The organism is Pseudomonas sp. UBT (assembly GCF_050915955.1).
Lineage (GTDB): Bacteria > Pseudomonadota > Gammaproteobacteria > Pseudomonadales > Pseudomonadaceae > Aquipseudomonas > Aquipseudomonas antarctica_A.
Genome location: NZ_CP168081.1, coordinates 304317 through 419659 on the forward strand (window position 1 = coordinate 304317; position 115343 = coordinate 419659).

The 115343-nt window shown below is 60.4% G+C and carries 95 protein-coding genes (1 of these 95 only partly in view); 58 read left to right on the forward strand and 37 right to left on the reverse strand.

The features are described 5' to 3' along the window. Both ACDZ94_RS25860 and ACDZ94_RS25865 read left to right on the forward strand, forming a co-directional pair. A partial coding sequence (locus ACDZ94_RS25860; RefSeq protein ID WP_432751625.1) for a transposase occupies nucleotides 1-358 on the forward strand: 358 nt, incomplete at its 5' end. Further along, complete coding sequence (locus ACDZ94_RS25865) at nucleotides 355-1212, forward strand: IS3 family transposase (protein WP_221296079.1); 858 nt, start codon at nucleotides 355-357, stop codon at nucleotides 1210-1212. The genes ACDZ94_RS25860 and ACDZ94_RS25865, both read left to right, overlap by 4 nt. A gap of 228 nt (nucleotides 1213-1440) precedes the next feature. Here ACDZ94_RS25865 and ACDZ94_RS25870 read toward each other — a convergent pair whose 3' ends face one another. Further along, on the reverse strand, nucleotides 1441-2088 hold the full coding sequence (locus ACDZ94_RS25870; protein WP_221294640.1) for a TetR family transcriptional regulator: 648 nt from the start codon (nucleotides 2086-2088) through the stop codon (nucleotides 1441-1443). A gap of 159 nt (nucleotides 2089-2247) precedes the next feature. Here ACDZ94_RS25870 and ggt point away from each other — a divergent pair, with 159 nt between their 5' ends. Continuing rightward, nucleotides 2248-3972 carry a gamma-glutamyltransferase gene (ggt, locus tag ACDZ94_RS25875; RefSeq protein ID WP_432751626.1) on the forward strand — a complete coding sequence of 575 codons (1725 nt, stop codon included), beginning with the start codon at nucleotides 2248-2250 and terminating at the stop codon, nucleotides 3970-3972. A gap of 10 nt (nucleotides 3973-3982) precedes the next feature. Here the strand turns inward: ggt and ACDZ94_RS25880 are convergent, their stop codons facing one another. The 3 genes from ACDZ94_RS25880 to ACDZ94_RS25890 all read right to left on the reverse strand — a co-directional run bounded on the left by ACDZ94_RS25880 (nucleotide 3983) and on the right by ACDZ94_RS25890 (nucleotide 6824). Then, nucleotides 3983-4528 (reverse strand): AAA family ATPase, encoded by a 546-nt coding sequence (locus tag ACDZ94_RS25880; protein ID WP_432751855.1) that lies wholly within the window; start codon nucleotides 4526-4528, stop codon nucleotides 3983-3985. After that, on the reverse strand, nucleotides 4525-5088 hold the full coding sequence (pnuC, locus tag ACDZ94_RS25885) for a nicotinamide riboside transporter PnuC (RefSeq protein ID WP_064452266.1): 564 nt from the start codon (nucleotides 5086-5088) through the stop codon (nucleotides 4525-4527). The genes ACDZ94_RS25880 and pnuC overlap by 4 nt, the downstream gene beginning before the upstream one ends. A gap of 101 nt (nucleotides 5089-5189) precedes the next feature. Next, nucleotides 5190-6824, reverse strand: a complete 1635-nt coding sequence (locus tag ACDZ94_RS25890; RefSeq protein ID WP_262667860.1) for a methyl-accepting chemotaxis protein — start codon at nucleotides 6822-6824, stop codon at nucleotides 5190-5192. A 229-nt stretch (nucleotides 6825-7053) separates the two neighbouring features. On the opposite strand from ACDZ94_RS25890, the gene ACDZ94_RS25895 reads away from it, so the two are divergent. The 3 genes from ACDZ94_RS25895 to ACDZ94_RS25905 all read left to right on the forward strand — a co-directional run bounded on the left by ACDZ94_RS25895 (nucleotide 7054) and on the right by ACDZ94_RS25905 (nucleotide 9671). Next, nucleotides 7054-7884 (forward strand): undecaprenyl-diphosphate phosphatase, encoded by an 831-nt coding sequence (locus tag ACDZ94_RS25895; protein WP_064454929.1) that lies wholly within the window; start codon nucleotides 7054-7056, stop codon nucleotides 7882-7884. Further along, nucleotides 7881-8264, forward strand: coding sequence for a DUF1294 domain-containing protein (locus ACDZ94_RS25900; protein WP_221294641.1), 384 nt, complete (start codon nucleotides 7881-7883; stop codon nucleotides 8262-8264). Before ACDZ94_RS25895 ends, ACDZ94_RS25900 begins: the two co-directional genes overlap by 4 nt. Nucleotides 8265-8384: 120 nt before the next feature. Beyond that, nucleotides 8385-9671, forward strand: coding sequence for an amidase (locus ACDZ94_RS25905; protein ID WP_432751627.1), 1287 nt, complete (start codon nucleotides 8385-8387; stop codon nucleotides 9669-9671). Nucleotides 9672-9675: 4 nt separating this feature from the next. On the opposite strand, the gene ACDZ94_RS25910 is transcribed toward ACDZ94_RS25905, so the two are convergent. The 3 genes from ACDZ94_RS25910 to ACDZ94_RS25920 form a co-directional block, all read right to left on the reverse strand. Further along, complete coding sequence (locus ACDZ94_RS25910; protein WP_064452270.1) at nucleotides 9676-10029, reverse strand: MmcQ/YjbR family DNA-binding protein; 354 nt, start codon at nucleotides 10027-10029, stop codon at nucleotides 9676-9678. Further along, complete coding sequence (locus tag ACDZ94_RS25915; RefSeq protein WP_221296082.1) at nucleotides 10026-10934, reverse strand: LysR substrate-binding domain-containing protein; 909 nt, start codon at nucleotides 10932-10934, stop codon at nucleotides 10026-10028. Before ACDZ94_RS25915 ends, ACDZ94_RS25910 begins: the two co-directional genes overlap by 4 nt. Nucleotides 10935-11070: 136 nt before the next feature. Further along, nucleotides 11071-12204 carry an MFS transporter gene (locus tag ACDZ94_RS25920; protein WP_432751628.1) on the reverse strand — a complete coding sequence of 378 codons (1134 nt, stop codon included), beginning with the start codon at nucleotides 12202-12204 and terminating at the stop codon, nucleotides 11071-11073. A 232-nt stretch (nucleotides 12205-12436) separates the two neighbouring features. On the opposite strand from ACDZ94_RS25920, the gene ACDZ94_RS25925 reads away from it, so the two are divergent. Then, nucleotides 12437-13048 (forward strand): FMN-dependent NADH-azoreductase, encoded by a 612-nt coding sequence (locus ACDZ94_RS25925; RefSeq protein ID WP_064452273.1) that lies wholly within the window; start codon nucleotides 12437-12439, stop codon nucleotides 13046-13048. A 240-nt stretch (nucleotides 13049-13288) separates the two neighbouring features. Continuing rightward, complete coding sequence (locus tag ACDZ94_RS25930; protein WP_064452274.1) at nucleotides 13289-14326, forward strand: alpha/beta hydrolase family protein; 1038 nt, start codon at nucleotides 13289-13291, stop codon at nucleotides 14324-14326. Here the strand turns inward: ACDZ94_RS25930 and ACDZ94_RS25935 are convergent. From ACDZ94_RS25935 to ACDZ94_RS25945, 3 genes are all read right to left on the reverse strand, one after another. Then, entirely contained in the window at nucleotides 14320-15495 is a 1176-nt protein-coding gene (locus tag ACDZ94_RS25935) for an MFS transporter (RefSeq protein ID WP_432751629.1), read from the reverse strand. The two genes, ACDZ94_RS25930 and ACDZ94_RS25935, sit on opposite strands and share 7 nt — an antisense overlap. Before the next feature lie 265 nt (nucleotides 15496-15760). Further along, nucleotides 15761-17347, reverse strand: coding sequence for an ABC-F family ATPase (locus tag ACDZ94_RS25940; protein WP_074851754.1), 1587 nt, complete (start codon nucleotides 17345-17347; stop codon nucleotides 15761-15763). Nucleotides 17348-17489: 142 nt separating this feature from the next. Continuing rightward, entirely contained in the window at nucleotides 17490-18728 is a 1239-nt protein-coding gene (locus ACDZ94_RS25945) for an MFS transporter (RefSeq protein ID WP_064454930.1), read from the reverse strand. A gap of 154 nt (nucleotides 18729-18882) precedes the next feature. Here ACDZ94_RS25945 and ACDZ94_RS25950 point away from each other — a divergent pair, with 154 nt between their 5' ends. Next, nucleotides 18883-19695, forward strand: a complete 813-nt coding sequence (locus ACDZ94_RS25950) for a class I SAM-dependent methyltransferase (protein WP_432751630.1) — start codon at nucleotides 18883-18885, stop codon at nucleotides 19693-19695. 137 nt (nucleotides 19696-19832) lie between these two features. Here the strand turns inward: ACDZ94_RS25950 and ACDZ94_RS25955 are convergent, their stop codons facing one another. Next, nucleotides 19833-20219, reverse strand: coding sequence for a TIGR03067 domain-containing protein (locus tag ACDZ94_RS25955; protein WP_262667869.1), 387 nt, complete (start codon nucleotides 20217-20219; stop codon nucleotides 19833-19835). A gap of 375 nt (nucleotides 20220-20594) precedes the next feature. Between ACDZ94_RS25955 and ACDZ94_RS25960 the strand changes: the two genes are divergently transcribed. Together ACDZ94_RS25960 and lpxO are read left to right on the forward strand one after the other, a co-directional pair. Continuing rightward, nucleotides 20595-21938: an LPS O-antigen chain length determinant protein WzzB gene (locus ACDZ94_RS25960; RefSeq protein ID WP_432751631.1), complete on the forward strand. Its 1344-nt coding sequence runs from the start codon at nucleotides 20595-20597 to the stop codon at nucleotides 21936-21938. A gap of 252 nt (nucleotides 21939-22190) precedes the next feature. Next, the gene (gene lpxO, locus ACDZ94_RS25965; RefSeq protein ID WP_064452280.1) at nucleotides 22191-23090 is read left to right on the forward strand and encodes a lipid A hydroxylase LpxO; all 900 of its coding nucleotides are present in this window, start codon (nucleotides 22191-22193) and stop codon (nucleotides 23088-23090) included. Nucleotides 23091-23109: 19 nt separating this feature from the next. Here lpxO and ligD read toward each other — a convergent pair whose 3' ends face one another. Together ligD and ACDZ94_RS25975 are read right to left on the reverse strand one after the other, a co-directional pair. Further along, complete coding sequence (gene ligD, locus ACDZ94_RS25970) at nucleotides 23110-25584, reverse strand: DNA ligase D (protein WP_432751632.1); 2475 nt, start codon at nucleotides 25582-25584, stop codon at nucleotides 23110-23112. A gap of 18 nt (nucleotides 25585-25602) precedes the next feature. Then, nucleotides 25603-26478, reverse strand: a complete 876-nt coding sequence (locus ACDZ94_RS25975; protein WP_432751633.1) for a Ku protein — start codon at nucleotides 26476-26478, stop codon at nucleotides 25603-25605. Between the two features lie 183 nt (nucleotides 26479-26661). On the opposite strand from ACDZ94_RS25975, the gene ACDZ94_RS25980 reads away from it, so the two are divergent. Further along, a complete protein-coding gene (locus ACDZ94_RS25980; protein ID WP_432751634.1) occupies nucleotides 26662-26976 on the forward strand; it encodes a hypothetical protein in 315 nt (104 codons plus the stop codon). 12 nt (nucleotides 26977-26988) lie between these two features. Further along, a complete protein-coding gene (locus ACDZ94_RS25985; protein WP_432751635.1) occupies nucleotides 26989-28146 on the forward strand; it encodes a PQQ-dependent sugar dehydrogenase in 1158 nt (385 codons plus the stop codon). A gap of 56 nt (nucleotides 28147-28202) precedes the next feature. Here ACDZ94_RS25985 and ACDZ94_RS25990 read toward each other — a convergent pair whose 3' ends face one another. Beyond that, the gene (locus ACDZ94_RS25990) at nucleotides 28203-28682 is read right to left on the reverse strand and encodes a DUF1348 family protein (RefSeq protein ID WP_432751636.1); all 480 of its coding nucleotides are present in this window, start codon (nucleotides 28680-28682) and stop codon (nucleotides 28203-28205) included. Nucleotides 28683-28735: 53 nt separating this feature from the next. Beyond that, nucleotides 28736-29299, reverse strand: coding sequence for a TetR/AcrR family transcriptional regulator (locus ACDZ94_RS25995; protein WP_064452286.1), 564 nt, complete (start codon nucleotides 29297-29299; stop codon nucleotides 28736-28738). A gap of 124 nt (nucleotides 29300-29423) precedes the next feature. Between ACDZ94_RS25995 and pssA the strand changes: the two genes are divergently transcribed. Together pssA and ACDZ94_RS26005 are read left to right on the forward strand one after the other, a co-directional pair. After that, nucleotides 29424-30767, forward strand: a complete 1344-nt coding sequence (gene pssA / locus ACDZ94_RS26000; protein WP_432751637.1) for a CDP-diacylglycerol--serine O-phosphatidyltransferase — start codon at nucleotides 29424-29426, stop codon at nucleotides 30765-30767. Between the two features lie 157 nt (nucleotides 30768-30924). After that, the gene (locus ACDZ94_RS26005) at nucleotides 30925-34779 is read left to right on the forward strand and encodes a hypothetical protein (protein WP_432751638.1); all 3855 of its coding nucleotides are present in this window, start codon (nucleotides 30925-30927) and stop codon (nucleotides 34777-34779) included. A gap of 65 nt (nucleotides 34780-34844) precedes the next feature. On the opposite strand, the gene efeO (ACDZ94_RS26010) is transcribed toward ACDZ94_RS26005, so the two are convergent. The 4 genes from efeO (ACDZ94_RS26010) to efeU are packed head-to-tail and all read right to left on the reverse strand — an operon-like array spanning nucleotide 34845 to nucleotide 39069. Continuing rightward, nucleotides 34845-35663 carry an iron uptake system protein EfeO gene (gene efeO / locus ACDZ94_RS26010; protein ID WP_064452289.1) on the reverse strand — a complete coding sequence of 273 codons (819 nt, stop codon included), beginning with the start codon at nucleotides 35661-35663 and terminating at the stop codon, nucleotides 34845-34847. 25 nt (nucleotides 35664-35688) lie between these two features. Continuing rightward, on the reverse strand, nucleotides 35689-36996 hold the full coding sequence (gene efeB / locus ACDZ94_RS26015) for an iron uptake transporter deferrochelatase/peroxidase subunit (protein ID WP_221294652.1): 1308 nt from the start codon (nucleotides 36994-36996) through the stop codon (nucleotides 35689-35691). Nucleotides 36997-37010: 14 nt separating this feature from the next. After that, complete coding sequence (efeO, locus tag ACDZ94_RS26020) at nucleotides 37011-38213, reverse strand: iron uptake system protein EfeO (RefSeq protein WP_262667878.1); 1203 nt, start codon at nucleotides 38211-38213, stop codon at nucleotides 37011-37013. A 10-nt stretch (nucleotides 38214-38223) separates the two neighbouring features. Beyond that, nucleotides 38224-39069, reverse strand: a complete 846-nt coding sequence (gene efeU, locus ACDZ94_RS26025) for an iron uptake transporter permease EfeU (RefSeq protein ID WP_064452292.1) — start codon at nucleotides 39067-39069, stop codon at nucleotides 38224-38226. A 167-nt stretch (nucleotides 39070-39236) separates the two neighbouring features. On the opposite strand from efeU, the gene ACDZ94_RS26030 reads away from it, so the two are divergent. From ACDZ94_RS26030 to ACDZ94_RS26040, 3 genes are all read left to right on the forward strand, one after another. After that, nucleotides 39237-40259 carry an AraC family transcriptional regulator gene (locus ACDZ94_RS26030; protein ID WP_064452293.1) on the forward strand — a complete coding sequence of 341 codons (1023 nt, stop codon included), beginning with the start codon at nucleotides 39237-39239 and terminating at the stop codon, nucleotides 40257-40259. Between the two features lie 187 nt (nucleotides 40260-40446). Continuing rightward, entirely contained in the window at nucleotides 40447-41877 is a 1431-nt protein-coding gene (locus ACDZ94_RS26035) for a glutamate decarboxylase (protein WP_221294653.1), read from the forward strand. Nucleotides 41878-41945: 68 nt separating this feature from the next. Beyond that, nucleotides 41946-43646, forward strand: coding sequence for an aspartate:alanine exchanger family transporter (locus ACDZ94_RS26040; RefSeq protein ID WP_262667880.1), 1701 nt, complete (start codon nucleotides 41946-41948; stop codon nucleotides 43644-43646). A 120-nt stretch (nucleotides 43647-43766) separates the two neighbouring features. Here ACDZ94_RS26040 and ACDZ94_RS26045 read toward each other — a convergent pair whose 3' ends face one another. The 5 genes from ACDZ94_RS26045 to ACDZ94_RS26065 all read right to left on the reverse strand — a co-directional run bounded on the left by ACDZ94_RS26045 (nucleotide 43767) and on the right by ACDZ94_RS26065 (nucleotide 52099). Next, nucleotides 43767-44564, reverse strand: a complete 798-nt coding sequence (locus tag ACDZ94_RS26045; protein ID WP_432751639.1) for a lipase family protein — start codon at nucleotides 44562-44564, stop codon at nucleotides 43767-43769. A 152-nt stretch (nucleotides 44565-44716) separates the two neighbouring features. Continuing rightward, a complete protein-coding gene (locus ACDZ94_RS26050; RefSeq protein ID WP_262667881.1) occupies nucleotides 44717-46132 on the reverse strand; it encodes an efflux transporter outer membrane subunit in 1416 nt (471 codons plus the stop codon). Next, nucleotides 46129-49308, reverse strand: coding sequence for an efflux RND transporter permease subunit (locus tag ACDZ94_RS26055; protein ID WP_064452297.1), 3180 nt, complete (start codon nucleotides 49306-49308; stop codon nucleotides 46129-46131). Before ACDZ94_RS26055 ends, ACDZ94_RS26050 begins: the two co-directional genes overlap by 4 nt. Nucleotides 49309-49323: 15 nt before the next feature. Continuing rightward, the gene (mexE, locus tag ACDZ94_RS26060; protein WP_262667882.1) at nucleotides 49324-50565 is read right to left on the reverse strand and encodes a multidrug efflux RND transporter periplasmic adaptor subunit MexE; all 1242 of its coding nucleotides are present in this window, start codon (nucleotides 50563-50565) and stop codon (nucleotides 49324-49326) included. 328 nt (nucleotides 50566-50893) lie between these two features. After that, nucleotides 50894-52099 carry an MFS transporter gene (locus ACDZ94_RS26065; RefSeq protein ID WP_432751640.1) on the reverse strand — a complete coding sequence of 402 codons (1206 nt, stop codon included), beginning with the start codon at nucleotides 52097-52099 and terminating at the stop codon, nucleotides 50894-50896. 141 nt (nucleotides 52100-52240) lie between these two features. Between ACDZ94_RS26065 and ACDZ94_RS26070 the strand changes: the two genes are divergently transcribed. The 4 genes from ACDZ94_RS26070 to ACDZ94_RS26085 all read left to right on the forward strand — a co-directional run bounded on the left by ACDZ94_RS26070 (nucleotide 52241) and on the right by ACDZ94_RS26085 (nucleotide 57082). Continuing rightward, complete coding sequence (locus ACDZ94_RS26070) at nucleotides 52241-53146, forward strand: LysR family transcriptional regulator (protein ID WP_221294656.1); 906 nt, start codon at nucleotides 52241-52243, stop codon at nucleotides 53144-53146. A 197-nt stretch (nucleotides 53147-53343) separates the two neighbouring features. Beyond that, nucleotides 53344-54033 (forward strand): cysteine hydrolase family protein, encoded by a 690-nt coding sequence (locus ACDZ94_RS26075; protein ID WP_432751856.1) that lies wholly within the window; start codon nucleotides 53344-53346, stop codon nucleotides 54031-54033. A 36-nt stretch (nucleotides 54034-54069) separates the two neighbouring features. Next, nucleotides 54070-54981 carry a LysR family transcriptional regulator gene (locus ACDZ94_RS26080; RefSeq protein WP_221294658.1) on the forward strand — a complete coding sequence of 304 codons (912 nt, stop codon included), beginning with the start codon at nucleotides 54070-54072 and terminating at the stop codon, nucleotides 54979-54981. Nucleotides 54982-55012: 31 nt separating this feature from the next. Next, nucleotides 55013-57082 (forward strand): prolyl oligopeptidase family serine peptidase, encoded by a 2070-nt coding sequence (locus tag ACDZ94_RS26085; protein WP_432751641.1) that lies wholly within the window; start codon nucleotides 55013-55015, stop codon nucleotides 57080-57082. A 14-nt stretch (nucleotides 57083-57096) separates the two neighbouring features. Here the strand turns inward: ACDZ94_RS26085 and ACDZ94_RS26090 are convergent, their stop codons facing one another. Continuing rightward, on the reverse strand, nucleotides 57097-58011 hold the full coding sequence (locus ACDZ94_RS26090; RefSeq protein WP_064452305.1) for a LysR substrate-binding domain-containing protein: 915 nt from the start codon (nucleotides 58009-58011) through the stop codon (nucleotides 57097-57099). Nucleotides 58012-58279: 268 nt separating this feature from the next. Here ACDZ94_RS26090 and ACDZ94_RS26095 point away from each other — a divergent pair, with 268 nt between their 5' ends. The 4 genes from ACDZ94_RS26095 (at nucleotide 58280) to pgm (ending at nucleotide 64602) form a co-directional block, all read left to right on the forward strand. Further along, on the forward strand, nucleotides 58280-59302 hold the full coding sequence (locus tag ACDZ94_RS26095; RefSeq protein ID WP_064452306.1) for a zinc-dependent alcohol dehydrogenase family protein: 1023 nt from the start codon (nucleotides 58280-58282) through the stop codon (nucleotides 59300-59302). A 716-nt stretch (nucleotides 59303-60018) separates the two neighbouring features. After that, nucleotides 60019-61449 carry a hypothetical protein gene (locus ACDZ94_RS26100; RefSeq protein WP_432751642.1) on the forward strand — a complete coding sequence of 477 codons (1431 nt, stop codon included), beginning with the start codon at nucleotides 60019-60021 and terminating at the stop codon, nucleotides 61447-61449. Further along, nucleotides 61446-62852, forward strand: coding sequence for a PLP-dependent aminotransferase family protein (locus ACDZ94_RS26105; RefSeq protein WP_432751643.1), 1407 nt, complete (start codon nucleotides 61446-61448; stop codon nucleotides 62850-62852). Before ACDZ94_RS26100 ends, ACDZ94_RS26105 begins: the two co-directional genes overlap by 4 nt. A 106-nt stretch (nucleotides 62853-62958) precedes the next feature. Beyond that, nucleotides 62959-64602 (forward strand): phosphoglucomutase (alpha-D-glucose-1,6-bisphosphate-dependent), encoded by a 1644-nt coding sequence (pgm, locus tag ACDZ94_RS26110; RefSeq protein WP_432751644.1) that lies wholly within the window; start codon nucleotides 62959-62961, stop codon nucleotides 64600-64602. A gap of 67 nt (nucleotides 64603-64669) precedes the next feature. Here pgm and ACDZ94_RS26115 read toward each other — a convergent pair whose 3' ends face one another. Beyond that, nucleotides 64670-65365 carry a pirin family protein gene (locus ACDZ94_RS26115; RefSeq protein WP_064452310.1) on the reverse strand — a complete coding sequence of 232 codons (696 nt, stop codon included), beginning with the start codon at nucleotides 65363-65365 and terminating at the stop codon, nucleotides 64670-64672. Nucleotides 65366-65583: 218 nt separating this feature from the next. On the opposite strand from ACDZ94_RS26115, the gene ACDZ94_RS26120 reads away from it, so the two are divergent. After that, nucleotides 65584-68034, forward strand: a complete 2451-nt coding sequence (locus ACDZ94_RS26120; RefSeq protein WP_432751645.1) for a UvrD-helicase domain-containing protein — start codon at nucleotides 65584-65586, stop codon at nucleotides 68032-68034. Between the two features lie 73 nt (nucleotides 68035-68107). On the opposite strand, the gene ACDZ94_RS26125 is transcribed toward ACDZ94_RS26120, so the two are convergent. After that, entirely contained in the window at nucleotides 68108-68380 is a 273-nt protein-coding gene (locus tag ACDZ94_RS26125) for a DUF1652 domain-containing protein (RefSeq protein ID WP_064452312.1), read from the reverse strand. 257 nt (nucleotides 68381-68637) lie between these two features. Between ACDZ94_RS26125 and ACDZ94_RS26130 the strand changes: the two genes are divergently transcribed. The 4 genes from ACDZ94_RS26130 (at nucleotide 68638) to ACDZ94_RS26145 (ending at nucleotide 72465) form a co-directional block, all read left to right on the forward strand. Next, a complete protein-coding gene (locus ACDZ94_RS26130; protein WP_064452313.1) occupies nucleotides 68638-69447 on the forward strand; it encodes a helix-turn-helix transcriptional regulator in 810 nt (269 codons plus the stop codon). A 49-nt stretch (nucleotides 69448-69496) separates the two neighbouring features. After that, nucleotides 69497-70903 carry an NAD(P)/FAD-dependent oxidoreductase gene (locus ACDZ94_RS26135; RefSeq protein ID WP_221294673.1) on the forward strand — a complete coding sequence of 469 codons (1407 nt, stop codon included), beginning with the start codon at nucleotides 69497-69499 and terminating at the stop codon, nucleotides 70901-70903. A 26-nt stretch (nucleotides 70904-70929) separates the two neighbouring features. Further along, nucleotides 70930-71298 (forward strand): cupin domain-containing protein, encoded by a 369-nt coding sequence (locus tag ACDZ94_RS26140; protein ID WP_432751646.1) that lies wholly within the window; start codon nucleotides 70930-70932, stop codon nucleotides 71296-71298. An 87-nt stretch (nucleotides 71299-71385) separates the two neighbouring features. Further along, nucleotides 71386-72465, forward strand: coding sequence for a polyamine ABC transporter substrate-binding protein (locus tag ACDZ94_RS26145; protein WP_064452316.1), 1080 nt, complete (start codon nucleotides 71386-71388; stop codon nucleotides 72463-72465). A gap of 81 nt (nucleotides 72466-72546) precedes the next feature. Here the strand turns inward: ACDZ94_RS26145 and ACDZ94_RS26150 are convergent, their stop codons facing one another. Further along, nucleotides 72547-73332, reverse strand: coding sequence for a helix-turn-helix transcriptional regulator (locus ACDZ94_RS26150; protein WP_221294674.1), 786 nt, complete (start codon nucleotides 73330-73332; stop codon nucleotides 72547-72549). 199 nt (nucleotides 73333-73531) lie between these two features. Here ACDZ94_RS26150 and ACDZ94_RS26155 point away from each other — a divergent pair, with 199 nt between their 5' ends. The 10 genes from ACDZ94_RS26155 (at nucleotide 73532) to ACDZ94_RS26200 (ending at nucleotide 90622) form a co-directional block, all read left to right on the forward strand. Beyond that, nucleotides 73532-74896: an APC family permease gene (locus ACDZ94_RS26155; protein WP_064452318.1), complete on the forward strand. Its 1365-nt coding sequence runs from the start codon at nucleotides 73532-73534 to the stop codon at nucleotides 74894-74896. Nucleotides 74897-74905: 9 nt separating this feature from the next. Further along, a complete protein-coding gene (locus ACDZ94_RS26160) occupies nucleotides 74906-76009 on the forward strand; it encodes a P1 family peptidase (RefSeq protein WP_064452319.1) in 1104 nt (367 codons plus the stop codon). Nucleotides 76010-76377: 368 nt separating this feature from the next. After that, a complete protein-coding gene (locus tag ACDZ94_RS26165) occupies nucleotides 76378-77811 on the forward strand; it encodes a serralysin family metalloprotease (RefSeq protein ID WP_432751647.1) in 1434 nt (477 codons plus the stop codon). Nucleotides 77812-77859: 48 nt separating this feature from the next. Beyond that, nucleotides 77860-78228: a protease inhibitor Inh/omp19 family protein gene (locus ACDZ94_RS26170; protein ID WP_064452321.1), complete on the forward strand. Its 369-nt coding sequence runs from the start codon at nucleotides 77860-77862 to the stop codon at nucleotides 78226-78228. 101 nt (nucleotides 78229-78329) lie between these two features. Further along, nucleotides 78330-80081, forward strand: coding sequence for a type I secretion system permease/ATPase (locus ACDZ94_RS26175; protein ID WP_064452322.1), 1752 nt, complete (start codon nucleotides 78330-78332; stop codon nucleotides 80079-80081). Further along, entirely contained in the window at nucleotides 80078-81391 is a 1314-nt protein-coding gene (locus ACDZ94_RS26180) for an HlyD family type I secretion periplasmic adaptor subunit (RefSeq protein ID WP_432751648.1), read from the forward strand. The genes ACDZ94_RS26175 and ACDZ94_RS26180 overlap by 4 nt, the downstream gene beginning before the upstream one ends. A 2-nt stretch (nucleotides 81392-81393) precedes the next feature. Further along, nucleotides 81394-82728: a TolC family outer membrane protein gene (locus ACDZ94_RS26185; protein ID WP_432751649.1), complete on the forward strand. Its 1335-nt coding sequence runs from the start codon at nucleotides 81394-81396 to the stop codon at nucleotides 82726-82728. A gap of 30 nt (nucleotides 82729-82758) precedes the next feature. After that, the gene (locus ACDZ94_RS26190; RefSeq protein WP_432751650.1) at nucleotides 82759-85716 is read left to right on the forward strand and encodes an autotransporter domain-containing protein; all 2958 of its coding nucleotides are present in this window, start codon (nucleotides 82759-82761) and stop codon (nucleotides 85714-85716) included. A 175-nt stretch (nucleotides 85717-85891) separates the two neighbouring features. After that, nucleotides 85892-88999 (forward strand): autotransporter domain-containing protein, encoded by a 3108-nt coding sequence (locus tag ACDZ94_RS26195; RefSeq protein WP_432751651.1) that lies wholly within the window; start codon nucleotides 85892-85894, stop codon nucleotides 88997-88999. Nucleotides 89000-89191: 192 nt separating this feature from the next. Further along, complete coding sequence (locus tag ACDZ94_RS26200; protein ID WP_064452327.1) at nucleotides 89192-90622, forward strand: polyurethane esterase; 1431 nt, start codon at nucleotides 89192-89194, stop codon at nucleotides 90620-90622. Here the strand turns inward: ACDZ94_RS26200 and ACDZ94_RS26205 are convergent, their stop codons facing one another. Continuing rightward, entirely contained in the window at nucleotides 90623-90895 is a 273-nt protein-coding gene (locus ACDZ94_RS26205; protein WP_064452328.1) for a hypothetical protein, read from the reverse strand. Between the two features lie 189 nt (nucleotides 90896-91084). Between ACDZ94_RS26205 and ACDZ94_RS26210 the strand changes: the two genes are divergently transcribed. Then, nucleotides 91085-91252, forward strand: coding sequence for a hypothetical protein (locus ACDZ94_RS26210; RefSeq protein ID WP_167353697.1), 168 nt, complete (start codon nucleotides 91085-91087; stop codon nucleotides 91250-91252). 59 nt (nucleotides 91253-91311) lie between these two features. On the opposite strand, the gene ACDZ94_RS26215 is transcribed toward ACDZ94_RS26210, so the two are convergent. Beyond that, nucleotides 91312-91536: a YgdI/YgdR family lipoprotein gene (locus tag ACDZ94_RS26215; protein WP_064452329.1), complete on the reverse strand. Its 225-nt coding sequence runs from the start codon at nucleotides 91534-91536 to the stop codon at nucleotides 91312-91314. Between the two features lie 187 nt (nucleotides 91537-91723). On the opposite strand from ACDZ94_RS26215, the gene ACDZ94_RS26220 reads away from it, so the two are divergent. The 3 genes from ACDZ94_RS26220 to ACDZ94_RS26230 all read left to right on the forward strand — a co-directional run bounded on the left by ACDZ94_RS26220 (nucleotide 91724) and on the right by ACDZ94_RS26230 (nucleotide 96642). After that, the gene (locus ACDZ94_RS26220; protein WP_432751652.1) at nucleotides 91724-93367 is read left to right on the forward strand and encodes a VRR-NUC domain-containing protein; all 1644 of its coding nucleotides are present in this window, start codon (nucleotides 91724-91726) and stop codon (nucleotides 93365-93367) included. Beyond that, nucleotides 93364-95619, forward strand: a complete 2256-nt coding sequence (locus ACDZ94_RS26225; RefSeq protein WP_432751653.1) for an ATP-dependent DNA helicase — start codon at nucleotides 93364-93366, stop codon at nucleotides 95617-95619. The genes ACDZ94_RS26220 and ACDZ94_RS26225 overlap by 4 nt, the downstream gene beginning before the upstream one ends. A gap of 90 nt (nucleotides 95620-95709) precedes the next feature. Then, complete coding sequence (locus ACDZ94_RS26230) at nucleotides 95710-96642, forward strand: alpha/beta fold hydrolase (RefSeq protein ID WP_432751654.1); 933 nt, start codon at nucleotides 95710-95712, stop codon at nucleotides 96640-96642. Here the strand turns inward: ACDZ94_RS26230 and ACDZ94_RS26235 are convergent. Together ACDZ94_RS26235 and ACDZ94_RS26240 are read right to left on the reverse strand one after the other, a co-directional pair. Continuing rightward, nucleotides 96605-98071, reverse strand: coding sequence for an ATP-binding protein (locus ACDZ94_RS26235; protein ID WP_432751655.1), 1467 nt, complete (start codon nucleotides 98069-98071; stop codon nucleotides 96605-96607). The genes ACDZ94_RS26230 and ACDZ94_RS26235 overlap by 38 nt on opposite strands. Continuing rightward, a complete protein-coding gene (locus tag ACDZ94_RS26240; RefSeq protein ID WP_432751656.1) occupies nucleotides 98068-98778 on the reverse strand; it encodes a response regulator transcription factor in 711 nt (236 codons plus the stop codon). The genes ACDZ94_RS26235 and ACDZ94_RS26240 overlap by 4 nt, the downstream gene beginning before the upstream one ends. 140 nt (nucleotides 98779-98918) lie before the next feature. Between ACDZ94_RS26240 and msrB the strand changes: the two genes are divergently transcribed. The 3 genes from msrB (at nucleotide 98919) to msrA (ending at nucleotide 101993) form a co-directional block, all read left to right on the forward strand. Next, the gene (gene msrB, locus ACDZ94_RS26245; RefSeq protein ID WP_064452335.1) at nucleotides 98919-99419 is read left to right on the forward strand and encodes a peptide-methionine (R)-S-oxide reductase MsrB; all 501 of its coding nucleotides are present in this window, start codon (nucleotides 98919-98921) and stop codon (nucleotides 99417-99419) included. 35 nt (nucleotides 99420-99454) lie between these two features. After that, complete coding sequence (locus tag ACDZ94_RS26250; protein WP_432751657.1) at nucleotides 99455-101215, forward strand: cytochrome c biogenesis protein DipZ; 1761 nt, start codon at nucleotides 99455-99457, stop codon at nucleotides 101213-101215. 82 nt (nucleotides 101216-101297) lie between these two features. After that, entirely contained in the window at nucleotides 101298-101993 is a 696-nt protein-coding gene (gene msrA / locus ACDZ94_RS26255; protein ID WP_221294681.1) for a peptide-methionine (S)-S-oxide reductase MsrA, read from the forward strand. A 118-nt stretch (nucleotides 101994-102111) separates the two neighbouring features. Here the strand turns inward: msrA and ACDZ94_RS26260 are convergent, their stop codons facing one another. The 3 genes from ACDZ94_RS26260 to ACDZ94_RS26270 all read right to left on the reverse strand — a co-directional run bounded on the left by ACDZ94_RS26260 (nucleotide 102112) and on the right by ACDZ94_RS26270 (nucleotide 105011). Continuing rightward, the gene (locus ACDZ94_RS26260) at nucleotides 102112-102540 is read right to left on the reverse strand and encodes a nuclear transport factor 2 family protein (protein ID WP_064452338.1); all 429 of its coding nucleotides are present in this window, start codon (nucleotides 102538-102540) and stop codon (nucleotides 102112-102114) included. Nucleotides 102541-102648: 108 nt separating this feature from the next. Further along, nucleotides 102649-103599 (reverse strand): alpha-E domain-containing protein, encoded by a 951-nt coding sequence (locus tag ACDZ94_RS26265; RefSeq protein WP_053256152.1) that lies wholly within the window; start codon nucleotides 103597-103599, stop codon nucleotides 102649-102651. A 2-nt stretch (nucleotides 103600-103601) separates the two neighbouring features. Beyond that, nucleotides 103602-105011: a circularly permuted type 2 ATP-grasp protein gene (locus tag ACDZ94_RS26270; protein WP_259762558.1), complete on the reverse strand. Its 1410-nt coding sequence runs from the start codon at nucleotides 105009-105011 to the stop codon at nucleotides 103602-103604. 417 nt (nucleotides 105012-105428) lie between these two features. Here ACDZ94_RS26270 and ACDZ94_RS26275 point away from each other — a divergent pair, with 417 nt between their 5' ends. The 3 genes from ACDZ94_RS26275 to ACDZ94_RS26285 all read left to right on the forward strand — a co-directional run bounded on the left by ACDZ94_RS26275 (nucleotide 105429) and on the right by ACDZ94_RS26285 (nucleotide 106432). Beyond that, on the forward strand, nucleotides 105429-105974 hold the full coding sequence (locus ACDZ94_RS26275) for a hypothetical protein (protein ID WP_064452340.1): 546 nt from the start codon (nucleotides 105429-105431) through the stop codon (nucleotides 105972-105974). A 93-nt stretch (nucleotides 105975-106067) separates the two neighbouring features. After that, nucleotides 106068-106280, forward strand: a complete 213-nt coding sequence (locus ACDZ94_RS26280; protein WP_128590033.1) for a hypothetical protein — start codon at nucleotides 106068-106070, stop codon at nucleotides 106278-106280. Between the two features lie 11 nt (nucleotides 106281-106291). Continuing rightward, the gene (locus ACDZ94_RS26285) at nucleotides 106292-106432 is read left to right on the forward strand and encodes a hypothetical protein (RefSeq protein ID WP_167353698.1); all 141 of its coding nucleotides are present in this window, start codon (nucleotides 106292-106294) and stop codon (nucleotides 106430-106432) included. On the opposite strand, the gene ACDZ94_RS26290 is transcribed toward ACDZ94_RS26285, so the two are convergent. Both ACDZ94_RS26290 and ACDZ94_RS26295 read right to left on the reverse strand, forming a co-directional pair. Continuing rightward, nucleotides 106423-107790: a cation:proton antiporter gene (locus ACDZ94_RS26290; RefSeq protein WP_432751658.1), complete on the reverse strand. Its 1368-nt coding sequence runs from the start codon at nucleotides 107788-107790 to the stop codon at nucleotides 106423-106425. The genes ACDZ94_RS26285 and ACDZ94_RS26290 overlap by 10 nt on opposite strands. A gap of 58 nt (nucleotides 107791-107848) precedes the next feature. Then, entirely contained in the window at nucleotides 107849-108775 is a 927-nt protein-coding gene (locus ACDZ94_RS26295) for a LysR family transcriptional regulator (protein ID WP_262667922.1), read from the reverse strand. Nucleotides 108776-108888: 113 nt separating this feature from the next. Here ACDZ94_RS26295 and ACDZ94_RS26300 point away from each other — a divergent pair, with 113 nt between their 5' ends. From ACDZ94_RS26300 to ACDZ94_RS26330, 7 genes are all read left to right on the forward strand, one after another. Continuing rightward, entirely contained in the window at nucleotides 108889-109872 is a 984-nt protein-coding gene (locus ACDZ94_RS26300) for an aldo/keto reductase (protein WP_432751659.1), read from the forward strand. Nucleotides 109873-109928: 56 nt separating this feature from the next. Next, complete coding sequence (locus ACDZ94_RS26305) at nucleotides 109929-110684, forward strand: CDP-diacylglycerol diphosphatase (RefSeq protein WP_432751660.1); 756 nt, start codon at nucleotides 109929-109931, stop codon at nucleotides 110682-110684. A 174-nt stretch (nucleotides 110685-110858) separates the two neighbouring features. Next, on the forward strand, nucleotides 110859-112853 hold the full coding sequence (locus ACDZ94_RS26310) for an aminotransferase class I/II-fold pyridoxal phosphate-dependent enzyme (protein ID WP_064452346.1): 1995 nt from the start codon (nucleotides 110859-110861) through the stop codon (nucleotides 112851-112853). A 24-nt stretch (nucleotides 112854-112877) separates the two neighbouring features. Continuing rightward, on the forward strand, nucleotides 112878-113732 hold the full coding sequence (locus ACDZ94_RS26315; RefSeq protein WP_064452347.1) for a transporter substrate-binding domain-containing protein: 855 nt from the start codon (nucleotides 112878-112880) through the stop codon (nucleotides 113730-113732). A 1-nt stretch (nucleotide 113733) separates the two neighbouring features. Continuing rightward, on the forward strand, nucleotides 113734-114438 hold the full coding sequence (locus ACDZ94_RS26320; protein ID WP_064452348.1) for an ABC transporter permease: 705 nt from the start codon (nucleotides 113734-113736) through the stop codon (nucleotides 114436-114438). 7 nt (nucleotides 114439-114445) lie between these two features. Continuing rightward, nucleotides 114446-115144 (forward strand): ABC transporter permease, encoded by a 699-nt coding sequence (locus tag ACDZ94_RS26325; RefSeq protein ID WP_259762555.1) that lies wholly within the window; start codon nucleotides 114446-114448, stop codon nucleotides 115142-115144. Continuing rightward, a protein-coding gene (locus ACDZ94_RS26330; protein ID WP_432751661.1) for a DMT family transporter crosses the window boundary here: on the forward strand, nucleotides 115141-115343 show its 5' end (the start). The gene runs 796 nt beyond the window's last position; only the first 203 of its 999 coding nucleotides appear in the window; the start codon lies at nucleotides 115141-115143; its stop codon lies off the right edge, out of view. Before ACDZ94_RS26325 ends, ACDZ94_RS26330 begins: the two co-directional genes overlap by 4 nt.

A 115343-nucleotide genomic window follows, 5' to 3' on the forward strand; every position in this document is an offset into this window, starting at 1 on the left:
GACGACTTCAAAGCCCAAGCGGACGCCAAGAAGCGATATTTTAATCGCAACCTTGGAGGCACCTATGTCACAGCAAACCCGCCGCAGTTACACCGACGACTTCAAAGCCCAAGCAGTGAGACTTGCTGAAAGCATTGGTCGAGGAGAAGCTGCGCGACAGTTGGATATCTCGGTCAAAACCCTAGGGAATTGGCTGGACGCCGCACGCAACGGGCGTCCTCTCAGTTCTCCCGCTCGGCACCCGGTCTCTGACTTGGAAAGCGAACTGGCCCGGCTTCGAGCTGAAAATGCCACGCTCAAAATGGAGCGAGAAATCCTAAAAAAAGCGACGGCGTTCTTTGCCAGAGAGTCCAACTGAGATACGCCTTTGTCGCCCGTGAACGGACTCACTTTCCGGTCAGGCTGTTATGTCGAGTGATGGAGGTCTCGGTGTCGGGCTTTCACGGCTATTTGAAGCGCCAGGAGCGCCCTGATCCAGATGCGGTGATTCGCCTGGAAATTCGTGCGATTCATCATGCCAGTCGCGGCACTTATGGGCGTCCACGCATGGTTAAGGCGCTTCATAGCCGGTCATATGCGATTGGTCACAAGCGAGTAGCCCGGCTGATGCGAGAAGAAATGTTGCGAGGGAAGATCAAGGCTCGGTTCAAACACTCGACGGATAACCGGTATATCCAACCAATTTCTGACAACGTATTGAAAAGACGCTTTTCTGTGACAAGCCCAACACCCGCATGGGTGGGAGATATCACCTATATTTCGACGCGTCAGGGGTGGTTGTACTTGGCTGTGGTGCTCAGCATCCAGACGCGTCAGGTACTCGGTTATAGCCTATCGGAGCGTATGCCTGAGGGTTTGGTACAGCAGGCATTCCTGAATGCCTGGACGAAAACGCCGGTTGATCAAGGTGTGATTTTTCACTCCGATCGAGGCCGGCAGTACACAGGCAGCGGTTTTCGCAGCATGATCATGGAAAGAGGCTTCGTACAAAGCATGAGTCGCAAGGGTAACTGCTGGGATAACGCCGTAGCAGAGAGCTTTTTTGCCACACTTAAAAAGGAGGAAGCCACCGGTGTGTATCCCAGCAAAGCACAGGCTCACGCATCTATCGCGAGCTACATCCATGGTTTTTACAACCCGACACGGCTGCACTCGGCGCTGGGATACAGCTCACCTAATGACTACGCAAAGCAACTGAAGCAGACTGCATAACGCTCGCTTTATGGCGTACGTTTTGAGGGAGCAAGTCCATGGTTACTTTTGGGCTCTTTTCAAAAGTGACCCGCCGTAAGGGCGGAACCCATGTCAGCCGTGACCCAAACAACGGATATGCACTCAGCGCCCCCCCCCCGACAACCACAGCACTCAACCCGTAAAAAAAGATGTGTAGATACCTATGGCTATCGCAGGCAACCCAGCTCCCACTGTTTGAGCCGGTTTCTACAGCGAGGTCGGCGTGACCCCACGCACTACCAAATCACTGATAAACCCCAGCCAATCCTGCTGCGGCCCTTTAGCCGACAGGTCTTCACCGAGGAAGGAACTGAGGGTGTGGCGATTGGAGTTATAGAAGTAGCACAGCGAGGCGATCATCAAGTACACGTGCTTAAGGTCGATGTCCAGGCGGAACACGCCCTGGGCCTGGCCGGCTTCTATGATCGGCCGCAATACGCCGACGGCTTCTCCCGACAGCCGGCGCATCTCGCCGGACTGCTGGGCATGCTTGCCCTGGTGCAGATTCTCGATGCTCAGGATCGCCACGAACTCGGGGTGTTTGACGTAGTAATTCCAGATAAACGCCACCAAGTCGCGCAGCGCCTGCACCGGCGCATCCAGGTTCAGCTTGAGTTTGCTTTCGGCTTTATTGAACTGCTCGTAGATGTGCTCCAGCACGCAGACAAACAGGTGTTCCTTGCTGCCGAAATAGTAATAAAGCATACGGTCGTTGGAGTCGGCCGCCTTGGAGATGGTATCGACGCGCCCACCGGAATAGCCGTCGCGGGTGAACACCTGGACCGCCGCCTGCAGAATGCGCGCACGTGTCTGGTCGGCCTGTTGGGCGCGAATACCGGTCTTCTTGATCACCATTAAAAAGCGCCTTACCGACAGTCAAGGCGCGAAATATAGCATGGGCATTTTTGCGGCCGTTCTGTGACCGACAAGTTCTGTAATAAAAACGCCATTGCGCTGGGGATTGGAATCCAGTCGGGCTATTTTGGTGCGTCTCAATAACTAGAGTAGCCATGGATGAAATACCAACCCTTCAGCCGTACCCTGATTGCCACCGCACTGGTGTTGACCGTCAGCGGTGTGCAAGCCGCTTCCCAGGCCCCGGTGGCCGGTGAAAATGGCATGGTGGTCACGGCCCAGCATTTGGCAACTCACGTGGGCGTCGATGTGCTCAAGGCCGGCGGCAACGCGGTCGATGCGGCTGTGGCCGTGGGCTACGCCCTGGCTGTGGTCTACCCGGCGGCGGGCAACCTGGGCGGCGGCGGCTTCATGACCGTGCAACTGGCGGATGGGCGCAAGACTTTCCTCGACTTCCGCGAAAAAGCCCCGTTGGCGGCGACGGCCGACATGTACCTGGACAAAGACGGCAAGGTCATCGACGGCCTGAGCGCCAAGGGCCATTTGGCGGTCGGCGTACCCGGCACGGTGTCCGGGATGGAAACGGCGCTGAGCCAATACGGCACCCTCAAGCGCGCCCAGGTGATTGCCCCGGCGATCAAGCTGGCGGAAAACGGTTTCGAACTGGAGCAGGGTGATATCGACCTGCTGCACACCGCCACCGGCGAGTTCGAAAAAGACCAGGACCTGCGCGCAATCTTCCTGCACAACGGCCAGCCGATGCAGGTCGGCCAGAAGCTGGTGCAGAAAGACCTGGCCAAGACCCTCAAGGAAATCTCCGCCAAGGGCGCCGACGGTTTCTATAAAGGCTGGGTCGCCAAGGCGCTGGTGGATTCCAGCCAGGCCGGCAAAAGCATCATCACCCAGGCTGACCTCGACAAGTACAAGACCCGTGAACTGGCGCCCATCGAGTGCGACTACCGAGGCTACCACGTGGTCTCGGCACCGCCGCCGAGCTCGGGTGGCGTGGTGATCTGCCAGATCATGAACATCCTTGAAGGCTACCCGATGGCCGACCTCGGCTATCACTCGGCCCAAGGCCTGCACTACCAGATCGAAGCGATGCGCCACGCCTACGTGGACCGTAACAGCTACCTGGGCGACCCGGACTTCGTGAAGAACCCGGTCGCTCATTTGCTGGACAAGGACTACGCCGCCAAGCTGCGCGCAGCCATCGAGCCGCAGAAAGCCGGGGATTCCCAGGCGATCAAGCCGGGTGTGTCGCCCCATGAAGGCAACAACACCACGCATTACTCCATCGTCGACAAGTGGGGCAACGCCGTTTCGGTGACCTACACCCTGAACGACTGGTTTGGTGCCGGCGTCATGGCGAGCAAGACCGGGGTGATCCTCAACGATGAAATGGACGACTTCACCGTCAAGGTCGGCGTACCGAACATGTACGGGCTGGTCCAGGGTGAGGCCAATGCCATCGCTCCGGGCAAGGCGCCTTTGTCGTCGATGAGCCCGACCATCGTGACCAAAGACGGCAAGGCCGTGATGGTGGTGGGTACGCCAGGAGGCAGCCGGATTATCACGGCGACCTTGCTGACCATCCTGAATGTCATCGACTACAAGATGAACATCCAGGAGGCCGTCGACGCCCCGCGTTTCCACCAGCAGTGGATGCCTGAGACCACCAACCTCGAGGCCTTCGCCGTCAGCCCGGACACCCAGAAGATCCTGGAAAGCTGGGGCCACAAGTTTGCCGGTCCACAGGACGCCAATCACTTGGCCGCGATCCTGGTGGGCGCACCGTCACTGGGTGGCAAGCCGGTAGGCAACAACCGTTTCTACGGGGCTAACGACCCGCGTCGCAACACCGGCCTGTCTTTGGGCTACTAAACGCCGTCAATTACTGCAGGAGCGAGCCAGCTTGCTCCTGCAGTAGTTGTTCGACTGCGGCGAAGGCCTGGTCGCGGCGTGCCTGCCAACCCCCACGAATCACTACCACGGGCTGCCGGTGCTGTTGCAGCCAGTCCAGGCTGCCCTGGAAAAACGCCCGGCGGTCTGCCAGTTCCGGTTGGCAACGCTGGCCGTCGGCGGTCCATTCCACATCCTCGGGCGAAAGCAGAAGGTGCAGGTCGTAATGCCGCGCCAGCAACTCGCTGTCGAGCCACGCCGGGCAGTCGCCGAACAGCGTCTGGCTCCACAGCGTGTTGGTCAGCAGGTGCGTGTCGAGGATCAGCAGCCCGGGTTGCTCGGCGCGCGCGGCGTCCTCCCAGGCCAGTTGGCCCCGGGCGATGGCGGGGATATCCGCCAGGGTGGTGTCACGCTGATAGTGGTCGATGAAGTACCGCACGTATTCACCGACCATCAGCCCGCCGAAGTGTGTATGCAGTTCAGCCGCCAGCCAGCTTTTGCCGCTGGATTCAGGACCGGCCAGTACCACAACTTTCATGCGTGCAATGCCGGGTCGGCGCGCCATTCACGCCAGCCTTGCACGGCAATCACGGTGAACAGCGCGTAAAGCGCGGCCGTCAGGTACAGGCCTTTATAGAGGAACAGCCCGACGAAGATCACGTCCACCGCAATCCACAGCGGCCAGCATTGCACGCGTTTTTGCGCCATCCACATTTGTGCCACCAGGCTGAAGCCGGTGAGGGCGGCGTCAAGCCAGGGTTGGGCGGCATCGGTCCAATGGGCCATGGCGGCGCCGAGCAGCAGGCTGAAGACTGCGCCGACGGCCAGGCTGGTCATGATCGAAGGCCAACCGAGGCTGCTGACCTGGCGCCCTTGCTTGACGTCACCGGCGCGGGTCCATTGCCACCAGCCGTAGAGTTGCAGGGCGGCGTAGACCACCTGCAGCAGCATGTCGGAATAGAGTTTCACGTCGAAGAACACCCAGGTGTAAAGCAGCACCATCACCAGCCCGATGGGCCAGCACCAGGGGTTCTGTTTGACCGTCAACCAGACAGCGATCACCCCCAGGGCGGCGGCGAACAGTTCAAGCCCGGACATGGCGGTTCCTTGGGGAGGTGGGAGAGGGCGGGGATTGTAACTTCAAAATGTCGAAGGACCAATGTGGGAGGGGCGAGCCGCCTCCCACCTGTTGAACGGTGCTAGACCTTGAATTGGCGCAGCAGCCCATTGAGCTGTTCACTCAACTCGCGCAGATGTGCGCTCGCCACGCTGGATTGTTCCGCCGCCAGCGCTGTGCTGTGAGACAAACCGGCTGCCTGGGTGACGTTCTGGTTGATGTCTTCCACCACATGCGCCTGTTGCAACGTCGCGCTGGCAATCGAGGCGTTCAAGCCATTGAGGTTATGTAACGCCTGGCCGATGGCAGTCAGGCTGGCACCGGCCTGGCCGGCTTGCGCGATGGTGAGTTGCGAGGCGCTATGGCTGTCGCTGATCACCTTGACGGCCGCTTCCGAGTGACCTTGCAGGCGCTCGATCATCGCCTGGATCTCTGCGGTGGATTTTTGCGTGCGCTGGGCCAACAGCCGCACTTCATCGGCCACCACGGCAAACCCACGGCCTTGCTCACCGGCGCGTGCGGCTTCGATGGCGGCGTTGAGGGCCAACAGGTTGGTCTGGTCGGCGATGGAGCGAATCACTTCGAGCACGCCGCCGATCTGCGTGCTTTCACTGGACAGCGTGCGAATCACCTCCACGGCCTGGCTGATGGTGCCGGAGAGCTGGTCGATCTGCTGCAAGCTGCCGTCGATATTCACTTGGCCCTGCTGCGCCTGGGCCTGGGCATCACGCATTTCGCTGGCGGCGTGCTCGGCGTTTTTCGCCACGTCCTGCACGCCGTACGTCACTTCATTGATCGCCGTCGCCACCAGCTCCATCTGTTGCGATTGTTGCTGGCTGCGGTCATGGGCCTGCTGGGCGTTGGTGCCCAACTCCGTGGAGGACTGCCCCAGGGCGTTGGCGCACACCTGCAGCTGGCTGACCACCTGGCGCAACTTTGCCGTAAAGCTGTTGAAGTGCTGCGAAAGCTGGGTGACTTCATCGCGCCCGTGGGTGTCGAGACTGCGGGTCAGGTCGCTTTCGCCACTGGCAATATTGGCCATCGCGTTCACCGCCGCCTGCAACGGCTGCACGATACTGCGGGCAATCAACGTGACCAGCACCGCCATCATCAGCGCAATGACCAGGCCGATCAGCGAGGTTTTCCACACCTGGCCTTTGAATTCGGCCTGCACATCATCCACGTAGACGCCGGAGCCGATAATCCAGCCCCAGGGTTCGAACAGCTGGATATAGGAGGTCTTTTCCACCGGCGCTTCAGCACCCGGTTTCGGCCAGCGGTAGTTAACGATGCCGGCGCCCTTGGCCTTGGCCAGGCTCACGAACTCGTTGAACACCGCAAAACCGTCCGGGTCGCGGATCGCCGAGAGGTTCTGGCCATCCAGCTTGGGGTTGGCCGCGTGCATGATCATCACGGGCGTCAGGTCGTTGATCCAGAAATAATCGTCGTGGTCGTAGCGCAGGCCGCGCACCGCGCTCAGGGCCTGCTTTTGCGCCGCTTCGCGGGTCAATACGCCGGTTTTCTCGAGGTTCTGGTAATAAGCCAATACACCGCTGGCCGTCTGCACCACGTGTTGTGTCTGCTGGCTTTTGGCTTGGTAGAGGTCACCATGGATCTGTTTGAGCATCAGCAACCCGAGGGTCAGCAGCATCAACACGGCGACTATCAGGATCAGCCAAAGACGGCGGCTGATCGACATGCTGCGCAAACTGTTCATCGTCCTGTCACTCCGTGCTTTTTATAATAATGGGCGCTGCATCGACATTTCCGGCTTGTCTGATAGGCTTTCGGCCTGTAATCGAAAAACCTGAGTACTCCCTGATTTTTCACGAAATTTTTGCGGCCCGATGGTGAAAATCCACACCGGGCCTTGAGTGTGCTCGTCGTCAGTGAACTATTAAAAAAACAGACAAGGCATGCCGCCGCGCATGACCTTTGGGGGAAATATGGACTTTTGGACCGCCATACAGGCATTGATTCTTGGCGTTGTGGAGGGGCTGACTGAGTTCCTGCCGATTTCCAGCACCGGGCACCAGATCATCGTCGCCGACTTGATCGGCTTCGGCGGCGAACGTTTTGAAGCGTTCAACATCATCATCCAGTTGGGCGCGATCCTGGCTGTGGTGTGGGAGTTTCGGCGCAAGATCCTCGACGTGGTGATCGGCTTGCCGACCCAGCGCAACGCGCAGCGCTTCACCGTCAACCTGATCATCGCGGTACTGCCGGCCGTGGTGTTGGGGGTGATTTTTGCCGACCTGATCAAGCACTACCTGTTCAACCCGATCACCGTGGCCACCGCCCTGGTGGTGGGTGGCGTGATCATGTTGTGGGCCGAGCGCCGCCAACATGCGGTCCACGCTGAAACAGTGGACGAAATCACCTGGAAAGACGCGCTCAAAGTCGGCGTTGCTCAATGCCTGGCGATGATCCCGGGCACCTCGCGCTCCGGTGCCACCATCATTGGCGGCTTGCTGTTCGGTCTGTCGCGCAAAACCGCTACCGAATTCTCGTTCTTCCTGGCCATGCCAACCATGGTCGGTGCGGCGGTGTACTCGGGCTACAAGTACCGTCATCTGTTCCAGCCCGATGATTTGCCGGTGTTTGCCATCGGTTTTGTCACTTCATTCATCTTCGCGATGATTGCGGTCAAGGCCTTGCTCAAGTTTATTGCCAGCCACAGCTATGCGGCCTTTGCCTGGTATCGGATCGCGTTCGGCCTGGTGATCCTGGCGACCTGGCAGTTTGGCTGGATCGACTGGACGGCGGTCAAGCCATGAACATTCAGCACCCGCGCCTGAAGGCGCTGATCTTTGTGTTGTTGTGCGCCGCGCCGCTGATTGGGGCGGCGTTGGTGTGGTATCGCGGCGAGACGGTGATTCCGCTGGCGGCCTACGGCGTCGTCAGTGTGGTGGCGTTTTTTCTGTACTGGGGTGACAAGCGCAAGGCGCAATCGGAGGGCCCGCGCGTTCGGGAAAATATCCTGCACGCCGTGGAGCTCGCGGGCGGATGGCCGGGGGCGCTGATTGCCCAGCAGGTGTTTCGCCACAAAACGCGCAAGGTGTCTTACCAGGTGCTGTTCTGGGTGATTGTGTTGCTGCACGAGGTGTTCTGGCTCGATCAGCTATTCCTGGGCGGCACGTTGCTGGCGGTTTTATAGGGTAGAGGCGCTTGGGATATACCCTACAAGCCTGCGGGAAGCGCCTCACTCAATCGACCATATGAATGGGCGGTACACCGGCGTTATGCTCAAAGCACTGAACGCAGTGGGGTAATACGGATGTCTTTATCGGATTCATTGCTACGCCATTCTGCTACCGAACTTGGCGCATTGATTCAACAGCGCAAGCTCTCATCTACCGTCATTGTTTCCGCCTACCTCGCACGTATCGAGGCGCTCAACCCTTCGGTTAACGCCTTGGTTCAAGTGTGTGCCGAGGCGGCGCTGGCCAGTGCGTGGGCGGCGGATCATGCAGTCGCCAACGGTGAGTATTGGGGCGCGTTACACGGCGTTCCCTTTACGGTCAAAGATGTTATCGACACGCGCGGCGTGGTGTCGGCGGTGGGTTTGACTGAGCGGGCTCACTACCTGCCGGAACAGGACGCCGTGGTGGTGACGCGCATGAAAGCCGCCGGCGGCATTTTGCTTGGCAAAAGCAACTGCCCGCCGGGTGGCGGCGGCGGTGTCACCCATAATCCTGTCTACGGCGCCACGCGCAACCCGCATGCGCTTGCCTATAGCCCCGGAGGCAGCAGTGGTGGCGAAGCGGCGGCGATTGCTGCTGGGCTTTCACCGTTGGGGCTGGGCAGCGACTCCGGTGGCAGCTTGCGCGTCCCCGCACATTTTTGTGGTGTCTGTACGTTGAAACCCACCAGCGGCCGTGTGCCTAACACCGGTGTCTTTGATCACCCGGGCGGGTTGAGTGACTATCGCAGTCAGATTGGCCCGATGGCCCGGCATGTCGAAGACCTGGCCCTGGTGCTGCAGGTCATTGCCGGTGAAGATGGGCGCGATGCCGGGGTGATTCCGATGCCGTTGCGCGGTATGCAGACTCAAACGCTGAAGGGTTTGCGAGTCGCCTGGTACAGCGATGGCGGCATTGAGTCCGTCGACGCAATCACGCAAGAGACACTGCAGGTAGTGGCCGCTCTGTTGGAACGTGCAGGCGCCTTGATCCGTCCGGCCTTTCCATCGGCGTTGAGCAATGCCCGCGACATTACCGAACGCTACTGGGCAATGAGTAAAGGCACCGGCGCGCAGTCGATACAGTTGCTTTCAGATTGGGATCAGTTTCGCACGGCCATGCTGGGGTTCATGGCCGACTACGACCTTATCCTGTGCCCTGTCGACGCGGCGCCGGCAACCCGCCTGGGAGAGACTCGGCCAGGGCTGTTCAGTCACACGTTGCCTTACAGCCTGGCGGGTTGGCCTTGTGTGGTGGTGCGCGGCGGAACTGATCACGCCGGTTTGCCGGTTGGCGTGCAGATTGTCGCGCGACCCTGGCACGAGCATCTCGCGTTGGCGGCGGCAGCGGCCATTGAGCGCGCGCTGCCGTTCCCGCTTTGAGCGGTCACTCCAGCTTGAGTCCCACTTGCGTGCGCTTGGGCAGCTTGCTCACCACTAACTGGTGCGAGCGTTGCAACAGGCCACGCAGTTCCTCGGCGTTCAGCGGGTAGGGCGTGTTCATGATGATCCATTGCGCCCGTGCCAGGTACGGCGCCGGGTGGATGCCGGGGCGGTCCACATGGCCCAGGAACAGTTCTTTGTCGACCTTGAACGCCAATGAATCGCCCCGCAGGTGCTGCACGGCGAACATCTTGTTGCCGGCGATGGAAAACACCCGCACGCCGCCCCATTTGTAGTCTTCCCGCGCGCCGGGCAGGCTCAGGCAGAAGGTGGCGACTTGTTCTTCGGTCATTTTCATAGCAAACGGTCTCCGCAACCCTTGAAGGCTTCTTCCAGGTAGTCGATCCAGGCTCGGATGGCCGGCAGTACGCCACGCCGGTGCGGGTAGACCGCCTGCAGCCAGCCGCCGGGTGACGACCACTGCGGCAACAACTGCACCAATTGACCGCTGGCCAATTCCTCTTCGCAATACATCATTGGCAGCACGGTAAAGCCCAGGCTCTTCAAGGCGCAGGCTTTGCGCACGATGAAATCGTCGATGCCCAGGCGGGCTTCCAGCGCCAGGTCTTCGCTATTGCCTTGCGGGTCGATCAGGCGCAGGTGCACCAGGCGGTCAGCTTCAAGTGCGCCGAGCACCGGCAGTTGCTTGAGGTCTTCGAGGCTGTTGATTTGCCGCCCCTGGATGAATTCAGGGCTGGCGACGAGGATAGTCTGGGCCTGGCGCAGGCGCTTGGTCACCAGCAGCGGGTCTTCATCGCCTAACTCGCGCACGCGCAGGGCGACGTCGATGCCTTCGGCCACCAGGTCGACACGGCGGTTAACCAGGGTCATTTCCAGTTGTACAAGCGGGTGAGCGGCAAGGAAACCGGCGACCATGTCCGGCAGCATGTGCTGGGCCATGCCCACCGGGCAACTGACCCGTAAGCGCCCGCGCGGTTCGCTGGACATGCTCGCCACGGCTTCGTCGGCCATTTCCGCCTCCAGCAGCATGGCCTGGCAATGGCGCAGGTAGCGCTCGCCGACGGCGGTGAGGGTCAATTGGCGAGTGGTGCGCTGCAAGAGGCGTGCACCAAGGCGTTCTTCCAGCTCGGCAATCCGTCGCGACAACCGTGACTTGGGAATCCCGAGCAGCCGCCCGGCGGCCGCAAAGCCGCCGGCTTCGACGACTTTGGCAAAATAGTAGAGGTCGTTGAGGTCTTGCATGGTCAACCTGTTGTCCTGTCAGTGGGACGAACTATCCGCGTCTGACGAAGGCAAATCCACTACAAAAAAGCCAGCGCCTTGTGGACGCTGGCTATGACAGGCATGCAAGGCTCAGAACTGCAAGCCGGCCACAGGCTTATTCGCTTGCCCTGAACACCGTGAGCAACAGGGCGAGCCCGGCAAACGCCGCACCGGTGAGTGCCTGGCCCTGCCAGCCGTAGAGTTCCGAGGCGAAAGCACCGGCTGCGGAACCCAAGGCGCCACCGATAAAATAAACCACCATGAACACCGTGTTGAGTCGGCTGGTGGCTGACGGCTCCAGTGCCAATACGCGGGTCTGGTTAGCCAGTTGGTTGGTCCGGTTTCCCAGGTCGAGAAACGTCGCCGCGATCAGGATCGGCCACCACCAGCCTTGGGGGCCCAGGGTGTAAATCAGGATAAACGCCACGAGCACCGTGGTGATGCCGACGCGCTCCAGCAGACGGCCATGGCGGCGGGTTTGTTGGCCGATGGTCGAGGCGCAGAGAATGCCGACGATAGCTGATAGGCCCAGCAGCCCAGCCTGCGCGCTGGAAAACCCATACGGCGGCAAGGCCAGCAGCGCGGCCATAGAGCCCCAAAACACATTCAATGCGCCAAATACCAGGGCGCCCTTGATCGCCGATTGGCGCAGGGTCGGGTATTGCCTGGCCAGGCCCCACAGGGATTTGAGCAAGGCGCCATACGCAAGTTTGCTGGTGGAAATCGACACGGGCATGCGCGTCAGGATCGCCAGGAACAGCACCACATCCAATGCCGCCGCCATCGCGAACATGCCGCGCCAACCCAGCCAGCCGCTGACCACACCGCTGACCATCAGGCCCAGCACCGCGCCTTTCTGCTCGGGCGCGCTCAGGTCCGAGGCGGCGGGAATGATCACCTGCGCGCTGATGCCCGACAGCCCCAACAGCAAGCTCGCTATCAGCAGCCAGGCATAAGACGGCGCCGTGGCCGAGGCCAGCAGGCTGATGAAGTTGATGCACAGCACCGCCAGGATCAAGGTGCGCCGGCTGATGCGATCGCCCAGCGGTACAAACAGCAGCAGGCCGCAGGCGTAACCGATTTGCGTGAGCATGGCGATCTGCCCGACATGCGCGGTGGACACCTCGAAGGTGTTGGCAATCAGCGGCAGCATGGCCTGGTTGTAGTAGATCGTGGCGACCGAAAACCCGCAGCAAATGGCGAGAAGAAGGGTCAGCCCTTTGGTCAGGGTGGGGGAGTGTGCGTGCATGGCGTGCCCGGTGGCTGTCGAATCTGCGGCGAGAATGAAGTGAAGCGCGCGTTAAATCCAGCGTCGCAGAGGTTTGGGCAGCGACGGTGTGGGATTGGGTTTTTGCTGAATTTGGATTGTCCTGCTGGCAGGACAAACAATCGCATTTCAGCCCTCTAATCGAACATTGGGTTCATGTGTAGCATCAACCTCACTCGGTCGCCTCGTCGCGATCCTCACTTGGAGATCCCACATGAAACTGTTGCATATTGATTCCAGCATCCTCGGCGACAACTCGGCTTCCCGTCAGCTCAGCGCTGGTGTGGTCAAGGCCTGGCAAGCGGCTGAGCCGGGTGTGGAAGTGACTTACCGCGACCTGGCCAGCGAAGGCATCAGCCACTTTTCCGGCGTGACCCTCGGTGCGCTGGGCACCGCTGCCGAGTTGCGTGACGCCGTACAAAAGCACGAAGCCGAGCTGAGCGCTTCGTCGCTGGCTGAATTCATCGCTGCCGACGCTGTGGTGATTGGCGCGCCGATGTACAACTTTTCGGTGCCTTCGCAGCTCAAGGCCTGGATCGACCGCATCGCGGTCGCCGGCCAGACGTTCCGTTACACCGAAGCCGGCCCTGAAGGCCTGTGCGGTGGCAAGAAACTGATCATTGTGTCCACAGCAGGTGGCCTGCACGCCGGCCAGGCGAGCAATGTCGGCCACGAAGACTACTTGAAGCTGGTGTTTGGCTTCCTCGGCATCACTGACATTGAGTTTGTCCGCGCCCAAGGCCTGGCCTACGGTGAGGAAGTGCGCAGCAAAGCACTGAGCGACGCTAACGTCGTCATCAACGAACAATTGTTCGCCGCCGCGTAAGGCTTGTGTAAATTTCGCCTTTGCTCGGTTCCAATCTGAGCCCAGGCGCCTAAACTCTGTATTCTGATCGCCTCAAACGATCGGAGTACGGAGTTTTTTCGTTTACCCGCTGTCACTACTTTGGCCCAGGTTATGCAGGTATGGGTTAATCACCCGGTGCGAGTGCCTTGAACCATGGACTTTTCAAATCGATATGCCGCGGGTGTTGATCGTGGTCGCGCAGCAAAGGTGGACATCCCCATGATGCGTCTTTGTGCCGTTTTGGTTCTTTCCCTGCTCGGTAGCCTGATTTCAGTGCACGCCGCGCCAGCACCGCACCCGCATTGGAGTGTGGGCTTCCACCGCATGAGTTTTCTCGACCCGCTGGATCAGCAGCCGATGAAAGCCATCGCGTTCTATCCGTCTACCGACGATGATCACAGCACGCAGATGGGGCCTTATCACGTCGCCGCCACGGAAGACTCCAAGGTCGCCATTGGCCGTTTCCCCATGCTGATGTTGTCCCACGGCAACACAGGCACACCGCTGGCGCTGCATGACCTGGCCACCTCGCTGGCGCGCAAAGGCTTTGTGGTGGTGGCTGTTTTGCACCCTGGCGACAACTACAAGGACCACAGCCGACTGGGCACGGTGAGCAACCTGTATGGGCGGCCGATCCAGATTTCCGCAGCGATCACGGCCACCCTCGGCGACCCGATGCTGTCGCCGTTCGTGAACGTTGATCAGGTAGGTGTTATCGGTTATTCCGCCGGCGGCGAAACTGCATTGATCCTCGCGGGTGCCAAGCCGGATTTTGACCGTCTGCGTCGCTATTGCCACGAACGCCCGGAAGACCGTGACGCCTGCACCACCAACGGCGAGTTAGTGGTCGATCGCGATGACTTGCAGCCGCAGGCCGATCCACGAATCCACGCCTTGATGCTGATGGCACCGTTGAGCCTGATGTTTGGCCGCCATACCCTGGCCGACGTGCATGTGCCGGTGCTGCTCTACAGTGGCGATGGCGACAAGTTGGTGGCGGTGGACAAGAATGCCGCCGCCCTGGCCCGCAAACTGCCGCAGCCACCGGATTTCAAACTGTTGGCCGGAGCAGGGCACTTCGTATTCATGGCGCCGTGTGACAGCGATCAATTGGCGACAATGCCGGCCATCTGTACAGATGCCGACGGTGTAGACCGCGAAGGCATCCACCGCGACCTTATTTCAGAGGCGGGGCGCTTCTTCGTCCACACCCTCGGGCAATCGACCCGCGCCGGTTTGCAGACGGCTGATCAGTAAGCTCGACGCTTGAGCAGTACGGTCAGGCCCAGCGCTGTGACGGACAATAGCGCCGCGCAAAAGAAGATCCAGCTGTAGCCGAGGTTCAGCGCTACGGCGCCCATCAATGGCCCGGCGATCGCCAGGGCCAAATCAAAAAACACGGCATAGGCACTCAACCCGGCGCCACGGCTGCTGTTGGGCACCTGTTTGATGGCTTCCACGCCCAGCGCCGGGTAGACCAGCGACAAGCCGAAACCGGTCAGGCCGGCACCGATCAGGGCGACGCCTGTGGAGGGCGCCAGCCACAGCAGGGTCAGGCCCATGGTTTCGATGGTCATGCAGGCAATCGCCGCCGTAAATCCACCAAAGCGGCTGATGGCCGAGATAAACACCAGGCGCGAGAGGATAAAACACACGCCAAACACTGTAAGGCAGTACGCCGCGCCAGCCCAGCCGCGATTGAGGTAATACAGGGTGATAAAGGTGGTCAGCGTGCCGTAGCCGATTGAGGCCAGGCACAGGCTGGCGCCAAACGGGGCGATGCGCCCGAACACCGCCCAGAATGGCAGCCGCTCGCCGCGCACCACCGGCACCGACGGTTTATTGCGGATCAGCACCAGGCCCACTGCCGCCAATACTGACAGGGCGATTCCGAGGCTGGTGTAGCCGTAGTCCGCCACCATCACCACGCCCAGCGGCGCGCCAATCGCAATGGCGCCGTAGGACGCGATGCCATTCCAGGAAATCGAGCGTGCTGTGTGTTCGACGCCTACCGCACCCATGCACCAACTGATGGTGCCCACGCCGATCAGGCCCTGGGCTACGCCGAGCAGCAACCGGGCGACGATCAGAATGCCGAGGCTCAAGGCAGGCACGCTCTCAAGTAATGTCGCGAAAAACGTCAGCACGCCGCTGGCCAGGATGCCCGACAGGCCCAGCACAATCGCGCGTTTGGTGCCGACGTTGTCCGACATCCGCCCGGCCATTGGACGGCTGAGCAGGGTCGCCAGGTATTGCGAGCCGATGGTAAGCCCGGCCACTACGGCGCTGAAGCCCAATTGTTCATGCACATAGCCCGGGATGACCGCGATCGGCAGGCCGATGCAGAGAAAGGCGATGAAGGTGTAGAAGACGATGGAGACAATCTGCCGGGTGATCGACAGGGACGTGGGGGCGGCGGCAGGCATGGTCACTCGTTCGCGGGCGGGCGGTGACGGCATGATGGCAAGGGCTTGGGGGAAAAGGAAGCAGGCTAACTAGTTTGTTTGATTCGCAGGGGAGTGTGCCCGGTCGGCTTTTTTGTGGCGAGCAGGCTTGCCCTGCGTTGGGCCGCGCAGCAGCCGCCATAAAAAACACCGCGTTCTGCCTGGCAGAACGCGGTGTCTGGTTTTAGGGCCGCTTCGCAGCCCAACGCAGGGCAAGCCCGCTTGCCACAATGGCGCTCTAAGTGACTTAGAACACCACGCCTTGGCTACGCAGGTAGTCGTCGTAGGTGCCGCTGAAGTCGATCACGCCGCTTGGGCTCAACTCGATGATGCGGGTGGCCAGGGACGATACGAACTCACGGTCGTGGCTGACGAAGATCAGCGTGCCCGGGTAGTTTTCCAGCGCCAGGTTCAGCGCTTCGATGGATTCCATGTCCAAGTGGTTGGTCGGTTCGTCCATGATCAGCACGTTCGGCTTTTGCAGGATCAGCTTGCCGAACAGCATGCGACCTTGCTCACCACCGGAAATCACCTTGACCGACTTGAGGATCTCATCGTTGGAGAACAGCATGCGGCCCAGGGTGCCACGGATCACTTGCTCGCCTTGGGTCCATTGACCCATCCAGTCGAACAGGCTCATGTCGTCTTCAAAGTCCGAAGCGTGGTCTTGGGCGTAGTAGCCCAATTCTGCGGCGTCGGTCCATTTGATGCTACCCGCATCCGGCGTCAGTTCATTGACCAGGGTGCGCAGCAGGGTGGTCTTGCCGATACCGTTCGGGCCGATGATCGCCACGCGCTCGCCGGCTTCAACCTGGAAGCTGAAGTCCTTGAACAGCGGCTTGCCGTCGAAGCCTTTGGCCATACGATCGACGATGACCGCCTGGCGGTGCAGTTTCTTGGTTTGTTCGAAACGGATGAACGGGCTCACACGGCTCGAAGGCTTGACCTCGGCCAGTTGGATCTTGTCGATCGCCTTGGCGCGGGAAGTGGCCTGCTTGGCTTTCGAGGCGTTGGCCGAGAAGCGGCTGACGAACGATTGCAGTTCGGAGATCTGCGCTTTCTTCTTGGCGTTGTCCGACAGCAGTTGCTCGCGGGACTGGGTTGCCACGGTCATGTACTCGTCGTAGTTGCCCGGGAACAGGCGCAGCTCGCCGTAGTCCAGGTCAGCCATGTGGGTGCACACGCTGTTCAGGAAGTGACGGTCGTGAGAGATGATGATCATCAGGCTGGAGCGCTGGGTCAGGATGTTTTCCAGCCAGCGGATGGTGTTGATGTCCAGGTGGTTGGTCGGTTCGTCGAGCAACAGCACTTCAGGGTCGGAGAACAACGCCTGGGCCAGCAATACGCGCAGTTTCCAGCCTGGCGACACTTCGCTCATCGGGCCGAAGTGTTGTTCCAGGGGAATACCCAGGCCCAGCAGCAGCTCACCGGCACGGGATTCGGCGGTGTAGCCGTCCATCTCGGCGAATTCGGTTTCCAGCTCGGCCACGGCCATGCCGTCGTCTTCGCTCATTTCCGGCAGCGAGTAGATGCGGTCGCGCTCGGCCTTGACCTTCCACAGTTCCTCGTGACCCATGATCACGGTGTCGAGTACGGTGAATTCTTCGTAGGCGAACTGGTCCTGGCGCAGTTTACCCAGGCGTACGTTCGGCTCCAGCATGACCTGGCCACCGGACGGATCGAGGTCGCCGCCGAGGATTTTCATGAAGGTCGACTTGCCGCAACCGTTGGCACCGATCAAACCATAACGGTTGCCGGCGCCGAACTTGACCGAGACGTTCTCGAAGAGCGGCTTGGCGCCGAACTGCATGGTGATGTTAGCTGTGGAGATCAATTACTTTACCTATCAATGGGTTGCGAGCGTGGCGGCAGGAGCCTTCAGGCATGCGTCAACAGCGACATCAAGGCGCGAAACCCGGTCGCTGAGCAGAAAATTTTGGATGTGTGTTGGAATTTGGCGCGCATTGTCGCATATGTCAGGCGACAGTTGTATGGCGAGCGAGGGATGGTTTCATCAGCGTCTCCGGCATGGCCAGCCATAACAAGGCTAACGCCACCGCAGCGACGCCCGCCAGCGTCAGGAACGCCGCGTTATAGCCGGCCTGTTGCACGACGAAACCGGCCAGGCTGCTGCTCAGTGCCGCGCCCAGCCCAAACACCGTGGACAGCGCGCCGAGGCTGACATTGAAACGGCCAGTGCCCTGGGTCAGGTCTTTGACGATGACCGGGAACAGCGCGCCGAAAATCCCCGCGCCGATGCCATCGAGCATCTGCACGGCGACCAACCAATAGGGGTCGCTGGACAACGTATACAGCACGCCGCGCAGCGGCAAAATCATGAAACCGGCCAACAGCAGCGGCTTGCGCCCCCACAGGTCTGCCTTGAGCCCAACCAGCCACGCCATCGGCACCATCACCAATTGTGCGGCGACGATACACGCCGAGGTCAGCGGCGTGGCCATTTGCAGGTTGATCTGTGACAGCTTCTGGCTGACCAGCGGCAGCATGGCGGCATTGGCCAGGTGGAAAAGGGCGCAACAGATGGCGAACAGCAGCAGCGGGCGATTGCCCAGTAATACCTTCATGCCGGAGGGTTGTTCGTGATCGCGGGTGTGGGCCGGGTCAAAGCCCCGAGCGACCTCATGGTCTATCGCCTTGGCCGAGACGCAACTGACCGCCACAATACTGGCCAACGCCATAAAGGCCATCAGGTAGAACACCACCACCGGGCCGAACAGGTACGCCAACCCGCCGGCCAACAGCGCCGCCACGGCATTGCCGGCGTGGTTGAAGGTTTCATTGCGCCCGGTACGGCGGGTGAAGGCGCGCGGCCCGGTAATCCCCAACGAAATCGCCGAAATCGCCGGGGCGAACACCGAGGCGGCGACGGCACTGGCGGCCTGGGTCAAGGCTACCCAACTGAAAGCGCTGACAAACGGCAGCGTCAGGCAACTGACCGTAACGAGGATGGCGGCCACGGCTATCACCGCGCGTTTGCTGCGTGTGCGGTCAATCAGTGCGCCCGCCGGGCCCTGAGTGAGCAAGCCGGCGATACCCGCGAGCGTCATCACCACACCGATGCTGGCCGGGTCCCATTTATGGACGGCCAGCAGGTAGATCGCCAGGTAAGGTCCCAGCCCGTCGCGGACGTCGGCCAGGAAGAAATTCAGGCTGTCCAGGGATAAGGTATTACGCAGGTCAGCGTGATTGGCCACGGCGAACTCTTCGGGAGGGGCGTTCAAGGGCTGAACACTCATTGGCTTAGTGACCTGTTGGCGTGTGGAGAAGTTTCGCTTCCGTGGAGGGTTTCGTCCGACAGGTAATTGGCTTATTTTCCGCAGATTGCTTTAACGACTATCTGGAGACGCAATGGACATGCCCTCAGCCCAACAGGCCATCGCCAGCAACAAAGACGCCTGGGATGCATCCGCCACGCTGCACAAAGACAGCCCTGACTGGAATGCACTGCTGGCCTCGATTGCCCACGCGGACTTTTCCTGCCTCGACCCGACCATCACTGCACTGCTGCAAGACGTCGGCGTTGCCGGTAAGGACGTGGTGCAATTGTGCTGCAACAACGGTCGCGAAAGCCTGTCGTTGTTCGCCTTGGGCGCGCGCGCCGTGGTGGGCGTCGATCAATCTCGAGCCTTTCTCCTGCAAGCGCGGGAACTGGCCGATGTTTCGCCCCACAGCCCGGAGTTTATTGAAGCCGATATCCATCATCTGCCTGAGGGCTTGCAGGGGCGTTTCGATGTGGCCCTGGTGACGATTGGCGTACTGAACTGGATGCCGGATGTGGCGCTGTTTATGCGGCATGCGGCCAGTACGCTAAAACCCGGTGGCACCCTGGTGATCTACGAGACTCACCCGTTCCTCGAAGTGTTCGACCCGCGGGCCGCCAATCCGCTGTTGCCCACCAGTTCGTACTTCCAGCGCGATCCGTTCGTGTTACAGCAGTCGATTGTCTATGAAGGGCTGGACGAGGTTCCCGGGCCGACGTCTTATTGGTACGTGCATACCCTGGGCAGCATCGTAAGCGGGTTGATCTCGGCGCAGTTGCAGGTTGACCATCTGCGAGAGTATCCGCATTCAAATCGTGAAGAGTTGTATGACCAATACGAGCACCAATCGGCCCAGTTGCCCCTGTGCTTCACCTTGACCGCCAGCAAACGTCTCGTCTGAGCCGGTTGACCGCGCAAAAAAAAAGCCCGCGAGAAGAGGCGGGCCAAGTGATTCACTGGAGTAGGTAGGCCTCACCCTATAGGCCGGAAAGTGAAGGTCATGTGAAAACCGTGTCGCAAGTTCGGATGGCGCGTGGTTCAGGCTCGGCGTACAAAAGTGCGCATGGTTTGCCCGGGCCCGGTGCTGAATACAGCCGGGCGCGGCATGCCTTCGTCCGCGGCGATAAACACAAAGTCATTCTTTTCCAGACGATAGCTGGCGGGCAAGGGCTTGCCGGCGTCATCGCCCATGGAGTCAACCCAGGTAATGCTTTTAGGCTGAGTGCTGCTGTCCAGAGAAAAGCTGCCGGCGAGCAATATTTCGCCACTGACGGTTCTCACTTCGAATTGATCCCCGCTAATCGTGGTAATCGCCCCTGGTGCGCTGTGTGCATCAACTGGGTTGACCACGCCATTGTCTTCCAGGGATGTCTGCTCCCAAGCGCCCTGAAGCATTTGATAGTCCGGGTCTGACAGAGCTTGCATGCAAATTCCTTATTGCTGAAGGTTGAGGTGCCGTGTGAGCACAACATTACGGGGAGTGAATCGGCCAATGTGTAACTGTAACGCTACTGACAGGCGGCGCAAACAGCCTTTTTTTGTGGGCTGACAGCGATTTAGTCATCTATTGACTACGCTGGTGACATTCTTAGTCATACATAAGGGACGGCCTTGCCTGTTCATCGACATGAAACAGAAACAATCTCTAATAGCATCGGATTTTTCGCCATACCCAGTGGTCTGACTGCCATAGGTCATTCGTATTCAGGGCGTTGTCTCTGAGTTTCCATGCCTCTCGGGCTTCAAGTCCGAATTTCAGGGGCGGTGGCTTTCTATTGTCAACTTTAGAGTGTTCTTATTTTGAACCAAACTTCTCCGCTCAATTCGCCGGCAACGCCAGATGAAATTGACCTGTTTGAATTGTTCCATGCCCTGTGGCGGCAAAAAAAGTTGATAGTGGGTTGTACGATTCTTACAGGCCTACTGGGAGCGGGTTACGCGTTTATGGCGCCCAAGCAGTATGAGGTCAGCAGCGTGCTGCGGCCGGCGGCGATCAATGAGCTGGATGCGCTGAACCGCTCCGAGGTTTACAAACTGCCTGCCGCTGATGCGCTGGCGAAAGTAGGCGCGCAGCTGGATTCCTATGAGGCTCGCCTGGCGTTCTTTAAAAGTCATGAACAACTGTTCAATGCCTACCAGAAGCCGGGTCGCAGCCTCGAGCAGAGTTTTGAAGATTTCAATCGAAGCTCAATCAACGTGATCCTGTCGGACCCCAAGAAAGCCGATTCCCTGAGCAATTCTATCCGCCTGGAGTTGCAATACCCGGCTGGCGTCGACGGCGTTGCGATCCTCAACGGTTTTGTCGATTACGCCATTGCCGCGGAGCGTGAGCAAGTCGGCGCCGACCTCAAGGTGATCGTTAATAACCGCCTGAGCGAGCTCAAGGGCAAAATCGACGCCGCCCGTGCCAATTATGAAACGGAAAAGGAATCAAAAATCGCCATGCTGCTTGAGGCCGACAGGCTCAAGCGTGCCCGATTGCAGGATGAGCTCAGTGGGCTGCGCCTGCAGATGAAAATGGAGCGCACCGACCGCCTGGCAGAACTGGCCGAGGCGATCTCGATTGCCAAAACCATGGGCATCAGGAAGCCGACGACGCCATCGTCCATGGCCGATACCACGCGAGCAGGCTCAAATCAGGTGGTGCGCACCGAGATCAGCAACCAGAAGGTCCCGTTGTATTTCCTCGGCACTGAAGCCCTGGAAGCCGAGCGAACTGCCTTGCAACAGCGTACCAGCGATGACTTCACCAATAGCCGTGTCGCTGAAATTGGCAAAGAGCTTCAACTGCTGGAATCCAACCGTGAAGTTGAGATTCTGCAAAAACGTGGGAACGAAGATATCTTCTTGCGGGATGTCGAACCGCTTCGGGCGGAAGCCGCCAGGCTACGCGGCCTCAACATCGATATGAGCCATTTGAAGCTGGTGGCCGTCGACCGCCGCGCCCAGGAGCCGCTGGCCTCCATCAAGCCGAAAAAACTGCTGATCATCGCGGTGAGTCTGGTGATGGGCGTGTTCCTGGGCTTGCTGGTGGCGCTGATCCGTCACTTTATACTCGTGCACCGCCAGGCTGAACCGTACGCCTTTGTGGGGAGTGGCCGTTTCCAACGTGGCGAGCGCACAGACGGTCAGCCGCCGCGGTAAACACGCCTGCAATGGGCCGGTAACCAGGCCGGTCCATACTTGCTTATGACGTTTAGTAGACAGCTTTTCACAATTCTTAGTTAACCTTTGGTTACAAACTGTGGCTAAATAACCACCAATGGCATTGGTCCGGACAGTAAACCCGCGACTAACTGCCAATGTGTAATCGTGATTTCAGGTGCTGCTTACTTATCCTCGGCCGTTGTGGGCATGCAGGAGCAGCCTGTTCTCTTCTGACTTGTGACGAATCCCTTGAAACTCATCATTGTTGTTCTCTACGTTGCCTCCATTGCGTATGTTCACCTGCGTGGCAGGGTGCGACACAAGCTGGGCCGCCAGCTTAGCGACCACTCGACGTTCCTCGCGCCGGTCAACTGCTTCCTCTACATGTTTTCCAAGCAGCCAAGCCGTCCCTTTCTGTCGCCCAGCGATTTTCCGGACCTGAGCCCGCTACAGGAGCATTGGGAGGAAATCCGCCAGGAAGGCCAGAACCTGATGCGGGCAGGCGAGATCAAGCGCTCTGACCAGTACAACGACGTGGGTTTCAACTCGTTCTTCAAGTCCGGCTGGAAGCGTTTTTACCTCAAGTGGTATGGCGACAGTCACCCGTCGGCGATGAAGCTGTGCCCGCGCACCACTGAACTGGTGCAAAGCATCGGCTCGATCAAGGCGGCGATGTTTGCCGAGTTGCCGCCGGGCTCCAAGCTGGTACGCCACCGCGATCCGTACGCCGGTTCCTACCGCTATCACTTGGGCCTGGATACACCCAATGACCCTGGCTGCTACATCAATGTGGATGGCGAAAGCTATTACTGGCGCGACGGCGAGCCGGTGATGTTTGATGAGACCTACATTCACTACGCGGAAAACACCACACCGCACAACCGCATCATTTTGTTCTGCGACATCGAACGCCCAATGAAGTACCGCTGGGCGGCGGCGTTCAACCGCTGGTTCAGCCGTAACGTGATGGCAGCTGCCGGTTCGCCCAATGATGATGGCGACAAGACCGGGGGCTTGAACCGCGCGTTCACGCGCCTGTACAAGATCCGTCTGCGTGGTAAAGAGCTCAAAAAGCGCAATCGTGCACGCTACTACCTGGAAAAATGGGCAATCTTCGCCGGTTTGGCGCTGATCTTTATCCTGATCTAAATTGCCCTGCGGGCGCGAATCACTGCGGTGGTTTCGCGCCCAGCTTGTCCCACATCGTCTTGCTGATCTTCTGCCGGTGCGCATAACCGGTCCACGGATCGCCCTTGAGGTTGTTCAACCGCAGGTGCAGGTTGGCGATCGTCCACTGTTGGGCTCCGCGTAACCCTTTCAATTCCTCTCGACTCACCGGTACCGATACCGGCAAGCCAGGTCGTGCCCTGACCGAATAGGCGGCGACGGTGCTCGCGCCACGCGCGTTGCGCAGGTAGTCGATAAAGATCTTGCCGATCCGGTTCTTTGGGCCCGAGGTAGCACTAAAGCGTTCGGGCAATTGCAGCGCCATGAACTGCGCGATGGCTTTGGCAAACGCCTTCACGGTCTCCCAGCCATCCCGGCGCGCGAGCGGTACAACCAGGTGCAGACCTTTACCGCCGCTGGTCTTGACGAAGGCCTGGAGCCCAAGCTCATCCAATACCGACAGTGTCAGTTGCGCTGCTTCCAGCATGGTTTTCCAAGGCAGTGCCGGGTCCGGGTCCAGGTCAAGTACAAACAGGTCGGGGGTTTCGATGTGGTCCGAGGTGGCGCCCCAGGTATGCAGCTCGACCGTGCCCATCTGCACGGCGCCGATCAGGGCGCTCGCCGTGTCGATTTCCATCAGGCGTGCATGGCCCGGGTCGAGCTTCTGGTCCAGCTGTTTGATATGCGCAATGGCGAGTCGCTCAGAGTGCTTTTGGAAGAACTGCTCGCCCTCGATGCCTTGCGGTGCACGCAGCAGCGAGACGGGCCGGTGGCGCAGGAAGGGCAGGATCCATTCACTGATGCTGTCGTAGTAGGCGGCCAATTGCTGTTTTTGTGTACCACTTTGCGGATCAATCACGCGGTCGGGGTGGGTGATGTTCACAGCGCTGCTGGCGCTTCTCGACGGCGTAGCCTTCGTGAGGGACTTGGCCTTACGTGGCTGCTCACGATTGATCTGCGTCGCCGGCTTATCGGTGCGCAACGCAACGAATGACGCCTGGCGCACCACGCCTTCGCGGGTCCATTCGGTGAAATTCACTTCGCCGACCAGTGAGGGTTCAACCCAGTGCACACCGCGTGCCTGAGTGCGGGTCAAGGGCTGTTCCAGCGGTGAGGTTTTGCGTTGCAGCGGCGTGAGCTGCGCGTAGATCGACTTCAGCGCCGCCTGATCAAACCCGGTACCTACGCGTCCGGCATAGACCAGCCCGGCGTCGTCATTGACCGCCAGCAGCAGCGCACCAAACCCACTGCGTGAGCCTTGGGGGCGCGTGTAGCCGACAATCACGAACTCCTGGCGCAAGCGGCACTTGAGTTTGATCCAGTCGGCACTGCGGCTGGAAACATAAGGGCTGCCTGCGCGCTTGCCGATTACGCCTTCCAGTGCCAGGTCGCAGGCGCTTTCGAAGATGTCGCGCTGGTTGGCGGTAAAGGCTTCGGAGAACCGCAGCAATTTGCTGCGGCTGCCGGACAGCGCGGATTTGAGCGCGGCACGGCGTTCCTCCACGGGGGCTTCGCGCAGATCTTGCCCTTGCAGAAAAGGCGCGTCGAACAGGTAATAGACGATGTCCAGGCTGCGGCCGATATCGAACGCATTTTGCAGCGCCTGGAAGTCTGGCAAGCCGTCGGCATTGAGGCTGACCACTTCGCCGTCCAGCCAGCTGTCCTTGAGCTTGAGGGCTTGCAGCGCTTTGACTTGACGCGGCAAGCGGTCGGTCCAGTCATTGCCGTTGCGGGTAAACAGGCGCACCTCACCGTCGCGTATGCGTGTCAGCATGCGGTAACCGTCGAATTTGATTTCATACCGCCAGTCGCCGGGCGGTGCGCGGTCAACCAGGGTCGCCAATTGCGGGGTGAGTTGTTCGGGCAGGGCAGTGGGCGCTTTCTCGCGTCTCTTTGGCGGCTTGGGAGTACCAACCACGGCGCCGCTGAGCACACTTTTCGGCTGGTCCTGGACGATGTCGTAGTCAGCGGTCGGCCTGGCCTGCGGGTCCTTTTCCTTGATCAGCAACCACTGTTCCTTATCGCCGCTGCCCTTGAGCCGAGTGCGGACCAGCGCCCAATCGCCGGAAAGTTTTTCACCGACCAGGGTGAACTTGAGTTTGCCGGCCGCATACGCCTTGTGCGGCTCGTCATGGGGTTGCCAGACACCGCGATCCCACACAATCACATCCCCGGCACCATATTGGCCGGGCGCAATACTGCCTTCAAAGGTGCCGTAGCTCAGAGGGTGGTCTTCAACGTGAACCGCCAGGCGTTTCTGGCTGGGGTCGAGGCTCGGCCCCTTCGGCACCGCCCAACTTTTAAGTACGCCATCGAGCTCCAGGCGAAAGTCGTAGTGCAGGTTGCGGGCGTCATGTTTTTGAATCACGAATGACAGGGCCGAAGCCTTGCGTTTACCAGCAGGCGCGTCGCCTGCGGGCTCTGCGGTGATCTCAAAATCGCGCTTGCGGTTGTATTCACTCAGGGGCTTCGCCATGACGTTCTCCGGCGGGTGTCAGGCTCTTGAGGCCTTTTTGGAGGACGTTTTCGCGGCAGGCTTTTTCGGCGCGGCCTTTTTCGTCGCGGGCTTGGCGGCGGTGGCTTTGCCGGCAAGACTGCGTTTGAGCAGCTCTGTCAGGTCGATGACATCGGCCGATTTACGTTCCTCGCTGCCTTCCTGGCTTTCCACATCTTCGATTTTGCCGGCCTTGGCCTTTTTCGCGACCAGCGCCATGATCTTTTCCTGGAAGCTGTCGCGGTATTCGTCGGGCTGCCAGTCGGCACTCATGTCTTCCACCAGGCGCTTGGCCATGTCCAACTCGCCCTTGGTCAAACTCGGTTTGGTCACGTCGCTGCCCAGTTCCAGTTCGTCCAGGCTGCGTACCTCGGCGGGCCAACGCAGCATCACCAGTACCAGCGCCGAGTCCAGTGGCATCAGCGCCGCCAGGTGCTGCTTGGTGTGCAGGACCACATTGGCCAGTGCCACCCTGGCGGTTTTCTTCAGCGTTTCGCGCAGCAGGGCGTAGACCTTGCCGCCGCGTTTGTCCGGGGCCAGGAAGTAGGGCGTGTCGATGTTTTGCAGAGGGATCTGGTCGGCGGCGACAAAGGCGATGATTTGTATGGTTTGGGTCGATTTAGGGTGCGCCGAGCGGATTTCTTCTTCGCTGAGCACCACATAGCGGCCTTTCTCGTAGGCCACGCCCTTGACGATATTGTCCTTGCTGATTTCCTTGCCGGTGGCCTTGTTGATGCGCTTGTAGCCCACCGGGTCCATGCTGCGTTTGTCCAGCCAGTCAAAATCGACGCCCTCGGAGGACGTCGCCGAGACCAGCGAGACCGGGATATGGACCAAGCCGAAACTGATGGCGCCTTTCCAGATTGCCCTTGGCATGGCTGCGTTCCTTGAGAAGAGTCAGTGTTCTGGTGACTCGCAGGCGTTGGCAAAAGTTTCGACGGGCAGATGCGCGGACAGATTGTGTTACATCTGATGAGAAACTATTTAATGTCGAAAGCCGAACCCAAGGCGTAGCGTGTTATCGAAAGCAGGTACCACTCGCCCCAAAGAGGCTTTGTCATGAACAGCTGTGTGCGTCATCTCGCAGTGCTCGCGTTGGGCCTGGCGCTCGCGCCATTTGCCCAGGCGCAAAACCTGCCCGTCAGCAACGATTCCAACAACAGCCCCATTCATCGGGCCAACCCCAACAGCATGCAGGGCACCCAGCCCAATACGCCGGCCGTTCGCGGTGTCCAGACCGGGCCGACCAGCCCCGCGCCGACCGTGGAAAACGGTGGTATCGGCAATCGCTACCCGAAACGGGATGCCGCCCCGAGCCGTCCCGCCACTGACACCAAAGCGCCCACTTACGATGCCAACGGCAATCGCCGGTAAGGACTCTGTCTTATGTTTCTACGCAAAACCCTTCTAGCCGCGCTTTGCGCAACCACGCTGCTGCCCATGACGACCGTTTGGGCGGCTGATGCCCAGCAGTTCCCGAGCGAGCAAGGCAGCATCACGGCGACCCCGATCGCCAAAGGCCTGGACCACCCGTGGGCGGTGGCGTTTCTGCCAGACAAACAAGGCTTCCTGGTGACCGAGCGCCCGGGGCATCTGCGGTTTGTCAGCCCGGACGGCCAGCTTTCAGCGCCACTGACTGGTGTGCCGCAGGTGTGGGCCAAAGGGCAGGGCGGTTTGCTCGATGTGGTGCTCTCGCCGGACTTCAAGCAGGACCGTATGGTCTACCTGTCGTACGCCGAAGGCGGCGGCGAGGGTGGCAAAGCCGGCACCACCGTCGGGCGTGGGCGTCTGGCCGACGACTTGAGCGGTTTGAAAGACTTCAAGGTGATTCTGCGCCAGGAGCCCAAGCTCTCGACCGGAAACCACTTCGGCTCACGTCTGGCTTTCGACCGCGATGGCTACCTGTTCGTCACGCTCGGTGAAAACAACGACCGGCCGACGGCCCAGGACCTGGACAAGTTGCAAGGCAAGGTGGTGCGGATCTTCCCGGATGGCCGCGTGCCGGATGACAACCCTTTCGTCGGTCAGGAGGGCGTACGCCCCGAAATCTGGTCCTATGGCCAGCGCAACCCGCAAGGGCTGGCGATGAACCCGTGGAGCGGCACGATCTGGGAAAATGAACATGGGCCGCGCGGAGGGGATGAAATCAACATCATTGAGCGTGGCAAGAATTACGGTTGGCCATTGGCAACCCATGGCATCAACTATTCCCTCACGCCAATTCCCGAGGCCAAGGGCAAGACCGTGGAGGGTACAGTGGCGCCCCATCACGTCTGGGAAAAATCGCCGGGCATCAGTGGCATGGCGTTTTATGACGCCGATCGTTTCAAGGCGTGGCAGCACAACCTGTTTATTGGCGCGTTATCCAGCCAGGAGCTGATCCGCCTGCAGTTCGATGGCGACAAGGTGATCCATGAGGAGCGCCTGTTGGGCGCTTTGCACGCGCGGATTCGCGATGTGCGCCAGGGCCCGGACGGCTACCTGTATGTGCTGACCGATGAGGACAATGGCGTGCTGTATCGGGTAGGCCTGAATCAGGACTGAACAACCTCGGCAGGCGGGAGCAGGCAAGCCAGCTCCCACCTGTTGACAGCGTGGGTCTATAAACCCAGCTCAGACAAGCCTGGGTGATCATCCGGGCGCCGGCCCAGCGGCCAGTGAAACTTGCGCTCGCTTTCCTTGATCGGCAGGTCGTTGATGCAGGCAAAACGATTCGCCATCAAGCCGTTCTCGTCGAATTCCCAGTTCTCATTGCCATAGGACCGGAACCAGTTGCCGGAGTCGTCGTGCCACTCATAGGCATAACGCACGGCGATGCGGTTGCCGGTAAACGCCCACAACTCCTTGATCAGCCGATAGTCCAGCTCTTTGGCCCATTTACGGGTGAGGAAACCTTTGGCCTCTTCGCGGTTGTGCGCAAACTCGGCGCGGTTTCGCCACTGCGTGTCCGGCGTATAAGCCAGCGACACCCGCTGTGGGTCCCGGGAATTCCAACCGTCTTCGGCCAGGCGGACTTTCTCGATGGCGGACTCACGGGTAAATGGAGGCAGTGGCGGACGTACTTCGGCGTTGGATGACATGGGGCAGCTCCTGAACACAAAAAGGGTTATCGAAAGTTGCAACGCATGTGCGTTCAAAGCCCCAATAACGTTCGCGCCATGCATTGCGCGTTATCAGCAGCCGTTGAATCGCCCATCACCAAGGCAACGGTAATGGCGCCGTCGATCAGGATCAGCAGTTGCGCGGCCTGCTGTTCGGGGGCTGCGGTGCCATGGGCTTGACACAGTTCACGTGCGTACTCGAATAGTTTCTGTTTATGCGCCTTGGCCAGCAGGCGCACCGGGTCTTGCGGGTTGCCGGTTTCGCCACTGGTATTGATAAAGGCGCAACCACGAAAGTCCGCCGAGCCGAACCAGGCCTTGAGGGCGCTGAACAGCGCCAGCAGGCGTTCGCCACTGCCTTCGCTGCGTTGCACTTCATCGCGCAGCCACTGCATCCAGCGCGCGTCACGGCGCTGCAGCGCGGCGATCACCAACTCATCTTTGTTGGCGAAGTAACGGTAAATACTGTTGCGCGAGACACCGGCCGTTTTCACCAGCAACTCCATGCCCGTGGCGGCGATGCCGTGGCGATAGATCAGCTTTTCGGTAACGTCGAGGATAATGTCGCGGGTTTCACTCAGGGTCATATCGTTCATGCTGGCTACAGTAGAACGATCGTTCTTCTTGGTCAATTACATTTTTCCCCTGTGTGACAGCGAGACCTGAGCACCCCCATGGTGTAAGCTCGGGGCCTCTTCGGATTCGACCATTGCGAGCCTTATGCCGTCGTTCTTCAAACGCTCCCTGTTGCCCAAGCTGCGCGGTTTCCCACTGTCTCCCGATGCCATCGACGTGCTGTCCGGCGCCGACGCATTTCGCCGTTGCCTGTTGGAAAAAATCTCCCAGGCCACGCAGCGTATCTACATTGTTGCGCTGTACTTGCAGCAGGACGAAGCAGGGCAGGAAATCTACGACGCCTTGCACGCCGCCAAGGCTGCGCGGCCCGCGCTGGACATTGTGGTGGTGGTCGATTCATTGCGTGCCCAGCGCGGCTTGATCGGTGCCGGCAAGCAGCCGGGCAACAGCGCCTGGTACCAGGCCATGACCCAAACCCACGCCAGCGAAGTGCCGGTTTACGGCGTGCCGGTGCAAACCCGCGAACTGTTCGGCGTGTTGCACCTCAAGGGCTTTGTGATCGACGACAGTGTGCTGTACAGCGGCGCCAGCCTGAACAACGTGTACCTGCACAAGTTCGACAAGTACCGTTTTGACCGCTATCACCTGATCCACAACCCGGCGTTGGCTGACTCGATGCAACACCTGGTGGAGCACGGGCTGGTAGCGTCCAAGGCCGTGCACCGCCTGGACTTGCCGAACCCGCCGACCACCCGCAGCCTGCGCAACGATATCGGCGACCTGCGCAGCCGCTTGAAGCACGCGGCCTATGACACCACCACGGGGCTGTTGCCTAATGGCCATTTGTCGGTGAGCCCATTGCTCGGTGTCGGCAAGAACAACCCGTTGAACCGGGTGATCCTCGAGCTGATCGCCAGTGCCCAGCATCAACTGACCATTTGCACGCCGTACTTCAACCTGCCGCTGCCAGTGACCCGGGAAATTAACCGGGCCCTGGCGCGCGGGGTGAAGGTCGACATCATCGTCGGCGACAAAACCGCCAACGATTTCTACATACCGCCCAGCGAGCCATTCAAGGTGATCTCGGCACTGCCTTACCTGTATGAAATCAGCCTGCGCCGATTCGCCAAACGTCATCAGCCAATGATCGACAGCGGCCAGTTGAACCTGCACTTGTGGCGCGACGGTGACAACACCTACCACCTCAAGGGAATGTGGGTCGACCAGCGTTACACCTTGCTCACGGGCAATAACCTCAACCCGCGTGCGTTCCGCCTCGATCTGGAAAACGCCTTGCTGATTGATGACCCGCAAGGCCAGTGGCTGGCGCCGAGGCGTACGGAGCTGGCAGAGATTTTTCAGCACACCACGCGCATCGAACGTTACCAACAATTGCAGACGCTGCTGGAGTACCCGCCGGCCGTGGGCAAGTTCCTGCGGCGGGTCAGCAGGGTGCGGATCGAGCGGTTGCTTTACCGCATTTTGTAAGCGCGCATAGGTTCTCCGGAATCGCCGGCTTTCCAGTTTACTTTCGTCGATGCATTGAGATCTCTCCTACACCTTGCCTTTGGGTTCTCTCTTAGGCTTTTTGTTGGTAGTTCTTAAGGACAAGAACTCTTGCGGTTAAACGTGAAGAGAACTTGAAATGTCGACAGTTTCTGTAAGCCGTACAGCTATGCCTGCTTATGTTTCGGCAGCTAGCAATGGTGAGGCGAAACCGCTTAATCCCTCCAGCGCGCCGAGGGCTCAGGACCGGCCGGATGCGAGTGAACAGTCATCGGTTGCCGGCGCGCTACAGCAGTGGGGCGGCCAACTGAAACAAGTGGGGCTCGAACAACACTCGATACGCTCAAAGCGCGAGGCTCCCTCGGCAGACCCCGTGCGCAAACCCATGGTTTACCCAGCGTCCGAGCCCGCAAAACAAGCCGATGCCAATCTGCAGAAAACCCTCACCCACTTGCTGCTTACCGGCAAGCTCAGAGCCAACCCCTTTCCTCCAAACGCCTCGATCAGCCCTTTCATTGAGGCCTTCATCGACGCAGTGCGCGAGCCGCCGGTGCAGGCGTGGCTTAACGCCAAAGGCCTGGATGTATCGACGGTGCGTGTTTTCAGCGACGGGGTAGCAGGCTCGGTGGTGGTTGAGGGCGAAACGGTAACGCGAAGGTTCACCACTACCGACGGGTCAGGTTGGTGGCAGGTCGGCGCAAAAGTCAGCGAGGCTGTGAAAAAGCTGCGCCCGGATGATTTAGGGGTATTGCTGCCGGGAAATGATGCGGTCCCGTTCCGGGATTTAAACGCGATCCTGCATTTTTACGGTGTAAACATGCCCAGCGCCCCAACAGATGGAAAGCAGCTTGGCGAGCGGCTTAAAAAAGCCGGTTGGCCGGCTATATCCAACGAAACACGTAACGAATGGCGCCAACGGTTCGAGCAGCTTTCGCAGAAATGCACTGACGTCGATGTTCGCTCGCAACTGGCATCACAACTGCAGGCACAGGTCACAGATAAAAACGAAGGAGACACGCTCAACCTGAGCGACCTGCCCGCAGTCATTTACCCTGAATCGACGTTGGCGCAAAAAAGCCAGCTACCCCGTGAACGCTTCGTTGAATGGCTGGCGATGCCAGCGTTCAAGACCTTCATAGAGAAGACGGGCCTTGGCGGCGCGGATACCGTTTACAGGCTATCCAACGGCAACCTCGAATTGCGTGACGCCGCTAATCAATGGATCTCTCTACACGTCTTTCTGGACGATGAGATCAGCAAAGTTTCAGTGGGCGGTAGTCCGGCCGAAAAAGCCGCTATCCACAGCCTCAATAACGACTTCAATCAACTCGTAGAGAGGAGCAAGGCAACCGGAAACGTCGTGTATTCGCGCCCCCTGTACGACCTACGGCAACTGCTGAGTTTTTCCGGGTTGGGGAGCCCCGAAACGGTTGCGCAAGTGAACTCGGCCATTGCCTGGCTGACCATTCGGTTGCCACCCCCGCCAACGGCAGGGGACTTTGGCGGATTGTCACCCTATACCTGGGCTCCAGGTGCGCTGTCGTCGAATGATTTGATCGTGTTGAAGGCGGCATCTATCGGGCCTGGCTCGGTGACTCAACTGTTGGGCAGCCATATGGCCAGAACAGATTTGCCGAATGATCGGGACCTGCAACTGCAAGGGTTTTTCGACTCGGCCCACGCTGTCGCCGAGGCCCAGGCACTGGCCCAGCGGCTGAATATGGCGGAGGTCAAAGGTGGCCAGCCGCTCTCACGGGCAACCCGTCATCAACTCCTGGCGGCCGCCATCAAGGCCGGCGCCGGTGCCGAGCTGCCCGGCAAGCCTGGGGTGGTTGCCGGCTACGACATTTATCAGCCCAACAACCTTGGCCGCACGTTGGACGAGGTACGCGGCGATATTGAAACCCAATTGGAAAGTAACGTTGCCGACGCCAAGATGGCACCTCTGATCGCCCATCTGTTGTTGGCACAGGCGGCCCCCGAGTTTCTGGTTAAACCCGACCCCGGCGTGTCGGCACAGGCGCCTGAGTCGCTCAAGTTGTCACCCGGGCAAGTCAGCATGGGTTCGACCGCTTGGATGAACCTGCGCCTTGGTTGTGCCATGGCGGATAAACTGGGTGGGGCGGGTAGTTCACGATCGTTGAATATCACCCAGGCTCAGGCCCTTACCCGGCTCAATCCCATGGGGCTGGAACACGAGACGTTGATAAAATGCCTCGGGGCACCGATGCTGCTGGATTGGGCCGTGATGAGTGGTGTATTTCCCAAGAGGTCCGATGGGTTTTACTCTGCTGGGGATTACAGCGCCGCCGCGCAGGCGTTCGCCGACCGAGAAAACAGTACTCACACAGCTTTCCAGAGCCTGACCAGTGAGCCGCCCAGCCAGACGAGCCTGTTGATCGATCAATTGGCGCTGCTGTTTCCTGAAATGACCCAAGAAGAAATCGCCAACTTCAAACTCGAACTTGATACCGACACGCCGTACAACCCTAGAAATGAAGGGCACCTGGAGCCACGCCAGCTGCGCTTGACCGATGTGATTCTCACACAACAAGCGAGTCTGGACCCTCTGACGCTCCTGGGCGAAGTGTTGAACAAGGTATTTGCCCAAGACAAAACATACAGATTCATTCACCCTAAGGTTTCTCAGGAAACCTTTAACGATAGGGTCAGCAAGCTTGCGTCAATTGCGTCGCTGGTGACGCCTGCTGTGGATCAATACCTGGCCGACAGTCGTCGTGCAGAAGAAACCGTGATCAAGCTGATGATCGCCAACGCACCGCTGGATGTGCGCCAGGGGTTGGAGTCCGGTGATGTGGAGATCTTCACATTGCGGGAAGAGACCGGGGAGCCCCTGGAACGGGATCAGGGGAAGGACTCGAAGGTTGCCGACAAGAGGGCCAAGCGCGGCGTTCTGCTGCGTTACAAGAACAAAGGAGAAGAAGGGGGATACACCTATCTCGAAATGTTCCCAGGCTCAATGAAGGTGTCCAAACGCCACCTGCTGTTCTCTGAGCTCAAGTTGGACGGTGTGGTTGAAAAAGATTCGGTTCCCTATGGCCCTTTCGCACACATATCTGTGGACTTTCGTAAGGCGGCACCGGTTGACTTTGACTTCCAGGCCTACCAGACGGGGAGCGAGCTGCGCCCTGGGGTGCGAACCAAGGCCATTATCGAAAAGTTCGGGCAAACGTTGCCGGGTCAGGCTGCGCCGAGGCGGTCCAACGTCACACCTGTTTATGTGCCCAACAGTTGGGCTTCGAGAAAAACCAACGATATAGCCAAGGCTATCGTCGCCGCCACGTTCGATGGCAAACGCCAGGCGTTGCTCGATTACGCCAACGAGCCGACAAAGCTGCGGAAAAGACGCACCTATCCGTTTGATTCCGGGAAAGTCTTTACCCATGAAAACCTGAGAACGGTGTTAAGCCTTATCCCGTTTGTGGGGGCTGTTGCCGATATCGGCGACGGCAACATTGGCGCAGGGTTCAAAGGGTTGTTGATCGACTTCGCTTCATTCGCATTTACTGGAGGGTTGGCCGGGGCAAGAAACTTTTTCAAGGGGCTCAAGGCGATTGTTCCGTTCAGCGGCACTGCATTCACCCTGCGGGCGGTGAAAGGCGTTGCGCCATTCTTTCGCAGTCTGTTCAATCCGCTCGACGGAGTTTCTGATGTCTTGAGGATCGGCCCCAAAGCAATCGGTGCAACCCGACAAGTATTGGCAGGTAAGTTGGTGCCTGTCGGGAAAGGTTTCTATCTGACGACCACGGCCTTTGAAAAGTGCCGATGGGGGCTTGGGGTCTATGACACGTTGTACCCTCAGCCCGTGGGGCAGGAGGCCAGTACGTACCCGTCAAGCCAGTTGGGAGTGAGTCAAAATTGCGCATTGCGCGCGGTGCAAATAGACACACTGTGGTACGCGATTGACCCCGTCACGCAGCAGCCCACTGGCGCTCCATTGCAAGACTTCACGCCGGACTCACCGGTGAGTTAAGCGCTCACAGGCCCCGTGCCATGCACTCTACGACTCGTCCAGGTGCATGGCGCGGGAGTTTGTTATCAGTTCAGACCCAGCTTGCCACGCAAGGTGGAAAGGTCTTCAGCCAAGGTATTGACCGGACCCACCAGGGCCTTGCGGTCGGTTTCCTTGACCTTGTCGTAGGTCTCGTAGCCACCATCCTTGGTTTTGTACTTGGCCAGGATTTTGTCCACGGTGGCGAAGTTCTTGTCGACCTTGGCCAGGAAGGCCTTGTCTTGCTTCTCGAGCTGGCCACGGAACAGGTCGACGATTTTCTTCGCGCCGTCGATGTTGCCCTGGAAGTCATACAGGTCGGTGTGGCTGTAGCGGTCTTCTTCACCGGAGATCTTGGTGGCGGCGACTTCTTCCAGCAATGCTGCGGCACCGCCGACGACTTTTTCGGGCGGGAAGGTCAGGCCATCGACTCGTGTTTTCAGGTCGTTGACGTCGGTGTTGAGCTTGGCGGTCAGCGTTTCCAGGCCTTTGGTGGTGTTCTGGGAGAACAGCACGTACTCGATGCGGTGGAAGCCGGTGAAGTCTTCGGCGGTCACGCCTTTTTCGTGGTCATCAACGCGTGAGTCGATCGAGGCATCGAGGTCGCTGAACAGCTCGGCTATCGGCTCGATGGACTCATAGTGCACGCGGGTTGGCGCGTAGAGCTTCTTGGCGGTGGCCAGGTCGCCTTGGTTGATAGCATCGGTGAACGCTTTGGTCTGGGTGACCAGCTCACCGATTTCTTCGGTGACGTAGATCTTGTAGTCCGATACCGGGCCTACCAGGTCCAGCGGCGCAGTCGCGGCGAAAGCTGCCAGCGGCGAAAGGGTCATTAACAACGACAACGCGATAATCGACTTCTTCATGTGACGTATCCGCTCTGAGTTTGTTTTAAGTGTTGGCAGTGGTTTGAGGGTGCGTTGCAGCAAGTAGCGTGCGCCCAATGAAATCCTTGGGGCCCGCCACCCCTGGCAAGGTGAAGAAGTACCCGCCGCCGACCGGCTTGAGGTATTCCTCCAGGGGCTCGCCGTTGAGGCGGGTTTGCACGCTGATAAAGCCTTTCTCCAGGTCAGCCTGGTAGCAGATGAACAACAGCCCCATGTCCAGCTGACCGTTTTTGTTGACGCCGTTGGAGTAGTTGAACGGCCGACGCAGGATCAGGTTGGCCTGAGTCTGCGGGGTGCGTGGGTTGGCCAGGCGGATGTGGGCATCGAGCTTGGTCAACTTGCCTTCCGGGTCCTTGCTGTAGTCGGGGACCTGGGTTTCTTTGTCGCCATCCATCGGCGCGCCCGTGGGTTTGACGCGGCCGATGATGCTTTCCTGTTCTTGCAGCGGAGTACGGTCCCAGCGCTCGACAAAGTTGCGGATGATCCGCACGGCCTGATAGCTGCCATTGGCGGCCCAGGCGGGTTCGTCGCTGCCGGGCTGCACCCAGACAATCTGGTCCATGGCCTTGTCGTCGTTGGAGTTCGGGTTGGCCGAACCGTCACGAAAGCCCAGGAAGTTACGCGCGCTCTGCGCAGGCTCACCCGGTTTGGCGGGGGCCTGGGGCGGTACGCTGCCTTCCTGCTTCCAGCGCACCAGCAGCAGGTCCGGCAGGTTCTTCACGATGTCGCGCAGGGCGTGGATATTGGTGTCCGGCGTGTTGGAGGAAAATTGCAGGCTCAGGTCGCCGTGGCACTGCGCCGGTTCCAGCGCGTCATTGGGGAAGCCGACCATGCGGATCAGGCGCTTGGGTTTGACGGCGGTGAGGCCGAAGCGCTCATCGAAGAGCGACTCGCCGACGGAGACGGTGATCGTCAGGTTATCCGGTGTCACGACCGGGCCGAGGATGCCGGAGTCGGTGGGTGGCAGTTTCGGGTCGACTTGCGGCACGGTGCCGCCCGTCATCAGGAAGCTGATGCGCTCGTTCAACGTGCGGAACAGGCGCTCCAAATCTTCGCGGTCGCTGGCCAGCACATCAAACGCTACGAGCATGCCGCAGGCCGGGCGCGGAGTGACGATGCCGCTCTGGTGCTTACCGAAAAAGTCCTGATGGTCCTGGGTCTTGTCACTGCGCGGTGCGGTAGTGACCTGTTCGGCGGCGGCGGCCGCCATGGCCGGGCAGGTCAGGGTGCTGCCGGCAATCGCTGCGCCGGTGGCGGCCATGCCGAGCAGGACCCGGCGGCGTTGCGCGGAAAATTGTTCTGAATCACTCATGTGTTAGGTCGTCTTCACTGCAGGCCGGAAAGGCCAAGGGCGGGGTCGATTCCATCGAGTGCAACGGCCAGAGCCTTGGCCTTGTCGGCGATCTGCTTGCGCTGATCGGCGGTAACGCTGTCATACGCGCTGTAGCCGTTGTTGACCTTGAACCCATTGAGTTCGGCATCGAACGCTTCGAGGGCGCTGTCGATTTTCGGCAGCACGTCAGCAGCGGACTTGGTCAACAACGGTCGCATCAACTCCACCACCTTGTGGGCGGCTTCAAGGTTGGCGGCAAAGCCGTTCAAGTCGATATGGCTGTAGCGTTCCTCTTCACCGCTGGCGGCACGAACATCCGCCAGGCTATTGAGGTTGCGCACAACAATGCTCACCAGTTGCTCGGGTGGCAGCGACTGGGCCAGCAGTTGTTGCTTGAGCGCGGTGACGTCGCTGACCAGGCGTTGAGCAACCGGCGCCAGGCCATCCAGGCTGCGCTGCTTGAACAGGCTGTATTCAAGGCGGTGGAAGCCGCTGAAGGCAGGGTCTTGCTCGCGCTTTTCAAAGTAGTCGGCGCGGGCGTTGATCGCGTTATCCAGCTCGGCCAGGCGTTGCGAGGCCGGCGCCAGTCGCTGATACGCCTCGCGGGCCGGCACATACAGTGCCTGGGCCTGGGTCAGGTCGCCGGCCTCAATGGCTTGCTGCAGCGCGGTCACCGCCTTGATCAGTGCACTGCCTTGGCTGCTCAGGTACACGCGGAACTCCGACAGCGGGCCGATAAAGGCCACCATCGACGGCTTGGCCTTGGCCTGGGCATCGGACGCCGCCGTCGGTGTGACGTGCAAGGTACCGCGCGGGTTGCTCAGTAAACCGCACGTGATCGCATAGTCGCCGGGCAGCAGGTTGGCGTTGATGATCTGGCTTAAACCCGGGGCGATATTTTCGCGCTCTTCTATCACCAGCACACCGTCGAGGATTTCCCATTCCACCGCGCGGTCGGAACGGTTGATGATGCGAAAACTCGCGCGCCCGGCGGGCACGGTCAGTTCGTTGGGTTCGCAGGCGTGTCCATGGATGGTCACGGCAATTTCATCGTGGTTGGTCTGGCGTTTGGCCGCGGCCAACTGTGAGGCGTAGTAGAACAGCGCGCCGGCGGCGATCATCACCACCACCGAGCCGGCCACCGCCCAGCGCAAGGCGCGGGAAGGCGGTGCCGATTGAGGGGTTTGGTTGGACAAGAGACGGTCCTTACTGGCTGGAAACGGAAGAGGGGTTGGCGACGGGCCTGGCGGGGGGCGAGGGCAGGAAGAACATCACCAGCGCCACCACCAGATAAATCAGATAGGCGCCCAGGGTGCTGACCGTTGGCGCTTCCTGGTAACCGAACATACCGGCCAGGACTGAGCCCAGCGGGCTGTCCATCGGCAGCGCGGCACTGAAGTCGAACAGCACGGTTTGCAGGTGGTTCCACACACCGGCTTCGTGCAGGGCCTGCACCGAATTGGCCAGAATGCCGGCGGCTACCACGAGGATGAACAGGCCGGTCCAGCGGAAAAACGCGCCGAGGTTCAGGCGCATGCTGCCGCTGTAGATCAGGAACCCGACGATGATCGCCAGGATCAGGCCGAGCAGGGCGCCAATCGGTGCGCCCGGGCCTTCGCTCTGCTGGAACACCGCCAGCAGGAAGAACACCGTTTCCAGGCCTTCGCGGGCCACGGCGAAAAACACCATGGCGATCAGCGCAATCACCTGATGCCTGGAGCCTGTGAGCGCGTGGTCCAGGGATGCATGCAGGGAATGTTTGATCGAGCGCGCTACCTTGCGCATCCAGAACACCATGGAACTGAGAATGCCCACGGCGACCAGGCCTACGACACCTTCGAACAGTTCCTGTTGTTTTTGCGGGAATTCAGCGCTGACCAGCTCCAGGCCACCGCCTACCAGCAAGGCGAGGGCGGCGGCAAGGAACACGCCGATCCACACGGCGGGCATCCACTGGCCGCGACCGGTTTGTTGCAGGTAGCTGGCGATGATGCCAACGATCAATGCGGCTTCAATGCCTTCGCGCAGCATGATTAAAAAGGGAACGAGCATTCGGCACCGCATCAAGACTGTAGAAGATGCTAATTTGTAACATAATGATACTCATTACTAAACACTGAATGTCGACCTTTGCTGAACTGCGGCTGAACGGTGGTGGCGAATCGCAACCGCCCTTATGATGCTCATCCTCTTTTGTAGCGTTGAATAGCCCAACCCCCATGGCGGAAAAAGACACCATCTCCATCCATCTTGTCCGTGAGGCCTTACTGCAAAGTTGCGCACCCGGCGCGGCCACGGTTGAAGCGTTGAGCAAGGTCGGGATCGCCCCGGCATGGCTGCAGCAGCCCAATGCTCGGGTGCCGGCAACGGCGTACGCGCGCCTGTGGCGCTTGTTGGCGCGGCGCCTGGATGATGAGTTCTTCGGCATGGACCCGCGCAAGCTCAAGTCCGGCAGCCTGGCGTTCCTGTGCCGCGCCGCAATGGCGCAGCCCAGTCTGGACACAAGCCTGGAAACCGGCCTGGGTTTTCTGTCGCTGATGCTTGAGCAGATGCCCGCTCAACTGGTGCGCCAGCAAAGCCTGGCAGAAATTGTGTTGCTGGAGCCCGAGTTGGAGCCCAAGCGGGCGTTTACCTATTTCACTTATTGGATGATCGTCCATGGCGTCGCCTGCTGGCTCGCGGGGCGACGCATTCCGATCCTGGCCATTGAGCTGCGTTGCTCGCAGCCGGACTTCTGTGACGATTATCGGGTGATGTTCTCCGACAACCTGCGGTTTGACCGGCCGCGCACGCGCATGATCTTTTCTGCCGATTGCCTGGACCTGCCGATCAAGCGCAGCCCGGAGGACCTCAAGCGTTTTCTCGCGCATGCGCCGGCCAACATCCTGGTCAAATACCGTGATCCGGATAGCCTGGCTACTCGCATCAAGAACGACCTGCGCCAGATGCCGCCTGACATGTGGCCGGAAACCGACGGCCTGGCCGCCAGCCTGTGCATCTCGGCGTCGACCCTGCGCCGCCGCCTGGCGGATGAAGGCCAGACCTATCAGGGCCTTAAAGACAGCGTGCGCAAGGAACTGGCGATTGTCTGGCTGGCTGAGCCACAGGTCAGTTTTGCCGAAATCGCCGGGCGGTTGGGGTTTGCCGACACCAGTTCGTTCTACAAGGCGTTTCGCAAGTGGTCGGGGTCCAACCCCGGGCATTACCGCAGTTTGATATTGAACGAAGCGATAAGCCAATAGGTCACTTGCAAGCGACCGACCCTCTCTGACCGCAGACCCATGGTTTCAATGATCTGGGGCACTTTCCGGCGCCGGATTATGTGTGATAGTCGGCGCGACCGTCCCATCGCTTGCCCCTGACGCAGCCTGATCGGCACTTGTCGCGATCAACGTCTACGCCATTTCCCTCATTCAAGAGCAGGATTTCATGGCACTTCACAAAACCGTAGAAACTCAAGACCAAGCCATCGAAGATGTGTATTCGAGCGGCTCGTCCCAGCACACCTTGCCCAAGTACCGTTTGCCTGATCACTCGACTACGCCGTCGGCGGCCTACAACCTGGTGCGCGATGAGCTGTTGCTTGACGGCAACTCGCGGCAGAACCTGGCGACCTTCTGCACCACGTGGGTCGAGCCCGAAGTGAAGCAGTTGATGGCCGATGCCCTCGACAAGAACATGATCGACAAGGACGAGTACCCGCAAACCGCCGAGATTGAAAACCGTTGCGTGCACATCATCGCCGACCTCTGGCATGCGCCCAAATCCTGGCAAACCGTTGGCTGTTCGACCACAGGTTCCAGCGAAGCCGCCATGCTTGGTGGCCTGGCCCTGAAGTGGAGCTGGAAGAAGCGTCGTGAAGCCGCTGGCCTGCCGACCGACAAACCGAACTTCGTGTGCGGCCCGGTGCAGATTTGCTGGAAAAAATTCGCGCGTTATTTTGATGTGGAAATTCGTGAAGTGCCCTTGCGCGGTGACGCCTTGGGCCTGCTTCCGGCCGACCTGCGAGAATATTGCGACGAGAACACCATCGGCGTGGTCGCGACCTTGGGCGTCACCTTCACGGGTATCTACGAGCCTGTCGCCGCGTTGGCCGCCGAGTTGGACTCGATGCAGCGCGATCTCGGCCTGGATATCCCGATACATGTTGATGCGGCGAGTGGCGGGTTTATCGCCCCGTTCATCCAGCAGACGCTGCAATGGGACTTTGTGATCGAACGGGTCAAATCGATCAACGCGTCGGGCCACAAGTACGGGCTGGCGCCGCTTGGCGTGGGCTGGGTCATTTGGCGTTCCACCGCCGACTTGCCGGAAGAGCTGATCTTCTACGTGGATTATCTGGGCGGCAATATGGCGACCTTCGCCCTGAACTTCAGCCGGCCGGGTGGTGAAATCATTGCCCAGTACTACAACTTCCTGCGGCTCGGGCGTGATGGCTATACGCGTATTCAGCAGGCCTGCTCCGACACGGCGCAATGGCTCGCCTCGGAAATCGTCAAATTCGCCCCGCTGGAATTGGTGTACGACGGCAAGGACGGGCTGCCGGCGGTCTGTTACAAACTCAAGGACGGCATTGACCATGGATTCAGCCTGTATGACCTGTCCGAGCGCGTGCGCATGCGCGGTTGGCAGATCGCGTCGTACCCGCTGCCGTCAGATCGCCAGAGCGTCGTGGTGCAGCGCATCCTGGTTCGCCATGGCGTGAGCCGCGACCTGGTGGCGCTGTTGCTTGAAGACCTGCGCAAGGCAATTGCCTACTTGCAGAAAAACCCGGTGTTGAATTCCGACGCCGGGCCGAGCTTCAGCCACGGTGCGATTGCTGAGCCGGTCATCCCGGCCGACACCCCGAACCTCGCCTGAACGCATTGCATCTTCACCGGGCCTGAGGCCCGGTGCCTTTAGCGTTTCATCGCAAGGTACGAATCATCGTGACAGCCTTCTTCAATTTCCTGCACGACAACCCCTATATTCTGCTGTTCCTGGTGGTCGGCCTGTCCGTCTGGGTCGGGCGCGGCACCATCAAAGGTTACGGCTTGGGGGCGGTGGCCGGGGCTATCGTCATAGGCTGCGCCATTGCGACGTGGGCGTCTTACTACGGCGTGCATTTCGAGCTCGATAACTTCACCAAGAGCCTGTTTTATTACCTGTTCATGTACGGCGTAGGGTTGCGGGTCGGTCCCTCGTTTATCAATAGCCTGAAGGGCGATGGGTTGAAATTCACCTTTCTGGCGATTCTTTCGTCGTTCCTCGGCTTGGGCATCGTGGTGTTGGGGGTGAAGCTGTTGTCGCTGCCGGTGGGTGCGGCCGGCGGTATTCTTGCCGGTTCACAAACCATGTCGGCGGCCATCGGTTCGGCGGAACAAGCCATCACTTCCGGCGTCGTGCCGCTGCCACCGGGCACCACCGCCGCAGCGGCGACGGCCATGATCGCGCTGTCCTATGGCATCACTTACATCTGGGGCACGGTCGGCATCATCCTGATCTGCAAATACCTGCCGCGCTGGTGGGGAGTGGATGCACGCAAGGCGGCCAAGGCATATGAGGTGGAGCATGGCGTGCCGAACGTTGACGACGCCGGGCTCAGTGGCTATCGGCCTTTCGACCTGCGCGCCTATCGATTGGTAAACAGTGAATGGGTGGGGCAAACCATCGCGCAGTTTCGCCAACAATTTGAGCTGTACCAGATCGAGAATGTCGAGCGCGGCGACCAGTTGCTCGGGGCCGATCCGGCACTGGTGCTGCAACTGGGCGATATCATTGCGCTGGGGGGCAGCCTTGATGCGCTGACGGATCACATGGGCCTGATCGGGCCGGAAGTGCCGGATGCCCGGGCGCTTAATATCCCGTTGGATGAGGCGGTGATTCTGGTGACCCACCGTGACGCGATCGGCAAGCAGCTCAAGCAGTTCAGCCAGTCGTCGATTGCCGGACAGGTGCAACTGGTGGGTATCGAGCGCGGCGGCGCGCCCATTCCCGTGGGGCTGGAAACACGCCTGCAACGCTTGGATGTGATGCACCTGATCGGCCTGCGTACGGCCATCGACAAAGCCACGGCGTTACTGGGCAAGGCAGGGCGGCCGAGTACCGCGACCGATTTGCTGACGCTATCGCTGGGCATGGTATTGGGCTTGCTGATCGGCCTGATCCAAGTGCCGGCGTTCGGTGCAGCGGTGGGCCTGGGCAACGCGGGCGGCTTGCTGGTGTCGGGGATTATCGTATCGTCACTGGTGTCGCGAGTGCGCTTCTTTGGCAATACACCCAACGCGGCACGCAACATTCTTGAGGACATGGGGCTGATTTTCTTTGTCGCGATCGTAGGGGTAAATGCCGGGGCTAATCTGGTTTCACAAATCAGCCCGATCATCGCGTTGAAAATCTTTGTGCTGGGCTTTGTGGCCTGCACCATTCCGCCGTTTATCGTATGGGCGGTGGGGTTTCACGTGTTCAAGATCAACCCGGCGATCCTCATGGGCGGTGTGGCGGGGGCGCGTAGCCATTCCGGGCCAGCACGTGAAGCCGCCAAGGAGATCGACAGCAGCGTGCCCTGGATCGGTTTTCCAGTGGCGTATGCGGTGTCGGGGATTTTGCTGACGGTGTTTGGCTACTTCGCGATGGTTCTCGCACGCTGACGCCGGTTCAGGAGGCACCAGGCACAACACACTGTGCGCACTGTCGGTCGTCGGCGGTGCAGCCGGGGTCCGCCATGGCTTGCTTATAGGCCAAAGGATCAAGCAGCGCCGTATAGCAAATCAGGTGGTGATTGCACAGGGGGTTGTCCTTAATCCCGAGACTTGAAGCACCGGCGGGAATTGTCTTGGCCTGCAACAACGCGTAGTAGGCGGAGAAATGCAATATGTCACTCTTTGGGACGGTCGGCACAACATCGCGTGCATAGTTGAAGAGGTCGTAGTTGCCGACTTGAGTCTCGAAGAAGTCCACGAACGTCTTGTTACCGGTTTTTGGCGAGGCAAACAGGCAGGCACTCGCCTTACAGCCTTACAGCCTTGCAGGTTCAGGTCGAGGGTCAGGTAGGTTGCGAGGGCCGATCCCAGGCTGTGTCCCAACACCATCGGCGGGTTGGCCGCCGTGAGTTGGCTGATGCCGAGCGCCAGCGGCACCGGCGACGCACCGTCCGCGCCGTGGAATTGCATCGTCCGGTAGATGTCCCAAAAACCCTGATCCACCAGCCCGGCTTTCGGGTTGGGGTGGTTCATCATCAGGAAGTCGAGGTCGTCACCCCATTCCTGCGCACCGTCGGTGCCGCGTATCGCCACCACGTACTGGTCCTGGCCCTGGACGTTACGCTGGGCGACATAGCCGTAGCAGACGCGACTGCGCTGGTCGTCAGAGGCACCGAGCATGGTCGACCTCAAGCCAAGGCCAGATATCAGGATGTCGTCCGAGCCTGAGATAAATCCCACCACGTTCCATCCCGTTTCGTTGATGCGTGGGTCGATCGGTGGCGGAATCTGGCGAGGGTTGATGTCGCACAGGTCCCAGGCGTACATCACCAGTAATGCGTAGGGGGCAGCAGAAAGTCGATCCATCTCGGGCTCCTTGTGAAGTCATCACTGTGAATGAGTGAAGCACAAGATCCGTGTTAAACCTGCTGAATCCGCTATAAAAAAAACCCCGCGACCGAATGGACCGCAGGGCTAAAAAATTGGCTGGATGCGACCAACCAAAGGAGCTCTTTACCTCACTTGCTGCTGGCGACGACGGTGTCCGGCTGCCAGCCACCACCGAGGGCTTTGTAGATCGCGACAATCCCGCGATACAAATCCACTTCGGCCTGTGCCTGTGAGTCTTCCGCCGCCAGGCGCTCACGTTGCGCGTCGAGCAGCACCAGGAAGTCCACCGTCCCTTCGCGATAACGGATCGCGGCAAGGTCGGCGGCGGCGCGGCTGGATTCACTTTGACGAATCAGCGAGACCAGACGCTGCTGGCGTTTGCCGTAATCACTGAAGGCATTTTCCGATTCTTCCAGCGCCAGCAATACTTGCTGCTCATACGTCGCCAGGGCGCCATCGGCCTCGGCATTCGCGCCGCGCAAACGCGCACGCACGCTGCCCAGGTCAAACGCCGCCCAGGTGATGCTCGGGCCGAGGGACCAGGCATTCGCGGCCGCCGAGCCGATCTGCGAACCGCGCCCGGCGGTAAAGCCGAGGAAGCCGCTGAGGCTGACCCGCGGGAACAGGTCCGCCTTGGCCACACCGATACGGGCAGTAGCGGCGGCCAGTTTGCGTTCGGCACTGAGAATGTCCGGGCGACGTTGCAGCAGTTGCCCCGGGTCACCGATTGGCAACGCCTTGGCAATCGCCGGCAGGTCTTTCGGGCTCAGGTCCACGGTCAGCTTGTCGGGGCGCTGGCCGAGGAGGGTGGCGATGCGGTTACGCTCGCGCACTTGCTCGGCTTGCAGTTGCGGCACGCTGGCTTCAACCGCCGCCAGTCGGGCATCGGCGCGTTCCACGTCGAGTTGGTCGCCGACGCCGGCATCACGCAGGCTGACGGTGATGGTGCGCGATTCCTGCTGGTTCTTCAGGTTGTCCAGGGCGATGCGTTCGCGCAGTTGAGCGCCGCGCAGTTGGCCGTAGGCGTCCACCAACTCGGCAATCATGGTGACTTGCAGTTGGTACAGGTCGGCTTCCGCCACCTGTTGGTCAGCGTCGCTGGCTTCGAGGTTGCGGCGGATGCGGCCGAACAAGTCGACTTCCCAGGCCATGTCCAGGCCCAGGTCGTAGCGTTCGCTGTTGACTCGCTGGGTGGTCTGGCCGGGAATCTGGCCTTTGCCCACGTCGCTGCTGGCACGGCTGGTCACCACCGGCATGATGTCGTTGGCCGCGTCATCGCGAATCGCGCGGGCGGCTCGCAGACGGGCGAACGCGACACGCAGGTCGCGGTTACCGCTCAGCGACTGGGTCACCAGTTGGTTGAGGGTAGGGTCCTCGAACTGCTGCCACCAGATGCCTTCGTACTGGGCATGGTCATAGCTTTTGGTGTCGGCGGCGGCCGTGATATTGGCAGCCGCAAGCTTCTCGGTTTTGTAGTCCGGGCCGACGGCACAGGCGCTCAGCGCCAATACCAGCAGGCTAGGCAGGAATACTTTCACGCTCATTGCTGTGTCTCCAGCTTCAAGGCCTTGGCCGCTTTGCGCGCTTCGCTGCGCTCCACATAGCGACGGATCAATACGTAGAACACTGGCGTCAGCAACAGGCCGAAGAAGGTCACCCCGATCATCCCGGAGAACACCGCCACGCCCATGGCATGACGCATCTCGGCACCGGCACCGCTGGACAACACCAGTGGCACCACACCCATGATGAAGGCGAACGAGGTCATCAGGATCGGCCGCAGACGCAGACGGCAGGCTTCCAGTACCGCAGCGAGCGGATCGAGCCCCTCGGCCTGTTTATCCTTGGCAAACTCGACGATCAGAATCGCGTTCTTACACGCCAGGCCCACCAGTACGATCAAGCCGATCTGGGTGAAGATGTTGTTGTCGCCGCCGGAGATGATCACCCCGGTAATGGCCGACAGCAGCGTCATCGGTACGATCAGGATCACCGCCAATGGCAGGCTCCAGCTTTCGTACTGGGCCGCCAGTACCAGGAACGCCAGCAGTACGCAGAGCGGGAACACGAACAGTGCAGTGTTGCCCGAGAGGATTTGCTGATAAGTCAGGTCGGTCCACTCGTAGGTCATGCCGTTGGGCAGTTCCTCTTTCAGCAGCTTTTCAATCGCTGCCTGGGCCTGGCCGGAGCTGTAGCCCGGTGCGGCGTTGCCGTTGATTTCGGCGGTGATAAAGCCGTTGTAGTGCATCACGCGGTCCGGGCCCGAGGTGTCGCTGACCTTGATGAAGGTCGCCAGCGGGATCATCTCGCCTTTGTTGTTACGCACTTTCAACTGGCCGATCTGGTCTTCATCCTGGCGGAACTGTTGCTCAGCCTGCACGTTGACTTGATAGGTACGGCCGAAGCGGTTGAAGTCGTTGGCATACAACGAACCCAGGTAGATCTGCAGGGTGTCGAAGATGTCGCTGACCGCCACGCCGTGGGTCTTGGCCTTTTCGCGGTCGATGGCGGCATCGACCTGGGGCACGTTGACCGTGTAGCTGGTGAACAGGCCGAACAACTCCGGCGTGGTGCGGCTCTTGGTGATGATGTTCTGTACTTCTTTGTACAGCTCGTCATACCCCAGGTTGCCACGGTCTTCGATCTGCAGGCGGAACCCGCCAATCGTGCCCAGGCCCTGTACCGGCGGCGGTGGGAAGATTGCCATGTAGGCTTCTTCGATGCCGCTGTACTTGCCGTTCAGTGCACCGGCAATCGCACCTGCAGACATGCTCGGGTCTTTACGTTCGTCGAACGGCTTCAAGGTCACGAACACGATGCCGCTGTTCGGGCTGTTGGTGAAACCGTTGATCGACAGGCCCGGGAACGCTACAGCGCTTTCCACGCCCGGTTGCTTCAGCGCGATGTCGGACATGCGCTTGATCACATCTTCAGTGCGGTCCAGGCTCGCAGCGTCCGGCAATTGCGCGAAGGCCACCAGGTATTGCTTGTCCTGGGCCGGCACGAAACCGGTCGGGGTGTGGGCAAAACCGAACCAGGTCAGCACCATCAAACCGGCGTAAAGGAACAACGCGATACCGCTGCCACGAATAACCCGGCGTACGGTGCCGACATAACCGTGGCTGGCCTTGACGAAGAAGCGGTTGAAGGGACGGAACAACCAGCCGCCGAAAATCTTGTCGAGCACCTTGGAGAAGCGATCCTTCGGCGCATCATGACCGCGCAGCAACACGGCGGCGAGGGCAGGGGACAAGGTCAGCGAGTTGAAGGCCGAAATTACCGTCGAGATCGCAATGGTCAACGCGAACTGCTTATAGAACTGCCCGGTCAAGCCGCTGATAAAGGCTGCTGGAATGAACACCGCACACAGCACCAACGCGGTGGCGATGATCGGGCCGGTCACTTCGCTCATGGCTTTTTCAGTGGCCTGGAACGGTTCCAATCCCAACTCGATATTACGCTCGACGTTCTCCACCACCACGATGGCGTCGTCCACCACGATACCGATCGCCAGTACCAGGCCGAACAGCGACAGCGCGTTAAGCGAGAAGCCAAACAGGTGCATCACCGCAAACGTACCGATCAACGAGACCGGCACCGCCACCAATGGAATGATCGAGGCGCGCCAGGTTTGCAGGAACAGAATCACCACCAGCACCACGAGGATCAGTGCTTCGAACAGGGTGTGCACCACCGCTTCGATGGAGCCACGCACGAAGATGGTCGGGTCATAGACGATGCTGTAGTCCATCCCTTGCGGGAAGTTCTTTTTCAGCTCTTCCATCTTGCCGCGCACTTCGTTGGAGATCTCGATGGCGTTGGAGCCTGGGCGCTGGAAGATCGGGATCGCCACGGCCGGCTGGTTGTTGAGCAACGAACGCAGGGCGTATTGGCTGGAACCCAGCTCGACCCGTGCGATGTCCTTCAGGCGCGTGATTTCACCGTTATCGCCTGCGCGAATGATGATGTTCTCGAACTCTTCTTCCGTCACCAGACGGCCCTGAGTGTTCACCGACAACTGGAAGCTGGTGGCATTCGGCGCAGGTTGCGCACCCAGGGCACCGGCGGCCACTTGACGGTTCTGTTCGCGGATCGCATTCACGACATCAGTGGCGGTCAGGTTGCGCGACGCGGTCTTGTTCGGGTCCAGCCATACACGCAGGGAGTAGTCGCCCATGCCGAACAGCTGCACATCACCCACACCGCCCAGGCGTGCCAGCTCATCCTTCACATTGAGCAAGGCGTAGTTGGACAGATACAGCATGTCGTAACGCTGATCCGGTGAGGTCAAGTGCACCACCATGGTCAGGTCCGGGGAAGCCTTGTCCACGGTGATACCGATGCGGGTCACTTCCTCAGGCAGTTTCGGCTGAGTCCGCGTCACACGGTTTTGCACCTGCACCTGCGCGTTGTCCAGGTCGGTGCCCAGGGCGAAGGTGATGGTCAGGGTCAGCTTGCCGTCGGCGGTGGACTGCGAGGACATGTACAGCATGTTCTCGACGCCGGTGATGGCTTGCTCCAGGGGCGCGGCCACGGTTTCACCGATGACTTTGGGGTTGGCACCCGGGAAGTTGGCACGGACCACGACGGTCGGCGGCACCACTTCCGGGTATTCGCTGATCGGCAGTTGGAACAGCGAGATTGCACCGGCGATCAGGATCAACAGCGACAGCACCGCTGCGAAGATCGGCCGTGAAATGAAGAACTTGGAAAAATTCATCTTGAGTTGTATCCCTTAACCGCGTGGAGTCGCGACGGCTGCGAGCTTGGGCGCGGCTTTATCCGGCGCCACTTGCTCCAGGTTGCTGGCTTCAAGCGCTTGTCGTTGTTGTGCCAAGGCGGCGAGGGTTTCCTTGCTGGCCATCGGGATGGTTTCCGGTGCAACCGGCGACCCCGGACGAATGCGCTGCAAGCCCTTCACTACGATGGTGTCGTCCTTGTTCAAACCGCTGCGTACGATGCGCAAGCCTTCGATCTTCGGCCCCAGTTCCACCGAGCGATAAGCCGGTTTGTCGCCGTCCATCACCAGCACGAACTTCTTGCCCAGGTCGGTGCCGACCGCTTCGTCGTTGATCAACACAGCGGAGTAGGTGCCGCTGCCAACCAGCTTCAAGCGGGCATACAGACCAGGGGTGTATTCGCCCTTGCTGTTATCGAACACGGCGCGGCCACGGATGGTGCCGGTGGCCGGGTTGACCTGGTTGTCGACGAAGTTCATCTGGCCCAGGTGCGGGTTGCCGGTTTCGTTGGACAGGCCCAGGTACACAGGCGTTGTTGCGCCACGACGGCCTTGGCGGGCCAGCTCGGTGTACTTGAGGTACACGCGCTCATCGGCGTCGAAGTAGGCGTAGACCTTGTCGGTGGAGACCACGCTGGTCAGTGCGGTGACGTCGGCGGTCACCAGGTTGCCGGCGGTGATTTCGGCACGGCTGACGCGGCCACTGATCGGCGAGGTCACGCGGGTAAAGCTCAGGTTGAGCTTGGCCAGGTCCAACTGCGCCTGAATTCCGGCGACAGCGGCGCGGGCTTCCTGGGCAGCGGTGGTGCGCGAGTCGGCCAGTTCGGCGGAAATCGCGTTGCTCTGACGCAGGCGTTCGCCCCGTTGCGCTTCATTATCGCTACGGCTGGCGGCGGCTTTGGTTTGGGCAAGCTGGGCTTCGAGGCGGCGCACTTCAGCCTGGAACGGACGCGGGTCGATCTGGAACAGCACATCGCCTTTCTTCACCAGGGCGCCTTCGATGAACGCCACTTGGTCGATCTGGCCGGACACGCGCGGACGAATCTGCACGGTTTCCGGCGCTTCCAGGCGACCGGTGAATTCATCCCACTCGTTGACCGGTTGTTCGAGCACCTTGGCCACACTGATTTTTGCAGGGGGCATGGCGGCCGCTTGTTCCGGAGTTTTGCCGCACGCGCTCATCACCACCACGGCCAAAATCGCCAAAGGGAAGCGCAAATGTTTGAGTGACTGTTCCATGAGGTGCATCCGCCAATGTATTTGAGATGGGCGGATCATGCGCGGCGAGGTGCTATGTCACGAATCGAATGAAGCAAAGGTAACTATCATTCGGAATGATATAAGCGCGAGATTAGCCCTCTAGGATGCGGGTTTCGTTAGGGAGCTATCAATGGGCTTGATGACAAAGGTGTATTGCGCAGCTTGCAAGGAACACGGCCAACGTCGCGCTGTCGCTGGCCAGCTTGCGTTGCAAGCCGCTGAACAGTATCAACCTGGCCGCAGGCGTCAGCCCGGGTGGTAATTTGACGCAACCGATCGTATACCCCGCCAGGACGCTCGAAGGCGCTCACTTCACCGGTTTGGCGGTGAGGGCACCTGACAGGGAAACGCCCAGCAGATACAGCATCCCACCGCCGATTATAAAAAGTACCAGCATGTAGAAAATGTAGTGAGCCGGCTGCGTTGCCAGCACCCATCCGCACAGCACGGGCCCCAATGCTGCGCCGACGTTGCTGAGGTTCTGCGCGGCGTAATACATGCCGCGCAGATGATTCGGCGCAATGTTGTCGATGAACATGTATTCGGCGGGGAACACGATAATTTCACCCAGGGTGAAAATGGCCATGGACAGCACCCACATCAACAGTGTGGTGGACAGCGCGAACCCGCCCAGCCCGACGATAAACAGGCTGAGGCCGGCCGCCAGCCACACGTTCAAGTACCGATGGGTAATCCGTTTGCCCAGGCCGTATTGCAGGCTGATCACCATCAGGGCATTGGTTGCCACAACCGTGCTGATAATCCGGTAGGTCGCCTGGGGCGTGGAGGTGACTATCAGGTACTGCGAGAGATAGGCAGTGAATTGGCCGAACACCACCGCACTCAGTAGCCCGCCCAAGGTAAAGCACACCAGGCGGTAATCACGCAGCAGCAGTTTGCCGACTGCCAGGAACGGCGTGGGCGGCTGCTTTGCCTCGACCGTTACCAGGCACCTGTCGCCCCACACGAAATAGATAAAAAAGAACCCGGCGCCAAGCCCTGTTGACATCAGAAAGGGCAGGCTGGTATCCACGGCGGCCAACCCCGCGCCCAGAAACGGCCCGACGGCATAACCGATATTGGTCAGCGTGTATTTGATCGAAAACACTTCGCTGCGCTGATCGACGGGGAGCAGGCTGCCAAATCCGGCCTTCACTGCAATATCAATCACGGCATAGGCCAGGTTGACTGACACCAGGCACAAGTAAAACAGCCAGAGCGCGGGCGCGACATACGCGCCGAGAAAGCTCAGCGTGAACACGCCGCAGAACGTGAGAATAAGCCGGTAACTGGACATTCTGTCCACTAGAAAACCGCCATACAGGCTCAGCAGCGAGCCAATGATCAGCGTGCTGCCAATGACCAGGCCGATGTCGGCGATGCTCAATTCAAAGTGGCCCGATAAATAGATGACCAGGTAGGGCAGCGTAATTGCGCGGGCGAGGGTTAATACCAGTGAGGCACACAGCAGCAGGTTGAGGGTGAGCGGGTAGTTTTTCAGCGTTGCCAGCATTCGAGCCTCATCGTCCATTTATAAGGTGCAAGCGTCATGATTCGCTCGCTCGGAAAGGTGCAGCTTACTTTTGATCCTGGTTCTGATTTAGGATGTTTTTTATCAATATATTGGAAATGAATTCATGAATAAGGAACGTCTGTGTTTTCCTCCGAACGCTTGAAGGGCATCGATGTGTTTGTCTGTGTCGCGCAGTACGGCAGCTTCACGGCAGCGGCCGAGAAAATGCACCTGACGGCCTCTGCCATCAGTAAAAACATCGCGCGCCTGGAAACGCGCCTGGGCGCCAGACTGTTCGAGCGCACCACGCGCACGTTATCGCTGACGGATGCCGGTGTTGCGTTTCTGCGCACCTGCACCGGCGTACTGGCAGACCTGGAAGAAGCGGAGTTATCACTTCAGGCAGAAAACACCGAGCCTCGCGGGCGTGTGCGCATTGACCTGCCCAGCGCATTTGGCCGCGCACAGGTGTTACCGATCCTTCTGCAGTGGGTGAAGGATCATCCATTGCTGATACCGCATATCTCTTTCTCAGATGGTTTTATCGACCCGCTCAAGGAAGGCGTGGACATCGTGGTGCGCATTGGCGACGCACACACCTGGCCGGAGACGGTAGAGCACCGGCTGCTCAACCGTGAGCGGCATGTTTTGTGTGCATCCCCTGCGTATCTGGCTCGCCATGGCACCCCACACGCGGAGCGCGACCTTGAGCATCATCGGTGCATTGCCTATGGCTGGATTGACGGGAGCATCAGCCCTTGGCGTTACGCCGGCGAGCAGGGCGAAACACGCCACAGGCAAATCGCTGCGCACCTGGTGATGGGGAATGGTGACGGATTGATGATGGCCGCACTGGCAGGCTGCGGTATCGCACAGTTGCCGTCATGGCTGATCGAGCAACCATTGCGGGACGGGACGCTGGTTGAGGTGTTGCCGAAACTGGCAATCACGGGAATGGAGATCAATGTGGCCTGGGTTAAAAATCGCCAGGCGCTGCCCAAGATTCGCGCGGTAGTTGATGCGCTGGTTACGGGGCTGGGGGCTTGAGTGAGCGGTCGCTTGACTTTAAATATGTGCAGAAATAGCACAGGTATTGTTTGCTTATGTGCGTGGATCAAACAGTAGGGCCTGCTTAAGCTGGCCTCGTCAACCCGACGACTGCTTAAGGAAACCCGCTCATGTCCCACGCCATTGCTACTTCTCAATTGACTCTGCGCGCCGCAAACGCCGTCGCCGTGCCGCACATGCTTAAATCCGTCATCGCCGGCCTTGGCCTGCTGATGAGCCTCGGCCAATGTGCCGTGGCCGCTGAGGCTCAGGCCAGTCCGCAGCCGACCATCCGCGCCATGTTCGGTGCCAAACCGACCGACCAGTTGGACCCGAAAACCACCGCGCTGCTGGTGATCGACTTCCAGAACGAATACTTCACGGGCCGCATGCCGATCCCGGATGGCATGAAAGCCCTGGACAACGCCCAGCGCCTGATCGCGTTTGCCGACAAGCAACATATCCCGGTGATCCACGTGCAACACGTGGCTCCGGAGGGCGCAGCGGTGTTTGCCAAGGACGGTAAAACGGTGAACTTCCACCCGTTGATGCAGCCGCGTCCACAGGACAAAGTCATTCAAAAAACCACGGTGAGTGTGTTCGCCAGCACCGATATCGACGCCCAGTTGAAGAAAGCCGGAATCAAGACACTGATCATTTCCGGCCTGATGACCCACGCCTGTGTCGCCGGTGCCGCGCGTGACGCGGTGCCGTTGGGCTACGACGTTGTGGTAGCATCCGATGCCACTGCAACCCGCGCAATCACTCGCGCCAATGGGGATTCGGTGTCCAAGGACGCGTTGCACAACGCGGCGCTGGCGGAAATCGAAGACACCTTCGGTTCGGTGCTGACCACCGCGCAAATCGTTGCCTTGCCCGTGCACTGATCCACCGGACTGCTCGCCTGGAGTCACATTCGCTTCATGAACCAGTTATCTGCCATGCGCGCCTTTCGGTGCATCGTCGAGGCCAAGGGCTTCTCTGCCGCGGCAGAGCGGCTCGACACAACCCACTCGACGATTTCCCGGCAATTGCAGCAACTGGAAGTTGAACTGGGCGTTCAGTTGATCAACCGCAACACCCGGCGTTTCAGCCTGACCCGCCCCGGAGAGCTCTACTTCGCAGCGTGCGTCGATATTCTCGATCGCCTGGATGCGGCCGCCATGGCCATGGCGCAGGGGCATCAGCAACCCAACGGCCTGTTGCGGGTCAGCGTGCCCCTGGTGGTCGGCACGCTGGACCTGCCGCACTGGCTGCCGGGTTTCCAGAAGCGCTACCCCGATATCGAACTTGAGCTGTGCTGCGACGATCAGTTCGTTGATCTGGTCGCCGAAGGGTTCGATGTGGCTATCCGTATCGCCAGTGCACTGGCTGACACCACGCTGGTCGCGCGCACCCTGACGGTTTCAAAGCTGGTCCTGGTAGCTTCTCCGGCCTATGTAAACAGCCACGGTTTGCCACGCACAGCCCAGGAACTCGACGGCCATCGCTTGCTGGCGTTTATCGGCGCCTCATCCGACTGGGAGCTGTGCCCGCCACGCGGTGCACCGGTCAAGGTCACGCCAACGGGGCAGTTCAAGACCAACACCCTCAGCGCCTTGCACGCCGCCGCACTGGCCGGCGCCGGCATCGCGTGTTTTACCCAGGCCACCGTGCGCGCTAATTTTGCGCAAGGGCAACTCGTCTCCATTCTGCCCAACTATTCGCTGGGCCAACGGCATTACTTCGCGCTCTATCCGCAATCGCGGTATCTGGCGCCCAACGTCAGGGCGTTTGTCGATTACATGGCCGACTTCTACGCGTCCCGAGGGCAAGCCGTAAGCGGTCACGGATAATTTTCAATACAGCTTTCGACAGGATTCGACCATGTCAAACCTCCCAACAGAACCCACCACGCTCCACGATCCGTACCTATGGCTTGAAGAGGTCGACAGTGCCAGGGCGCTGGATTGGGTGCGGGCGCAGAACCTGAAAACCGATACGCGCCTCGCGCAATCGGACGCCTTCAAGGCGCTGCAGGCCGACCTGCTGGCGGTGCTGGATAGCGACAGCAATATCCCATTCGTGGAAAAAATCGGCGCGCACTATTACAACTTCTGGATTGACGCCGCGCACCCACGCGGCCTTTGGCGTCGCACCACGCTGGAGGAGTACCGCAAGGCCCAACCCGCCTGGGAAACCGTGCTGGATATCGATGCCTTGAACACCCTTGAGGGCGAGAACTGGGTATGGCATGGCGCCAACTGTCTGCGACCGGGCCATTCGCAACCGGGCTATCAGCGCTGCCTGATCGAACTGTCCCGTGGCGGGGCGGATGCCAGCGTGACGCGCGAATTTGATCTGGTCTGCAAAGCCTGGGTCGAAGACGGCTTCCAACTGCCCGAGTCCAAGGGTGGAATGGACTGGATCGACCAGGACAGCGTGTACGTGTTCACCGATTTCGGTGCGGCGAGCATGACGCGCTCGGGCTACCCGCGCATCGTCAAACTATGGCAGCGCGGAACGCCGCTGAGCGCGGCCAGTGTTGTGTACGAAGGCCAGCACGACGATATGTATATCGCGGCGATGCACGACAGTACGCCGGGCTACGAACGTGATTTCGTCAGCCGTACGCTGGCGTTCTACAACGATGAACTGTACCTGCGGGCCGGCGACGGCAAACTGAGCAAAATCGATGCACCTAACTCGGCCGAAAAATCGCTGCACAAAGACTGGCTGCTGCTGAAACTACGTGACGACTGGCCAGTGGGTGACGGCTACGTGGCCGGCTCGTTGTTGGCAATCAAGTTTGAACATTTCATGGCCGGTGCGCGCGATTTCGACGTGTTGTTCGTGCCGTCTGACAGCACCTCGCTGGCGGACATGGACTGGACGCGCAACCACTTGGTGCTGAACGTGCTGGATGACGTCAGGAACCGTCTCAGCGTGTTGACGCCTGGCGCCGAAGGATGGATGCGCAGTGCATTTATCGGTGCGCCGCCGATGGCGACTGTGGACGTGAGAGCGGTCGACAGCGATGACAGCGACGCGGTTTGGCTGATCACGCGGGACTACCTCACGCCGGTCACGCTTTCACTGGCTCAAATCGGCGCTCAACCGCACGTGCTGAAAGCCATGCCGGCGTTCTTCGATTCGAGTCGCCACGTGGTGCAACAGCATTTTGCAGTGTCCAGGGATGGCACTCGTGTGCCGTATTTCCTGGTGCATGAGCAAGGGTTGCAGTACGACGGCAGTGCGCCAACCTTGCTCTATGGCTACGGCGGTTTCGAGTATTCGCTGTGCCCGGAGTACTCCGGCGGGCTGGGCCGCGCCTGGCTTGCCAAAGGCGGGGTGTATGCCGTCGCCAACATTCGCGGCGGTGGCGAATACGGTCCGCGCTGGCATCAGGCCGCACTCAAGCACAATCGCGCGCGTGCCTACGAAGATTTTGCTGCGGTCGCGCAAGACCTGATCAGCCGAAAAATCACCGCGCCCCGGCATTTGGGCGTGCAAGGTGGCAGCAATGGCGGCCTGTTGGTCGGCAATATGCTGACCCAGTACCCTGAACTGTTAGGCGCCGTTGTCGTGCAGGTGCCGTTGCTCGATATGCAGCGCTATCACCACTTACTGGCCGGAGCCTCGTGGATGGAGGAGTACGGCAACCCGGACGTGCCCGAAGAGTGGGCCTACATCCAGACTTTTTCGCCTTACCACCTGTTCGATCCGGCGCAGACTTACCCGCCGGTGCTGTTCACCACCTCCACCCGTGATGACCGCGTACACCCGGCCCACGCCCGCAAGCTGGCGGCCAGGATGATCGAGGCCAACCAGGACGTGACCTATTACGAGAACATCGAAGGGGGCCATGGTGGTGCGGCGGATAACGCGCAGAGTGCGTACATGAAAGCGTTGGTTTACAGCTTTTTGTGGGAGCGGTTGAGCGTCGGCGGGGATTGACCGACGCCGTCGGGTCAGAGGCTGTCCGGGTCACCAAAAAACATCTGAATCCGCGACCGCAGCCACCGCTCTCCCGGGTCGTTATCCTGCGACCCGCGCCAGGCCATATGCAGTTCAAAGCTACGCACCGGCAACGGCGGGTCTTCGGCCCGAAGGCCGCCCGCCGCTGTCAGGGCCTCGGCTGCATAGTCCGGCACGGTGGCCAGAATGTCGGTGCCCGCCAGCAAGGTGCCCAGCCCATTGAACTGCGGCACAGCCAGTACCACGTGGCGTTTGCGATTGAGCTTTTCCAACTCTTCGTCAATAAACCCGCTCAGGTCGCCCGCGAAGGACACCAGGGCGTGGGGGCGCGCGCAGAAGTCGTCCAGGCTCAGCGAGCCGGGCACGCTGTCGGCACGCAGCAGTTTTGGCAGGCTGCGACGCAGCACTTTGCGCTTGGCGTTGGCCGGCAGGTCGGCGGTGTAGCTGACGCCGATGGAGATCTCACCGGAGGCCAGGAGGCCCGGCATCAGGATGTAGTTGACGCGGCGCACCACCAGCACGATGCCGGGGGCTTCGGCACGCAGGCGTTTGAGCAATTGGGGAAGCAGGGCGAATTCGACGTCGTCGGACAGGCCGATACGGAACACGGCGGTGCTGGTGGCCGGGTCGAACTCGGCGGCACGGCTCACGGCGGTGGAAATCGAGTCCAGGGCCGGGGAGAGCAGGGCGAAGATTTCTACAGCGCGTGCCGACGGCTCCATGCTGCGCCCGGTGCGCACAAACAGCGGGTCATCAAACAGCCCGCGCAGACGCGACAAGGCCGCACTGATGGCCGGCTGGCCGAGGAACAGCTTCTCGGCGGCGCGGGTCACGCTGCGCTCATGCATCAAGGTTTCGAATACGATCAAGAGGTTAAGGTCGACACGACGCAGGTCGTTACGGTTCATCTTGTGTCCTGGAAGAGTCAGCAAACTTGACGTGAACGGCCATATTCAGAACCCTCAGGTTCCACTTAGACGCATGACCGGCATGAATCTTACGGGGAAAGGCTGGTACTCTGCACAAGATAATTGAGTTTTCCTACAGGAGTTGAGGTCTATTCCTCGGTTGCGGAATCAATGACAGGCATGTCGACTATTAACGCCGACCGATGGCCTTAGCTGGAAAGCCCAGATAGAGTTCATGGCATTAGAGGTTACTTTGACGAGGTTTGCGATGTCCCGCACGATCCGTTTTCACAAGTTTGGTCCGGCCGAGGTGCTCAAATGCGAAGAGCATGCAGCCGCACAGCCCGCACCGGGCGAAGTGCAGGTGCGTGTCGAAGCGATTGGCATCAGCTGGTATGACATTTTGTGGCGCCAGAACCTGGCGTCCTCGCATGCACGTTTGCCGTCCGGCCTTGGTCATGAAATGGCCGGTGTGGTCGTCGCCCTCGGTGAGGGCGTGGATGATTTGGCTGTGGGCGATAAAGTGGCCAGTTTTCCGGCCGAGAGCCCCAATGATTACCCGGTGTATGGCGAGCAGATCGTCTTGCCCCGTTCGGCCTTGACCCGCTACCCGGACGTCTTGAGCCCGATTCAAGCCAGCGTGCACTACACGCCGCTGCTGATTGCCTACTTTGCCTACATGGATCTGGCGCGGGTCAAGCCCGGTCAATTTGCCTTGGTGACCGACGCCAGCCACTGTGCCGGTCCCTCGTTCGTACAGCTGGGCAAGGCCTTGGGTGTGCGGGTGATTGCCGCGACCAAGGACAGCGCGGAGCGTGAGTACTTACTGTCCCTGGGGGCGGAAAAGGTCATCGTCACCGAGGAGCAGGACTTGCTCATGCAGATCAACAAGTACACCGATAACCGCGGCGTGGATGTGGTGTTCGATGGCTTGGGCGGTCCGCAGATGTCATTGCTGGGCGATGTCCTGGCGCCGCGTGGCAGCCTGGTGCTCTATGGCCTGCAAGGCGGCAACCAGACGCCATTCCCGGCGTGCGCAGCCTTCCAGAAGAACATTCAATTCTTCGTGCACTGTATCGGTAACTTCACCGGAAAGCCGGAACTGGGCATCATTCAGGACCATGTGGCGTTGCAACGTGCGTTGCGCGATATCAACCAACTGACGGCCGATCGGGTGTTGGTGCCACTGAAAACCACGGTGTTTGCGTTCAACCAGTTCGTGGAAGCGCACCGTTATATGGACGAATGTCCGTGCCGCGAGCGTGTTGCGTTGCAGGTTGAAGCTGTTTGAGATGTAGGAATATTCGCAAATAAGTCTTCAAAACCCCGGGCGCATGGGGCAAATGCGCCATTTGAAAGGGTTTAACCCGCGCGGTGGCTGAAACGCGCAGGTGCCTGTCAGTCCTGTAAACGATACCTTTCTCCCCGGCGCCGCCCTGAAATTCAGCGCGGCGTTCTTGTGTGTGCCTCTTCAACGTAATTCCTGATAACTGTCTGAACTGGTTTTCGGCCAGGTTCTGTATCTGTTATTCATTATTTCAGTCCTGATAATTGGTGCTTCACTTTCAACTCAAGGACTGAGTAATGAATGACAATCTGATACGGCGGCCGGTACTTCCCGCCATGACGCGTGATGCAGTGCTTATCCAGCTCCGAGGAAGCGGGGCCTTTCACGGCGGATATCAATCAATACGCAAACGAAGATCAAAGTTTAGAGGTTTTTATTTGTCGGATGGCTCTTTTAAACCATGGTTAAAGGGTTGTAGGAGTTTGTCTGAATATTCCTAGGAGCACTGCTGTAATGGGCTGGATGCTTGTTGCACAGGCTTTCGGCGCCGCGAGTGCTCTCGGACGTGCGAAGTACGCAGTCCATCGGTTTGTTGCAAGATGCTAGTGTTTTTTATCGCGAACACTGTGCCACGGGCAACGTCATTACACATGCAAGAGATCGGGCAACTACGCTCGGTAGTTGTTTGAAACTGATATTTCAACTCAGGTAGTAGAGCTATGAGCGCTATTCACGAACAGGCTATGAATTATGTTTACCAGCAAGTTCAACAACGCTTAGTCGGGTATTTCACACGTGCGGAGCGCACAGCACTTCAATTGTTGATTCAGCGTATCGTCGTGGCCGCAGGCGGAATGGAGCAAGTGGGGGATTACAAAGTGCTGGTGGCCCACGGCGGCGGCGAAGTCAGCAGCTACACCCTGGCACTGCTGCGTGCCGCACAACTGAGTATTGCCGGGCGATCGCCCAGGACGTTCCAGCTACGGGTCGCCACGCTGTGCCACGCGGGCATGACTCAAGACACCCTCGACGCGATTCATCGCGGTTACACCCGATTGTTTTTCCACGATGACCACCGCGTCGAGCTGCTGATGGTCGACAACGAACAGGTGCTGCCCTTCAATCACCAGCGTCCGGTATCCGGCCGTGCCTGTGAAACCCACCAGCGCAACATGTTGATGGTGGGGCATCTGACCTCCGGCGATATTCGCGCCACCCTGTGCAACGAGACCTACTTGGCCCTGGGTGATTTCTATCAGCGTGTCACGGCCTGGAAAGGCGGCGTGCATGCATTGGTCAGCGGCGATTCCACGCGTAAACAGAGCCAGCTCCTCGCCTGGCTGAAAAAGGCCGCCCAAGCCAGGGGTGTCAGCTCCCCGAAGGGCCAGCCTTCCTCGCTCAACGGGCTGTTCAAGCGCATGGATGAATGGAGCGGCGACTTCTACCGCGACCTGTACGGCGAGCACTACGTGCCAAAGGCCGACATCAGCTCGGGTGGGCACCGCAACTTGGCGTACATCGGAATGGCCGACCTGCTCGAGGGTATCGAGCGCGCTCGTGCACCGTTGCTCACCGAGTTCATGGGCTACACACCGGACCCGCTGGGCTTTCATTTCAGCCATCCAGCCTTTGCCAATCCGTTGTTGATGGCGCACCTGCGAGGCCTGCAGGCCGAATGCCTGCGCGAGTTGCGTTACGAGGAGGGCGTCGATGAGTTCCTGGTGCTCGCGCGTGAGTACCTACGGCGTCGGCATGTTCCCGAAGAGCTGGTGACCCGGGCCGTCAACCGCGAGGAGCGCGTCGTGTCGAGCACTTACGCCCAGCAGTTCTTCGGCCTGGATGAAAGCCAACTGACCTGCCTGTTGTTTTCACCCTTTATCCATCACGGTGAGCGACTGGAAGGTTACTTGCGTCAGTGCCACCCCGGAATGCTGGTGGCGTTGCCCGAACTGCACAAGATGCTGCAGGGCAAGCCCGCCGCCGAGATGCTGCAGCAATGGGTGGCCGACGCCAGTGGGCTGCCGCTGTCCTTGCTTCAACATCTGTACCGCAAGCGGCCGATGACGCTTGCCCCTGGTGGCATACGTAGCGGTCTGACGCAAAGGCCCATGGCCAGTGGCAGCATGGCCTGTCAGCTGTCCGGCCGATGACGCTGCGAGGGGCGCGGCAAGTAGACTTCGCTTATCAGGCGGTCTATCGCTACATGATCAACTTGATCAATGAGGTCAGTAGCGATGCTCGGGTGAAACTGCCGTCGTTGCGCCAGTTATCCCAGCGTCTGAATGTATCGATCTCCACCATTCAATACGCGTACTCGCTGTTGGAGAAAGAGGGCCGGGTGTATTCGGTGGCCAAGTCGGGCTATTACGCTTGGCCGCTGGCGGGTAGCCCTGACACATGGCCCAGTGGGGATTTACTCGAACGCCTCTATGTGGCGGCTCGCCGCCCAGGCATGGTGGTACTCAGCGGCGATGAACCTGCGTTGCTGGCGTCGCTGGACGGCACCATGCTGGGGCTGGAGCGCGAGCTGGTGCGCCAGTATCCGCGTCATTTGCAGCCGTGGTCCCAGCCATGTGGCGTTTGGGAACTGAGAGCGGCACTGGCGGCACGCTATACCACGTCGCCGACGCGTTGCTGGCATGCCGACGACGTGTATATCGGTGCTGACCTGCGAGGCGTGCTCGACATTCTCATTGAGGTGTTGGGCTTGCGGGGCTCCACGGTGATCGTCGAGTCGCCCTGCGACTGGCTGATCCTGCGCGTGCTGCAGGATGCCGGGGTGCGCATCCTCGAGTGGCCCTGGGGCGACGATGGCAGCCTGGACCTGGTGACGCTCGAAGGGATGCTGCGCAGTGAGCCGGTGCACCTGGTGTTGCTGTCATCGTCGGTCAGCCTGCCGTCGGCGGTTGCGATGCAGCCTCGCGACCGCCTGGGCGTGGCGAAACTGCTTGACCAGTACGATTGCTGGCTGCTCGAAAACGACACCTGCGGTGAGCTGGGCTTCAAGCCGCCCCAGGCGGCACTGCGCGACCTCGTCAACCCTGAACGATTGGTGGTGTTTTCCTCATTCGAGAAAATACTCGGGCCAGAGGCGCCTTTTGGTTATGCGCTGTCGCGGCACCTGAGCGGCGAATTGCAGCGCCAGTTCCTGTTGCGTTCGTTCCGGTTGTCCTCCATTCGCCAACGCGCGATTGCACGCTTGTATCAGAGTGGGCGAATCGACCAGCACCTGCACGACTTGCGCCGTTTGCTGCGTGAACAGGCGAGCGAAATGAGCCAGTACCTGGACCGGCATCTGGGTGATCAAGTGAGCTATCGGATGCCCGCAGGGGGTGGCGCGTTCTGGTTAAGCTCCACTCAAACAGTGGACATGCGCCAGGTATTCCAGCACTTGCTGGCGCGGCAGGTGGTGATTGCGCCCGGAGAACTGTTCAGCATCGGCGGCCTGCATCATCAGCACCTGCGTTTAAGCCATACTTTCCATGGCCAGCCCAACCTGGAGATTGCCCTGGCGACACTGGGCGAGGCGCTGCGACAGGCACAGATTGCCTAAGCGCATGAAATTTCTCTTGCCGCTGTAGGATCGATACCGTCGCGCAGTAGTCCAACTCTCAGTAAACTGTCATTTTTTCCGAATCCTTCTTTATCGAGGTTTATGCATGACAATCAGTCCTTTTGCGGGCAAGCCGGCCCCAGCTCAGTTGCTGGTGGATATCCCGCGACTGGTCACGGCCTATTACACCGGCCAGCCTGATGCAGCGATCTCCACACAGCGTGTGGCCTTTGGTACCTCCGGGCACCGCGGCAGCTCGTTTGAGCTGAGCTTCAACGAATGGCATGTGCTCGCCATCAGCCAGGCCATCTGCCTGTACCGTGAAGCCCAAGGTATCAATGGTCCTTTGTTCGTCGGCCTGGACACCCACGCGCTGTCGACACCTGCCGGTGCCAGCGCCCTGGAAGTCCTGGCGGCCAACGGTGTGCACGTCATGCTGGCCGAAGGCGATGAATACACACCGACCCCGGCCATTTCTCACGCCATCATTTGCTACAACCGTGGCCGTACCACTGGCCTGGCGGACGGCATCGTGATTACGCCGTCGCACAACCCGCCACAAAGCGGCGGCTACAAGTACAACCCACCCAACGGCGGCCCGGCCGATACCCACGTGACCAAGTGGATCGAAGCCAAGGCCAACGAGCTGCTGGCCAACAAACTGGCCGGGGTCAAACGCATCACCCACGCCCAGGCGCTCAAGGCGGATACCACGCACCGCCACGACTACCTCAACAGCTACGTGGCCGACCTGGTCAATGTGATCGACATGGACGCCATCCGCAGCGCCGATCTGCGCCTGGGTGTCGATCCGTTGGGTGGCGCAGGGGTGCGCTACTGGTCGGCAATTGCCGAGCACTACCGTTTGAACCTCGATGTGGTGAACACCGAAGTGGACGCCACGTTCCGCTTCATGAGCGTCGATTGGGACGGTCAGATCCGCATGGACCCGTCCTCCAGCTATGCCATGCAAGGCTTGATCGGCCTCAAAGAGCGCTTTGACGTGGCCTTCGCCTGCGACCCGGACCACGACCGCCATGGCATCGTCACTCCGTCCGGTGGCCTGCTGGCACCGAACAACTACCTGGCAGTGTCCATTGATTACCTGTTCCAGAACCGTCCTGACTGGCGTGCTGACGCGGCCGTGGGCAAGACCGTGGTCAGCAGCGGCTTGATTGATCGCGTCGCCACCCGTATCGGTCGTCGCCTGTACGAAGTGCCGGTCGGCTTCAAGTGGTTTGCCGATGGCCTGTTCGAAGGTTCGCTGGGCTTTGGCGGCGAAGAAAGCGCTGGCGCCTCGTTCCTGCGTAAAGACGGCACCGTGTGGAGCACCGACAAGGACGGCTTGATCCCGGCTTTGCTGGCGGCGGAGATGACCTCGCGCAAAGGCCAGGACCCAAGCCAGATCTACCGTGGCCTGACCGACGCCCTGGGCGAGCCGTTCGCGATTCGTGTGGATGCCAAGGCCACCCCGGCGCAGAAGGCCCTGTTGGGCAAACTGTCGCCGGAGCAGGTCACGTCCACGCAATTGGCCGGGGAGAGCATCCAACAAATCCTTAGCCATGCGCCGGGTAATAACCAGGCCATTGGCGGTTTGAAAGTGATGACCGAAAACGGCTGGTTCGCCGCGCGGCCATCGGGCACCGAGGACATCTACAAGATCTACGCCGAGAGCTTTATTGGCGAAGATCACCTCAAGCAGTTGGTGGAAGAAGCACAGGTGCTGGTAGACGGCGCCATCAGCCAGTAATTACGCCAAACCAAAAGTGGGAGGGGCTTGCTCCCTCCCACTTTTTTGCTTGGCGCAAAGCGTCACATCAGGCCAGGTCGACCAACACGATTTCGCTGTCTTCAATCGCCGTCACCCGCAACACCTGCTCATCCTCAACCGCCACACCGTCTCGAGCTTGCGCCCGTAAGCCATTGACCTCAATCACCCCCGTCGCTGGCACCAGATACGCCCGACGTCCGCTGTCCAGCCGATACTCGGCACTCTCACCCGCTTTCAGGTTGGCTGCCACCAGGCGTGCATCGGCACGAATGCGCAGGCTTTCACTGTCACCGGCTTTGCCGCTGGCCAATGTCACAAATCCCTCGCGATCACCCTTCGGGAAAGGTTTGGCACCCCAGGAGGGCGGCAAGCCGGCTTCATTCGGGATGATCCAGATCTGGAAAATCTTGGTCGGCGTGGCTTCCAGGTTGTATTCGCTGTGGGCAATCCCGGTGCCGGCGCTCATTACCTGCACGTCGCCAGCCTCGGTACGGCCCTTGTTGCCCAGGTTGTCGGCATGGCTGATGGCGCCTTCACGCACATAAGTGATGATTTCCATGTCGCGGTGCGGGTGCTGGGGGAAGCCGGTACCTGGCGCGATGATGTCATCGTTCCACACCCGCAGATTGCCCCAGTGCATGCGCTTGGGGTCGTGGTATTCGGCGAATGAAAAGTGATGATGAGCGTCGAGCCAGCCATGATGTGCGCCGCCCAGGGTATTGAAAGGTCGAAGTTCAAGCATGATCGTCTCCTGTTGATGGGCCCATCATCCTGCAGTGCAAGATCGATAAAAAGCGTAAAAAATGCCTGATTCCTATCAGTTGATTCGATTGGTTGCTGGCGTTTTGACTTTTACTTCGTCGCCTAACTGCATGACGTCAAAGCAATTGGCTGGAACTGAGCGCCGATTCCGGCGACCATGGCGCCTTCGCCAAAACCAACCTCATCGCTGGAGTCCGCGTGCCGCAACAAACGCCTGATCTGCCCCCCGAGCTGCGCCCGTTAAACGAAATGCCCTGGCTCAAACGCCTTGCCGCGCGTTTGTTTGGCCATGGCCTCACGCGCCTGCGCGCGCAGCATCGGTTTTCGTGGCTGCACGGTCAGGCCGATGGGTTCCGCAGCGGGCATGAGGCGGGTGTGGAGTATGGTTATCGCGAGGGCAAGGCCGACGGTATAGAGGAAGGTCGGCAGGTGTTGCTGATCCGCGACTTTCGCCCTGATGAGCACCGTGCACCGGGTGTGGATGACAGTTTGTTCGACGACTGGCGGCTGCCACTCACCGCCGAGGTGAAGAAACGCATGAAGGCTGACGTGGCGCGCTTGCTGCCGGCCCATGCACAGCCAAGTGCCGCGCAATGGAAGATGATTTTCAGCGACACACCCTCGACCTCAGTGATTGCGGGCGCGGGTGCTGGCAAGTCCACCTCGCTGGTGCTGCGCATACTGCTGCTGACCCATTACTTGGGCTTTGAGCTGAGCTCGATGACCGTGGTGACGTTCACCCGCGAGTCGCGCAAGGACTTCATCAACAAGCTCATGGAAATTCTCGGCCTGTGGGGCCAACCCCTTGGCTTCAAAGACGCTCAGGCGGTGGTGCGCACCTTTCACTCGCGCATTCTGCCGATGGTCCGCAGCCTGCCGGGGTTTGAACGGCTGCAAGCCTTCGAAAACCTCAGCAGCGGTGTCGAGGACGCCGACGGCAACCCGTTCGACCTGCGCATCAGCGATGCCCAGCGCCAACAGATGAATGCCTGTTATCACCGGCTGCATGGCCGCCATGAGCGCTTTCGCGAGCTGATTACCCCGTTGGCGCGTCACGGCCTGCAACTCAAGGAGCTGGAGCGCGATCACCCGGACGTACAGAAGCGGGTAGCCGTGACCGAACTGGCAGCCAAGCGCGATGAAGAACTCTGCGATGTGATCGAGGACCTGTGGTTTCGCGCTGGCGCCTGGCCGATCAAGGGCATTGAGCCCAGCCGCCAGACGTTCGAAATCAACGGCGCGCAGTTTCATTGCCACGGTTATATCCCGGAATTGGATGCCTGGGTCATGCTGGGTTTCGATTCGCGGGAAAATGCCCAGGTCAGTCGCCCAAACGCGAAACTATCGGTACGCGCGGAGTGGGCGGTAAAACGCACCCTGTTTCAAGCTTTCTGTCGTAAGCCTTTGATATGGATAGATAGTTACGAGTCATCAAAGCGTCTTTTAAGCAGCCTTGCCGGTGACGCCGCCGCCGGGCCCGGTTTTGATTACAAGGTCAAAGGTGAGCTGTCGTCGGCGCCGCTGTTGGACAGTTTTGTCATGGCGGCCGGGTTTATCGAGAACCTCGGGTTGGACGTACCGACGGCTGTTGGCCAAATGAGCTTCGCCAAGGACGACCCGGACCGGTTCTTCTTTGAAGCCCTGAGTATTTTCTGGAAGGCCCTGGAAGACCACCTGCTGGATCAATCCCCGCCGATCATGACCTACAACCGGATGTTCTCGCTGTTCGGCGAAAACACCCCGGAAAACCTCAAGTTGCTCAGCGACCCGCTGCTGCGGCCGATGTCGCACCTGATGATTGATGAGTTTCAGGATGTCTCACCGCAGATCGTCTCCTGGCTGCGGGCCAGCCTGCGCGAGATCCGTAGCCGAGGCCCGGCGATGCACGTGGGCCGTGGCGCACAACGCTCGTCCTTGTTGTGCGTGGGCGATGACTGGCAGTCGATTTATGGTTGGCGCGGTAGCTCGCCCAAGTATTTTATGGCGTTCAACAAGGAATTCCCGTCGCCGAGCACCACCCGCGTGATGCTCAGTGAGAATTACCGCAGCCATCAGCACATCATCGACGCCGCCGAGCATATCGTGCGTGCCGCACCGGCGATCCCCGGCAAGAAGGCCAAAGCCAGTGGCGAACCCAAGGCAACGGTGCCTGTTGCGGTGCTGGAGCGGGACGATGCTGCGTTGGGTCGCCGGTTGCTGGAGCACTATCAAAAAGGCGAATCAGTGTTAATGCTTTATCGAAAAAGTAGCGATAAGTTACTGATTCAAGAGCATATTCAGTCGGTAGTTAATGTGGATTCTAGTTTGCCGCCGCACGCGCGCCGCTTGAAGCAACTGACCTATCACAGCGCCAAAGGCCTGCAAGCGGATGCGGTATTCCTGCTTGGGGATTGCCAACACGTTACGAGTTCGCCCTACAAGAACCAGGTCTACCGCATGGCGGGCCTGGGCAATGAGGGTGACAGCGAGCCGTATGACGCTGCACAAAAAGACGAAGTGCTGCGTCTGGCCTATGTCGGGATTACCCGTGCGGTGAGCCATTGCTATTGGTATGTGGAGAAGCCGGAAGGCCAGGGCGTGAATGTGCCCCGGGCGTCAGAGCGAGTCGACGGCAGAAAAGCGTTTTTTGACGATCAGCGTAATCAGTAGATACACGCAATCCTCCTGTGGGAGCGGGCAAGCCGACTCCCACAGGCTGATCTCTTCTGTTTGATCGGTGGGTTCAAGCCCGCAAGGACAGCGGTGGCACGAAACTCTCCAGCTCATCCTCAACCGCCTCGATGATTCGCTCCACATCGGCGGCATTCATCACGGTCGCGCAGGGGATGCCGGCAATGGCAATCAATGTTTCGCCCGTGCCACGGTCGAACAGACGGGCGACCATACTGCCAGGGGCGTCCATGCTCCCCTCAAAGCCCACCGGATGAAAATGCCAGCGCATCAGCTGGCACGCGTTGGGGAACGTCACTTTGTTCATGTTGCCCACCTTGTTCATTGAGCGCTTCCTTTAGCTCGCGGCAGGGGGCCAGGACCGTCACTGGTCATGGCATCGACTCACTTCAAAATAGCATCCGTTCGCAAGTCGACGGTGAGTTTTTTGGCCCCGTTCGGCGGTTCTCTTCCGTTAGGTTGATGTAGGTCACGTCCTACTACAAACTAGGCAAAAGGCCACTAGCCAGAAGTTCCGTTTGGCCATTGAAGGGCCCGCTAAAATTGGGCAATCTCAGTCGTTTATCCGTCACCGAGCCTTACATGCCCAACATCGCCCCAGACGATGCTTGCCAAAACACTCACGCCACCGGCGAGCTGGTCTTGCGCCACCATTTGTGTTGGCGGCATCGAGACCTGGATGGCGTCATGTCCTACTACCACCCCGACATCCAGTACCACGACTTCTTCCAGAACCGCGTCGTCGGTTACGCCGAGTTGCGTGATTACCTGCAAGCCAGCATGCCCCGTGGCGCCGATGAGGCGATTGAGCACACCGACCGTATCCGCGCCGACGGCGACACTGCGTTTATTCAGTACCGCATTACTTTGCGCGGCGGGCAGGGCCTGGTGTCGTTTCGCACCAGCGAAGCCATCACCGTGCGCGATGGCCTGATCTGGCGTGTAAACGAGTATGCGTCCCTGGTCCACGAGCAGCCCACCCAGGCCATGCGCCCGACGGTCAGCCGCTTGGGCCTGTCCCCCCAGCAATTGGGGCATATGGCCAAAGACCTGCAGCAATACTTCGAACTCAAGCAACCCTACCTGGACCCGGAACTGGATTTGCAGCGGGTGGCCAAGGAAGTTGGCTACAGCCGCAATCAGATTTCTTACCTGCTGAACCAGGTGCTCGGGCAGAGCTTCTACCGCTACGTCAACCAGGCCCGGCTCCAGCATTTGCTGGCCGCGCTGGAGACCGCCGTGCCGCCGATAAAAGTCGATGACCTGGCATTCGCTGCCGGTTTCAACTCGCTGTCGGCGTTCTACAGTGCGTTTCGCCAGCACACTGGCCAATCGCCGAAGGCCTACGTCAAACAAATTTCCCTGCGTGCACGCGCGCAAGACAGCCAATAACACCGCGCTCTAGGATCCAGCCTATCGAAACGAGGTTGGGGAATTTGGCATGCCGGCATGGCGCACTATCAGTTTATGGATGGACCAGTTGGACGAGCCGCTGCAAGCACGGCCGTCGCTTGAGCATGACCTGGACGTCAATGTGGCCATTATCGGCGCCGGGTACACCGGCCTGTGGACCGCTTATTACCTGAAACGCCAGGCCCCCGAGTTGAAAATCGCGATTATCGAGGCGCAGACCGCAGGCTTCGGTGCTTCGGGCCGCAACGGCGGCTGGCTGATGGGCAACTTGCTGGGTGAAGACCGCCTGCTGGCCGGGCTTTCACCGCAACAGCGCCGTGCTTCATTTGACCTGCTGCACGGCATCCCCGATGAAGTGGCCCGGGTGCTGGCCCGCGAAGGCATCGACTGCGACTACCGCAAGGGTGGCGCGCTTTACTGCGCCGCGCGTTACCCCGAGCAAGAAGGCAGCCTGCGGCGTTACCTGGACAAGCTCTATGCCCAAGGCCTGACCGAAGCCGATTATCGCTGGCTGAGCCCGCAACAACTGGCCGAACAGATCCGCATCGCCAAGCCCTATGGCGGTATTTATGCGCCCCATGTCGCGACCATCAACCCCGCCAAGCTGGTGCGCGGCCTGGCGAAAGTGGTGGAGGGCATGGGCGTCACCATCTACGAAAACAGCCCGGTCACCCATTGGCAGTCCGGCAGCCTGCGCACCGCGAATGCCAGCGTGCGCGCGGCTTGGGTGGTGCCGGCAGTCGAAGGCTACGCCACTACTTTGCCGCCGTTGGGGCGCTATCAGTTACCGGTACAAAGCTTGATTGTCGCCACCGAGCCGCTGCCCGCCAGCACCTGGGATGAAATTGGCTTGAGCCATGGCCAGGCGTTTGGCGAGAGCAGTCGGCAGGTCACCTATGGCCAGCGTTCAGCCGATAACCGTTTGGTATTCGGCGCCCGTGGCGGCTACCAGTTCGCCGGTAAGTTGCGCCACAACTTTGACCTGACCGACAGCGAAGTGGAGCTGCGTCGCTACCTGTTTGGCGAACTCTTCCCACAGCTTAAGAACGTAAAGATTACCCACTCCTGGGGCGGCAACCTTGGGATGTCGCGTAACTTCCGGCCGCACATGTTGTGCGACCACAAGACCGGCATCGCGCTGTCCGGCGGTTATGGCGGGGAGGGCGTAGGCGCCACCAACCTCGGCGGCCGCACCCTGGCCGATCTGATTCTCGGCCTCGACACACCCTTGACCACGCAGCCCTGGGTGATCCGCGAACGTGGCCTGGACGCGCTCAAAGCCTGGGAGCCCGAGCCATGCCGCTGGCTGGGCTACAACGCGATCATTCGCAGTTTTGTCCATGAAGACCAGGTGTTGGCCAACCCCAGTACCGCGCCTTGGCGCCGCAAGTTGGCGACCGGCGTGGCGGGGTTCATGGAAAGTTTCATGCACTAAGACGTTTCACTCACACGAGAAGCCCCATGAGCATCACTCAATTCAAAGACGCGCTGAATGCCCACTTGCCGGACTCATCACCTGTGGCCGTGCCCTTGGGCGAGCCCGTCGCCGTGGCCTCGACCTTGAGCGTAGAGCGTAACGACGGCGTCGAAACCGGCATCTGGGCATGCACGCCAGGGCGCTGGCGTCGGCAGATCAAATCCCAGGAGTTTTGCCACTTTATCCAGGGCCGCTGCACCTTCACCCCCGACAACGGTGAAGTCGTCCACCTACAAACCGGCGATGCACTGATGTTGCCGGCCAACAGCACCGGGGTCTGGGATATCCAGGAAACCGTGCGCAAGACCTACGTACTGATGCTGCAAGCGCCCAGCTGCAAGCCTCAAGACTAAAAGCTTACAGCTTGCAGCTGAACGCTTGCAGCTGCCTTTTGTTCTCCTGCCATAAAAACAGCCCTAAAACCGCCAGGAAATCGAACCATGAAAGCCATTGCCCTGTTGCCCTTGATGTTGGTGGCCTCTATCAGTCAGGCCGCCGAGACGGTGAAGATCTACAACTGGTCGGACTACATCGCACCGGACACCACCAAGAACTTCCAGAAAGAAACCGGCATCGGTTTCACCTACGACGTGTACGACAGCAACGAAACCCTCGATGGTAAGTTGATGACCGGCAAATCCGGCTACGACGTGGTGTTCCCGTCCAACCATTTCATGGCCCGGCAGATCCAGGGCGGCGCCCTGAAAAAGCTCGACAAGCGCCAGCTGCCCAACTGGAAAAACCTCAACCCGGTGTTGCTCAAGGCCTTGGAGAACAACGACCCGGGCAATACCCATGGCTTCCCGTACCTGTGGGGCAGCACCGGCATTGGCTACAACATCGACAAGGTCAAGGCGGTACTGGGCGACAACGCGCCGGTGGACTCCTGGGATTTGATCTTCAAGCCCGAAAACATGGCCAAGTTGCAGAAGTGCGGGGTCGCGATCCTCGACAACGGCCCGGAACTGCTGCCGGCCGCGCTCAACTACCTGGGCTTGCCGCACCACAGCAAGAAGGCCGAGGACTACAAGAAGGCCGAAGACCTGCTGATGAAAGTGCGGCCGTATGTGGCGTACTTCCACTCCTCGAAATACACCGCCGACCTGGCCAACGGCGATATTTGCGTAGCCGTCGGGTTCTCCGGCGACATCCTGCAGGCCGAAAGCCGCGCCAAGGAAGCCAAGAACGGCGTGAACATTGGCTACAGCATTCCCAAGGAAGGCGCGGCCATCTGGTTCGACATGGTCGCCATGCCCGCCGATGCGCCTGACGAAAAAGCCGGTTATGCGTTCATGAACTACCTGCTGCGCCCGGACGTGATGGCCAGCATCACCAACTACGTGCGCTACGCCAACGGCAACGCGGCGGCCGATAGCCTGGTGGACCCGGCGATCAAAGCCGACACCAAGGTGTACCCGAGCCCGGAAATGATGGGCAAGTTGTTCGCGCTGGAGGCGATGCCGCTGAATATCGACCGGATTCGTACGCGGGTGTGGAACACCATTCGTACCGGGCGCTAGGCAGAACGCAGCACCCCTGTGGGAGCAGGCTTGTGTGGGAGGCGGCTTGCTCCCACATTCAGACTGCAAAGGGGCCAAAGATCAGGGGTTTTCCAGGTCATGCCCCAGCGACTGGATGAACAACGAAAACAGTTCCGGCTGTGACGAAACATCCAGCTTCGCGTACAGGTGGCGCCGGTGCACCTTCACGGTGTCCGGCGAGATCTTCAGGCGCTCGGCCATGGCTTTGGACGAAAAACCGCGCAGTACCAGGCGCGCGACTTCCAGTTCGCGTTCCGAGAGTACGCCGCTGCCGAAATGGCTCAGCGCATCCCTGATCTGGCTGTCCATGGCCGGCGCGCGCAGGGTACTTTGCTGCCAATGCTGCTGCATCAACGGCAGCACCCATGCCGCCAGCATGGCCATCAGCCCGGTTTCTTCAACGCTGAACCGCCGTTGCATGCCCAGCGATAACGACAAGGTGCCCATTCCCGGCAATTGCAGAATGAACTGCACCTCGTCCTCCAGCACGTTGTCGTGGAAGTAGTTGAGGAAGTATTCACTCTGGCGAAAATGGTCCGGTGCCACTTCCTCCAGGCGGTACACGCCGCTGGCGTAGCCCTCGCGACAGGCCTGGTAAAACGGGTCGAGCAAATACAAACCATTGAGGTACACCAGCATCGACGCTGGTTTGCTGCTGGGCTGGGCGTCGTATTCTTCCAGGGCCTGGGGCGGGCCGCCTTTGGGATAGAAAATCGCTAACGCGTTATCGAACGGCAGGCATTGGTGCAGCAACAACACCAGCTGTTTCCAGAACCGCTCGGTGCCGATGTGCGCGACGGTACGCCCCAAACCGGCGTGCATGCTGACCTCTCTGAACAGGCTCATGTAACAGGCTCCCGCCATCAAAAGATCGGCCAAGGGTTCGGCTTTTAACGAGTACCGTCAAGGGGAGTACGCCAATAGGGGAATTGGCCGACATAAACACAGCGTTTACCTTTGCCACTGTCCAGTGGGAAACATATCCCGCAAAAGCCCGACTTTTCGTTTCTGCCTCCTACCAAAAACAACGACAGAGGATAACGATATGAGTGCTTCCCCCGCGCCAGATGGCGTGCTCAAGCCAACGCTGAGCGTTTTCGATGTGGTGGCCATTACGGTTTCGGCGGTCACGCCGGCCAGTTCCGTGTTTGTGATTGCGCCCTTTGCCATCCAGCAAGCGGGCAGTGGTGTATTCCTGGCGTTTGTGATGGCTGCGGTGCTCGCCCTGATGTTCGCGTTCTGTTACGCCGAACTGGGCCGGGCGCACAACAGCGCCGGGGGTGAATACGTGTATGCCAAGCGGGTATTTGGCGGTATGGCGGGTTATGCCACGTTTCTGACGGTATTGGTGATGTTGCTGTTTATCCCGCCGGTACTGGCGACGGGGGCGGCGACTTACCTGAACAACGCCCTGGGCACGAGATTCGATTCGCAAACCGTGGCCCTGGTGATTGTGGTGTGCAGCTACGCCTTGGGCATCCTCAATATCAAGCTCAATGCCTGGATCACCGGCACCTGCCTGCTGTTGGAAGTGGCGGCGTTGCTGGTCATCGTGTTTATCGGCTTCGGTAACCCGGTGCAGCCCGCCAGCGTGTTGTTTCAACCGCAGATCGTCGAAAACGGCGTGCTGCACCTGGCGCCTTGGGCGTTGGTGATCGGTGCGGTGGGTATCGGCCTGTTCTCGTTCAATGGTTACGGCCCGGCCGTCTTGCTCGCCGAGGACATGAAGTGCGGTGGTAAAGGCGTGCACAAGGCGGTGTTGTGGTCGCTGGGCCTGGTGGTGGTGATCGAGCTGGTGCCTATCACCGCGCTGTTGATCGGCGCGCCGTCGCTGAGTGCGATGATCAGCAGCCCGGACCCGATTGGTTATTTGCTGACCAGCCATGGCAATGAAACCTTATCCCGACTGGTCAGCGCGGGGATCTTCCTGTCGGTGTTCAACGCAATCGTCGCCATCGTTATTCAGATTGGTCGCGTGGTGTTCAGCAGTGGCCGCGATGCCTTGTGGACGCCGCGCATCAACACACTGTTCACACGCATTCACCCGCGCTGGGATTCGCCGTGGCTGGCGACATTGTTCCTGGCCATTCCCTCGGCGCTGCTGAGCTTCAGCTCCAACCTGGCGGACCTCACTTCGTTCAGCGTGTTGCTGATCATGCTGGTGTACCTGGTGGTGGCGATGAGCGCGCTGATGAGCCGGGTGCTCCTGCGTGATCGCGAACATCCCTATCGCATGCCGTTGTGGCCGCTGCCGGCGCTGTTGGCGGTGCTGGGCGCGGGTTATTTGCTGGTGACCCTGGTTGCACAAGCGTCCGTGCGCGACATCATGATTATCATCGGCTTGCTGGCCTTGTCGGTGATTTTGTATTGCATCAGTGGCCGGTCGAGTCCGGCGTTTCAGAAATTGTAAGGAGTGGGTATGCGTGCACGTCAATTGGGCATCACGTTGGGGCTGGGTACGCCTGGCGAATTGAATGCTATCACCGATGTTCCAGGCGTCCGGGTCGGCCACAGTACGCTCAAGACCCGTATCGACGGCAAGCAGGTGCGCACGGGCGTCACCGTGATCCAGCCGCGCGCCGGAGAGGCGCGGCACCAGCCGTGTTTTGCCGGCTACCACGTGCTCAATGGCAATGGCGACGCCACCGGCCTTGAGTGGATCAGCGAGGCCGGGTTGTTGACCACGCCAATGGCCATCACCAACACCCATAGCATCGGTATCGTGCGTGACACCTTGATCGCCCTGGAGCGCGAGCGCCTGGCGGACCCGGCGGTGTACTGGTGCATGCCGGTCGTCATGGAAACCTACGATGGCCTGCTCAACGACATCTGGGGCCAACACGTCAAACCCGAGCATGTGCGCCAGGCGCTGGACACTGCCGAGAGCGGCCCGGTGCAGGAGGGCGCGGTGGGCGGCGGCACCGGCATGATCTGCCATGAGTTCAAGGGCGGCATCGGCACGGCGTCCCGACGTTTGCCTGAAGCGCAAGGCGGCTGGACCGTCGGTGTATTGGTGCAGGCCAACCATGGCAAACGCCAGGAACTGCGGGTGGATGGCTACCCGGTGGGCCGCCAGTTGATGGGCATTGCTTCACCGTTCGCCGAACGGGGCACGCCGGGCATGGGCTCGATCGTGGTAATTATCGCCACTGACGCGCCGCTGCTGCCCCATCAATGCAAGCGCCTGGCGCAGCGCGCCTCCATCGGCATTGCCCGCACCGGCGGCGGCACCGAGGATTCCAGCGGCGACCTGTTCCTGGCCTTCGCCACCGGCAATCACGCGCTACCGCCGGCGGATTACGCGCGCAAGGACCTGCCGCTGAGCACCGTGTTGCGCATGGTCAATAACGACCATATTTCGCCGCTGTTCAGCGCTGCGGCCGAGGCGGTGGAGGAGGCGATCATCAATGCCATGCTGGCCGGCGAGGCCATGACCACGGATGACGGCGTCCAGGTGCCTGGGTTGGCGGGCGAGACCTTATTGGAGGCATTAGGCAAGTCGGGTTGGGGTGTGTCCCGGTAATAGGGGACAACGTTAATTAAATAGTCTAAGTAATGGCTCTTTAATGTCGCCAATGACACCGTGACAATATATTGGATCCATTATTCAAGTGCGCCGCTCAACTAGAGCGGCGTTTCGTCTATTTAATATTTAAATAACAGTGGCTGGCAATTTGCCGCACAACAGCAATGCCGCCCAATAAATGCTACGCGCGACTTCTTTAAGTTGAATCTGCGTCACATTTTCAGTTCAGAAATATTTGTAGACGAAAGATTTCAAGTTGTGTCAGTTTCGATACGCCTTCAAAAGAGGCGAGTGATAGGACGATCTCGCCCGCGAGGTTCCTATCGACCAAAGACTGATGCACTTGCAAACAAGGAAGTACGTTTATGTCAAAAGTAAAAGACAAAGCTATTGTTTCTGCCGCGCAAGCCAGCACTGCTTACTCGCAAATCGATAGCTTTAGCCATTTATACGACCGTGGCGGCAACCTCACGGTTAATGGCAAACCGTCCTATTCCGTGGACCAGGCAGCCACCCAGCTGCTGCGTGATGGCGCCGCGTATCGGGATTTTGATGGCAACGGCAAGATTGATCTGACTTACACCTTCCTCACCTCGGCTTCCTCGGCCACCATGAACAAGCATGGCATCTCCGGGTTCAGCCAGTTCAACACCCAGCAGAAAGCACAGGCCGCACTGGCCATGCAATCCTGGTCGGATGTTGCCAACGTGACCTTTAGCGAAAAGGCCTCGGGCGGTGACGCACACATGACCTTCGGCAACTACAGCGGTGGCCAGGACGGCGCGGCGGCGTTCGCTTACCTGCCCGGCACCGGCGCAGGCTACGACGGCACCTCGTGGTACCTGACCAACAATAGCTACACGCCGAACAAGACGCCGGACCTGAATAACTATGGCCGGCAGACCCTGACCCACGAAATCGGCCACACCCTGGGCCTGGCTCACCCTGGCGACTACAACGCCGGGAATGGCAACCCGACCTATAACGACGCGACCTATGGACAGGACACGCGTGGCTACAGCGTCATGAGTTACTGGAGCGAGAGCAACACCAACCAGAACTTCAGTAAAGGCGGCGTCGAAGCTTATTCTTCGGGCCCGCTGATCGACGACATTGCCGCGATCCAGAAGCTCTACGGTGCCAACTACAGCACCCGCGCCGGCGACACCACCTACGGTTTCAACTCCAACACCGGGCGTGACTTCTATAGCGCCACCTCCAACGCCGACAAGCTGGTGTTTTCGGTATGGGACGGTGGCGGCAACGACACCCTGGACTTCTCCGGTTTCACCCAGAACCAGAAGATCAACCTCAATGAGGACTCGTTCTCCGACGTTGGCGGCCTGGTGGGCAACGTGTCCATCGCCAAGGGCGTTACCGTCGAGAACGCGTTCGGTGGTTCGGGCAACGACCTGATCATTGGTAACAACGCAGCCAACCTCATCAAAGGCGGTGCCGGCAACGACATCATCTACGGTGGTGGCGGTGCGGACCAACTGTGGGGCGGCGCCGGCAACGACACCTTCGTGTTCGGTGCCAGTTCCGATTCCAAGCCGGGTGCGGCAGACAAGATCTTTGACTTCACCTCCGGTTCGGACAAGATCGACCTGTCCGGTATCACCAAAGGTGCAGGCTTGACCTTCGTCAACGCGTTCTCCGGGCATGCCGGCGACGCAGTGCTGAGTTATGCCTCGGGCACCAACCTGGGCACCTTGGCCGTGGACTTCTCCGGGCACGGCGTGGCGGATTTCCTCGTCACCACCGTTGGCCAGGCAGCGGTCAGCGATATCGTAGCATGATGTAAAGCGCGCGGCGCTTCGGCGCCGCGCTCTAGGATGGAGCGAAAGATGCCGCGTTTTTCTCATTTGATCGCCTGTGCTTCACAGGTGTTGTTCGTTTCGGCAGGAGCCCATGTAATGGCGAGCAGTCTTGTTTTACCCACCACCGCGCAATTGGCCGGCCATTGGCAGTTACACCAGCAGGATCGGGTGTGCGCGCTGGACTTGCTGGAACAGGCCAATGCCCTGGCCGGTGATGTCGGCTGTGTCACCGCATGGCTGGGCGAGAAACCCCTGACCTGGACGCCCACCCCGGATGGTATCTGGCTGATGAATGCCGAAGGCACGGGCATTACCCATTTAAACCGCCAGAAAGAAGGCGAATATAAAGGGCGCACACCGTCCGGCACGGAAGTTGTACTGCAACGAAGACCTTAGTTAAAAGTTATAAGCATATAACTCGATTTTTATAGTTGGCCGCCCTTACTAAGGGTTTGGGCAACTATTGCGCGTCATTCGCTCACGGAAGATAAGAAGATATGGCGAAGTCCCATGCGGTTGCGCCCTTATTCAGGGCGTTGGGTGAATACAAGAGTATTTTGATCAGCATCGGCTGCTTCACGGCGTTGATTAACCTGTTGATGCTGGTGCCGTCGATTTACATGCTGCAAGTGTATGACCGTGTGCTGTCCTCCCAGAATGAAACCACCCTGGTGATGTTGACGCTGATGGTCGTGGGCTTCTTTGCCTTTATCGGCACCCTGGAAGTCGTGCGCAGTTTTATCGTGATCCGTATTGGCAGCCAGCTGGAGCGGCGTTTCAACTTGCGCGTGTACAAGGCTGCGTTTGAACGCAACCTGCAGCGGGGCCAGGGGCATGCCGGGCAATCTCTCGGCGATTTGACGGTTATCCGGCAGTTCATCACCGGGCCGGCGCTGTTCGCGTTCTTCGATGCGCCGTGGTTTCCCATCTATCTGTTCGTGATTTTCCTGTTCAACGTGTGGCTCGGCGTGCTGGCCACTGCGGGCGCGGTGCTGCTGATCGCGCTGGCGTGCCTGAATGAATACCTGACCAAAAAGCCGTTGGGCGAGGCGGGTGCGTTCTCGCAGCAGTCCACGCAGTTGGCGACCAGCCATTTGCATAACGCCGAAACGATCCAGGCCATGGGCATGCTCGGCGCGTTGCGCAAACGCTGGTTTGCCGTGCATTCGCAATTTCTCGGCTATCAGAACACGGCCAGCGATACCGGCTCGGTGATCACCTCGCTGAGCAAGTCCCTGCGTCTGTGCCTGCAATCGTTGGTGCTGGGCCTGGGCGCATTTTTGGTGATCAAGGGCGAGATGACCGCCGGGATGATGATCGCCGGTTCCATCCTCATGGGCCGCGTGCTCAGCCCCATCGACCAGTTGATTGCGGTGTGGAAGCAGTGGAGTTCGGCCAAGCTGGCCTACCAGCGGCTTGACGAGTTGCTGCGTGAATTCCCGCCGGAAGTTGAGCAGATGGCGTTGCCGGCCCCCAAGGGCCAGGTCAGTTTCGAGCAAGTCAGCGCAGGCCCGCCGGGGCGGCGCATGGCGACCTTGCATCAAGTCAGCTTCAGCCTCGGCGCGGGCGAAGTGCTGGGCGTGCTCGGCGCGTCGGGTTCGGGCAAATCCACCCTGGCCCGCGTGCTGGTGGGCGTGTGGCCAACCCTGGCCGGCACCGTGCGCCTGGACGGCGCGGATATTCATCGCTGGGACCGCGACGACCTTGGCCCGCATATCGGTTACTTGCCCCAGGACATCGAACTGTTCAGCGGCAGCATCGCCGACAACATCGCACGCTTTCGCGATGCCGACCCGGAACTCGTGGTCAGAGCCGCGCAACAAGCCGGTGTACATGAACTGATCCTGCGCCTGCCCCAAGGCTACGACACTGTGCTGGGCGACAACGGCGGCGGCCTCTCCGGTGGCCAGAAACAACGCGTGGCGCTGGCGCGTGCGCTGTACGGCGGCCCGCGCTTGATCGTGCTGGATGAGCCCAACTCCAACCTCGACACCGTCGGCGAAGCGGCCTTGGCCAGCGCCATCGTGCAGATGAAAGCCCAGGGCAGCAGCGTTGTGCTGGTGACTCACCGTTCCTCGGCGTTGGCCCAGGCCGACAAGTTACTGGTGCTCAACGAAGGGCGCCTGCAGGCGTTCGGGCCGAGCCAGGAAGTGCTGCGCGCCTTGTCGGGCCAGCAGGAAGCACCCCGCGAAAAGGCCGGCGTGAGCCTCAGCCGTCAGTACCAAGCCGGAAGGAATCCAGGCGCATGAGCAGCCTTATTGTTGAACCCCGTTTTGAACAGCGTGACGCCGGTTTCTTTGTCCGTATGGGCTGGTTGCTGACCCTGGTCGGCGCCGGTGGTTTTTTCCTCTGGGCCAGCCTGGCGCCGCTGGACCAGGGCATTCCGGTGCAAGGCACGGTGGTGGTGTCGGGCAAGCGCAAGGCGGTGCAAACCTTCAGCCCCGGCGTGGTCAGCCGGATCCTGGTGAAGGAAGGCGAACTGGTCAAACAGGGCCAGCCGCTGTTTCGCCTCGACCAGACCCAGAACCAGGCCGACGTGCAATCCCTGCAAGCCCAGTACAGCATGGCCTGGGCCAGCGTGGCGCGCTGGCAGAGTGAGCGTGACAACCGTTCCAGCATTACCTTTCCTGCCGAGTTGAGCGCCAACCCTGATCCAGCGTTGGCGCTCGTTCTGGAAGGCCAGCGCCAACTGTTCAGCAGCCGTCGCGAAGCCTTTGCCCGCGAACAAGCCGGTATCCGCGCGAACATTGACGGCGCTACCTCACAGCTGAGCGGCATGCGTCGCGCCCGCAGCGACCTGACCGCCCAGGCGCAATCGCTGCGTGACCAACTGAGCAACCTGCAACCGTTGGCCGACAACGGCTACATCCCGCGCAACCGGCTAATGGAATACCAGCGCCAACTGTCCCAGGTTCGGCAAGACCTCGCCCAGAACACCGGCGAAAGCGGGCGTGTGGAGCAGGGCATCCTGGAGTCGCGCCTCAAGTTGCAGCAACACAGCGAGGAATATCAAAAGGAAGTACGCAGCCAACTGGCCGACGCGCAACTGCGCAGCCTGACCCTGGAGCAACAGCTCACCTCAGCCGGCTTCAACCTGCAACACAGCGAAATCAATGCGCCGGCCGATGGCATTGCGGTCAACCTGGGCGTGCACACCGAAGGTGCCGTGGTGCGTGCGGGCGAGACCCTGCTGGAAATTGTGCCGCAAGGCACGCGCCTGGAAGTCGAAGGGCACTTGCCGGTGCACCTGGTGGACAAGGTCGGTACGCACTTGCCGGTCGATATTCTCTTCACCGCCTTCAACCAGAGCCGCACGCCGCGGGTACCGGGGGAAGTCAGCCTGATCTCCGCCGACCAGATGCTCGATGAAAAAACCGGCGCGCCGTACTACGTGCTGCGCACCACTGTGAGCGAGGTGGCGCTGGCGAAGCTGCATGGCCTGGTGATCAAGCCGGGCATGCCCGCCGAGATGTTCGTGCGCACCGGCGAGCGCTCGTTGCTCAATTACCTGTTCAAGCCGCTGCTCGATCGCGCCGGCTCCGCGTTGACCGAGGAATGAGCATGAAGCCTGTGTTCCTCGCCTTGCTATTGAGCTGCACCGGTGCCCAAGCCGCCATGGGCCCGTTTGATGTCTACGAGCAGGCCCTGCGCAACGACCCGGTGTTTCTGGGCGCCATCAAGGAGCGCGACGCCGGCCTGGAAAACCGCACCATCGGTCGCGCCGGGCTGCTGCCGAGGCTGTCTTACAACTACAACAAGGGCCGCAACAACTCCAAAGCCACCTTGCCCGACGGGCGCGGCGGTAATTACCACGACAACCGTAACTACGACAGCTATGGCTCGACGTTCAGCCTGCAGCAGCCGCTGTTTGACTACGAAGCCTATGCCAACTACCGCAAGGGTGTGGCCCAGTCGCTGTTTGCCGATGAAAGCTTTCGCGACAAGAGCCAAGCGCTGCTGGTGCGGGTGCTGAGCTATTACACCCAGGCACTGTTTGCCCAGGACCAGATTGACATTGCCCGCGCCAAAAAGAAGGCCTTCGAGCAGCAGTTCCAGCAGAACCAGCACCTGTTCCAACAGGGCGAGGGCACCCGCACCGACATCCTCGAAGCCGAATCCCGTTACGAGCTGGCCACCGCCGAAGAAATCCAGGCGCTGGATGAACAAGATGCGTCGTTACGCGAGCTGGGTGCGTTGATCGGCGTGCAGAGCGTCAACATCAATGACCTGGCACCGCTGAACCAAAGCTTTGCCGCGTTCACGTTGATTCCGGCCAACTACGACACCTGGCATGAATTGGCGATCAGCAATAACCCCACGCTGGCCTCCCAGCGCCAGGCCGTGGAAGTGGCGCGTTATGAAGTGGAGCGCAACCGCGCCGGGCATCTGCCGAAGATCACCGCGTATGCCAGTTCACGCCAGCAGGAATCCGACAGCGGCAACACCTACAACCAGCGCTACGACACCAACACCATCGGCGTCGAAGTGAGCGTGCCGCTGTATGCCGGTGGCGGCATCTCGGCCTCTACCCGTCAGGCCAGTCGCAGCATGGAACAGGCCGAGTACGAGCTGGAAGGCAAAACCCGCGAAACCCTGATTGAGCTGCGTCGCCAGTTCAGCGCCTGCCTGTCGGGGGTGAGCAAATTGCGCGCCTATCAAAAGGCCCTGACGTCGGCCGAGGCGCTAGTGGTGTCGACCAAGCAAAGCATCCTCGGCGGCGAGCGGGTCAACCTCGACGCGTTGAACGCCGAGCAGCAGTTGTACAGCACCCGTCGCGACCTGGCCCAGGCCCGGTATGACTACCTGATGGCCTGGACCAAATTGCACTACTACGCGGGCAACTTGCGCGACACCGACCTTGCGAAAGTCGATGAGGCCTTCGGCCCTGTGAAATGAGCACATATAAAAACAATAAGGATGGTTTAGATGATCACCGATTCACCGCGTTTCAAACCGTTTACCGCAGGCTCCTTGCTCCTGTTGTCCGTTGCGGCACAGGCGGCCTATACCGAGACCGGCCAACCCGGTAACCCTGCCAGTTGGCGTTCCGCCGAATTCCAGAGCGACTGGGGCCTGGGTCGCATGAAGGCGGATGAAGCCTATGCCGCCGGCATCACCGGCAACGGGGTCAAGGTCGGTGCGCTGGACTCAGGCTTCGATCCCAATCATCCCGAGGCTTCCAAAGACCGCTATCACGCCGTCACCGCCACAGGCACCTACGTCGATGGCAGCCCGTTCAGCACCACCGGTGCGCTCAACCCCAATAACGACTCCCACGGCACCCATGTCACCGGCACCATGGGCGCCGCCCGTGATGGCACCGGCATGCACGGCGTGGCCTACAACGCGCAAATCTATGTGGGCAATACCAACGCCAACGACAGCTTCCTGTTTGGCCCGACCCCGGACCCCAAGTATTTCAAGGCGGTGTACAGCGCGTTGGTGGATTCCGGTGTGCGGGCCATCAACAACAGTTGGGGCAGCCAGCCCAAGGACGTCAGCTACCAAACCCTCGGCGACCTGCATGCGGCCTACGCCCAGCATTACAACCAGGGCACGTGGCTGGATGCGGCGGCGGACGTGGCAAAGGCCGGCGTTATCAACGTGTTCAGTGCCGGTAACAGCGGTTACGCGAACGCGAGCGTGCGTTCGGCCTTGCCGTATTTCCAGCCGGAACTGGAAGGCCACTGGTTGGCCGTGTCGGGTTTGGACAAGGCGAATAACCAGAAATACAACAAGTGCGGGATCGCCAAATACTGGTGCATTTCCACACCGGGCGCGCTGATCAACAGCACCATTCCCGATGGCGGTTATGGGGTGAAATCCGGCACTTCGATGTCGGCGCCCCATGCCACGGGCGCGCTGGCGCTGGTCATGGAACGCTACCCGTACATGACCAATGAGCAAGCGTTGCAGGTGCTGTTGACCACCGCCACGCAGCTCGACGGTTCGCTCACCCAGGCACCCAACACCACTGTGGGCTGGGGCGTGCCGGACCTCGGCCGGGCGATGCACGGGCCGGGGCAATTGCTTGGCCCGATGAATGTCAGCCTGGCCGCCGGGCAGGGCGATGTCTGGAGCAATGCAATCTCCGATCAGGCCTTGCTCCAGCGCCAGGCCGAGGACCGCGCCGAGCACAGCACCTGGCAGCAAACCCTGGTCGACAAGGGCTGGCAAAATGGCGTGGGCGCGACCGCCAGCCAGCAGGACAAGACCGATTACGCCGTTGGCAACGCCCGCGACCAGGCCGCTGCAAAGCGGGTATATGAAGGCAGCCTGATCAAATCCGGTGCCGGCAGCTTGGTACTCAGCGGCGACAGCACCTACCGTGGCGCGACCACCGTTAATGGGGGGTTGTTGGCCGTGAATGGCGCGTTGACCTCGGCCGTGACCGTCAACACCAGCGGCACACTCGGCGGTTCCGGGCGTATCGGCGCCTTGTCGGTGAACAGCGGCGGCACGGTGGCACCGGGCAATTCCGTGGGCACTTTGCAGGTGGCCGGCGATGTGAACCTGGGCGCGGGCTCCACGTATGCGGTGGAACTGACCCCCACCAGCAGCGACCGCATTGTCGCGGGCGGCAAGGCCGTTCTGGGCGGCGGCACCGTAACCCTGGCGCTGGAAAACAGCCCGACGTTACTCAGCCAGAACCAGGTGCACAGCCTGATTGGCCGTCAATACACCATCCTCCAGGCTGCAGGTGGCATCCAGGGCCAGTTTGGCCAGGTGCTGCCCAACTACGTGTTCCTCGGCGGCACGCTCGACTACGCCGCCAATGGCGTGCAGTTGGACGTGGGGCGCAACAACGCCACATTCGCCAGCGTCGCCGCCACCCGAAACCAGCGCAACGTTGCGGCCGCCGCCGAGCAACTCGGCGCCGGTAACCCAGTGTATGAGAGCGTGTTGTTGTCGGACTCGGTCGCCACCGCCCGCCAAGGCTTGCAGCAACTGTCCGGTGAAATCTACCCGGCAATTGGCGCGATGCTGATCAACGACAGCCTGCAACTGCGCGACGCCGTCGGCGAGCGCCTGCGCCATGTGCCGGTGAACGGTGAAAGCAGCCTGTGGCTCAAGGCGCTCGGCGCCTGGGGCAAGACCGACAGCCGCAGCGAAACAGCTGGCGCCAACACCTCGATCGGCGGCCTGCTGGCCGGTGTCGACGGTGCACTCGACGAGCAGACCCGCGTGGGTGTGGTTGCCGGCTACAGCGACAGCTCGCTGAATATGGGCAGCGGCACGCATTCGTCGGCGTCCATCGACAGTTACCACTTCGGCGCGTATGCCGGGCGTGAATTGGGCGACTGGCGCGTCAGCGTCGGCGGTGCCTACAGCTGGCATCGCGGCGATGTGAAGCGTGAGCTGCAATACGGCGAAGTCAGCGGCAAGCAAAAGACCAAACTGGACGCGCGCACGGCCCAGCTGTTCACCGAAGCCGCGTACCGCATTCACCTGCAACCGCTGGCGCTGGAGCCGTTCGCCAACCTGGCCTACGTGCACCTGGACAGTGACTCTTTCCACGAAAAAGGCGATGCCGCAGCGCTTGAGCGTGGCAGTGATCGGCGCGATGCCGTGCTCAGCACCCTTGGTGTGCGGGCGCTGAAAACCCTGCCTCTGAATGACCACCAGCAGCTTGAACTCTCCGGTTCCCTAGGCTGGCAACACAGCCTCACGGCGGTCGATTCCGAAGAACATTTGGCGTTTGTCGCAGGCGGGCCTTCATTTGCCGTGCGCAGTTCGCCGTTGCTGCGCGATGCCGCACTGGTCGGTGTGCAGGCCAGCCTCGCGCTGAGCCCGACCACACGGGTCAACCTGGATTACAACGGCCAGTTGGGTGGCCGTGAGAAAACCCAGGGCGTGGGGCTGAGCCTGAACTGGCAGTTCTAGAGGGCAGCGTAGGTGAGAAGGTGGGAGCGGGCGTGCCTGCGATAGCAGTGGGGCAGTGATGCAGTTGCTGGCTGATACACCCTCATCGCAGGCAAGCCAGCTCCCACATTCACTCGTCGGCGCTCCAGAGAAAGCGATTTACACACGTGCAATAAGAAAACTAAGGAAGGTCACCGTGAAAAAACACAAGTCAGGGTTAATTACCGCCACTCACACAGGCCCGGGCTATCCGCTCAAGGCCTTGAGCTGCGTGCCATACGGCGCGTTGCTGTGCTGCCTGGCAAGCCTGGGAACCGCCCAGGCCGCACCCTATGTGGAAGCGGGCAAACTGGGCGACGCCGCGAGCTGGCGCAGCAACGAGTTCAAGGCCGATTGGGGCCTGGGCGCCGTGCACGCGGACGCTGCCTACGCCGCCGGCTACACCGGCAAGGGCGTCAAACTGGGCATCTTCGACCAGCCGGTGTACGCCCAGCACCCGGAATTCGCCAGCCCCGGCAAGGTGGTGACGATTGTCACCGAAGGCATCCGCCAATACACCGACCCGTATATTCCGGTGAAGGCGGGCGATGCGTTCCGTTATGACGGCACGCCGTCCCAGGACTCTAACGGCAAGCTGGGTAACCATGGCACCCACGTCGGCGGCATTGCCGCCGGTAACCGTGACGGCGGGCCGATGCATGGCGTGGCCTTCAATGCGCAAATCATCAGCGCGGAAAACGGCGACCCGGGGCCGGAAGACGGGATCATCCTCGGCAACGACGGCGCGGTGTACAAGGCAGGCTGGGATGGGCTGGTCGCCAGCGGCGCCCGGATCATCAACAACAGCTGGGGCATCGGCATTGGTGACCAGTACGCCAAGGGCGGTCGCGATCCTGCGTACCCGAACTTCACGGTCAATGAAGCGCAGGCACAGTTCAATAACATCCGGCCGATCCTCGGCACGCTTGCCGGTGGTGCTTATCAAGGCGCAATCGATGCGGCCCGCAGCGGCGTGCTGACCATCTTTGCCGCCGGTAACGACTACAACCGCAACAACCCGGATGCAATGTCGGGCCTGGCGTACTTTGTGCCGGAGATTGCACCGAACTGGCTGTCGGTAGCCGCCTTGCAGCAAAACCCGGATACCACGAGTCCCAATCCGTATGTGATCAGCACCTTCTCGTCGCGCTGCGGGTATGCGGCGAGCTTCTGTGTGTCGGCGCCGGGCACGAAGATTTTCAGCTCGATCATAAACGGCACCACCCTTGCCAACCTCACCACCGACTGGGCCAACAAAAACGGCACCTCTATGGCTGCGCCCCATGTGGCGGGCGCCGCGGCGGTGCTGATGGAGCGCTTCCCGTACATGAGCGGCGAGCAGGTCTCCACCGTGCTCAAAACCACCGCTACCGACCTCGGCGCGCCGGGCATCGACGCGCTGTACGGCTGGGGCATGATCAACCTGGGCAAGGCGGTTAACGGGCCAGGGATGTTTATTACCGCCGAAGATATCCCGGCTGAGTTCCGTATCGACGGGGCGTATGGCAGCGGGCAGTTTGTCGCGGATTTGCCAGGGATCGGCGCCGTGGTGGATGCCGGCAAACCGACCCAACGCCTGTGCACGGACGTGCATTGCGGGTTGGACGTGTGGAGCAACAATATTTCAGGCCATGGCGGCCTGACCAAGCAGGGCATCGGCACCCTGGTGCTGACCGGCGCTAACACCTACAGCGGCCCGACCCTGGTCAATCAAGGTTTGCTGGCGATCAACGGCTCGGTCACTTCCGACGTGACCGTCGGCCAGAGCGGTGTGCTCGGTGGCTCGGGGCGCATCGGTTCGCTGAGCGCAAAAAGCGGCGGCACCGTTGCACCGGGTAATTCCATCGGCACGCTGAATGTGGCGGGTAATGTCACCTTTGACGCAGGGTCGACCTACGCGGTGGAGTTGTCGCCGACCAACAGTGACCGAATTGTCGCCGGGGGGACCGCCACGCTCAATGGCGGCACCGTGACCCTGGCCCTGGAAAACAGCCCGACGCTGCTGACCAATGCGCAGGCTGGAAGCTTGATCGGTCGCCAGTACAACATCCTGCAAGCCGCAGGTGGCGTAACCGGCAGTTTCGGTGCAGTAGTGCCGAACTACCTGTTTGTCGGTGGCACCTTGAACTACGCCGCCACTGGCGTGCAACTGGACGTGGCGCGTACCAACAGCTTCGCCAGTGTGGCCGTGACGCCAAACCAGCGTGCTGTGGCGGCTGCGGCCGACCAATTGGGCGCGGGCAATGCGGTGTATGAAAGCTTGTTGCTGGCGCCGACTGCAGCCTCGGCGCAAGGTGCGTTCCAACAGCTCTCCGGCGAAATTTATCCGGCGCTGCAAAGTGCGTTGGTGAATGACAGCCGTTACGTGCGTGAAGCGGTGGGCGAACGCCTGCGCAATGGCGATATGGGTGCCAGCAGCCAGACCCTCGATAGCCGTGGCAACGTGTGGGTCAAGGCGTTGGGCGCGTGGGGCAAGACGGACAGCCGCAGCGACACGGCGGGCTACACCACGTCACTGGGCGGCATGCTCGCTGGTGTAGACGGCGCGCTGGACGAGGCGACCCGTATCGGCCTGGTCGCCGGCTACAGCGACACCTCGTTGAACATGGGCAACGACACCCATTCCCGGGCTTCGGTCGACAGCTACCACTTCGGCGCGTACGCCGGGCATGAGATCGGTGCCTTGCGCCTGAGCGGTGGTGCGACCTACAGCTGGCATCGCGCCGACGTGAAGCGCGACCTGCAATACGGCGACGTCTCCGGCAAGCAAAAAGTCAAAGTGGATGCGAGCAGCACCCAGGTGTTCGGCGAGGCGGCATATCGCGTCAACCTGCAACCTTTGGCCCTGGAGCCGTTCGCCAACCTGGCCTACGTGCACCTGGACACCGACGGTTTCACCGAAAAGGGTGATGCCGCTGCGCTGAAAGGTCGCGACGACAGCCGTGATGTGGTGTTGAGCACCTTGGGCATGCGTGCGTTGAAGACCTTCAATGTCAATGACCACCAGCAACTCGAGGTGTCCGGCACGCTGGGCTGGCAGCACAACCTGAGCAGCACCGATTCCGAACAGCACCTGGCGTTTGCCTCGGGCGGTCCGTCGTTTTCGGTGGAAAGCGCACCGATGGTGCGTGATGCGGCATTGGTGGGCGCGCGGGTCAGCCTGGCGTTGAGCAAGGACGCGCGGGTGAACTTTGATTACAACGGCCTGCTCGCCAGCAAGGAAAAAATCCACGGGGTGGGGTTGAGCCTCGACTGGGCGTTCTAAGGGTTTCACACCCTTGCAGGGTGCCGGGCTTGTGTGGGAGCCGGGCTTGCCCGCGATGCAGGCACCTCGGTAGGTCAGTTGCACCGAGGTGATGCTATCGCAGGCAAGCCAGCTCCCACATAAAGCCTGTCCCCTCAGGGGCAACGGGTGTTTTCGCTTTCTCTACAAATCCAACAACAGAGAGGCACTACCATGGGTATCTTTGACTATAAAAACCTCGGCACCGAGGGTTCCAAAGCGCTGTTCGCCGACGCCATGGCGATCACGTTGTATTCCTACCACAACCTGGATAACGGCTTTGCCGTGGGTTACCAGCACAATGGCCTCGGGCTTGGTTTGCCGGCCACGCTGGTCGGTGCGCTGCTCGGGAGCACGGATTCACAGGGCGTGATCCCGGGTATTCCCTGGAACCCCGATTCGGAAAAAGCCGCGCTGGAGGCGGTGCAAAAAGCCGGTTGGACGCCCATCAGCGCAGGTACCCTCGGCTACGGCGGCAAAGTCGATGCGCGCGGCACGTTCTTTGGCGAAAAAGCCGGCTACACCACGGCGCAGGTCGAGGTGCTGGGCAAGTACGATGACGCCGGCAAACTGCTGGAAATCGGCATCGGCTTTCGTGGCACATCGGGGCCACGGGAAACCTTGATCAGCGACTCGATCGGCGACCTGATCAGCGATCTGCTCGCTGCCCTGGGCCCCAAGGATTACGCAAAAAACTACGCCGGCGAAGCCTTCGGCGGTTTGCTCAAAAACGTCGCCGATTACGCCGGTGCCCATGGCCTGACGGGCAAGGACGTGGTGGTCAGCGGCCACAGCCTGGGCGGCCTGGCGGTCAACAGCATGGCGGATTTGAGCACCAACAAATGGTCGGGCTTCTACAAGGACGCCAACTACGTGGCCTATGCATCACCGACCCAAAGCGCCGGCGACAAGGTGCTCAACATCGGCTATGAAAACGACCCGGTGTTTCGCGCGCTGGACGGCTCCTCCTTCAATCTGTCGTCCCTGGGCGTGCACGACAAGCCCCACGAGTCGACCACCGACAATATCGTCAGCTTCAACGACCACTACGCCTCGACGCTGTGGAATGTGCTGCCGTTCTCCATCGTCAACCTGCCGACCTGGGTCTCGCACCTGCCGACCGCGTATGGCGACGGCATGACGCGCATCCTCGACTCCGGGTTCTATGACCAGATGACCCGTGATTCCACGGTAATCGTTGCCAACTTGTCCGACCCGGCGCGAGCCACTACCTGGGTGCAGGACCTCAACCGCAATGCCGAGCCGCACAAGGGCAATACCTTCATTATCGGCAGCGACGGCAACGACCTGATCCAGGGTGGCAAGGGCGCGGACTTTATCGAAGGCGGCAAAGGCAATGACACGATTCGCGACAACAGTGGGCATAACACCTTTCTGTTCAGCGGCCAGTTCGGCAACGATCGCGTGATTGGCTACCAGGCCACCGACAAGCTGGTGTTCCAGGACGTGCAGGGGAGCACCGACCTGCGTGACCATGCCAAAGTGGTCGGCGCGGACACGGTGCTCACGTTTGGCGCCGACTCGGTGACCCTGGTCGGTGTCGGGCATGGTGGCCTGTGGGCGGACGGCGTCAGCATCGGCTGATCAACGCCAATTATGCCCCCGCCAGCCGCCACCCCAATACGGCCGGTGGGGGTTGCCATAGCCGTAACCGTAGACATGATGCGGATAGTAATAGGGCCGTGGGCCGTAACCCCAGTGGCCGTAATAGACCGGTGGAGGCGGGGCTTGCACCACGATCACCCTTGGCGGCTGACGAATGATGATGGTGTCGGCAAACGCCGGCGCACTGGCCAGGGCCGCCAGCGTCAGCGGAATCAGTAAAAGAGCGCGTACCGTCCGGGACATGAGTGCCATGGCCGTCTTTCTCCGTTCTACCACCCTCGAAAATGAAGGCGGCTTACCGGTTAAACGCCGGCAGGGCGAAAATCCTTCGGTAAATAAATCTTCACGGATCAACGGCGCAGCGCAGCGACGGATTGGGCCGGTCTCAGGCGTTTAATCACTGCCTGCGAGATGTTTCGCGCGTTATGTGAGGAGCTGAGCATGTCCCGATTTCGACTGATGCTGTGCGCTCTGGTACTGCTGGGGCTGGGCGGGTGCGCGGTGTACCCGGCCTATCCGGGCCCATGCTGCTATCGGCCGTACTACCACTCGTACTATTACCATCCCTATTACCACCCGTATTACTACCACCCGTACTACCGGTATTGATCGGTTGGCAGCCCAAACAAAAAGCCCCGCATTGGCGGGGCTTTTTGGTTTTCAGGTGCTTACTTTTCGTTACGCACCGTCGCTACATCATCCGCCTTGACGCGTATGTGCTTGCCGGCGATATCGGTGAATTCATAGAAGCCGTCGGCTGTCTTGGTCTTGGGGGTGTCCTTGGTCAAATACTGCGTGCCGTTTTGCAATGTCACGACGGTTTGCGTGGAGCAACCAGTCAATAGCAGAAAAGTGAGTGCAACCAGTGGAAGACCCAAATTCTTCATGTTCATAACCCTTACCGTTAACCCTGAAAAGTCCCGCGCCATGGGCTGCGGGCCGCAAATGTTACGCCATCAACTGTCCTATCTGATCACTTTTATACAAAAAGTTGCGTGCGCCATTTATCTATTACCGATTGCAACAGCGCGCCACTGGCGGCACTCTGTATGCATAACCAGTATTTGATCAGCGCGCGACATGGCCAATCCCCTCGACGACCCCTTGTATTACCTGCATAACTTCCGCCAAGTGCTGCATTGGTTGGGGCAACGCTATGCCGATTTACTCGACCCGGATGAACAGCATTTCATTCAGCAATTTGACAGGTTGCCGCAAGCGTCCCAAGCCTTGTTGGTGCGCATGGTGATGCGCAAGGGCGTGCACTTTCGGGCGAGCAAACTCAATTATCTGGAGATTGGTTGCACCCGCACGGCTGCGCTGGCACTGGTGGAGCAGGGTTGGGTTGAGGATCAGGGGCAGCTGTGCGTCGAAGAGCTGTTTGCGTTGCTGCAAAAAGGCGAAATCCTCGAGGCCTTCAAGCCGTGGATTGATCAGCCCAAGGGCAGGAAGGCCGATTGGCTGGCGTTGCTGGCGGAGCAGTTCACCGAACAGCGTCGGTTTGCCCAGTGGTGCCCGACGGTCAGCGATGCGCTCTACAGCCTGACCATCATGGATTTGTGCGATCGCCTGCGCCTGATGTTCTTCGGCAATCTGTATCAGGACTGGTCGGAGTTCGTGCTGGCTGACCTGGGCATCTACACCTACGAAAAAGTCCAGTTCTGCGCCGAGTCCCGTGGCCTGCGCAGCCGTGACGATGTCGTCGGGTTTCTGTTCCTGCACCAATGTCAGCAGGCCTTTGAAGCGGGGGAGACGCTGGACGAGGTGCTGCTACGGATCGCTTCGCTTGTCACCGACAACCCCTGGCTGGAAAAACGTCGGGCCAAGCTGTTGTTCCAGGTCGGCCAGTATTGCGAGCGCAGCGCCGAATTGGCGCTGGCGGCGCAGATCTACCGTGATTGCGCCTACCCAGGCGCGCGCTCACGGCTGATTCGCGTGCTGGAGCGTCAGGCGCACTACGCGCAAGCCATGGCTTTGGCGTGCGCTGCGCAACAGGCCCCGGAAAGTGCCGCCGAACAACAACACCTGCTGCGAGTGCTGCCACGCCTGCGCCGCAAACTCGGCGAACCGGCGTTGCCCAAGACCAGGCCACGCGAGGTCACACGCCTGGACCTGGCACTGGTCCCGCAGCCGCTGATGTCAGTGGAGTATTGTGTCCAGGCCCATCTCAGCGAGCCCGATGGGCCGGTGCATTATGTCGAAAATGGCCTGATCAATTCCTTGTTCGGGCTGTTGTGCTGGGAGGCGATTTTTGCGCCGTTGCCAGGTTCGTTCTTCCACCCGTTCCAGCGTGGGCCGGTGGACCTGCACAGTGAAGACTTTCACCAGCGCCGCAGCGTGGTGTTCGCCGCCTGTTTCGACCAACTGGAGGACGGGCGTTATAAGACCACCATCCGCCAGCGCTACGCGGACAAGTGGGGTATCCAGTCACCGTTCGTGTTCTGGAACCTGCTCAGCGAAGAACTGCTCGAGCAAGCACTCGCGTGTTTGCCGGCCGAACACCTGCGTTACTGGTTTGAACGTCTGCTGCTGGACATCCGCGCCAACCGCACGGGCATGCCGGATCTGATCCAGTTCTGGCCCGCACAAAAGACCTACCGCATGATCGAGGTCAAAGGCCCTGGCGATCGCCTGCAGGACAACCAACTGCGCTGGCTGGAATTCTGTGGTGAATACCAGATGCCGGTTACCGTCTGCTATGTCCGCTGGGCTGAACCGGCTTGAGCTACAGCGTTGCGGTGCGGGCGCTGTGTGAGTTCACGGCCAAGGTCGGCGACCTCGACCTGCGTTTCACGCCGTCGCCCAGCGCCCAGGAAGGTATCGTCGGCCATCGCACGGTCGCCTCGCGACGCAGCGCGCACTATCAAAATGAAGTGGCCCTGGAAGGCGACTACCAGCAGCTCAAGGTGCGGGGCAGGGCGGACGGTTACGACCCGGACAGCAACCGCCTTGAAGAGGTGAAAACCTATCGCGGCGACCTCGACGCCCAGCCCGCCAACCATCGGCAACTGCATTGGGCCCAGGTCAAAGTGTACGGCTGGTTGATGTGCCAGAAACTCGGCCTGCATGAAATCGACCTGGCGCTGGTGTACTTCGACATCGTCGGTGAGGGTGAAACCCTGCTCAACCAGCGTTTTCAGGCGGCCGAGCTTGAGCGGTTCTTCAACCAGCAATGTGCGCTGTTCCTGGGCTGGGCGCGCGAGGAAATGCAGCACCGCGACGCGCGCAACAGCGCTGCACAACGCCTGGCCTTCCCCCATGCCGAGTTTCGTCCCGGCCAGCGCTCGCTGGCCGAGTCCGTCTACAAGGCGGTCAGCACCGGCCGTTGCCTGATGGCCCAGGCGCCCACCGGTATCGGGAAGACCGTCGGCACGCTCTTCCCGATGCTCAAGGCCCTGGCGCCGCAGCAATTGGACAAGGTGTTCTTCCTCACCGCCAAGACCCCGGGCCGCAAGCTGGCACTGGATGCCGCCCAGGTGCTGTTCGACAGTCACCCCGATCTGCCGCTGCGCGTACTTGAACTGGTGGCGCGGGACAAGGCGTGCGAACACCTGGACAAAGCCTGTCACGGTGATTCCTGCCCCTTGGCCAAGGGCTTTTACGATCGCCTGCCGGCCGCGCGCACGGCAGCCTCGAAGGTGCGTCTGCTGGACCAGCGCAACCTGCGCGATGTCGCCCTGGCCCATGATGTGTGCCCGTATTACCTCAGCCAGGAAATGGCGCGCTGGACTGACCTGGTGGTCGCCGACTACAACTACTATTTCGACTTTGGCGCCATGCTCTTCGGCCTGGCCCAGTTGAACCAATGGCGCGCCGCTGTGCTGGTGGACGAAGCCCACAACCTGGTGGAGCGCGCTCGCTCGATGTACAGCGCGAGCCTCGACCAGTACAGCCTCAAAACCTTGCGCGACGCTGCGCCCGAGCCGCTGAAGAAACCCTTGCAGCGCCTGAACCGCGAATGGAACGCCTTGCACAAGGACCAACTTGCGCCGTACCAGGCCTATGCCACCAAGCCGGACAAACTGCTGCAGGCCCTGAGCCTGTGCACCAGCGCCATGGGCGACCACTTCAACGACCACCCCGAAACCCTCACTGGCGACCTGCAAGCGTTCTATTTCGAGGCGCTGCAATTTGCCAAAGTGGCCGAGCTGTTCAGCGAGCAGTTCATTTTCGATATCAGCAAGCGTCAGTTCGGCGGCAAGCGCAGTGTTTCAACGTTGTGCCTGCGTAACGTGGTGCCTGCCGAATTCATCCGCCCCAGGCTGACGGCGGCCCGCAGCAGCGTGCTGTTTTCCGCGACGCTGAGCCCGCGTCACTATTACGCCGACTTGCTTGGCCTGCCGGCGGATACCGCCTGGATTGACGTGGAGTCGCCGTTCAAGGCCGAGCAATTGCAGGTGCGCATCGTCGATGAGATCTCTACGCGTTTTGTGCATCGCCAAGCGTCACTGGAGCCCATCGTCGCGTTGATTGCACGGCAGTTTGCGACGCAACCGGGTAACTACCTGGCGTTTTTCAGCAGCTTCGATTACTTGCAACAAGTGGCGCAGCTGATGGCCGAACGGCACCCCCAGGTCGCGCTGTGGTTGCAATCACGCGGTATGGCCGAGGCCGAGCGGCAAGCATTTCTTGAGCAGTTCACCCATCACAGCCAGGGCATCGGCTTTGCCGTGCTGGGCGGCGCGTTTGGCGAGGGTATTGATTTGCCTGGGGCGCGCTTGATCGGGGCGTTTGTTGCCACCCTGGGCTTGCCGCAACTGAACCCGATCAACGAGCAAATGAAAGCACGCATGGGCGCGATCTTCGGGGCCGGCTACGACTACACCTATCTGTACCCCGGCATCCAGAAAGTGGTGCAGGCCGCGGGCCGAGTGATCCGCAGTCAACAAGACCGGGGGGTGGTGATGTTGATTGATGACCGCTTTGGCGAGGCGCGGGTGCGGCAGTTGTTGCCGCGCTGGTGGACAGTCGATTAAGTGCGTTTGGCTTATTCCCGCCATCAATGATACTGGCATGCACGGCGCCGATTCTGCACCCTGATCAAAACACGCAGAAAGGTCACGCCCATGCGCCTGCAAACACTGTCCGTCAACGGTATTCACCTGTGCGTGCACATCGATGGCCCCGAAAATGGCCGGCCAATTTGGCTGCTGCACGGGTTTCCTGAATGTTGGCACTCCTGGCGCGAACAGATTCCTGCGTTGACCGCCGCCGGGTACCGGGTGTTTGCCCCTGAACTGCGTGGCTACGGCGAATCGAGTTCGCCCGCAGAGATTGCCGACTACCAATTGCTGACCCTGTGCGCCGACATCCAGCAGGCCATGGATCATTTCGGTCACCGTGAGGTGGCGATGGCAGGGCACGATTGGGGCGCCGTGGTCGCCTGGCACCTGGCGCTGCTGGAGCCTGAGCGCATCACTCGGCTGATCACAATGTCCGTGCCTTTTGCCGGGCGCGCCCGCCGCCCGGTGATTGAAATCATGCGCGAGCTGTACGCCGACCGTTTCAACTACATCCTGTATTTCCAGGAGCCTGGCGTAGCCGAACGGGAACTGAACGCCGACATCGAACGCACGCTGCGGCTGTTCATGCAGGATGAGGACGTGTTCCTGCAGCAGAAATCGGCGAATGCCAGCCTGTTCGCAGGTGTCCCAACCCCTCGCACATTGCCGCACTGGTGTTCCCGGGAGGATTTGGATATCTACCTGCAGGCGTTCACCGAACACGGCTTTCGCGGCCCGCTGAACTGGTACCGCAACTTCGAACGCAACTGGCAGCGCACCGAGTTCCTGGCGGGCCGGCAGGTGCTGCAACCGACCTTGTTCCTGATTGGCGACCGTGACCCGGTCGGGGTGTTCGAAGCCCACACCCTCAAGCGCATGCCCGACTCAGTGCCCGACCTTGAGCAGCATGTGTTGGCCAACTGCGGTCACTGGATCCAGAACGAGCAGGGGCAGCGGGTCAACGCGCTGATGCTCGCGTTTCTAGGCAGAACGTAAAGGTCGCGCCATGCCCGGGGCGGTCCACCAAGCGGATGCTGCGCCCGTGCAGTTGCAGGATGCGGTGCACGATGCGCAGGCCCAGGCCGCCATCGCGGCGCGCGCCGCCGATGGTGAAGGCCCGCAGGAACAAGCCTTCACGCAACTCAGGGTCGATTCCCTGTCCGCTGTCGCTGACGGTGACGCCCATGCCATCCGCTTCGGGTGACAAGATCACCTCGACCTCACCATTCACCGGCGTGTGCCGCAGGGCGTTGTCGAGCAGATTGGTCAGCACCCGTTCGATCAAGCCCAGGTCGGCCAACACCGTCGGCACCTGTGGCGGCAAGGTGGCGGTGAGCGTGATGGACCGGGCCTCGGCGGTCAGTTCGAATTTCTGGAAGATGTCTTGCACCAGATCCGGCAAGGAAAAGCCTTCGATCACCGGCTGCACGAAACCATGTTCCAGGCGCACCAGCTCCAGCAGCGACTGGGCCAGGCCGCCGACCTTGCGGCTTTGGTCCAGGGCGATGCCGAGGTAGCGGCGGCGCTCTTCGGGGCTGAGGCTGGCGTCCTTGAGGGACAGGGTTTCCAGGTAGCCATGCAGCGAGGCCAAGGGCGTGCGCAGGTCGTGGGAAATATTCGCGACCATTTCCCGACGTTCCTGGTCTTGATGGGTGATGGCACGCCATTGCTCGCCCAGGCGGTTTTCCATTTGCACGAAGGCGTGGTCGAGCACCGCGATTTCATCGCCGCTATTGAACTCGCGAGGAGGCGCTTGCGCAGGTTTCGGTGCGCCGTTGATATCGAATTGGCCAACCTTGTCGGTCAGTTGGCGCAAGGGCCGGGTGATCCAGGCAAATGCGATCAGGCCGGCCATCAAGCACAGCAGCGCAACCAGGCCGATGGACCAGAGGGCGATCTTCAGCGCCATGCCGGTTGCGTCCTTGGCGTCATACACATCGTGGGCTTCGCCCAGCAGCACCACGTACAGGAAACCGGTTTGTTGGCCGTTGGCCTTGAGCGGTGCGGCGCTGAACACCTTGCGCCCGTCAACGCTGCGCGGGTCATCGCCGAGGATCGGCAGCATGGCGCCGCTGAGAAAGCGTCGAACCGGCGCAAGGTCGACGTGGTCACGCAGCAAATGCCCGCTGGGTGCAGCATTGCCCACGACGCGGCCGTCGATATCGAGCAAGTACACCTCGACACTCGGGTTGACCAGCATCAATTGGCTGAACAGCATGCGCACGGCATCGGGTTTGAGGCCGTCGGCATCCATGAGCTGTGTATCACGGGCGATGTGCGCCGCGAGGTCGCGGGACAAGCCTTGCACCACTTCCAGTTCGTGCATGTGGTTGGAACGTACCTGCAGCCAGGCCGAGGTACCGCTGCAAATCACCAGCAGCACCGCGAACACGACTGACAGGCGTTGAGTCAGGGTCAGCTTCATGGGTTGCTCTCGGCGAATTTGTAGCCCCGGCCCCAAACCGTAAGGATGAGTGACGGGTTGGCCGGGTCGGTCTCGACTTTGGCGCGCAGGCGGTTGATATGCGTGTTCACCGTGTGCTCGTAGCCTTCGTGGCTGTAGCCCCAGACGGCGTTGAGCAGGTCCATGCGGGAGAAGACCTTGCCTGGCTGGCGGGCGAAGAAATACAGCAGGTCGAATTCGCGCGGCGTGAGGTCCAGGCGTTGGCCCTGCAAGGTGGCATCGCGGGTCAGCGGGTTGATGAAAAGCGGGCCGAGCTCAAGGCTGCCGGCGTCCATCTTCAAGTTACGCGCCATGGCGTCGACCCGGCGCAACAGCGCCTTGACCCGGGCCACCAGCTCCGGCATGGAAAACGGCTTTGCCAGATAGTCGTCCGCGCCCAGCTCCAGGCCAAGGATGCGGTGCAACTCACTGGAGCGCGCGCTGGTGATGATGATCGGTGTGTAGCGCGTCATGGCGCGGGTACGGCGGCAGATTTCCAGGCCGTCCACGCCGGGCAGCATCAGGTCGAGGATCAGCGCATCCCAGCCGCCTTGTTCCAGCAGGCGCAGGCCTTCGTTACCGTCGGCGCTGTGCACCACCTCAAATTGCTCATCGCGCAGGTGCAGGCAGATCAAGTCGGCAATATGGGCATCGTCCTCGACGACGAGGACTCGTTTGGGCTGATCCATGTAAAGAAACCTTCGCTTGTAGTTCGCGCATTGTGCGGGTTTTGCAACAGTGTAGTTATCACGAATTGTTTAACTCTGCGTGAGGATTTCGCGACCGGCCAGGGTTCAAGATGGCCTCATTGCTTAACGAGGAGAACGCCATGTACTCACGTCGACAAATACTGCTGGCCGGTGGTGGCCTGGGTGTCGCCGTCCTGGCCGGCGGCTTGCTGAAACAGCTGAATATGGTCGCTGAGGTGGAGGCCGCCGAGACGTTCGAAGTCAACCATACCGAGGCCGAATGGCGCAGCCTGCTGAGTGCCGAGCAATTCGCCGTGCTGCGCGAGGAGGGCACCGAGCGCCCCTACACCAGCCCCCTTAATGATGAACACCGCACTGGCACCTTTGCCTGCGCCGGTTGTGCGTTGCCGTTGTTCGCCTCGAGCACCAAGTTCGACAGCCACACCGGCTGGCCAAGCTTCTGGCAGCCACTGGACAACGCTGTCGCCAGCCACACCGATACGTCCTACGGCGTGGTGCGCAAGGAAATTCACTGCCGCCGGTGTGGCGGTCACCAAGGGCATGTGTTCGATGACGGCCCGGCACCTACTGGTCTGCGCTATTGCATGAATGGCGTGGCCATGACGTTCACGGCGGCTTAAGCCGATGTCTCTGCATATTTATAAGGGAAGATCCCATGTGGCTTCTGGTTCTCGCGTACCTGGGCGGCGTGCTGACAATTGTCAGCCCGTGCATCCTGCCTGTTCTGCCTTTTGTCTTCGCTCGCACCGGGCAGCCGTTTATGCGCAGTGGCTTGCCGCTGTTGGCGGGGATGGCGGTGACGTTCGCCCTGGTGGCCTCACTGGCGGCGGTGGGCGGCGGTTGGGTGGTGCAAGTCAATCAGTACGGGCGCTGGCTCGCGTTGCTGTGCGTTGCCCTGTTCGGACTCACGCTGCTGCTGCCGCAACTGTCGGAACGCTTGACGCGTCCTTTAGTGGCCGCCGGCAGTCGCCTGTCGCAAGCCGCTGGAACGGACGCAAAGCCGCGTGCGGGCGCTTCGTTTCTGATCGGCGTGGCCACCGGTTTGCTGTGGGCACCGTGCGCGGGGCCAATCCTGGGGCTGGTGCTCACCGGCGCGGCGCTGCAGGGCGCCAGCATCGGCACGACCTTGCTGTTGCTGGCCTACGCCGCCGGTGCCGCTACGTCCCTGGCGTTGGCGTTGCTGGTCGGCGGTAAAGTCTTTGGCGTTATGAAGCGCTCGCTCGGTGCCGGTGAATGGCTGCGCCGTGGCCTCGGCGCACTGATGCTGGTCGGTGTGGCCGCCATCGCCCGGGGCCTGGACACCGGTGTGCTGTCGCGCTTGTCGACTGCATCCACGGGCGGTCTGGAACAAAGCCTGGTGGACAAACTGAGTGCAAAACCCGAACAGAAGGGCGGCGCGATGATGGCCGGTGGCGCGATGATGATGGCGGCCAATCACAGCGACGCGCTGCCGATCGAAGGCACGCTGCCGCCGCTGGATGGTGCGGTGCAATGGCTGAACAGCCCGCCACTGAGCGCCGAAGCGCTCAAGGGCAAAGTCGTGCTGGTGGATTTCTGGACTTACTCCTGCATCAATTGCCTGCGCACCTTGCCGTATGTGAAAGCCTGGGCCGAGAAGTACCACGACCAGGGCCTGGTGGTGATTGGCGTACACGCCCCGGAATTTGCCTTTGAACGCGACGTGAACAACGTCACCAAGGCCATGAAGGACTTGGGCATCACGTACCCGGTCGCGATCGACAATAACTACAAGATCTGGCGCGCGTTCAATAATCAGTACTGGCCGGCGCATTACTTTGCCGATGCCAAGGGCCAGATTCGCTATCACCATTTTGGCGAGGGTGATTACGCCGAGTCGGAGCGGGTGATCCAGCAATTGCTGCGTGAAGCCGGGGCGAAAGATGTCGCAGGTGGTTTGATCGAGGCGGATGCCAAGGGCGTTGAGCAAGCGCCGGACATGAATGAAGTGCAGTCGCCGGAAACCTACCTGGGCTTCCAGCGTGCCGAAAACTTCGTGACCACTGGCACCCAGGCCACCGACAAAGTGGTGAATTACCCGGCCGCCGGCACGCTGGCCCTGAACAACTGGACCCTGGAAGGCCACTGGAACGTTGGCGGCCAGCAAGCCACCCTCGACCAGGCTGGCGGGCGCATCGTCTATCGCTTCCATGCCCGCGACCTGCACCTGGTGCTGGGCCCGGCGGCTGACGGCAAACCGGTGCGATTCAAGGTGACGATTGATGGCCAGGCCCCGGGCGATGCCCACGGCACGGATGTGGCGCCCGATGGCAGCGGCACGGTGACCGAGCAACGCCTGTACCAACTGGTTCGTCAGCGCGGCGCCGTGCAGGACCGTACCTTCACCATCGATTTTCTCGACCCGCATGTGGCCGCCTATGCCTTCACTTTCGGCTAACCCATTCATTAACTGTTAACCCGGTCAATGTGGGCGCTGGCAAGCCAGCGCCCACATTCAACCGGGTTCTGGAGTACGTTGTATGAAACTGCTCAAATTTTTACCCGCACTCGCTTTCGCTGCTTTCGTCGGCCAAAGCTCGGCATTCTCTTTTGGCGCCTCTGAAGACGCCGTAATAATCGCACCACCTGCCCTCGACCTTCCCGCCGAGCCCGGCAACCTGCAAACGGCCGTGTTCGCCGGGGGCTGCTTCTGGGGCGTACAAGGGGTGTTCCAGCACGTGCAGGGTGTGAAAAACGCCGTGTCCGGCTACGACGGCGGCGCGGCCAACACCGCCCAGTACGAGTCGGTCAGCGGAGGCGATACCGGCCACGCCGAGTCGGTGTCGGTGACCTACGACCCAAGCAAGGTCAGCTACGGCAAGCTGCTGCAAATCTACTTTTCAGTGGCCCACAACCCCACAGAACTGAACCGCCAAGGCCCCGACAGCGGCACTCAATACCGCTCGGAAGTCTTTGCGCAGAATGCCGAGCAGCAAAAAGTCGCCCAGGCCTATATCGCCCAGCTGGACGCGGCCAAAGCCTTCACCAAGCCGATCGTGACCAAGGTAGAGATGGGCAAGGCGTTTTACCCGGCGGAGTCCTATCACCAGGACTTCCTCACCGAGAACCCGTCTTACCCGTACATCGTGATCAATGATTTGCCGAAAGTGGCGCAGCTGAAAAAGCTGTTCCCGGACCAATACAGCGCAGAACCGGTGCTGGTCAAAAACCAGTAGTCACCGCAAACCAAAATGTGTGGGCTTGCTCGCGAAAGCGGTGGGTCAGTTACTAATACTGTGCCTGACACGCCGCCTTCGCGAGCAAGTCCGCTCCCACACTAGCCTCCACTACGGCTCAGGATTTGGCTTTTGCCAGGTAAGGCGCCAACCGCCGCCCCATCTCTTCACCCAGCGCCTGCAAGCCACTCAATGGCCGCACCATCACTTCAAACTCAACAATCTGCCCTTGCTCGTTAAAGCGGATCAAATCAATGCCCTTGAGCTGCTTGTCACCCACCCGCGCACTGAACTCCAGCACCACACTCAGGCCGTCACCGGTGGCCAGTTCGCGATGATAGGCAAAGTCTTCAAACACCTTGAACACGGTGTTGAGGATCATCGACACCACGGGCGCGCCAGGGTAGGGCGTGTGGGCCATGGGCGAGCGAAAGACGGCGTCGGGCGCCAGCAATTCGGGAAGGGGCTTGAGGTCGTGAGCAGCCAGCATGGCATGCCAGCGTTGCAGGCTGTGGGCGGCGGCGGGGTGCAGTTTCAGTTCGGACATGCTGTGTACCTGTTCTTATGGTGGAAAGGCATTTCACCTCGCCAACATAAGAGCGGTAACAAAGCAGGGTCAATCACCCGAATTGACAGTTAAGTGACTGCAATGAACTCACACCACTTCCAGGTAGGAGCTATGAATCGCCCGGGCCAGCTCGCGTACGGTGTCGATGAAGTCGGTGAGCCGACTGTGCAGGCCGTCCTCCAGAATCTCATCGATTCCCGTATACCGCAGGCGCGCTTCAAACTCGGCCGCCAGGCGCTGCGCCGTGCGCCCATAACTGCCGGGCAAGTCCGCCAGGATGTGGCTCAACTCCTCGATGCAGGCGTGCAACGAACGCGGCACATCGCTGCGCAACAGCAATAACTCGGACACCGAGCGCGCGTTCAACGCGTTCGGGTACAGTTCGGTATACGCCTCGAATGACGACAAGGCCCGCAGCAGGGCGCTCCATTGGTAATACCCGCGTGCCGACAGGTCGCTGACTTCTTCCGACTCCTCACCAAACATCTCGTAGCGCGCATCCAGCAGGCGCAGGGTGTTATCCGCACGCTCGACAAACGTGCCCAGGCGAATAAATCGATAAGCGTCGTTGCGCATGATGGTGCCCGAGGTCGCCCCCCGGAACAGGTGCGAACGCTGCTTGACCCAGTCACAGAAGTGGCTGATGCCATGCCGGGCCAGGCCACCGGCGGCGATGCTGCGCATTTCCAGCCAGGTGGCGTTGAGGTTTTCCCACATGTCGGCGGTGATCCGCCCGCGCACTGCGTGGGCATTGCCCCGCGCGGCGCGCAGGCAGTTATAGATGCTGGCGGGGTTTTCTTCGTCGAGGGCGAAGAAGTGCAGCATGCGCATCGCATCCAGTTGTTTGTGACGCTCAAGGTAGCTGTCCAGGGTGCCGCTGCTGAGCAACGACATGGCCAGCTCATCCAGCCCATCGCTACGCCCGGCCTGGGGCATCAATGACAGCGAATAACTGACTTCGAGCATGCGCGCCAGGTTTTCTGCGCGCTCCAGGTAACGGGACATCCAGTACAGATCTGCGGCGGTTCTACTCAACATACTCAGCCCTCCACCACCCAGGTGTCCTTGGTTCCGCCGCCTTGCGACGAGTTGACGATCAACGAGCCTTCCTTCAACGCCACGCGGGTGAGGCCGCCGGGCACCAGGCGGGTCTCCTTGCCCGAGAGCACAAACGGGCGCAGGTCGATATGCCGTGGCGCGATGCCGTTTTCGACAAAGGTGGGGCAGGTGGACAGGCTCAGGGTCGGTTGGGCGATGTACGCGTGGGGGCGAGCCTTGATGCGCTGGCGGAAGTCCTCGATCTCGGCGGCAGTGGAGGCCGGGCCGACCAGCATGCCGTAGCCGCCGGAGCCCTGGGTTTCCTTGACCACCAGTTCGGGCAAATGGGCCAGCACATGGGACAGCTCATCGGGTTTGCGGCACTGGAAGGTCGGCACGTTTTGCAGGATGGGTTCTTCATCCAGATAGAAACGGATCATTTCCGGCACATAGGGGTAGATGGACTTGTCATCGGCCACGCCGGTGCCAATTGCATTGGCCAGCACCACATTGCCCGCGCAGTACGCCGCCACCAGGCCAGGCACGCCAAGCATGGAGTCGGGGTTGAATGCCTGCGGATCAAGGAACGCGTCATCGATGCGGCGGTAGATCACGTCCACCGCCTTGGGGCCGTCGGTGGTGCGCATGAACACCTTGAGGTCGTGCACGAACAGGTCGGCGCCTTCCACCAGTTCCACCCCCATTTCCCGGGCGAGGAACGCGTGTTCGAAGAACGCGCTGTTGAAGCGCCCGGGGGTCAGGACCACCACGTTGGGGTTGTCCAGGCGGCTGGCGCTTTTCAGGGTTTTGAGCAGCAGGTTGGGGTAGTGGTCCACCGGCGCGATGCGTTGTTTGGCGAACACTTCGGGGAACAGGCGCATCATCATCTTGCGGTCTTCGAGCATGTAGCTCACGCCGCTGGGGGTGCGCAGGTTGTCTTCGAGCACGTAATAGGTGCCGTCGCCATCGCGTACCAGGTCCACGCCGGAGATATGCGAGTAGATGTCGCGGTGCAGGTCCAGGCCAACCATTGCCTTCTGATAACCCTCGTTGCCCAGCACCTGATCCGCCGGAATGATCCCGGCCTTGATGATGCGCTGGTCGTGGTAGATGTCGGCGAGGAACATGTTCAGCGCATTGACCCGCTGGATACAGCCGCGTTCGATCACACTCCATTCGCTGGCAGGAATGCTGCGGGGGATGATGTCGAAGGGGATCAGGCGCTCGGTGTCTTGCTCGTCGCCGTAAAGGGTGAAGGTGATACCGGCCCGGTGGAACAGCAAATCCGCTTCGCGGCGCCTTTGGGCCAGCAGTTCCGGCGGCGTGTTGGCCAGCCAGCGGGAGAATTCCTGATAGTGCGCACGGCAAGCGCCTTGTGCGTCATTCATTTCATCAAAGAAAGATCGAGCCATTCCAGTACCTTGTCAGTGCCGAGGATTGCGCGGGTGGCACTGCCGCTTTGAAAAACGCATAGTTTTATGAGCCTGTGGCTGAGGGTGCCAACAAGCCTGGTCCTTACTTTCTTATGGGGTCGGCTCTGGGTCGGGGGGTAACGAATGCTCCTGTATCCGGGCAGATGAATGGATTAAGCAATGCCTGTGCCGAAACCCATTTTTGGCAGAGTAATTACCCGTTGGCGAGCGAGCCAGCGGGCGCTGGGCTGAGCAATGGGCCGAAAAATGCCCGAGGCCTGCGCACTCCAGCAGCCGCCAGCCCAACGCGATCGCCACAACAGTGCGGCACGTGTTCCACAATGGTGCATGAACAAACTTGAACTTCACTCAGCCCCGATTCTTCTAACAAGGCTTGTCACCTTGTGGAGCATCGTCGTGCCCAGAATCATCTCTCCAAACACTCCAGAAGCGTCGCTGGACGAACACAGTGAACACAACGCCAAGATTTTCGGTTCACCCAAGGACCGTCTTGACTTTTATCGCCGCGAAATTCAGTACGAAACCACCATCCTGGCCAACCGCACCGACGCCTACCTCACCGCGCAGTCGTTCCTGGTCATCGCCTTTGTCTCCGGCATGGGCAACCTCAACCCGGAATGGGGTAAGTTTTTTACGCTGATCGTGCCGGTGTTCCTGGCGTCCCTTGGCGTTCTCAGCTCCCTGAATGCCTGGCCGGGTATCCGTGCCGCGTACGAAATCATCGACCACTGGCACTACAAGCAAAGTGAACTGCTGCGCAGCGAGCCGGTAATGGGCATGGCTTATGACGATTCGCCGTTGTTTTGTGAAACCGAGTCGTCCCACAAGGGCTATCGCAAGTCGCTGCTGTTCTCCATGCGCGCGCCGTGGTTGTTCATGGTGTTCTGGGTATTACTCGGTGCCTATGCGTTTTACATCCAGATTGATAACCCGGTCTCTTGAGCATTGCCTGTTAAATCGTCGGAACTTCACCGTCCTGCGCAGGACCTTACCTTTATGCAGGATGTGTTTTCTGAAACTGCGAAGAGGTGACTCATGAACACAAGCAACGATCCGCAAGTCAGCAACCGTAACGATCCGGCGATCGACGGTGGTGAACCCGCACCCGGTACGGCGGCTGACGCGCCGAAAGATCCGAAGCCTGCCGTCGACCCCAAGGCCAAGGAAAACGACTACAGTCCAGACTTCAAGCCCGAGCGCGAGCCCAAGCCTGAAACGGATGCTGATATCGACACTCAAGGCGGTTAAAGGAGACAGTCATGTCACAAGAACTCGACGACGACGAAGAACTCAATGACCCGGGCAACGAAGACCCGGGCTCATTGATGGATGATGCAGAAGTGCCGCTCAATGACCTGGACGATGCGGCTGATGTGGGCAATACCGAAAATCAGGACTGAGTGGTTACCTGTTGAGTCTTAGCCTTGGCTCGTCGTTCGTACCACAACAGCATCGGTTGGGTGCTGAGGCCATGAACGACGATGCTCAAGGCAATGACCGACACCGTAAGGTTTACTGCTACTGCGCTGCTGGTGCCGACCAGGCCATGATTGAGCGCGTAGAACAGGTAGTAAATGCTGCCGATCCCGCGAATTCCGAACCAGCCCATCAAACCGCGTTGTCGGTAATCGATCAAACGGCCCCATGGCATTGCCAGCACGCTCACGGGGCGAATCACGCAGAACAATACTGCCGCCACCGGCAGTGCTCGCCAGTCCCAGTGGCTGATCAGCACGATGCCCAACACCGTCACCAGAAACACCTCCATCGAACGCTCCACCAGGCTGCCAAACGAGAGCATGTCGCCCATCATCACGCCGGCGGCGATCTGCGTATCCGCCAGTTCGCTGACATCGCCTTGCAGGGCGCGCTCAGGAGCCACCTCCAGGTGGCCCACCACCGGCAGAGCCAGATGCTCCGAGGGCGTTACCGAGTTGCCCGTGGACCTGAACTCCGCCTGGCGCAAGCCCAGCCCGGCGGCGAAGACCGACAAAAAGCCATAGCCACCCACCGCCTCGGCGACCACGTAGGCCAGGGCAATCAACGCCAGGGTCAGGTAGTCGTTGGGGGACAGCGTGCTGTCCTCATTGGTGATGCGCATCCACAGCGTCACGCGGCCGATGCCACGGCCCATCCAGTAGCCGATCAACAGCCCGGCCGGCACCGCCCACAGCAGGTTTTTCAGCACCCAGCCACCGAACCAGTCACCCTCAAAACCGCCGTGCTGCATGAACAGCAGCGCAAAGATCACGAAGGGAAAGGCAGTGCCATCGTTCAAGCCTGCTTCGCCGGACAGGCCAAAACGCAGTGCGTCATAGTCCTGCGCATTGTTGACCTGGACCAACCCCGCCAGTACCGGGTCAGTCGGCGCAAGTATCGCACCCACCAGCAACGAGACGCCCCAGGACAACGCGAACACGTAATGCAGGGCCAGGCACACTCCCAGGATGGTCAGCAGCATCACCGGCCCCGCCATGCCAAACGCGATACGCCAGGTGCGATGCCGGAGCGGCAGGCGCAGTTTCAAACCGCTGACGAACAGGGAAAACAACACCGCTACTTCGGTCAGGTGCTCCATCCAGCGGGCTGAGTTTTTGATATCCAGGTGCAACAGGTCCACACCCAGCGGCCCGATGGCCACGCCGAGCAACAGGCACACGGCTGAGGTGGTCACCGGCATCCAGCGCAAATAGGAAGAAGTGAGGGCGAGCGTGAGCAGCACAGCGCCCAATACGGCCAACCATAGGATAAAAGTCATGAAGCGTGCACCGCGGCCGTGGTCTATGCAGGTTGGAGGATGGCTGCCGGGCTCAGGTTCAATGTGATTCCATCAACTGCGAGCCGATGGTTTTCAGGCGGATCATGTCCATCAACTGGCGCAGCCCCGGCTGCGACTGGCGGCGGCTCGGGTAGTACATGCACAGCGGTTCACCCAGGCAGGCCCAGTCCGGCATGACCTCTACCAAACGGCCGTCCGCCAGTTCCTGTTGCACGCGGTTGGACAGGCAGTAAGCAATCCCCACGCCTTGCAGCGCGGCGTTGACGATAGTCTCGGTGTCGGCCGCGCTGAAATGCCCGGGCACGTCGATACGTTGCTGCCTCGGGCCGTTACCCAGTTCCCATTTGTAGGTGGTCTTGTCGCCCAGGTACATGCGGATGCAGGAATGCTGCAGCAGGTCTTGGGGGGCTTGCGGTATGCCCCGGCGTGCGAGGTAAGCGGGGGAGGCGACCATGATCCAGCGCAACGCCGCGGTCAGCGGCACCGCCACCATGTCCTGGGGCACGGTGGCGCCGTAGCGGATACCCGCGTCGTAGCCTTCGGCAATGATATCGATCATTGCGTCCTCGACGATCAAGTCCAGGCGCAGTTGCGGGTAGGCGTTGGCGAATTCGCCCAGGATCGGCGCCAGCAGCAGCGCCGCCGCATCGCGTGGCACGTTGAGGCGCAGGCGGCCAATGGGCGACTCGCGGTGCAACTCCAGCGTGTCGAGGCCGTCCTGGATCATGGCAAAACCCAGGCCGAGTTTTTCGGCGAGCAGGGTGCCGGCGTCGGTGGGTTCCACGGCGCGGCTGGTGCGGTACAGCAGCTTTACCCCGAGGCGCGTTTCCAGGTTGCGCATGGTGTGGCTCAACGCCGACGTGGTAACCCCCAGCTCGTGGGCAGCATGGCGAAAACTGCGGCGCCGGATGATCGCCATGAACACATTGAGATCGGCCAATTCGGAACGATTGAAAGCCGCCATTACAAGCCTCTTTTATAGGAGTTCGGTTGCATGCGGCGTTGAGCCCTATTCAACCTTGGATGATCTAGAGTAATTGCTTTTATACGTCGTTTTACGGGCAGGGGTTATTTTTTATGCGCATCGAGACCCTCCGGATTGCCGGCATCGACAAAGCCGTCTCGCGGATCGCCCTCGGCACCTGGTCCATGGGCGGGCACCTGTGGGGCGGCGGGGATAACGAGCAGTCGATCAAAACGATTCGCCACGCGTTGAACTGCGGCATCAACCTGATCGACAGCGCGCCGGTGCACGGCCTGGGCCTTTGCGAAACGCTGATCGGCAAGGCGCTGCGCGGCCAGCGCCACAGTGCCGTGATCGCCACCAAAGCCGGCTTGCAATGGGACGACGGCTCCCCCCGACGCCATGCAACGGCCCAGCGTATTCGCAAAGAGGTTGAAGACTCGTTGGTGCGCCTGGAAACGGACTACATCGACTTGTACCAGGTGCATTGGCCCGACCCGTTGGTGGCTCAGCAGGAAACTGCCGATACGCTCGAGTGCCTGCGCCGCGAGGGCAAGATCCTTGCGGTAGGCGTCAGCAACTATTCCTGCGCGCAAATCAACGATTTCAGCCGGCACACAACCTTGGCCACGGTACAGCCGCCATACAACCTGTTCGAGCGCGCTATCGACAGCGACATTCTGCCGTATGCCAAGCAACATTCCCTGGTGGTGTTGGCCTATGGCCCGTTGTGCCGTGGGTTGCTGACCGGCAGCCTGCATTCAGCCGCCCGCTTTGCCGACGATGACGGACGCAAGCTCGACCCGAAATTCACGGCGCCGCGTTTTGAGCACTACCTGGCGGCCGTGGCGGCGCTGGATATTTATGCCCGTGAATGTCATGGCAAGTCGGTGCTCGCACTGGCCTTGCGCTGGGTACTGGACCAAGGCCCGACCATCGCACTGTGGGGCGCCCGTAGTCCCGAGCAATTGAACGGTTTTGAAGAGGCGTTTGGCTGGCACCTGAGCGCCGATGACCTGACACATATCGACCGTATCCTCGCCAACACGCTAAAAAATCCGATCGAACCGGACTGTATGACGCCCGTAAAACGTTAGCTCTACGACAGGGATGTCGGCAAAAAAACAATTTCCCTGTGCGTAGAGGTTTTTGCATGAAGCGCGGTACCGTATTCAAGATCGTCGGTGGTGTGTTCTTAGGGTTGGTGTTGGTCGGCGCCTGGCAATGGCGGGGCAACCCCGATGCCTTGTGGCATATCGTCAGCCGGCAATGCGTGCCCAACCAGCAACAGCAGCACAACCCCAGCCCGTGCCTGGCGGTCGATCTGGACCGTGGCTACACCCTGTTAAAAGACCGCAACGGCCCGCTGCAGGATCTGCTGATTCCGGTGGATAAAATCACCGGCATCGAAGACGCGGCCCTGGGCCGTCAGTTGCTGCCGCATTACTTTACCCAAGCCTGGCGGCACCGCAGTGTGTTGTCCGATGGCCTGATAAAGCCGATTCCCGATGCTTTCGTTTCGGTGGCGATCAACTCCCGTTACGGCCGCACACAGAACCAGCTGCATCTGCATATCGCCTGCCTGCGCCCGGATATCTTTGCCGTGCTCAACCAGCAAGGCACTGCCCTCAACGAACAGTGGCGGGTACTGCCGGCCCGATTGATGGGGCACACCTACAGTGCCCGTACGCTGACGGCGGTGGACGCTGATGCGCTCGACCCCTTGGTCGTGTTGCGTGCATACGTCGATGCCCAAGGCGCGAGCATGAGCCAGTACAGCCTGCTGATGGCACCTCGTGCAGACGGCAGTTTTGTGTTGCTGAGCACACACGTGGCGCTGAGTGAACTGAACCTCGGTTCGGCCGAGGAATTGCAGGACCGCCACTGTAACCTGATGACCGCGCGGTAAGCCCACTGTCGCGACGAGGTCGATAAAACACTGACTGCGACCTGTTCGCTCGATAAACGACACCCCGCAAGCGTATCCATTGAACGACTGTTCAGTTTGCACTATGTTGACCGCATCCACCCGTTTGTACGCAGACGGGTTCGCGCTTTTTCTTCTTGTACGAGAGGCTCTGGCATGCGGTTTTCCCCCTTTGTTGAGCGGATTGCAGGGCAGGGCGTAGCCGCCTGGGACATCCACCACGCCGCGTTCCACGCCGCCAGCCAGGGCGAGGACATCATCATCCTCAGCGTCGGCGATCCGGATTTTGCCACGCCTTCTTTTATTACCGACGCGGCCGTCAGCGCACTGCGCGACGGTGACACCCACTACACCGAAATCCCTGGCCGCCCGCCATTGCGCGACGCCGTTGCAGCCCGCTACAGCACGACTCTGTCGCGGCCGGTGACAGCCGAAAACGTCATCATCGTGCCTGGTGCGCAGAATGCGTTGTTCATCAGCTCGCTGTGCCTGCTGCAAGCCGGTGATGAAGTGCTGGTGCTCGACCCGATGTACGTCACCTACGAAGCCACGCTCAAGGCCAGCGGCGCAACGCTTACGCGCGTGCCGTGTTCGCCGGAGTCGGGCTTTCGCCTGGATGCGCAATTGCTCGGCGCGGCGATCACGCCGCGTACCCGGGCGATTTTCTTCTCCAACCCGAACAACCCCACCGGCGTGGTCCTCAACCCCCAAGAGCTGCAAGCCATCGCCGACCTGGCCATCGCCCATGATCTCTGGGTCGTCGTGGATGAGGTGTATGAAAGCCTGGTGTTCGACGGTGAATACCACAGCCTCGCCGCACTGCCGGGCATGGCCGAGCGCTGCATTGTGATTGGCAGCTTGTCCAAATCCCATGCCATGACCGGCTGGCGCATTGGCTGGATCATTGCTGCGCCGCAGATGATCGCTCACGCAGAAACCCTGGTATTGAGCATGCTCTATGGCTTGCCCGGGTTCGTGATGGAGGCCGCCACGGCGGCGGTGCTGGCCCATGATGAGGTGACGCAGGGCATGCGCGAGATCTACCGGCGCCGCCGTGACCTGGTGGTGGCCGGCCTCGGCGCGTGCCCGGGGATCAAGGTGCAGGCGCCGCAAGCCGGCATGTTCGTGTTGATGGATGTGCGCGGCACCGGCCTGGGGTCGTTGGATTTTGCCTGGCGGTTATTCCGCGAGGCGGGCGTGTCGGTGCTCGATGCCGCCGCGTTTGGTGAGCCGGCGCAAGGCTTTGTACGGTTGTCGTTTACCTTGGGTGAGGCCCGCCTGGCCGAGGCTTGCCAGCGTATTGCCGGGTTTGTTGCCAGGCTCGCCGGTGAGCCGCGTGTCGCGGCTGCGCCAAAGATTGAAGTGCTGCAACCGGTCGAAGCCAGGAAGATGATTGAAGTCATCGACCTGCATAAGCGTTTCGGCAATATCGAAGTGCTCAAGGGCATCTCCCTCACGGCTCGCGAAGGTGAGGTGATCTCGCTGATCGGCGCCAGCGGTTCGGGCAAGAGCACCTTGTTGCGCTGCATCAACATGCTCGAAGTGCCGGATCAAGGCAGCATTCATGTCGACGGCGAAAGCATCAAGCTCAATTACGGCATTCCCGGCGCGCCGCTGGTGGCGGATGCGAAGCAACTGGTGCGCATCCGCTCGACCCTCGGCATGGTGTTCCAGAACTTCAACCTGTGGCCTCACCGCACGGTGCTCGAGAACCTCATCGAAGCCCCGACCCAGGTGCTGCGCGAAAGCCGCGCCGAGGCGATCGAGCGCGCAGAGGCCTTGCTCGATCGCGTCGGCCTCGCCGCCAAGCGCAATGAATACCCGGCGTTTCTCTCCGGCGGCCAGCAGCAACGGGTGGCGATTGCCCGCGCGTTGGCCATGCGTCCCAAAGTCATGCTGTTCGACGAACCCACTTCGGCCCTCGACCCGGAACTGGTGGGCGAAGTGCTGCGCGTTATCCGCTCCCTGGCCGAAGAAGGCCGCACCATGATCCTGGTCACCCATGAAATGGCCTTCGCCCGGGATGTGTCCTCCAAAGTCGCTTTTCTGCACCAAGGCATGATCGAGGAAACCGGCACGCCGGACTCGGTGTTTATCGACCCACGCAGTGAGCGTTGCCGGCAGTTCGTCAACGCGCATCAAACGCGCTAACTCCACAAAAAGACGGGGCAAATCATGAAATCAAGACCCATGGCAAGCTGGTTGAGCGGTGCAGTGTTGATGTTGGCCGCAGGTTTTACGCTGGCGGCGGAGAAACCCATCGTGTTTGCGGTGGCGGCGGAACCCTATCCACCGTTCACCGTAAAAGGCGGTAACGGCGAGTGGTCGGGCTTTGAAGTGGACCTGATTCACAAACTCTGCGAAGGCATGAAAGCCGAATGCCAGATCAAGGAAGTGGCGTGGGATGGCATCATCCCGTCGCTGCTGGCCAAGAAGATCGACGTGATCTTCTCGTCGATGTCGGTGACTGATGAGCGTGAAAAACAGATCGCCTTCAGCCGTGCCTACTACGACTCGCTGCTGGGGGTGGCAGGGCCCAAGGGCGCGACGGTGGACATTACCCCTCAAGGCCTCAAGGGCAAGTTGATCGGTGTGCAAATCTCCACCGTCAGCGCCAACTACCTGAAGAAGTATTACGAAAACATCGCCGACCTTAAGTACTACGACACCCAGGAATCGGCCAACGCCGACCTTATCGCAGGCCGTATCGACTACATGATGGCGGACGATACCGCGATCGCGATGATGGTCAAAACCCCCGAGGCCAGTGGCCTGGCGCATATCGCCAGCGTGCCCTACGACCCGATCATCGGGCGTGGCGTCGGTGCCGGTTTACGCAAGGAAGACACCGCGCTCAAGGCCCGTCTCGACAAGGCCATCGGAGAGCTGCTGGTGAGCAAGGATTTTGATGACCTGTCCGAGCATTACTTCGGCGTGTCGGTCAGCCCGTGCAAGCGTGCCGACACCCCGGCGTATGTGAGCAAGGTCTGCGACAGCCCCTACCAGCAAATCGCCCAGAAGACCGAATAAGATGTTCGACCTTCTCAGCTTCGGCGAACAGGGATGGGGCGACGCACTGCTAAAAGGGTTATGGATGACCCTGCAAATCTCCGCCGGCTCGTTTGCCGTGGGGTTGCTGATCGGCCTGGTCGTGGCCTGCGCCAAGCTCAGCGCGCCACGCCCGGTCGCCTTGTTGATGCGCGGCTACACCACCGTGTTTCGCGCGGTGCCGGAGTTATTGTTGATCCTGCTGCTGTACTACGCTGGTTCCATGGGCCTGAACGCGTTGATGCTGTGGCTGGGGTTCGAGCAGGTGAACATCAGCGGCCCGCTGGTGGCGATCCTGGTATTGGGGCTGGTGCAGGGCGCCTATGCGTCGGAGATTTTTCGTGCGGCAATCCTGGCGATTCCCCATGGCCAGATTGAAGCGGCGCGGGCCTTTGGCTTGAGCGGCATCGGCCTGTTCCGCCGGGTGACCTTGCCGATCATGGCGCCGTACGCTCTGGCCGGCATGTCCAACCTGTGGATCAACCTGATCAAGGACAGCGCCTTGATCAGTGTGGTCGGCACCAACGAATTGCTCTACACCGCCAAGCAGGCGGCGGGTTCGACCCGTCAATACTTACTGTTCTACCTCACGGCCGCCGCCTTGTATTACCTGGTGACGCTGGCTTCCAACTACCTGTCCGGGCGCCTGGAACGACGTATTCGTCGCTGGATGCCGGTTGTCGAGTGAGTGGGCTATGCCTGAATGGATAAGTTACTACGCGGGGCTGATCGCCAAGGGGTTGCAGACCACTTTGTCATTGCTGGCGATCTCGGCAGTGCTCGGCTTCGTCCTGGCGGTACTGGTGGCGTTGGCGCGTTTGTCGCGGCGCAAATGGCTGGCCCGGGGTGCGCTGGCCTACACCAGTGTGCTGCGGGGCACACCGCTGTTGATCCAGATTTATATTTTCTACTACGGGCTGGGGAGTTTGTTCGCCCAGTTTCCGCTGATACGCACCAGCTTTCTGTGGCCATTCCTGCGCGACGGGTATTGGTACATCGTCTTTGCCCTGGTGCTGTCGGTAGGCGCTTATGTCGGTGAAGTGATTCGCGGCGGCCTGTTGGCAGTGCCCAAGGGCGAGATGGAGGCCGCCTCGGCGTTCGGCATGACGCCGCGCCAGGCGTTGTTGCGGGTGCGCCTGCCCCGGGCGATGCGTCTGCTGCTGCCGACCCTGGCGGGGGAGACGGTGATGTTGCTCAAGTCCACCGCACTCGCGTCGACGATTGCCGTGGTCGACCTGCTGGGCGCGGCCAACGTGGTGCGGGCGCAGACGTTGCAGATCTATCAACCGCTGTTGCTGGTGGCCGGTGTCTACCTGTGCCTGACGTTCCTGATCGAAGGCGTTTACGCCATCGCCGAACGGCGCGGCACGCCGCTGCGCAGGTCGGTCGGATGAAACAGGATCGCGCGTTGCAAGGGATTGCCCTGTGTTCACTGGCCTATGCGTTCCTGGCGCTGCAGGATGCGGTGATCAAATGGTTGGTGGCTGATTACTCGGTGTTCACCATTCTGTTCTGGCGCAGCCTAGTGGTGGTGGGCGCCTGCGTGATCGCCGGGCGCATGGGCTTGTTGCGTCGCGCATGGACGTCGGTGAG

What these genes read in the sequence shown, in the direction of transcription:
- ACDZ94_RS25870 (WP_221294640.1), bottom strand. Translation starts at nt 2,088, where the DNA reads ATGGTGATCAAGAAGACCGGTATTCGCGCCCAACAGGCCGACCAGACA.
- ggt (WP_432751626.1), top strand. Translation starts at nt 2,248, where the DNA reads ATGAAATACCAACCCTTCAGCCGTACCCTGATTGCCACCGCACTGGTG.
- ACDZ94_RS25880 (WP_432751855.1), bottom strand. Translation starts at nt 4,528, where the DNA reads ATGAAAGTTGTGGTACTGGCCGGTCCTGAATCCAGCGGCAAAAGCTGG.
- pnuC (WP_064452266.1), bottom strand. Translation starts at nt 5,088, where the DNA reads ATGTCCGGGCTTGAACTGTTCGCCGCCGCCCTGGGGGTGATCGCTGTC.
- ACDZ94_RS25890 (WP_262667860.1), bottom strand. Translation starts at nt 6,824, where the DNA reads ATGAACAGTTTGCGCAGCATGTCGATCAGCCGCCGTCTTTGGCTGATC.
- ACDZ94_RS25895 (WP_064454929.1), top strand. Translation starts at nt 7,054, where the DNA reads ATGGACTTTTGGACCGCCATACAGGCATTGATTCTTGGCGTTGTGGAG.
- ACDZ94_RS25900 (WP_221294641.1), top strand. Translation starts at nt 7,881, where the DNA reads ATGAACATTCAGCACCCGCGCCTGAAGGCGCTGATCTTTGTGTTGTTG.
- ACDZ94_RS25905 (WP_432751627.1), top strand. Translation starts at nt 8,385, where the DNA reads ATGTCTTTATCGGATTCATTGCTACGCCATTCTGCTACCGAACTTGGC.
- ACDZ94_RS25910 (WP_064452270.1), bottom strand. Translation starts at nt 10,029, where the DNA reads ATGAAAATGACCGAAGAACAAGTCGCCACCTTCTGCCTGAGCCTGCCC.
- ACDZ94_RS25915 (WP_221296082.1), bottom strand. Translation starts at nt 10,934, where the DNA reads ATGCAAGACCTCAACGACCTCTACTATTTTGCCAAAGTCGTCGAAGCC.
- ACDZ94_RS25920 (WP_432751628.1), bottom strand. Translation starts at nt 12,204, where the DNA reads ATGCACGCACACTCCCCCACCCTGACCAAAGGGCTGACCCTTCTTCTC.
- ACDZ94_RS25925 (WP_064452273.1), top strand. Translation starts at nt 12,437, where the DNA reads ATGAAACTGTTGCATATTGATTCCAGCATCCTCGGCGACAACTCGGCT.
- ACDZ94_RS25930 (WP_064452274.1), top strand. Translation starts at nt 13,289, where the DNA reads ATGATGCGTCTTTGTGCCGTTTTGGTTCTTTCCCTGCTCGGTAGCCTG.
- ACDZ94_RS25935 (WP_432751629.1), bottom strand. Translation starts at nt 15,495, where the DNA reads ATGCCTGCCGCCGCCCCCACGTCCCTGTCGATCACCCGGCAGATTGTC.
- ACDZ94_RS25950 (WP_432751630.1), top strand. Translation starts at nt 18,883, where the DNA reads ATGGACATGCCCTCAGCCCAACAGGCCATCGCCAGCAACAAAGACGCC.
- ACDZ94_RS25955 (WP_262667869.1), bottom strand. Translation starts at nt 20,219, where the DNA reads ATGCAAGCTCTGTCAGACCCGGACTATCAAATGCTTCAGGGCGCTTGG.
- ligD (WP_432751632.1), bottom strand. Translation starts at nt 25,584, where the DNA reads ATGGCGAAGCCCCTGAGTGAATACAACCGCAAGCGCGATTTTGAGATC.
- ACDZ94_RS25975 (WP_432751633.1), bottom strand. Translation starts at nt 26,478, where the DNA reads ATGCCAAGGGCAATCTGGAAAGGCGCCATCAGTTTCGGCTTGGTCCAT.
- ACDZ94_RS25980 (WP_432751634.1), top strand. Translation starts at nt 26,662, where the DNA reads ATGAACAGCTGTGTGCGTCATCTCGCAGTGCTCGCGTTGGGCCTGGCG.
- ACDZ94_RS25985 (WP_432751635.1), top strand. Translation starts at nt 26,989, where the DNA reads ATGTTTCTACGCAAAACCCTTCTAGCCGCGCTTTGCGCAACCACGCTG.
- ACDZ94_RS25990 (WP_432751636.1), bottom strand. Translation starts at nt 28,682, where the DNA reads ATGTCATCCAACGCCGAAGTACGTCCGCCACTGCCTCCATTTACCCGT.
- ACDZ94_RS25995 (WP_064452286.1), bottom strand. Translation starts at nt 29,299, where the DNA reads ATGAACGATATGACCCTGAGTGAAACCCGCGACATTATCCTCGACGTT.
- pssA (WP_432751637.1), top strand. Translation starts at nt 29,424, where the DNA reads ATGCCGTCGTTCTTCAAACGCTCCCTGTTGCCCAAGCTGCGCGGTTTC.
- ACDZ94_RS26005 (WP_432751638.1), top strand. Translation starts at nt 30,925, where the DNA reads ATGTCGACAGTTTCTGTAAGCCGTACAGCTATGCCTGCTTATGTTTCG.
- efeO (WP_064452289.1), bottom strand. Translation starts at nt 35,663, where the DNA reads ATGAAGAAGTCGATTATCGCGTTGTCGTTGTTAATGACCCTTTCGCCG.
- efeB (WP_221294652.1), bottom strand. Translation starts at nt 36,996, where the DNA reads ATGAGTGATTCAGAACAATTTTCCGCGCAACGCCGCCGGGTCCTGCTC.
- efeU (WP_064452292.1), bottom strand. Translation starts at nt 39,069, where the DNA reads ATGCTCGTTCCCTTTTTAATCATGCTGCGCGAAGGCATTGAAGCCGCA.
- ACDZ94_RS26030 (WP_064452293.1), top strand. Translation starts at nt 39,237, where the DNA reads ATGGCGGAAAAAGACACCATCTCCATCCATCTTGTCCGTGAGGCCTTA.
- ACDZ94_RS26035 (WP_221294653.1), top strand. Translation starts at nt 40,447, where the DNA reads ATGGCACTTCACAAAACCGTAGAAACTCAAGACCAAGCCATCGAAGAT.
- ACDZ94_RS26045 (WP_432751639.1), bottom strand. Translation starts at nt 44,564, where the DNA reads ATGGATCGACTTTCTGCTGCCCCCTACGCATTACTGGTGATGTACGCC.
- ACDZ94_RS26050 (WP_262667881.1), bottom strand. Translation starts at nt 46,132, where the DNA reads ATGAGCGTGAAAGTATTCCTGCCTAGCCTGCTGGTATTGGCGCTGAGC.
- ACDZ94_RS26055 (WP_064452297.1), bottom strand. Translation starts at nt 49,308, where the DNA reads ATGAATTTTTCCAAGTTCTTCATTTCACGGCCGATCTTCGCAGCGGTG.
- mexE (WP_262667882.1), bottom strand. Translation starts at nt 50,565, where the DNA reads ATGGAACAGTCACTCAAACATTTGCGCTTCCCTTTGGCGATTTTGGCC.
- ACDZ94_RS26065 (WP_432751640.1), bottom strand. Translation starts at nt 52,099, where the DNA reads ATGCTGGCAACGCTGAAAAACTACCCGCTCACCCTCAACCTGCTGCTG.
- ACDZ94_RS26075 (WP_432751856.1), top strand. Translation starts at nt 53,344, where the DNA reads ATGCTTAAATCCGTCATCGCCGGCCTTGGCCTGCTGATGAGCCTCGGC.
- ACDZ94_RS26080 (WP_221294658.1), top strand. Translation starts at nt 54,070, where the DNA reads ATGAACCAGTTATCTGCCATGCGCGCCTTTCGGTGCATCGTCGAGGCC.
- ACDZ94_RS26085 (WP_432751641.1), top strand. Translation starts at nt 55,013, where the DNA reads ATGTCAAACCTCCCAACAGAACCCACCACGCTCCACGATCCGTACCTA.
- ACDZ94_RS26090 (WP_064452305.1), bottom strand. Translation starts at nt 58,011, where the DNA reads ATGAACCGTAACGACCTGCGTCGTGTCGACCTTAACCTCTTGATCGTA.
- ACDZ94_RS26095 (WP_064452306.1), top strand. Translation starts at nt 58,280, where the DNA reads ATGTCCCGCACGATCCGTTTTCACAAGTTTGGTCCGGCCGAGGTGCTC.
- ACDZ94_RS26100 (WP_432751642.1), top strand. Translation starts at nt 60,019, where the DNA reads ATGAGCGCTATTCACGAACAGGCTATGAATTATGTTTACCAGCAAGTT.
- ACDZ94_RS26105 (WP_432751643.1), top strand. Translation starts at nt 61,446, where the DNA reads ATGACGCTGCGAGGGGCGCGGCAAGTAGACTTCGCTTATCAGGCGGTC.
- pgm (WP_432751644.1), top strand. Translation starts at nt 62,959, where the DNA reads ATGACAATCAGTCCTTTTGCGGGCAAGCCGGCCCCAGCTCAGTTGCTG.
- ACDZ94_RS26115 (WP_064452310.1), bottom strand. Translation starts at nt 65,365, where the DNA reads ATGCTTGAACTTCGACCTTTCAATACCCTGGGCGGCGCACATCATGGC.
- ACDZ94_RS26125 (WP_064452312.1), bottom strand. Translation starts at nt 68,380, where the DNA reads ATGAACAAGGTGGGCAACATGAACAAAGTGACGTTCCCCAACGCGTGC.
- ACDZ94_RS26130 (WP_064452313.1), top strand. Translation starts at nt 68,638, where the DNA reads ATGCCCAACATCGCCCCAGACGATGCTTGCCAAAACACTCACGCCACC.
- ACDZ94_RS26135 (WP_221294673.1), top strand. Translation starts at nt 69,497, where the DNA reads ATGCCGGCATGGCGCACTATCAGTTTATGGATGGACCAGTTGGACGAG.
- ACDZ94_RS26140 (WP_432751646.1), top strand. Translation starts at nt 70,930, where the DNA reads ATGAGCATCACTCAATTCAAAGACGCGCTGAATGCCCACTTGCCGGAC.
- ACDZ94_RS26145 (WP_064452316.1), top strand. Translation starts at nt 71,386, where the DNA reads ATGAAAGCCATTGCCCTGTTGCCCTTGATGTTGGTGGCCTCTATCAGT.
- ACDZ94_RS26150 (WP_221294674.1), bottom strand. Translation starts at nt 73,332, where the DNA reads ATGAGCCTGTTCAGAGAGGTCAGCATGCACGCCGGTTTGGGGCGTACC.
- ACDZ94_RS26155 (WP_064452318.1), top strand. Translation starts at nt 73,532, where the DNA reads ATGAGTGCTTCCCCCGCGCCAGATGGCGTGCTCAAGCCAACGCTGAGC.
- ACDZ94_RS26160 (WP_064452319.1), top strand. Translation starts at nt 74,906, where the DNA reads ATGCGTGCACGTCAATTGGGCATCACGTTGGGGCTGGGTACGCCTGGC.
- ACDZ94_RS26165 (WP_432751647.1), top strand. Translation starts at nt 76,378, where the DNA reads ATGTCAAAAGTAAAAGACAAAGCTATTGTTTCTGCCGCGCAAGCCAGC.
- ACDZ94_RS26170 (WP_064452321.1), top strand. Translation starts at nt 77,860, where the DNA reads ATGCCGCGTTTTTCTCATTTGATCGCCTGTGCTTCACAGGTGTTGTTC.
- ACDZ94_RS26175 (WP_064452322.1), top strand. Translation starts at nt 78,330, where the DNA reads ATGGCGAAGTCCCATGCGGTTGCGCCCTTATTCAGGGCGTTGGGTGAA.
- ACDZ94_RS26180 (WP_432751648.1), top strand. Translation starts at nt 80,078, where the DNA reads ATGAGCAGCCTTATTGTTGAACCCCGTTTTGAACAGCGTGACGCCGGT.
- ACDZ94_RS26185 (WP_432751649.1), top strand. Translation starts at nt 81,394, where the DNA reads ATGAAGCCTGTGTTCCTCGCCTTGCTATTGAGCTGCACCGGTGCCCAA.
- ACDZ94_RS26190 (WP_432751650.1), top strand. Translation starts at nt 82,759, where the DNA reads ATGATCACCGATTCACCGCGTTTCAAACCGTTTACCGCAGGCTCCTTG.
- ACDZ94_RS26200 (WP_064452327.1), top strand. Translation starts at nt 89,192, where the DNA reads ATGGGTATCTTTGACTATAAAAACCTCGGCACCGAGGGTTCCAAAGCG.
- ACDZ94_RS26205 (WP_064452328.1), bottom strand. Translation starts at nt 90,895, where the DNA reads ATGGCACTCATGTCCCGGACGGTACGCGCTCTTTTACTGATTCCGCTG.
- ACDZ94_RS26210 (WP_167353697.1), top strand. Translation starts at nt 91,085, where the DNA reads ATGTCCCGATTTCGACTGATGCTGTGCGCTCTGGTACTGCTGGGGCTG.
- ACDZ94_RS26215 (WP_064452329.1), bottom strand. Translation starts at nt 91,536, where the DNA reads ATGAACATGAAGAATTTGGGTCTTCCACTGGTTGCACTCACTTTTCTG.
- ACDZ94_RS26220 (WP_432751652.1), top strand. Translation starts at nt 91,724, where the DNA reads ATGGCCAATCCCCTCGACGACCCCTTGTATTACCTGCATAACTTCCGC.
- ACDZ94_RS26230 (WP_432751654.1), top strand. Translation starts at nt 95,710, where the DNA reads ATGCGCCTGCAAACACTGTCCGTCAACGGTATTCACCTGTGCGTGCAC.
- ACDZ94_RS26235 (WP_432751655.1), bottom strand. Translation starts at nt 98,071, where the DNA reads ATGAAGCTGACCCTGACTCAACGCCTGTCAGTCGTGTTCGCGGTGCTG.
- ACDZ94_RS26240 (WP_432751656.1), bottom strand. Translation starts at nt 98,778, where the DNA reads ATGGATCAGCCCAAACGAGTCCTCGTCGTCGAGGACGATGCCCATATT.
- msrB (WP_064452335.1), top strand. Translation starts at nt 98,919, where the DNA reads ATGTACTCACGTCGACAAATACTGCTGGCCGGTGGTGGCCTGGGTGTC.
- ACDZ94_RS26250 (WP_432751657.1), top strand. Translation starts at nt 99,455, where the DNA reads ATGTGGCTTCTGGTTCTCGCGTACCTGGGCGGCGTGCTGACAATTGTC.
- msrA (WP_221294681.1), top strand. Translation starts at nt 101,298, where the DNA reads ATGAAACTGCTCAAATTTTTACCCGCACTCGCTTTCGCTGCTTTCGTC.
- ACDZ94_RS26260 (WP_064452338.1), bottom strand. Translation starts at nt 102,540, where the DNA reads ATGTCCGAACTGAAACTGCACCCCGCCGCCGCCCACAGCCTGCAACGC.
- ACDZ94_RS26265 (WP_053256152.1), bottom strand. Translation starts at nt 103,599, where the DNA reads ATGTTGAGTAGAACCGCCGCAGATCTGTACTGGATGTCCCGTTACCTG.
- ACDZ94_RS26270 (WP_259762558.1), bottom strand. Translation starts at nt 105,011, where the DNA reads ATGGCTCGATCTTTCTTTGATGAAATGAATGACGCACAAGGCGCTTGC.
- ACDZ94_RS26280 (WP_128590033.1), top strand. Translation starts at nt 106,068, where the DNA reads ATGAACACAAGCAACGATCCGCAAGTCAGCAACCGTAACGATCCGGCG.
- ACDZ94_RS26285 (WP_167353698.1), top strand. Translation starts at nt 106,292, where the DNA reads ATGTCACAAGAACTCGACGACGACGAAGAACTCAATGACCCGGGCAAC.
- ACDZ94_RS26290 (WP_432751658.1), bottom strand. Translation starts at nt 107,790, where the DNA reads ATGACTTTTATCCTATGGTTGGCCGTATTGGGCGCTGTGCTGCTCACG.
- ACDZ94_RS26295 (WP_262667922.1), bottom strand. Translation starts at nt 108,775, where the DNA reads ATGGCGGCTTTCAATCGTTCCGAATTGGCCGATCTCAATGTGTTCATG.
- ACDZ94_RS26300 (WP_432751659.1), top strand. Translation starts at nt 108,889, where the DNA reads ATGCGCATCGAGACCCTCCGGATTGCCGGCATCGACAAAGCCGTCTCG.
- ACDZ94_RS26305 (WP_432751660.1), top strand. Translation starts at nt 109,929, where the DNA reads ATGAAGCGCGGTACCGTATTCAAGATCGTCGGTGGTGTGTTCTTAGGG.
- ACDZ94_RS26310 (WP_064452346.1), top strand. Translation starts at nt 110,859, where the DNA reads ATGCGGTTTTCCCCCTTTGTTGAGCGGATTGCAGGGCAGGGCGTAGCC.
- ACDZ94_RS26315 (WP_064452347.1), top strand. Translation starts at nt 112,878, where the DNA reads ATGAAATCAAGACCCATGGCAAGCTGGTTGAGCGGTGCAGTGTTGATG.
- ACDZ94_RS26320 (WP_064452348.1), top strand. Translation starts at nt 113,734, where the DNA reads ATGTTCGACCTTCTCAGCTTCGGCGAACAGGGATGGGGCGACGCACTG.
- ACDZ94_RS26325 (WP_259762555.1), top strand. Translation starts at nt 114,446, where the DNA reads ATGCCTGAATGGATAAGTTACTACGCGGGGCTGATCGCCAAGGGGTTG.